Annotated in this window: 80 protein-coding genes and 2 tRNA genes; 35 read left to right on the top strand and 47 right to left on the bottom strand. The window is 51.0% G+C overall.

Features of this window, described 5'->3' with window-relative positions:
* Positions 1 to 77, bottom strand: a tRNA-Met gene (locus BEA93_RS18270).
* Positions 78 to 424: 347 nt separating this feature from the next.
* Here BEA93_RS18270 and argG point away from each other — a divergent pair.
* A complete protein-coding gene (gene argG / locus BEA93_RS18265) occupies positions 425 to 1,768 on the top strand; it encodes an argininosuccinate synthase (protein WP_001517161.1) in 1,344 nt (447 codons plus the stop codon).
* Between the two features lie 182 nt (positions 1,769 to 1,950).
* Positions 1,951 to 2,904 carry a helix-turn-helix domain-containing protein gene (locus tag BEA93_RS18260; RefSeq protein ID WP_001012981.1) on the top strand — a complete coding sequence of 318 codons (954 nt, stop codon included), beginning with the start codon at positions 1,951 to 1,953 and terminating at the stop codon, positions 2,902 to 2,904.
* A 65-nt stretch (positions 2,905 to 2,969) separates the two neighbouring features.
* Here the strand turns inward: BEA93_RS18260 and BEA93_RS18255 are convergent.
* From BEA93_RS18255 to rlmE, 6 genes are all read right to left on the bottom strand, one after another.
* Positions 2,970 to 3,056 (bottom strand) — tRNA-Leu (locus BEA93_RS18255).
* A gap of 13 nt (positions 3,057 to 3,069) precedes the next feature.
* On the bottom strand, positions 3,070 to 3,402 hold the full coding sequence (gene secG, locus BEA93_RS18250; RefSeq protein ID WP_001517162.1) for a preprotein translocase subunit SecG: 333 nt from the start codon (positions 3,400 to 3,402) through the stop codon (positions 3,070 to 3,072).
* A gap of 227 nt (positions 3,403 to 3,629) precedes the next feature.
* Positions 3,630 to 4,967, bottom strand: coding sequence for a phosphoglucosamine mutase (gene glmM, locus BEA93_RS18245; protein ID WP_000071146.1), 1,338 nt, complete (start codon positions 4,965 to 4,967; stop codon positions 3,630 to 3,632).
* A complete protein-coding gene (folP, locus tag BEA93_RS18240; RefSeq protein WP_105224845.1) occupies positions 4,960 to 5,808 on the bottom strand; it encodes a dihydropteroate synthase in 849 nt (282 codons plus the stop codon). Before folP ends, glmM begins: the two co-directional genes overlap by 8 nt.
* Before the next feature lie 89 nt (positions 5,809 to 5,897).
* Entirely contained in the window at positions 5,898 to 7,832 is a 1,935-nt protein-coding gene (ftsH, locus tag BEA93_RS18235) for an ATP-dependent zinc metalloprotease FtsH (protein ID WP_001107478.1), read from the bottom strand.
* A 99-nt stretch (positions 7,833 to 7,931) separates the two neighbouring features.
* On the bottom strand, positions 7,932 to 8,561 hold the full coding sequence (rlmE, locus tag BEA93_RS18230) for a 23S rRNA (uridine(2552)-2'-O)-methyltransferase RlmE (protein ID WP_000145975.1): 630 nt from the start codon (positions 8,559 to 8,561) through the stop codon (positions 7,932 to 7,934).
* Between the two features lie 126 nt (positions 8,562 to 8,687).
* Here rlmE and yhbY point away from each other — a divergent pair, with 126 nt between their 5' ends.
* Positions 8,688 to 8,981, top strand: a complete 294-nt coding sequence (yhbY, locus tag BEA93_RS18225) for a ribosome assembly RNA-binding protein YhbY (protein WP_001054420.1) — start codon at positions 8,688 to 8,690, stop codon at positions 8,979 to 8,981.
* Between the two features lie 155 nt (positions 8,982 to 9,136).
* Here yhbY and greA read toward each other — a convergent pair whose 3' ends face one another.
* Positions 9,137 to 9,613, bottom strand: coding sequence for a transcription elongation factor GreA (gene greA, locus BEA93_RS18220; RefSeq protein ID WP_001148001.1), 477 nt, complete (start codon positions 9,611 to 9,613; stop codon positions 9,137 to 9,139).
* Positions 9,614 to 9,860: 247 nt separating this feature from the next.
* On the opposite strand from greA, the gene dacB reads away from it, so the two are divergent.
* Entirely contained in the window at positions 9,861 to 11,294 is a 1,434-nt protein-coding gene (gene dacB / locus BEA93_RS18215) for a serine-type D-Ala-D-Ala carboxypeptidase (RefSeq protein WP_105224846.1), read from the top strand.
* Between the two features lie 39 nt (positions 11,295 to 11,333).
* Here the strand turns inward: dacB and cgtA are convergent, their stop codons facing one another.
* From cgtA to rplU, 4 genes are all read right to left on the bottom strand, one after another.
* Positions 11,334 to 12,506 (bottom strand): Obg family GTPase CgtA, encoded by a 1,173-nt coding sequence (gene cgtA, locus BEA93_RS18210; protein ID WP_105224847.1) that lies wholly within the window; start codon positions 12,504 to 12,506, stop codon positions 11,334 to 11,336.
* Between the two features lie 15 nt (positions 12,507 to 12,521).
* Positions 12,522 to 13,487, bottom strand: coding sequence for a DMT family transporter (locus tag BEA93_RS18205; protein WP_061091075.1), 966 nt, complete (start codon positions 13,485 to 13,487; stop codon positions 12,522 to 12,524).
* A 126-nt stretch (positions 13,488 to 13,613) separates the two neighbouring features.
* The gene (gene rpmA / locus BEA93_RS18200) at positions 13,614 to 13,871 is read right to left on the bottom strand and encodes a 50S ribosomal protein L27 (protein WP_000940596.1); all 258 of its coding nucleotides are present in this window, start codon (positions 13,869 to 13,871) and stop codon (positions 13,614 to 13,616) included.
* Between the two features lie 20 nt (positions 13,872 to 13,891).
* Positions 13,892 to 14,203 (bottom strand): 50S ribosomal protein L21, encoded by a 312-nt coding sequence (gene rplU, locus BEA93_RS18195; RefSeq protein ID WP_000271401.1) that lies wholly within the window; start codon positions 14,201 to 14,203, stop codon positions 13,892 to 13,894.
* 258 nt (positions 14,204 to 14,461) lie between these two features.
* Between rplU and ispB the strand changes: the two genes are divergently transcribed.
* Positions 14,462 to 15,433: an octaprenyl diphosphate synthase gene (gene ispB, locus BEA93_RS18190; RefSeq protein ID WP_001047349.1), complete on the top strand. Its 972-nt coding sequence runs from the start codon at positions 14,462 to 14,464 to the stop codon at positions 15,431 to 15,433.
* A 227-nt stretch (positions 15,434 to 15,660) separates the two neighbouring features.
* Positions 15,661 to 15,939, top strand: a complete 279-nt coding sequence (gene sfsB / locus BEA93_RS18185; protein WP_000429729.1) for a DNA-binding transcriptional regulator SfsB — start codon at positions 15,661 to 15,663, stop codon at positions 15,937 to 15,939.
* A gap of 47 nt (positions 15,940 to 15,986) precedes the next feature.
* On the opposite strand, the gene murA is transcribed toward sfsB, so the two are convergent.
* From murA to mlaF, 7 genes are all read right to left on the bottom strand, one after another.
* Positions 15,987 to 17,246: a UDP-N-acetylglucosamine 1-carboxyvinyltransferase gene (gene murA, locus BEA93_RS18180; protein WP_000357277.1), complete on the bottom strand. Its 1,260-nt coding sequence runs from the start codon at positions 17,244 to 17,246 to the stop codon at positions 15,987 to 15,989.
* Between the two features lie 54 nt (positions 17,247 to 17,300).
* Positions 17,301 to 17,555, bottom strand: a complete 255-nt coding sequence (gene ibaG / locus BEA93_RS18175; protein ID WP_010379217.1) for a BolA family iron metabolism protein IbaG — start codon at positions 17,553 to 17,555, stop codon at positions 17,301 to 17,303.
* 159 nt (positions 17,556 to 17,714) lie between these two features.
* A complete protein-coding gene (mlaB, locus tag BEA93_RS18170) occupies positions 17,715 to 18,008 on the bottom strand; it encodes a lipid asymmetry maintenance protein MlaB (RefSeq protein WP_000004490.1) in 294 nt (97 codons plus the stop codon).
* Positions 18,008 to 18,643, bottom strand: a complete 636-nt coding sequence (mlaC, locus tag BEA93_RS18165; protein ID WP_000476484.1) for a phospholipid-binding protein MlaC — start codon at positions 18,641 to 18,643, stop codon at positions 18,008 to 18,010. Before mlaC ends, mlaB begins: the two co-directional genes overlap by 1 nt.
* 18 nt (positions 18,644 to 18,661) lie before the next feature.
* Positions 18,662 to 19,213, bottom strand: a complete 552-nt coding sequence (mlaD, locus tag BEA93_RS18160; protein ID WP_001517165.1) for an outer membrane lipid asymmetry maintenance protein MlaD — start codon at positions 19,211 to 19,213, stop codon at positions 18,662 to 18,664.
* Positions 19,214 to 19,217: 4 nt separating this feature from the next.
* Complete coding sequence (mlaE, locus tag BEA93_RS18155; protein WP_000925792.1) at positions 19,218 to 20,000, bottom strand: lipid asymmetry maintenance ABC transporter permease subunit MlaE; 783 nt, start codon at positions 19,998 to 20,000, stop codon at positions 19,218 to 19,220.
* A 7-nt stretch (positions 20,001 to 20,007) separates the two neighbouring features.
* Positions 20,008 to 20,817 (bottom strand): phospholipid ABC transporter ATP-binding protein MlaF, encoded by an 810-nt coding sequence (gene mlaF / locus BEA93_RS18150; protein ID WP_000438247.1) that lies wholly within the window; start codon positions 20,815 to 20,817, stop codon positions 20,008 to 20,010.
* Positions 20,818 to 21,026: 209 nt separating this feature from the next.
* On the opposite strand from mlaF, the gene BEA93_RS18145 reads away from it, so the two are divergent.
* From BEA93_RS18145 to yrbL, 12 genes are all read left to right on the top strand, one after another.
* A complete protein-coding gene (locus BEA93_RS18145) occupies positions 21,027 to 22,004 on the top strand; it encodes a calcium/sodium antiporter (RefSeq protein ID WP_000922895.1) in 978 nt (325 codons plus the stop codon).
* A 13-nt stretch (positions 22,005 to 22,017) separates the two neighbouring features.
* Positions 22,018 to 23,004, top strand: coding sequence for an arabinose-5-phosphate isomerase KdsD (gene kdsD / locus BEA93_RS18140; protein WP_001517166.1), 987 nt, complete (start codon positions 22,018 to 22,020; stop codon positions 23,002 to 23,004).
* A gap of 20 nt (positions 23,005 to 23,024) precedes the next feature.
* On the top strand, positions 23,025 to 23,591 hold the full coding sequence (kdsC, locus tag BEA93_RS18135) for a 3-deoxy-manno-octulosonate-8-phosphatase KdsC (RefSeq protein ID WP_000030047.1): 567 nt from the start codon (positions 23,025 to 23,027) through the stop codon (positions 23,589 to 23,591).
* Positions 23,588 to 24,163 carry an LPS export ABC transporter periplasmic protein LptC gene (gene lptC / locus BEA93_RS18130; RefSeq protein WP_000030542.1) on the top strand — a complete coding sequence of 192 codons (576 nt, stop codon included), beginning with the start codon at positions 23,588 to 23,590 and terminating at the stop codon, positions 24,161 to 24,163. The genes kdsC and lptC overlap by 4 nt, the downstream gene beginning before the upstream one ends.
* Positions 24,132 to 24,689 carry a lipopolysaccharide ABC transporter substrate-binding protein LptA gene (lptA, locus tag BEA93_RS18125; RefSeq protein WP_000669775.1) on the top strand — a complete coding sequence of 186 codons (558 nt, stop codon included), beginning with the start codon at positions 24,132 to 24,134 and terminating at the stop codon, positions 24,687 to 24,689. Before lptC ends, lptA begins: the two co-directional genes overlap by 32 nt.
* Positions 24,690 to 24,695: 6 nt before the next feature.
* Positions 24,696 to 25,421: an LPS export ABC transporter ATP-binding protein gene (lptB, locus tag BEA93_RS18120; RefSeq protein WP_000224099.1), complete on the top strand. Its 726-nt coding sequence runs from the start codon at positions 24,696 to 24,698 to the stop codon at positions 25,419 to 25,421.
* Between the two features lie 47 nt (positions 25,422 to 25,468).
* Complete coding sequence (rpoN, locus tag BEA93_RS18115; RefSeq protein WP_000809027.1) at positions 25,469 to 26,902, top strand: RNA polymerase factor sigma-54; 1,434 nt, start codon at positions 25,469 to 25,471, stop codon at positions 26,900 to 26,902.
* Between the two features lie 22 nt (positions 26,903 to 26,924).
* Positions 26,925 to 27,212, top strand: a complete 288-nt coding sequence (gene hpf, locus BEA93_RS18110) for a ribosome hibernation promoting factor (protein WP_001176602.1) — start codon at positions 26,925 to 26,927, stop codon at positions 27,210 to 27,212.
* A gap of 117 nt (positions 27,213 to 27,329) precedes the next feature.
* The gene (gene ptsN / locus BEA93_RS18105) at positions 27,330 to 27,821 is read left to right on the top strand and encodes a PTS IIA-like nitrogen regulatory protein PtsN (protein ID WP_000609336.1); all 492 of its coding nucleotides are present in this window, start codon (positions 27,330 to 27,332) and stop codon (positions 27,819 to 27,821) included.
* 45 nt (positions 27,822 to 27,866) lie between these two features.
* Complete coding sequence (rapZ, locus tag BEA93_RS18100; RefSeq protein ID WP_000243741.1) at positions 27,867 to 28,721, top strand: RNase adapter RapZ; 855 nt, start codon at positions 27,867 to 27,869, stop codon at positions 28,719 to 28,721.
* Positions 28,718 to 28,990, top strand: coding sequence for a PTS phosphocarrier protein NPr (npr, locus tag BEA93_RS18095; protein ID WP_000216792.1), 273 nt, complete (start codon positions 28,718 to 28,720; stop codon positions 28,988 to 28,990). Before rapZ ends, npr begins: the two co-directional genes overlap by 4 nt.
* A gap of 217 nt (positions 28,991 to 29,207) precedes the next feature.
* The gene (yrbL, locus tag BEA93_RS18090; protein ID WP_001517167.1) at positions 29,208 to 29,840 is read left to right on the top strand and encodes a PhoP regulatory network protein YrbL; all 633 of its coding nucleotides are present in this window, start codon (positions 29,208 to 29,210) and stop codon (positions 29,838 to 29,840) included.
* On the opposite strand, the gene mtgA is transcribed toward yrbL, so the two are convergent.
* The 4 genes from mtgA to BEA93_RS18070 form a co-directional block, all read right to left on the bottom strand.
* On the bottom strand, positions 29,837 to 30,565 hold the full coding sequence (mtgA, locus tag BEA93_RS18085) for a monofunctional biosynthetic peptidoglycan transglycosylase (protein WP_016249249.1): 729 nt from the start codon (positions 30,563 to 30,565) through the stop codon (positions 29,837 to 29,839). The two genes, yrbL and mtgA, sit on opposite strands and share 4 nt — an antisense overlap.
* Positions 30,562 to 31,215 (bottom strand): isoprenoid biosynthesis glyoxalase ElbB, encoded by a 654-nt coding sequence (gene elbB, locus BEA93_RS18080; RefSeq protein ID WP_001517169.1) that lies wholly within the window; start codon positions 31,213 to 31,215, stop codon positions 30,562 to 30,564. The genes mtgA and elbB overlap by 4 nt, the downstream gene beginning before the upstream one ends.
* A gap of 229 nt (positions 31,216 to 31,444) precedes the next feature.
* On the bottom strand, positions 31,445 to 33,781 hold the full coding sequence (gene arcB / locus BEA93_RS18075; protein ID WP_000809746.1) for an aerobic respiration two-component sensor histidine kinase ArcB: 2,337 nt from the start codon (positions 33,779 to 33,781) through the stop codon (positions 31,445 to 31,447).
* A gap of 95 nt (positions 33,782 to 33,876) precedes the next feature.
* Positions 33,877 to 34,806 carry a TIGR01212 family radical SAM protein gene (locus BEA93_RS18070; RefSeq protein ID WP_001517170.1) on the bottom strand — a complete coding sequence of 310 codons (930 nt, stop codon included), beginning with the start codon at positions 34,804 to 34,806 and terminating at the stop codon, positions 33,877 to 33,879.
* 676 nt (positions 34,807 to 35,482) lie between these two features.
* Between BEA93_RS18070 and gltB the strand changes: the two genes are divergently transcribed.
* The 9 genes from gltB (at position 35,483) to BEA93_RS18020 (ending at position 48,571) form a co-directional block, all read left to right on the top strand.
* Positions 35,483 to 39,943 carry a glutamate synthase large subunit gene (gltB, locus tag BEA93_RS18060; protein ID WP_105224848.1) on the top strand — a complete coding sequence of 1,487 codons (4,461 nt, stop codon included), beginning with the start codon at positions 35,483 to 35,485 and terminating at the stop codon, positions 39,941 to 39,943.
* A gap of 12 nt (positions 39,944 to 39,955) precedes the next feature.
* On the top strand, positions 39,956 to 41,374 hold the full coding sequence (gene gltD, locus BEA93_RS18055) for a glutamate synthase subunit GltD (RefSeq protein WP_000081688.1): 1,419 nt from the start codon (positions 39,956 to 39,958) through the stop codon (positions 41,372 to 41,374).
* Positions 41,375 to 42,086: 712 nt separating this feature from the next.
* The gene (locus BEA93_RS18050) at positions 42,087 to 42,650 is read left to right on the top strand and encodes a fimbrial protein (protein WP_016262592.1); all 564 of its coding nucleotides are present in this window, start codon (positions 42,087 to 42,089) and stop codon (positions 42,648 to 42,650) included.
* A gap of 101 nt (positions 42,651 to 42,751) precedes the next feature.
* Positions 42,752 to 45,379: an outer membrane usher protein gene (locus BEA93_RS18045; RefSeq protein WP_105224849.1), complete on the top strand. Its 2,628-nt coding sequence runs from the start codon at positions 42,752 to 42,754 to the stop codon at positions 45,377 to 45,379.
* A 49-nt stretch (positions 45,380 to 45,428) separates the two neighbouring features.
* Positions 45,429 to 46,172 carry a fimbria/pilus periplasmic chaperone gene (locus tag BEA93_RS18040; RefSeq protein ID WP_172954572.1) on the top strand — a complete coding sequence of 248 codons (744 nt, stop codon included), beginning with the start codon at positions 45,429 to 45,431 and terminating at the stop codon, positions 46,170 to 46,172.
* Positions 46,173 to 46,184: 12 nt separating this feature from the next.
* Positions 46,185 to 46,691 carry a fimbrial protein gene (locus BEA93_RS18035; protein ID WP_085449318.1) on the top strand — a complete coding sequence of 169 codons (507 nt, stop codon included), beginning with the start codon at positions 46,185 to 46,187 and terminating at the stop codon, positions 46,689 to 46,691.
* Positions 46,688 to 47,161, top strand: a complete 474-nt coding sequence (locus BEA93_RS18030; RefSeq protein ID WP_016249255.1) for a fimbrial protein — start codon at positions 46,688 to 46,690, stop codon at positions 47,159 to 47,161. The genes BEA93_RS18035 and BEA93_RS18030 overlap by 4 nt, the downstream gene beginning before the upstream one ends.
* Positions 47,162 to 47,178: 17 nt before the next feature.
* Positions 47,179 to 47,694 carry a fimbrial protein gene (locus BEA93_RS18025; protein ID WP_105224857.1) on the top strand — a complete coding sequence of 172 codons (516 nt, stop codon included), beginning with the start codon at positions 47,179 to 47,181 and terminating at the stop codon, positions 47,692 to 47,694.
* Between the two features lies 1 nt (position 47,695).
* Positions 47,696 to 48,571, top strand: a complete 876-nt coding sequence (locus BEA93_RS18020) for a StfH/YfcO family fimbrial adhesin (protein WP_105224851.1) — start codon at positions 47,696 to 47,698, stop codon at positions 48,569 to 48,571.
* A 93-nt stretch (positions 48,572 to 48,664) separates the two neighbouring features.
* Here BEA93_RS18020 and nanQ read toward each other — a convergent pair whose 3' ends face one another.
* From nanQ to zapE, 11 genes are all read right to left on the bottom strand, one after another.
* Positions 48,665 to 49,126 (bottom strand): N-acetylneuraminate anomerase, encoded by a 462-nt coding sequence (nanQ, locus tag BEA93_RS18015; RefSeq protein ID WP_105224852.1) that lies wholly within the window; start codon positions 49,124 to 49,126, stop codon positions 48,665 to 48,667.
* Entirely contained in the window at positions 49,123 to 49,998 is an 876-nt protein-coding gene (gene nanK / locus BEA93_RS18010; RefSeq protein WP_001517179.1) for an N-acetylmannosamine kinase, read from the bottom strand. Before nanK ends, nanQ begins: the two co-directional genes overlap by 4 nt.
* On the bottom strand, positions 49,995 to 50,684 hold the full coding sequence (locus tag BEA93_RS18005; RefSeq protein WP_000054233.1) for an N-acetylmannosamine-6-phosphate 2-epimerase: 690 nt from the start codon (positions 50,682 to 50,684) through the stop codon (positions 49,995 to 49,997). The genes nanK and BEA93_RS18005 overlap by 4 nt, the downstream gene beginning before the upstream one ends.
* A gap of 46 nt (positions 50,685 to 50,730) precedes the next feature.
* On the bottom strand, positions 50,731 to 52,221 hold the full coding sequence (nanT, locus tag BEA93_RS18000; RefSeq protein ID WP_000108263.1) for a sialic acid transporter NanT: 1,491 nt from the start codon (positions 52,219 to 52,221) through the stop codon (positions 50,731 to 50,733).
* A gap of 108 nt (positions 52,222 to 52,329) precedes the next feature.
* Positions 52,330 to 53,223, bottom strand: coding sequence for an N-acetylneuraminate lyase (nanA, locus tag BEA93_RS17995; RefSeq protein ID WP_000224706.1), 894 nt, complete (start codon positions 53,221 to 53,223; stop codon positions 52,330 to 52,332).
* A 123-nt stretch (positions 53,224 to 53,346) separates the two neighbouring features.
* Positions 53,347 to 54,129: a transcriptional regulator NanR gene (gene nanR / locus BEA93_RS17990; RefSeq protein ID WP_000990909.1), complete on the bottom strand. Its 783-nt coding sequence runs from the start codon at positions 54,127 to 54,129 to the stop codon at positions 53,347 to 53,349.
* A 116-nt stretch (positions 54,130 to 54,245) separates the two neighbouring features.
* Positions 54,246 to 54,743, bottom strand: coding sequence for a ClpXP protease specificity-enhancing factor (gene sspB, locus BEA93_RS17985; protein ID WP_000366123.1), 498 nt, complete (start codon positions 54,741 to 54,743; stop codon positions 54,246 to 54,248).
* A 5-nt stretch (positions 54,744 to 54,748) separates the two neighbouring features.
* Entirely contained in the window at positions 54,749 to 55,387 is a 639-nt protein-coding gene (sspA, locus tag BEA93_RS17980; RefSeq protein WP_000257293.1) for a stringent starvation protein SspA, read from the bottom strand.
* 394 nt (positions 55,388 to 55,781) lie between these two features.
* Positions 55,782 to 56,174 carry a 30S ribosomal protein S9 gene (gene rpsI, locus BEA93_RS17965; protein ID WP_000829818.1) on the bottom strand — a complete coding sequence of 131 codons (393 nt, stop codon included), beginning with the start codon at positions 56,172 to 56,174 and terminating at the stop codon, positions 55,782 to 55,784.
* Between the two features lie 15 nt (positions 56,175 to 56,189).
* Positions 56,190 to 56,618 (bottom strand): 50S ribosomal protein L13, encoded by a 429-nt coding sequence (gene rplM / locus BEA93_RS17960; RefSeq protein WP_001517180.1) that lies wholly within the window; start codon positions 56,616 to 56,618, stop codon positions 56,190 to 56,192.
* A 274-nt stretch (positions 56,619 to 56,892) separates the two neighbouring features.
* Positions 56,893 to 58,017, bottom strand: coding sequence for a cell division protein ZapE (gene zapE / locus BEA93_RS17955; RefSeq protein ID WP_001192361.1), 1,125 nt, complete (start codon positions 58,015 to 58,017; stop codon positions 56,893 to 56,895).
* A 193-nt stretch (positions 58,018 to 58,210) separates the two neighbouring features.
* Between zapE and zapG the strand changes: the two genes are divergently transcribed.
* The 3 genes from zapG (at position 58,211) to degS (ending at position 61,288) form a co-directional block, all read left to right on the top strand.
* Positions 58,211 to 58,609 carry a Z-ring associated protein ZapG gene (zapG, locus tag BEA93_RS17950; protein WP_010345273.1) on the top strand — a complete coding sequence of 133 codons (399 nt, stop codon included), beginning with the start codon at positions 58,211 to 58,213 and terminating at the stop codon, positions 58,607 to 58,609.
* A 154-nt stretch (positions 58,610 to 58,763) separates the two neighbouring features.
* Positions 58,764 to 60,131, top strand: a complete 1,368-nt coding sequence (gene degQ, locus BEA93_RS17945; protein ID WP_105224853.1) for a serine endoprotease DegQ — start codon at positions 58,764 to 58,766, stop codon at positions 60,129 to 60,131.
* Between the two features lie 89 nt (positions 60,132 to 60,220).
* Positions 60,221 to 61,288 (top strand): outer membrane-stress sensor serine endopeptidase DegS, encoded by a 1,068-nt coding sequence (degS, locus tag BEA93_RS17940; RefSeq protein ID WP_000497718.1) that lies wholly within the window; start codon positions 60,221 to 60,223, stop codon positions 61,286 to 61,288.
* A 62-nt stretch (positions 61,289 to 61,350) separates the two neighbouring features.
* Here degS and mdh read toward each other — a convergent pair whose 3' ends face one another.
* Positions 61,351 to 62,289: a malate dehydrogenase gene (gene mdh, locus BEA93_RS17935; RefSeq protein ID WP_010377442.1), complete on the bottom strand. Its 939-nt coding sequence runs from the start codon at positions 62,287 to 62,289 to the stop codon at positions 61,351 to 61,353.
* A 434-nt stretch (positions 62,290 to 62,723) separates the two neighbouring features.
* On the opposite strand from mdh, the gene argR reads away from it, so the two are divergent.
* Together argR and yhcN are read left to right on the top strand one after the other, a co-directional pair.
* On the top strand, positions 62,724 to 63,194 hold the full coding sequence (gene argR, locus BEA93_RS17930) for a transcriptional regulator ArgR (protein ID WP_001257843.1): 471 nt from the start codon (positions 62,724 to 62,726) through the stop codon (positions 63,192 to 63,194).
* 362 nt (positions 63,195 to 63,556) lie between these two features.
* Positions 63,557 to 63,820, top strand: a complete 264-nt coding sequence (yhcN, locus tag BEA93_RS17925) for a peroxide/acid stress response protein YhcN (protein WP_105224854.1) — start codon at positions 63,557 to 63,559, stop codon at positions 63,818 to 63,820.
* A gap of 55 nt (positions 63,821 to 63,875) precedes the next feature.
* Here yhcN and BEA93_RS17920 read toward each other — a convergent pair whose 3' ends face one another.
* From BEA93_RS17920 to aaeX, 4 genes are all read right to left on the bottom strand, one after another.
* Entirely contained in the window at positions 63,876 to 64,148 is a 273-nt protein-coding gene (locus tag BEA93_RS17920; protein WP_001028998.1) for a barstar family protein, read from the bottom strand.
* A gap of 264 nt (positions 64,149 to 64,412) precedes the next feature.
* On the bottom strand, positions 64,413 to 66,380 hold the full coding sequence (aaeB, locus tag BEA93_RS17915; protein WP_000510989.1) for a p-hydroxybenzoic acid efflux pump subunit AaeB: 1,968 nt from the start codon (positions 66,378 to 66,380) through the stop codon (positions 64,413 to 64,415).
* 5 nt (positions 66,381 to 66,385) lie between these two features.
* Positions 66,386 to 67,318, bottom strand: coding sequence for a p-hydroxybenzoic acid efflux pump subunit AaeA (aaeA, locus tag BEA93_RS17910; protein WP_000854025.1), 933 nt, complete (start codon positions 67,316 to 67,318; stop codon positions 66,386 to 66,388).
* Positions 67,319 to 67,325: 7 nt separating this feature from the next.
* The gene (gene aaeX, locus BEA93_RS17905; RefSeq protein WP_000051841.1) at positions 67,326 to 67,529 is read right to left on the bottom strand and encodes a p-hydroxybenzoic acid efflux pump operon protein AaeX; all 204 of its coding nucleotides are present in this window, start codon (positions 67,527 to 67,529) and stop codon (positions 67,326 to 67,328) included.
* Between the two features lie 182 nt (positions 67,530 to 67,711).
* On the opposite strand from aaeX, the gene aaeR reads away from it, so the two are divergent.
* Positions 67,712 to 68,641: an HTH-type transcriptional activator AaeR gene (aaeR, locus tag BEA93_RS17900; protein WP_000440306.1), complete on the top strand. Its 930-nt coding sequence runs from the start codon at positions 67,712 to 67,714 to the stop codon at positions 68,639 to 68,641.
* An 81-nt stretch (positions 68,642 to 68,722) separates the two neighbouring features.
* Here aaeR and tldD read toward each other — a convergent pair whose 3' ends face one another.
* The 8 genes from tldD to csrD all read right to left on the bottom strand — a co-directional run bounded on the left by tldD (position 68,723) and on the right by csrD (position 81,165).
* Positions 68,723 to 70,168, bottom strand: coding sequence for a metalloprotease TldD (tldD, locus tag BEA93_RS17895; RefSeq protein WP_001517185.1), 1,446 nt, complete (start codon positions 70,166 to 70,168; stop codon positions 68,723 to 68,725).
* A gap of 155 nt (positions 70,169 to 70,323) precedes the next feature.
* The gene (yhdP, locus tag BEA93_RS17890) at positions 70,324 to 74,124 is read right to left on the bottom strand and encodes an AsmA2 domain-containing protein YhdP (protein WP_105224855.1); all 3,801 of its coding nucleotides are present in this window, start codon (positions 74,122 to 74,124) and stop codon (positions 70,324 to 70,326) included.
* Between the two features lie 67 nt (positions 74,125 to 74,191).
* Positions 74,192 to 75,661 (bottom strand): ribonuclease G, encoded by a 1,470-nt coding sequence (gene rng, locus BEA93_RS17885; RefSeq protein WP_000123205.1) that lies wholly within the window; start codon positions 75,659 to 75,661, stop codon positions 74,192 to 74,194.
* Positions 75,651 to 76,244: a nucleoside triphosphate pyrophosphatase YhdE gene (gene yhdE / locus BEA93_RS17880; protein WP_105224856.1), complete on the bottom strand. Its 594-nt coding sequence runs from the start codon at positions 76,242 to 76,244 to the stop codon at positions 75,651 to 75,653. Before yhdE ends, rng begins: the two co-directional genes overlap by 11 nt.
* A gap of 8 nt (positions 76,245 to 76,252) precedes the next feature.
* Positions 76,253 to 76,741: a rod shape-determining protein MreD gene (gene mreD / locus BEA93_RS17875; RefSeq protein WP_000135266.1), complete on the bottom strand. Its 489-nt coding sequence runs from the start codon at positions 76,739 to 76,741 to the stop codon at positions 76,253 to 76,255.
* Positions 76,741 to 77,811, bottom strand: coding sequence for a rod shape-determining protein MreC (mreC, locus tag BEA93_RS17870; protein ID WP_000802529.1), 1,071 nt, complete (start codon positions 77,809 to 77,811; stop codon positions 76,741 to 76,743). The genes mreD and mreC overlap by 1 nt, the downstream gene beginning before the upstream one ends.
* Positions 77,812 to 77,876: 65 nt before the next feature.
* On the bottom strand, positions 77,877 to 78,920 hold the full coding sequence (gene mreB / locus BEA93_RS17865; RefSeq protein WP_000913396.1) for a rod shape-determining protein MreB: 1,044 nt from the start codon (positions 78,918 to 78,920) through the stop codon (positions 77,877 to 77,879).
* Between the two features lie 304 nt (positions 78,921 to 79,224).
* Positions 79,225 to 81,165 (bottom strand): RNase E specificity factor CsrD, encoded by a 1,941-nt coding sequence (gene csrD / locus BEA93_RS17850; RefSeq protein ID WP_016249262.1) that lies wholly within the window; start codon positions 81,163 to 81,165, stop codon positions 79,225 to 79,227.
* Positions 81,166 to 81,316: 151 nt separating this feature from the next.
* Between csrD and acuI the strand changes: the two genes are divergently transcribed.
* Positions 81,317 to 82,291, top strand: coding sequence for an acrylyl-CoA reductase (NADPH) (gene acuI, locus BEA93_RS17845; protein WP_001148445.1), 975 nt, complete (start codon positions 81,317 to 81,319; stop codon positions 82,289 to 82,291).
* 97 nt (positions 82,292 to 82,388) lie between these two features.
* Positions 82,389 to 82,882 (top strand): molybdopterin-dependent oxidoreductase (locus BEA93_RS17840; protein WP_157945144.1); only part of this gene is annotated, 494 nt, incomplete at its 3' end.

Below are 82,882 nucleotides of genomic sequence, written 5' to 3'. Positions count from 1 at the left end.
TGGTTGCGGGGGCCGGATTTGAACCGACGACCTTCGGGTTATGAGCCCGACGAGCTACCAGGCTGCTCCACCCCGCGCCTGAAACGTGGCAAATTCTACTTGTTTTGAGTAAAAAATGCAAATACTGCTGGGATTTGGTGTACCGAGACGGGACGTAAAATCTGCGGCCATTATAGTGATCCACGCCACATTTTGTCAACATTTATTGCTAATCATGTGAATGGATATCCAGTTCACTTTCATTTGTTGAATACTTTCATCCTCTCCTTACCTCTCTTAAGCGCATTATTTTACAAAAAACACACTAAACTCTTCCTGTCTCAGATAAAAGATGATTAAATGAAAACTCATTTATTTTGCATAAAAATTCAGTTAGAGCAGAAATACAGGCTCATAATCAGTTAATCAAGCAGGGTGTTATTTTATGACGACGATTCTCAAGCATCTCCCGGTAGGTCAACGTATTGGTATCGCTTTTTCTGGCGGTCTGGACACCAGTGCCGCACTGCTGTGGATGCGACAAAAGGGAGCTGTCCCTTATGCATATACTGCAAATTTGGGCCAGCCAGACGAAGAGGATTATGATGCGATCCCTCGTCGAGCCATGGAATACGGCGCGGAGAACGCTCGTCTGATCGACTGCCGCAAACAACTGGTGGCTGAAGGTATTGCCGCTATTCAGTGTGGTGCTTTCCATAACACCACCGGCGGTCTGACCTATTTTAACACCACGCCGCTGGGCCGCGCCGTAACCGGCACCATGCTGGTTGCTGCGATGAAAGAAGATGGCGTTAACATCTGGGGTGATGGCAGCACCTATAAAGGAAACGATATCGAACGTTTCTATCGTTACGGCCTGCTTACCAACGCCGAATTGCAGATTTACAAACCGTGGCTTGATACTGACTTTATTGATGAGTTAGGCGGTCGTCATGAAATGTCTGAATTTATGATTGCCTGCGGTTTCGACTACAAAATGTCGGTTGAAAAAGCCTACTCCACAGACTCCAACATGCTCGGCGCGACGCACGAAGCGAAAGATCTGGAATACCTCAACTCCAGCGTCAAAATCGTCAACCCGATTATGGGTGTGAAATTCTGGGACGAGAGCGTGAAGATCCCGGCAGAAGAAGTCACGGTACGTTTTGAGCTGGGGCATCCGGTAGCGCTAAACGGTAAAACCTTTAGCGACGATGTAGAAATGATGCTTGAAGCCAACCGCATTGGTGGCCGTCACGGCCTGGGCATGAGCGACCAGATCGAAAACCGTATCATCGAAGCGAAAAGCCGTGGTATCTACGAAGCTCCGGGGATGGCTCTGCTGCATATCGCTTATGAACGTCTGCTGACCGGTATTCACAACGAAGACACCATTGAGCAATATCACGCGCATGGTCGCCAGTTGGGACGTCTGCTGTATCAGGGGCGTTGGTTCGACTCCCAGGCGCTGATGCTACGAGACTCCCTGCAACGCTGGGTTGCCAGCCAGATTACAGGTGAAGTTACCCTGGAACTGCGTCGCGGTAACGACTACTCCATCCTCAATACTGTCTCTGACAACCTGACTTATAAGCCAGAGCGTCTGACAATGGAAAAAGGTGACTCAGTGTTCTCACCAGACGATCGTATTGGTCAACTGACCATGCGTAACCTGGATATCACTGACACCCGCGAGAAACTTTTCGGTTATGCCAAAACTGGCCTGCTCTCCTCTTCTGCCGCTTCGGGCGTGCCGCAGGTTGAGAATCTGGAAAACAAAGGTCAGTAATTTCAGAGAGTTCGTGCTAAAGGCCGCCATTGCGGCCTTTTTTTACGGCTAAGAGAATGTGGCCACGCTTAGGGTTCATATGTCCGATTTCGGAGTTAAAGTAAAATTCAAATGAAATAAAGTAAATATCAGTCCATTCTATTTTTACTTTATTCTTTCATGCTCAGTAAAAGGAATGACCAATGAATGGTGAATATTTTGTACGCCTCGCTGTACATACTCTGAAATGTACCCAAAAAGATTTAGCAAACCAGTTAGGTGTTTCCTCAACACAAATTAGCAAGTGGAAAAAAGGGGAACATATGTCTACTGACATGGAAAAAAAATTCAGAGATATTACACAAATAGGGCATTACTCTCCTCAACTAGTTGAATGGACGGGCTCAGTCGAGAATGCTGAGAAATGGGATCGACTTATCCATTTTCTTGCTCAACAAGCTATGGAAGACTCTGAAACGGGTTATATAACACGACCTCTTACTGACGAAGATGGCTTTTTGGTTGAAGAAACAATAGATGTGTTGAACCGCATAGGTTTTCCTTCACCTCTTTCCTTTCCCAAAGAACTTAATATTGACGGCAAAAATGCTGATCATAAAGAGGCTTTTTGGGAGGTCATAGAGAACAACGCTCATTGTTCCGTAATCAATGACATTTACCATGCTCTGAATGACGTTTATGGATTCTACATAGCATATGTTGATGAGTTAGTTCAGGATGATGATTTAGATGTCTATTCCAGCGAAGCCATCAATATTCAGAGTTCATTGATATCACTTGCCGCATGCAAAATTGAAATTGATACTCCTATTGCGTCAAACATTAAACAGTTTCGTTATAAAGTTCAAAAAGACTACGAAAATTGGTTGAATCAACTCAAGATGATGGCATTCAGGGCGGGAATCCCGTTAAGAGCCGAACTTCTGGATATGGTTTATAACACTGCTGACCAACTTAGCGTTGCAGCAGAAGCCGAAAGTTTCGATTTCAATAAATCTCGCATTCATCCTGATATATACATGAACGAGATCCTTACTGGTATGAGAATAATTCACCAGGTGCTTCCGTTAATAATGCAAAAGTTAGAAATTACAGATTTCAAACTGGATGAAACAGACTTACGGGTGGGGAAATAACTATCAGAATGTTTAACTTATAAAAACGAAAAAAGACGCTTTTCAGCGTCTTTCTTTCGGAATATTGGTACTGAGGATGGGACTCGAACCCACAAGCCCGTTAGGGCACTACCACCTCAAGGTAGCGTGTCTACCAATTCCACCACCTCAGCACAGATACTACTCTTAGTTCGGGATATCGCTGGTCGGCTTAGCCGGAGCAGCAGGCTGAGTCTGTTCGGTTTTCGCCGGAGCACTCAGATTTTCCCATTCGCTACCTTTATTGGTTTTATTACTGTTGATGTTACCCAACACCAGACTGATGATGAAGAACAACGTTGCCAGCACAGCCGTCATACGGGTCATGAAGTTACCAGAACCACTTGAACCAAACAGCGTAGCGGAAGCGCCTGCTCCGAAGGAGGCTCCCATATCAGCGCCTTTACCTTGCTGCAGCATGATCAGACCAACAAGGCCAATTGCTACAATAAGGAAAACTACTAAAAGAGCTTCGTACATAATCAACCTGTTCCTTGCGGAGTTGCCGCGTACCAATGCTTCAACCAATAAAGCGGGATAATTTAATCTTTCCCACTGAAGCGGGTGTGAATACTAACCAAAGCGAATGACCTTCGCAAGGGCAATTTTATTGCATTGTATCAACTGCGGAAAAAAACAGCAAAACCGATGTACATAAGTAGAACAAAGGCGACAATCGCCGCCTTTTTAGCCAGTTAGCAATCGCATTAAACCGCTTTTACCGCATCAGCGATACGGTGGGCAAATTCAGTCACCTGTGCTTCGTCTTCACCTTCGACCATCACGCGAATCAACGGCTCGGTGCCAGATTTACGCAGCAGCACGCGTCCACGGCTACCCAGCGCCGCTTCAACTTCCGCTGTCACGGCTTTAACTGATTCATGCTCAAGCGGATCGCCGCTGCCTGCGGTATAACGCACGTTAACCAGAATCTGCGGGAACATTTTCATGCCACTGCAAAGGTCGTGCAGACTCATGTGGTTGCGCGCCATCGCCGCCAGTACCTGCAAACCGGCAACGATGCCGTCACCGGTGGTGGTTTTATCCAGCAGAATCACATGACCGGAGTTCTCCGCGCCGATGCGCCAGCCTTTCTCCTGCATTTTTTCCAGTACATAGCGGTCGCCCACTTTTGCGCGAGCAAATGGAATACCTAGCTGTTTCAGCGCCAATTCCAGCCCCATATTGCTCATTAATGTGCCCACTACGCCACCACGCAACTGCCCCTGACGAAGACCTTCACGCGCGATGATATACATGATCTGATCGCCATCGACTTTATTGCCTTCATGGTCAACCATGATGACGCGGTCGCCGTCGCCGTCAAAGGCAATGCCGAGATCCGCTTTTTCAGCCAGTACACGCGCCTGTAATGCACGAACATCAGTTGCCCCCACTTCGGCATTGATGTTTACACCATTCGGCTCACAACCGATGGCGATTACGTTCGCTCCCAGCTCGCGCAGTACATTTGGAGCGATGTGATAGGTTGCACCATTTGCGCAATCCACCACAATCTTCAGTTCACTGAGGCTAAGTTCGTTCGGGAACGTGGCTTTGCAAAATTCGATATAGCGACCCGCAGCATCAACAATACGGCTGGCTTTACCCAGTTCTGCCGAATCAACGCAGCTAATCTCTTTTTCCATTTCAGCTTCAATGGCTTCTTCGACTGCATCTGGCAGTTTAGTGCCGTCGATGGAAAAGAATTTAATACCATTATCGTAGAACGGGTTATGCGATGCAGAAATCACAATCCCGGCCTCTGCACGAAAGGTGCGTGTCAGATAAGCCACCGCCGGTGTTGGCATCGGGCCGGTGAAGAGCGCGGAAAGGCCCGCTGCCGCCAGGCCGGCTTCCAGCGCCGACTCCAACATATAGCCAGAAATACGGGTATCTTTGCCGATAATGATCTTACGGGAGCCGTGCCGCGCCAGTACTTTACCCGCAGCCCAGCCCAGTTTAAGCACAAAATCAGGTGTGATCGGCGCATCCCCAACACGACCACGAATCCCATCGGTCCCGAAATATTTACGATTACTCATAGCGTTTATTTTCCTTTGCAGACAGAGTGGCTTCCACCACCCGCATCGCTTCTACGGTTTCTTTGACGTCATGAACACGAATAATGTGCGCGCCCTGCATTGCGGCAATTACCGCACAAGCCAGACTGCCGCTCAGACGCTCAGACGGCCCAACATTCAGTAGCTGTCCAATCATCGATTTTCGTGACATACCCACCAACAGCGGCAGATTGAAATGATGAAATTCAGCCAGACGCGCCAGTAATGAATAGTTATGGGAGAGATTTTTACCGAAACCGAATCCGGGGTCGAGCAACAATTTCTCTTTTGCGATACCCGCCTGTTCACAACGTGCTATTTGCTCAATAAAGTAGCGATTCACTTCAGCAAAGACATCATCATATTTCGGTGCTTCCTGCATGGTCTTTGGATTTCCCTGCATATGCATCAGACATACGGGTAAACCGGTTTCCGCAGCCGCTTCCAGAGCACCTGGCTCGGAAAGGGATCGGATATCGTTAATGATGTGAGCGCCCACTCTTGCCGATTCCCGGATGACTTCCGGTTTAGAAGTATCGACCGAGATCCAAACTTCGAATCGTTGCGCAATTGCCTCAACCACCGGAATAACACGCTGCAACTCTTCTTCAACACTCACTTCCGCTGCCCCTGGACGCGTGGACTCTCCACCAACGTCAATGATCGTCGCGCCAGCGTTGATCATCAGGTTCGCATGTTTCACTGCATCAGTCAGTGAGTTATGCGTACCGCCATCAGAGAAAGAATCTGGCGTAACGTTGAGGATCCCCATTACGTGAGGATGGTTAAGATCCAGTGAAGAGCCCTGGGCAAAGAGTTTCATGGTGTTATCCCTGGTATAAATTGATAAGAAAAAACCCCGGAGCACGCCCCGGGGTTTTCGGTACAAATACAGTCATCTGATGCGGGAACTTACTTGTCGCCTAACTGCTCTGACATGGTATTACCCGGATTTGGCGTGCGTGGTTCATCAACCGGACGCGGTGCCTTTGGAGTGCCATTATTGTCAGAATTGTTAGATGCTCCCGACTCTTCCCAACCTGCAGGCGGACGTACATCGCGACGCGCCATCAGGTCATCAATCTGCGGTGCGTCGATGGTCTCATATTTCATGAGTGCATCTTTCATCGCATGCAGGATATCCAGGTTGTCGTTCAACAACTGACGCGCACGATTGTAGTTACGTTCAATCAGTGACTTCACTTCCTGGTCGATGATACGCGCAGTTTCATCGGACATATGTTTAGCTTTGGCCACGCTACGACCGAGGAAAACTTCACCTTCTTCTTCCGCATACAGTAGCGGACCGAGTTTCTCAGAGAAGCCCCACTGGGTCACCATGTTACGCGCCAGGTTGGTCGCAACTTTAATGTCGTTGGACGCCCCGGTAGAAACATGTTCCGGTCCGTAGATGATCTCTTCTGCCAGACGACCGCCGTACAGGGTACTGATCTGGCTTTCCAGTTTCTGACGGCTGGCACTGATAGCATCGCCTTCAGGCAGGAAGAAGGTCACACCCAACGCACGACCGCGCGGGATAATCGTTACTTTGTGTACCGGATCGTGTTCCGGCACCAGGCGACCGATAATCGCATGGCCTGCTTCGTGATACGCGGTGGACTCTTTCTGCGCTTCCGTCATCACCATGGAGCGACGTTCCGCGCCCATCATGATTTTGTCTTTCGCTTTCTCGAACTCAACCATCGAAACAACACGTTTATTGCCACGTGCAGCGAACAGTGCTGCTTCGTTCACCAGGTTAGCCAGATCTGCGCCAGAGAAGCCCGGTGTACCACGGGCGATAATTGCCGCATCAACATCTGGTGCCAGCGGTACGCGACGCATGTGAACTTTCAGGATCTGCTCACGACCACGAACATCTGGCAAACCAACCACAACCTGACGGTCGAAACGACCAGGACGCAGCAGCGCCGGGTCGAGAACGTCCGGGCGGTTAGTCGCAGCGATCACGATGATACCTTCGTTACCTTCGAAGCCGTCCATCTCAACCAGCATCTGGTTAAGTGTCTGTTCACGTTCATCGTGACCACCACCCAGACCCGCGCCACGCTGGCGGCCTACGGCATCGATTTCATCAATAAAGATGATACACGGAGCCGCTTTCTTCGCCTGTTCGAACATGTCACGTACACGAGATGCACCAACACCAACGAACATTTCAACGAAGTCAGAACCAGAAATGGTAAAGAACGGAACTTTCGCTTCGCCTGCAATGGCTTTCGCCAGCAACGTTTTACCAGTACCCGGAGGACCAACCATCAAAACCCCTTTCGGGATCTTACCGCCCAGTTTCTGGAAGCGGCTCGGCTCACGCAGATACTCAACCAGCTCAGCAACTTCTTCTTTTGCTTCGTCGCAACCAGCAACGTCAGCAAAGGTCGTTTTGATCTGATCTTCCGTCAACATACGTGCTTTGCTCTTACCGAACGACATAGCACCTTTGCCACCGCCGCCCTGCATTTGACGCATGAAGAAGATCCAGACACCAATCAGCAACAGCATCGGGAACCAGGAGATGAAGATAGAAGCCAGCAGGCTTGGCTCTTCAGGCGGTTCACCGACAACCTTGACGTTCTTGGTCAACAGGTTATCCAGTAGTTTTGGATCCTGAACCGGAATGTAAGTGGTATAACGGTTACTATCTTTCTTGGTAACGTTGATTTCACGTCCGTTGATACGCGCTTCACGAACCTGGTCGTTATTGACCTCTTGTAGGAAGGTAGAGTAATCCACCTTACGGCCATTAGACTCGCTGGGCCCAAAGCTCTGGAATACTGACATCAGCACAACGGCAATGACCAGCCAGAGTATTAGGTTTTTCGCCATGTCACTCAAGGGATTAACCTCTTATTACAACTGTGTTAAAAACAGCGTCAGGATACTCTATATCCAGCATCTTTCAAACTTTCGTCTGAAATCTCCCGGTTAGGGTTTACGCCCGGTCGCTACAATATACACTTCCCGCGAACGTGCACGAGAAGAGTCCGGCTTACGAACTTTAACCTTCGTAAACAGGGAGCGAATTTCCCTTAGATACTCATCGAAACCTTCGCCCTGGAACACCTTCACTACAAAACTGCCACCCGGCGCTAACACATCACGACACATTTCTAGCGCCAGTTCCACCAGATACATGGCACGGGGGATATCCACCGCCGGTGTTCCGCTCATGTTTGGTGCCATATCTGACATGACAACCTGGACTTTGCTGTCGCCTACACGCTCCAGCAGAGCCTTCATGACCAGTTCATCACGAAAATCGCCCTGAAGAAAGTCCACACCAACGATAGGATCCATAGGTAAAAGATCGCAAGCGATGATACGGCCTTTGCCGCCAATTTGGGTGACTACATATTGTGACCAACCACCCGGCGCGGCGCCAAGGTCGACTACCGTCATTCCCGGTTTAAAGAGTTTGTCACTTTGCTGTATTTCATCAAGTTTAAACCAGGCACGGGAACGTAACCCCTTTTTCTGTGCCTGTTGAACATATTTATCGCTAAAGTGTTCCTGAAGCCAGCGGCTGGAACTGGCAGAACGCTTCTTACCTGTCATTTAACTTTCCCATTGGGATAACTCATCGTAACCAATTGCGTAAATTTTTACGCGCCTATTTGGTGATATATGGGAGATGGCGGTAGAATGACCCGTTTTCAATCCCAACGTAAGCAAAAAAATACGATGAATCTGAGTACTAAACAAAAACAGCACCTGAAAGGTCTGGCACATCCGCTCAAGCCAGTTGTTCTGCTTGGCAGTAATGGTTTGACCGAAGGGGTGCTGGCCGAGATTGAACAAGCGCTAGAGCACCATGAACTCATCAAGGTGAAAATCGCAACAGAAGATCGCGAAACTAAAACCTTGATCGTGGAAGCTATCGTGCGCGAAACCGGCGCCTGTAATGTACAGGTCATCGGTAAAACGCTGGTGCTTTATCGCCCAACTAAAGAACGTAAAATCTCGCTGCCACGCTAAGATTATCCTAAAGTTACACACATTTTCTGTGTAAAACGAGGGATTTTCCGCAGGCAGGAGAGCAAAATGCCACGCTCTGTTCGTTGATAAAAGGCCGCATAGCGGCCTTTTTCCTTTCTTTACAATACATCAACATTTTGAGTATTGGGTAATTCTTACAGGTATTCCACCTTAATTACTTCAAATTCTACTTCGCCGCCCGGCGTTTTGATGACCACAACATCATCTTCTTCTTTGCCGATCAAGCCACGAGCGATAGGCGAGTTTACAGAAATCAGGTTTTGTTTAAAGTCAGCTTCATCATCACCTACGATGCGATAAGTCTGCTCTTCATCAGAATCCAGATTCAACACCGTTACGGTAGCACCAAAAATAACGCGACCATTGTTCGGCATTTTGGTGACATCGATTACCTGAGCGTTCGACAGCTTGGCTTCGATATCTTTAATACGGCCTTCGCAGAAGCCCTGCTGCTCACGAGCTGCGTGGTATTCGGCGTTCTCTTTCAGATCGCCATGTTCACGCGCTTCAGCAATAGCAGCAATGATTTCAGGACGGCGCACAGATTTCAGAAAATCCAGCTCTTCGCGTAATTTTTCAGCGCCGCGTAAGGTCATCGGAATAGCTTGCATTTGTTATACCTCTTGAATATTCCTGATGGGGCGAGTCTCCACCCACCCCGGCTGTTCGGTCAGCCCGGCATAACTCCTCACCAGGGCCAGAAGCAAAAAAATACCGACCCGGAAACAGGTCCCAGGTCAGCTACAATTCACATTTTGATGGTCATTTTACCCTGAAGTTCCCGAAGGGTCATCGTTTACTTTATAGGGTGTTGCGCCGTAGTATGACGGCTCGATTCCAGGTTGTTAGCGCGAGATTATGCGATTTTCCAGATTTATCATCGGATTGACCAGCGGTATAGCGTTCAGTGTTCAGGCCGCGAATGTTGATGAGTACATTACTCAACTCCCCGCAGGTGCCAACCTTGCCCTGATGGTGCAAAAAGTCGGCGCGTCTGCCCCCACTATTGATTACCACAGTCAGCAGATGGCGCTGCCCGCCAGTACGCAAAAAGTCATCACTGCGCTGGCGGCATTGATTCAACTCGGCCCCGACTTTCGTTTTACCACCACGTTGGAAACCAAAGGTAATGTGGAAAACGGTGTGCTTAAAGGCGACTTAGTGGCGCGATTTGGTGCCGATCCGACGCTAAAACGTCAGGATATTCGCAATATGGTAACAACCCTGAAAAAATCTGGCATCACGCAAATCAATGGCAACGTGCTTATAGATACCTCCATTTTTGCCAGTCACGATAAGGCTCCCGGCTGGCCTTGGAACGACATGACACAATGCTTTAGCGCTCCGCCAGCCGCCGCTATCGTTGACCGCAATTGCTTCTCTGTCTCGCTCTACAGCGCACAAAAGCCCGGTGATATGGCTTTTATTCGCGTGGCATCTTATTACCCCGTTACGATGTTCAGTCAGGTACGCACCCTCCCCCGTGGTTCTGCCGAAGCGCAATATTGCGAGCTGGATGTCGTGCCTGGTGACCTTAACCGCTTTACGCTAACTGGATGCCTGCCACAACGTTCTGAGCCTCTTCCATTGGCCTTTGCCGTACAGGATGGTGCCAGCTATGCTGGGGCGATTCTGAAAGATGAGCTTAAACAGGCAGGCATCACCTATACCGGCACACTGCTGCGCCAGACACAGGTTAATGAGCCGGGAACGGTGGTCGTCAGCAAACAGTCGGCCCCTTTGCATGATCTGCTTAAGATTATGCTGAAAAAATCGGACAACATGATCGCAGATACCGTCTTTCGAATGATTGGTCATGCGCGCTTTAATGTGCCTGGTACATGGCGAGCCGGCTCCGATGCCGTGCGCCAGATCCTGCGTCAGCAAGCCGGTGTCGATATTGGCAACACCATTATTGCCGATGGTTCAGGGCTTTCACGACATAACCTGATTGCGCCAGCCACCATGATGCAAGTGCTACAATACATTGCCCAGCATGATAACGAGCTTAACTTTATCTCCATGCTGCCGCTGGCAGGCTATGACGGCTCGTTACAGTACCGTGCCGGTCTGCATCAGGCGGGGGTAGATGGCAAAGTTTCGGCAAAAACAGGATCGTTACAAGGCGTGTATAACCTGGCGGGATTCATTACCACGGCAAGTGGGCAACGGATGGCATTTGTACAATATCTTTCTGGCTATGCGGTAGAACCGGCGGATCAACGTAATCGCCGCATTCCGTTGGTGCGCTTTGAAAGCCGCTTGTACAAAGATATTTATCAGAACAATTAGTTAAAAAGAAACCCCGGCGCAGTGCCGGGGTTTTGCTGATTAACGCTTGTAAATGAACTCAACGCCCTCTTCGTCGTCTTCGTCCCAGTCGTCATCCCAGTCTTCATCATCCTCTTCAGCAATCTCTTCAAGCTGCTGACGGTGATAATCATCCCACATGAATTCGACTTTCTCTGGCTGTTTCGCTTCTTCAGCCTGCACCACTGGGTTTTCGATGATAAAGGTCATCACATCCCAGCAGAGGTCTTTCACGCCCAGCCTGCTCGCTGCAGAGATCAGATAATATTTATCTTCCCAACCCAGCGCCTCAGCGATGGCTTTCGCTTTCTCTTCGGCTTCCGCTTTATCCAGCAGGTCAATCTTGTTGAAGACTAACCAGCGTGGTTTCGCCGCCAGATCCTGGCTGTATTTTTCCAGCTCGCTAATAATAATGCGCGCGTTCTCAACCGGATCGGTGCCGTCAATCGGATCGATATCGATAAGGTGCAGCAATACGCGGCAACGTTCCAGATGCTTCAGGAAGCGGATCCCCAGACCTGCACCTTCAGCAGCACCTTCAATCAGCCCCGGAATATCAGCAACAACGAAGCTCTTCTCATTGTCCATACGAACCACGCCAAGGCTTGGCACCAGAGTGGTAAACGGATAGTCCGCCACTTTCGGTTTAGCCGCAGATACTGCGCGGATAAAGGTCGATTTACCAGCGTTTGGCATCCCCAGCATCCCGACATCAGCCAGCAGCATCAGCTCCAGCAGCAGCTCACGCTTATCACCTGGCGTACCGTTGGTTTTCTGCCGGGGAGTACGGTTAACCGATGATTTGAAGCGGGTGTTGCCCAGGCCGTGCCAGCCGCCCTTAGCAACCAGCAGACGCTGACCGTGTTTGGTCATATCGCCCATGGTTTCACCAGTGCCCTGATCGATAACACGCGTACCTACTGGCACTTTAATCGTCACGTCTTTACCACGCTTACCGGTACAGTCGCGGCTTGCACCGTTCTGGCCACGCTCTGCACGGAAAGATTTTTCAAAACGGTAATCGATAAGCGTGTTCAGGTTCTCGTCGGCTTCCATCCATACGTCGCCGCCGTCACCACCATCGCCGCCATCCGGGCCGCCTTTCGGAATATATTTTTCGCGGCGGAAGCTCACACAACCATTGCCGCCATCACCTGCAACGACCAGAATCGATGCTTCATCAACAAACTTCATTTTATTCTCCGTAAATCATTCGCCTGCGCGGGGTTGCGATACCACCGTTGTATGCTTACGTAATCCGCCCCAAATACGATGACCAATGGCGGAATACATCGCGCCCGCAACCACGACAAACGCACCGAGATAACCTAAAAGGTTTAACATCGGTCTGGCGAAGAAATCGGGCCAGGCCAGTGATAAAAGATCTGAAAAAAACAGCGTAAACAGTGGAGTAAGCGTGATGATCGCGCTCACCTGCGCTGCCTGCCAGCGTGCCATCGCTTCCGCCAGGGCGCCATATCCTACCAACGTATTCAGCCCGCAAAAAATTAAACATGCGAGTTGCCAGTTGCTAAGCTGCGCTATTACCCCTGGTTTCGCCAGTGGGAAGAGCGCAATTGTACATAAAGTGTACAGCAAAAACAGGATCTGCGGTGATGCCAACCGACGCAATAAAACCTTTTGCGCCACGCCATAACTCACCCAGACCGTTGCAGCACCGACACCAAAGATAACACCCCAGGTGTAATCGGTGAGCTTTGTAAAAATCTCAACCAGACTGGTGTTAAAGAACATCACCAGCCCACTCAGAAGCATCAATGCTCCCACTACCTGAGTGCTACGCATTTTCTCTTTCAGGATAAATACGCTGGCAACCATCATGCCAACCGGCGAGAGTTGCCCTATCACCTGCGAGGCGGTAGGACTCAAGTATTGCAAGGATGAGCTGAACAGGATGAAATTCCCAAACAGTCCGGCAGTCGCCACCGCCAGTAATATCAACCAACGTGGCTTACGAAACACGCGTAATGGCGGCAGCTTTTTCTTCACTGCAAGAATGGCCCCAAGGCCAATACTCGCCATCAAGAAACGGTAAAACACGATTGTCGGAGGTTCCATCACCTCCAGCACCTGCTTCATTGCGATTGGCAACGCCCCCCAGCAAATTGCTGTGGTGAGCGCCAAAAGAATGCCAATGCCTGCCTGCTGCTTCATACCGTATTCCCTGCAAAACGCATTTGCGGATTAACGCCGCACGATGCGCATTTTTACCGGTTGTCGAATGTAAAAAGCCCCGCAACACGTTGCGGGGCTTTCATCCGTTACCGGGACGCGAAAAACTTATTCAGCTTCGATGCTGATAAACTTACGGTTTTTCGGGCCTTTAACTTCGAATTTCACTTTACCGTCTGCTTTAGCAAACAGAGTGTGGTCACGACCGCAACCTACGTTGGTGCCCGCGTGGAATTTAGTACCACGTTGACGAACGATGATGCTACCCGCCAGAACGGATTCGCCACCGAAACGCTTAACGCCCAGGCGTTTAGCTTCTGAATCGCGACCGTTACGTGTGGAGCCGCCAGCCTTTTTATGTGCCATTTGAAATCTCTCCTCAGGTCTTAGGCGCTGATGCCAGTAATTTTCACATCAGTGAACCACTGACGATGGCCCTGCTGCTTACGATAGTGTTTACGACGGCGAAACTTAACGATTTTAACTTTCTCGCCACGACCGTGAGCAACAACTTCAGCTTTGATTACGCCGCCATCAACGAAAGGAACGCCGATTTTGACTTCTTCACCGTTTGCGATCATCAGAACTTCTGCGAACTCAACAGTTTCGCCAGTTGCGATGTCCAGCTTTTCCAGGCGAACGGTCTGACCTTCGCTTACTCGGTGTTGTTTACCACCACTTTGGAAAACCGCGTACATATAAAACTCCGCTTCCGCGCACACCTTTTCAATGATTCAGAGCGCGCTATAAATATTCACAATAGGGCGCGAATATTACGCAAAACGCACGCCTTTGACAAGTGCTACAGTCAATACACGAAGAAAAAAAACACAACTTGTACGGTAACGTTTATCTGTGCCATTTTTTCAGTACAATCACCCTATATTCCTAACCATAAACCCTAAGTTGCCTTTGTTCACAGTAAGGTAATCGGGGCGAAAAGCCCGGCTTTTGCGATGAATTTAGAAAAAATCAATGAGTTAACCGCGCAAGATATGGCGGGTGTTAATGCGGCAATTCTCGAGCAGCTTAATTCCGAAGTCCAACTGATCAATCAGTTAGGCTATTACATCGTCAGCGGCGGGGGTAAACGCATTCGCCCGATGATTGCTGTACTGGCTGCACGAGCTGTTGGCTATGAGGGGAATGCGCATGTCACTATCGCCGCCCTGATCGAGTTTATCCACACGGCGACCCTGCTACACGACGACGTTGTGGATGAATCAGATATGCGCAGGGGTAAAGCTACCGCCAACGCCGCGTTTGGCAATGCTGCCAGCGTGTTGGTTGGTGATTTTATTTATACCCGCGCTTTCCAGATGATGACCAGCCTCGGCTCGCTCAAAGTGCTGGAAGTGATGTCCGAAGCGGTAAACGTCATCGCAGAAGGTGAAGTGCTGCAACTGATGAACGTTAACGACCCGGACATCACCGAAGAAAACTACATGCGCGTTATTTACAGCAAAACCGCGCGCCTGTTTGAGGCTGCTGCTCAGTGTTCCGGAATTCTGGCAGGTTGTACGCCAGAAGAAGAAAAAGGTCTGCAGGATTATGGTCGCTACCTCGGCACCGCTTTCCAGCTAATCGACGATTTGCTCGATTACAATGCCGACGGTGAACAGTTGGGTAAAAACGTCGGGGACGATCTGAACGAAGGTAAACCAACGTTACCGCTGCTGCATGCAATGCATCATGGCACACCGGAACAAGCGCAGATGATCCGTACCGCTATTGAGCAAGGCAACGGGCGTCATCTTCTGGAACCTGTTCTGGAAGCAATGAACGCTTGTGGTTCTCTCGAATGGACGCGTCAGCGTGCCGAGGAAGAAGCAGATAAAGCTATTGAAGCATTACAGGTACTCCCGGACACTCCGTGGCGAGAGGCATTAATCGGCCTCGCGCACATCGCTGTTCAACGCGATCGCTAATCCCTTCCCTGTATCCCGCGCATTGCGCGGGATAATTCCAGTAAGCTCCATAAAAATACTTATTCAGCGCAATACTCTCTGAATAATCAGGTCATTTTTCTTTATATATTCTGAATCTTCACGCTATTTACATGAACTTTTTAGAGCAATTCGCCATCAGGAGTATAGTGATGCTCGACAGAACGCATGTTTTGAATGAAAGCGACTAACTTAAGGAGTGAGGAAAGATGGAGAATAATTTCATTGACTGGCATCCTGCCGACATCATTGCTGGTTTGCGGAAAAAAGGAACATCAATGGCTGCGGAGTCTCGCAGAAATGGTTTAAGTTCTTCGACGCTGGCAAATGCATTATCACGTCCCTGGCCGAAGGGAGAGATGATTATTGCGAAAGCATTAGGAACGGAACCTTGGGTAATCTGGCCATCACGCTATCACGATCCGCAGACACATGCGTTTATCGACAGAACACAGTTAATGCGCAGCTACACCAAACCGAAAAAATGAGTTGTCTGGCGGTAGCCCCGCGAACGGGGCTGCCAGCTTTCAGACGATTACTCGCCTTTCACACGCTCGATGTTCGCACCTAAGGCACGCAGTTTGTCTTCAATGCGTTCGTAGCCGCGATCGATGTGATAAATACGATCAACAACCGTAGTTCCTTCTGCAATACAACCAGCCAACACCAGACTTGCTGAAGCACGCAGATCGGTCGCCATAACCTGTGCGCCGGAAAGTTTTTCGACACCGTGACAAATAACGGTATTGCTTTCAATCTCGGCATGCGCGCCCATACGGCTCAGTTCTGGCACGTGCATAAAGCGGTTTTCAAACACAGTTTCAGTGATGAATCCAGTCCCTTCTGCCACCAGGTTCAGCAACGTGAACTGGGCCTGCATATCGGTCGGAAACGCCGGATGCGGCGCGGTACGCACATTAACAGCCTTCGGACGTTTGCCATGCATATCCAGGCTAATCCAGTCCTCACCCACTTCAATATCCGCCCCGGCGTCACGCAACTTCGCCAGCACAGCATCGAGGGTATCTGGCTGGGCGTTACGGCAGATAATTTTACCGCGAGAGATCGCCGCAGCGACCAGGAACGTGCCGGTCTCAATACGATCCGGTAGCACGCGGTAGACGCCACCGCCTAAACGTTCCACACCTTCGATGACTATTCGATCAGTACCCTGACCGCTAATTTTCGCGCCCAGCGTAATGAGGAAGTTGGCGGTATCGACGATTTCCGGTTCACGCGCCGCGTTTTCGATAACGGTAGTGCCTTCTGCCAGAGTTGCGGCACACATGATGGTGACTGTTGCTCCAACGCTGACTTTATCCATCACGATATGCGCGCCTTTCAGACGGCCATCGACGGAAGCCTTAACGTAACCTTCTTCCAGTTTGATGGTCGCGCCTAATTGCTCAAGGCCGGAAATATGTAAATCAACCGGGCGCGCACCAATTGTACAACCGCCAGGCAGCGAAACCTGTCCCTGACCGAAACGCGCTACCAGCGGCCCCAGCGCCCAAATAGAAGCGCGCATGGTTTTCACCAGCTCGTAAGGCGCGCAGAACACATTTACATCGCGGGCATCAATATGCACAGAGCCATTACGTTCCACTTTAGCACCAAGCTGACTCAGCAATTTCATTGACGTATCGACGTCTTTCAGTTTCGGAACGTTCTGGATCTCTACTGGCTCTTCCGCCAGTAGCGCGGCAAAAAGGATAGGCAGAGCAGCATTTTTAGCGCCGGAAATTGTGACTTCGCCCTGGAGCTTTGTTGGCCCCTGAACACGAAATTTATCCATTTAATTTGTTCTCAGTTAACAATTCATATCTGCTACCGGCAAATCGCCCATAGCTCAAAAGCCGTTCAGTTTGCGATCGCGCGCCCACTCCGCAGGGGTATAAGCTTTGATCGACACAGCATGAATGCGGTTATCCGCAATATATTCCATCAGCGGACCATAAACCGTCTGCTGTTTTTTAACCCGGCTCATGCCGTCAAACATCTCACCCACGGCAATAACCTGAAAGTGGCTGCCATCGCCGGAAACGTGGACTTCCTGGAGGGAGAGAGCGTTCATCAGCACGCTCTGAATTTCATTATTTTCCATGGGATCTTCATTCATCAGTTAATAAGCCAGCGAAACATCTTAGAGCAAAGTTGCGCAGTCATAAATAAGCAAAAAGCCTTGCTGATGTATCAAACAAGGCTCAACTTGCAGGCAGATTTGCTGGACAGGCGGTTAACGCCTTATCCAGCCTGAAAAAATTTAACGAGGCAGGACATCAGACGGCAAATTATACAACTTTGCCAGGGTATAGACTTTATCGTTTACCCCCTGAAGTGTCACGCTGTGACCCTGCTTTTTCGCCAGATTGATAAGGTGGAGCAGCAACGCCAACCCACCTGTATCAACGCGGGACACGCGACTGAGATCGATGCAGGTAATTCCCTTCATCGCTTCTTCACGCACTTCCCAAAGCGGTAGCAGTACGTCTTGATCCAACTCTCCAGCTAATGCCAGAGTGTCACCCGTCTGCACCCAGCTCAGTGACTCACTCATTATTTTTTCTCTTCCAGAGTGATTTTCTGTTGAGAAATCGATTTCAGTTGCGCAGTCAGGCCGTCGATACCTTTGGTACGCAGCAGCGTTCCCCACTCGTTTTGTTTGGTGGTGATCATGCTGACGCCTTCGGCAATCATGTCGTAAGCCTGCCAGTTGCCAGTTTGGGAATTTTTGCGCCACTGGAAATCCAGACGTACCGGCGGGCGGCCATTCGGGTCAATAATGGTGACGCGAATAGGCACAATGGTTTTGTCGCCCAGCGGCTGTTCTGGCGCAATCTGGTAAGTCTGACCGTGATACATCGCCAGTGCCTGACCGTAAGCCTGCTTCAGGTACTCACGGAAAGCGGCAAAGTACGCGTCACGTTGGGCCGGAGTAGCACTCTTGTAATACTGACCCAGCACCAGTGCACCAGCGTATTTCACCTGCACATACGGCAGTAGCTCCTGATCAACAATAGTACGCAGATAATCCGGGTTAGCCCGAATTTGCGGTTGCTCATTCTTCAGGCGATCGAACGTTTTCTGCGCCGCCTCGTCCATCAGCTTATACGGATTGGTCTGGTCTGCCGCGGTTGCCGCACTCAACGGTGCAATCACCAGCAAAGCGACCATCATTAAACGTTTAAACATGCGTCGGTTCTCCTGAAATTATTTCGTTGTACCCACAGGTTCAGTGGTTTCATTATTACCTGGCGCAGTAGCTGGCGCATCGCCACTATTCTTATTGTCATCGCCTTTACTACCGTAAAGGAACTGACCAATGAGATCTTCCAGCACCATCGCAGACTTGGTGTCCTGAATTGTATCGCCATCCTTCAGGATAGCAGTACCCAGTTCGGGATCTTCAAAACCGACGTTTAACGCCAGATATTGCTCCCCAAGCAGACCGGAAGTACGAATGCTCAGCGAACTGGTGTCAGGAATGTGGTTATAACGTTGTTCAATTTCCAGCGTCACGCGTGGCAAATAGGTTTTTGGATCCAGCGTAATATCTGCCACCCGACCGACTACAACGCCACCAATACTAACCGGAGAGCGCGCTTTCAGACCGCCGATGTTATCGAACGTCGCATAGAGCGTGTAGGTTGGTTCAGTACGTATTGACGTCACGTTTGCCGCCTTCAGGCAAACAAACAGCGCCGCCAGCAGTGCTGCTAATAAAAAGATTCCCACCCAAATTTCATTTTTTTTCGTTTGCATGAACTCAATTCCCAAACATCAATGCGGTCAGCACAAAATCCAGCCCCAGAACAGCCAGAGACGAGTGGACAACGGTGCGAGTGGTTGCCCGGCTAATCCCGGCAGAAGTCGGGATAGCGTCGTAACCGTTAAACAACGAAATCCACGTCACCGTAATGGCGAACACCACGCTCTTAATCAGACAGTTGACCAAATCCATACGCCAGTCGACGGCGTTTTGCATTGCCGACCAGAAGAATCCGCTATCAATACCTTTCCAGCTAACGCCGACCAATGATCCGCCCCAGATCCCCACGGCGACGAAAATAATCGTCAGCAGCGGCAATGAAATAACCCCAGCCCAGAAACGTGGAGAAATAACCCGACGCAGCGGATCGACCGCCATCATCTCCATACTGGAGAGTTGTTCTGTGGCGCGCATCAAACCAATTTCAGCAGTTAACGCCGAACCGGCGCGTCCGGCAAACAGCAACGCGGCAACCACCGGCCCCAGTTCACGCAGCAGCGATAACGCCACCAGCATCCCCAGACTGGTTTCCGCACTATAGGTGGTCAGAACCAGATAACCTTGTAGACCCAGCACCATTCCGATGAATACGCCAGAAACCACAATAATCAGCATCGACAGGACGCCGACATTATAGAGCTGACGCACCAGCAGCGGCGCGTGTTTACGAAATTCCGGTTTGCCGACCAGCGCATTGAATAACATTAACCCGGCCCGCCCGAACGTTCTCAGGGTTTTAATCCCTTTATGTCCAAGCGACGCCAGCGCATTTAACAGCATGAGTGGCTTAACTCCCTGGTAAAAGATCAGCGTGATAATCGCCGGCAGGATAGCGGAACGGAACAGGCCCGTCAGCTATCCCGTCCAGAAACTGACGGACACGCGGATCGGGATTCTCCTGCAACGCCTGAGCGCTACCGTGAGCAACAATCTTTTTGTCCGCCAGAATCCAGGCGTGATCCGCAATACTTAAGACTTCCGGCACATCGTGAGAAACCACCACACAGGTGACGCCCAGCGCGCTGTTCAGCTCAGAAATCAGCTTCACCAGTACGCCCATAGTGATGGGATCTTGCCCAACAAACGGTTCATCAAACATGATGAGATCTGGCTCCAGGGCAATTGCGCGCGCCAGTGCGGCGCGACGAGCCATCCCGCCGGAAAGTTCAGAAGGCATAAGTTTAGCCGCTCCACGCAGCCCCACCGCTTCCAGCTTCATCATTACCGTACTATGCAACAATGGTGCGGGGAGCTGGGTGTGTTCGCGCAGTGGATAGGCAACGTTGTCAAATACGTTCATATCGGTGAACAACGCCCCGGACTGAAACAACATGCTCATGCGTTTACGCACCGTGTACAGGCGCGAACGAGACATCGCCGGAATATTCTCACCATCAAAAAGGATCTCACCGTGATCAGGTGCGATTTGCCCACCAATCAGTCGGAGTAGCGTCGTTTTACCGATGCCCGATGGCCCCATGATTGCCGTGATCTTCCCTCGCGGCACGGTCAGGGAAATATTATCGAAGATGCAGCGATTGCCACGCGTAAAACTGACATCGCGCATATCGACTAAATTCGCCACAGACTGCTCCATAATTCACCCTTCGTCTTGCGTTGATTTTTTAAGCATGACGCTCAATTTAACCTTGAACCCAACATATTTACAGAATATTACCCGCCGTGGTTAGCGAAAGCTGGCATTTGTTTTACTTTTTAGCCGCATAAAGTCAAAATTAAGAATCCATTACGGCTTTCTGAAAATCTTCAGCGGACCGGCGAGTATACCTGAAGAAAGGACGTTAGATGCTTTTAGCTACGGCACTGTTAATTGTTGGTTTACTTTTGGTCGTATACAGTGCCGACCGACTGGTATTTGCCGCTTCCATTCTTTGTCGCACTTTTGGCATTCCACCGCTGATCATTGGTATGACCGTAGTCAGTATTGGTACGTCACTTCCAGAGATTATTGTTTCACTTGCCGCGTCGCTGCACGAACAACGAGATTTAGCTGTCGGTACGGCGCTTGGCTCAAACATTATCAATATCTTGCTGATCCTCGGTCTGACCGCGCTGGTACGCCCTTTTACCGTCCATTCTGATGTTCTGCGCCGTGAATTACCCTTAATGTTATTGGTCAGCGTTGTAGCCGGTTCCGTACTCTATGACGGACAACTTAGCCGCAGCGATGGTATCTTTCTCCTCTTTCTGGCTGTGCTATGGCTGCTGTTCATTGTTAAACTTGCACATCAGGCTGAACGTCAGGGAACTGACAGCCTGACCAGGGAGCAACTTGCAGAACTGCCGCGTGAAGGTGGTTTACCCGTTGCTTTTTTATGGCTCGGCATTGCACTGATCATCATGCCAGTAGCAACGCGGATGGTGATTGATAACGCTACCGTGCTGGCAAATTACTTTGCCATCAGCGAGTTGACTATTGGTCTGACGGCAATCGCTATCGGCACGAGTCTGCCAGAACTGGCAACCGCGATAGCCGGTGTACGCAAAGGTGAGAACGACATCGCCGTCGGTAATATCATCGGCGCGAATATTTTTAATATCGTCATCGTGCTGGGTCTACCGGCGCTGATTACCCCAGGGGAGATTAACCCACTGGCGTATAGCCGTGACTACAGCGTGATGTTGTTGGTAAGCATTATTTTTGCGTTGCTGTGCTGGCGGCGCTCCCCTCAACCTGGCCGTGGCGTAGGGGTATTATTAACAGGCGGATTTATCGTATGGCTGGCGATGTTGTACTGGTTATCGCCAATACTCGTTGAATAACTGGAAACGCATTATGTCGCACGTAGAGTTGCAACCGGGTTTTGACTTTCAGCAAGCAGGTAAAGAAGTCCTGGCGATTGAACGTGAATGCCTGGCGGAGCTTGATCAATACATCAATCAGAATTTCACACTCGCTTGTGAAAAGATGTTTTGGTGTAAAGGTAAAGTCGTAGTTATGGGGATGGGCAAATCGGGACACATCGGGCGCAAAATGGCAGCCACCTTTGCCAGCACCGGTACTCCGTCATTTTTCGTCCATCCTGGCGAAGCCGCGCATGGCGATTTAGGCATGGTTACGCCACAAGACGTGGTGATTGCTATCTCTAATTCGGGTGAATCCAGTGAAATCGCAGCATTGATTCCGGTGCTTAAGCGTCTTCACGTGCCGTTAATCTGCATTACCGGTCGTCCGGAGAGTAGCATGGCGCGTGCCGCTGACGTGCATCTGTGTGTTAAAGTAGCGAAAGAAGCCTGTCCGTTGGGGCTGGCACCGACCAGCAGCACCACCGCCACGCTGGTGATGGGCGATGCTCTCGCCGTCGCCCTGTTAAAAGCGCGCGGCTTTACCGCCGAAGATTTTGCGCTCTCACATCCCGGCGGCGCACTGGGTCGTAAACTTCTGCTGCGCGTAAGCGATATTATGCATACGGGTGATGAGATCCCGCATGTCAAAAAAACCGCCAGCCTGCGCGATGCATTACTGGAAATTACCCGCAAAAATCTTGGTATGACTGTCATTTGCGATGACAATATGATGATTGAAGGCATCTTTACCGACGGTGATTTACGCCGTGTCTTCGATATGGGTGTGGATGTCCGTCAATTAAGCATTGCCGATGTGATGACGCCGGGGGGAATCCGCGTGCGCCCTGGCATTCTGGCCGTTGAGGCACTGAACTTAATGCAATCCCGCCATATCACCTCCGTAATGGTTGCCGATGGCGACCATTTACTCGGTGTGTTACATATGCATGATTTACTGCGTGCAGGCGTAGTGTAAAGATTCAAGGATAAACAACAATGAGCAAAGCAGGTACGTCGCTTGAGACCTGTTACGGCCCTGTCAGCGCCGACGTTATGGCAAAAGCGGAGAACATTCGTCTGCTAATTCTCGACGTCGATGGCGTGCTGTCAGATGGCCTGATTTATATGGGCAACAACGGCGAAGAACTTAAAGCGTTCAATGTTCGGGACGGTTATGGCATTCGTTGTGCGCTCACCTCTGATATTGAAGTCGCCATCATTACCGGGCGAAAGGCTAAACTGGTAGAAGATCGTTGTGCCACATTGGGAATTACCCATTTGTATCAGGGGCAGTCGAACAAACTTATCGCCTTTAGCGATCTGCTGGAAAAACTGGCGATCGCCCCGGAAAACGTGGCTTACGTTGGGGATGATCTCATCGACTGGCCAGTAATGGAAAAAGTAGGCTTAAGCGTGGCTGTGGCCGATGCACATCCGCTGTTGATTCCGCGCGCTGATTACGTGACGCGCATTGCTGGTGGTCGTGGCGCAGTTCGTGAAGTTTGCGACTTATTACTCCTGGCGCAGGGCAAACTGGATGAAGCCAAAGGGCAATCGATATGAGTAAAGCCAGACGTTGGGTTATCATTGTGTTATCACTGGCGGTTCTGGTGATGATCGGCATTAACATGACCGAGAAAGACGATACCGCCCAGGTGGTCGTCAACAACAATGATCCCACCTATAAAAGCGAGCATACGGACACGCTCGTCTATAACCCGGAAGGGGCGCTAAGCTATCGATTGATTGCTCAACACGTTGAATATTATTCCGATCAGGCCGTTTCGTGGTTTACGCAACCGGTACTTACCACGTTTGATAAGGATAAAATCCCGACATGGTCGGTAAAAGCGGATAAAGCCAAGCTGACTAATGATCGGATGCTCTATTTATATGGACACGTTGAAGTCAACGCACTCGTGCCGGACTCTCAACTTCGCAGAATCACGACGGATAACGCGCAGATCAATCTGGTGACGCAGGATGTTACCTCTGAAGACCTCGTCACGTTATACGGAACAACATTTAACTCCAGCGGTCTGAAAATGCGCGGCAACTTACGCAGCAAGAACGCCGAGCTGATTGAAAAGGTTAGAACATCCTATGAAATTCAAAACAAACAAACTCAGCCTTAATCTTGTGCTTGCCAGCTCACTTCTGGCCGCCAGTATTCCGGCATTTGCCGTTACCGGAGACACTGACCAGCCGATTCACATTGAGTCGGATCAGCAATCTCTTGATATGCAAGGCAACGTGGTCACCTTTACCGGTAATGTCATCGTTACCCAGGGCACCATCAAAATTAATGCCGATAAAGTGGTCGTTACTCGTCCGGGCGGCGAACAAGGTAAAGAAGTGATTGACGGCTACGGTAAACCGGCAACGTTCTATCAGATGCAGGACAACGGTAAACCAGTCGAAGGTCACGCTTCCCAGATGCATTACGAACTGGCGAAAGATTTTGTCATCCTGACCGGTAATGCTTATCTGCAGCAGGTCGATAGCAATATAACGGGCGATAAAATTACTTATCTGGTGAAAGAGCAGAAAATGCAGGCTTTCAGCGATAAAGGCAAGCGCGTAACCACCGTTCTGGTGCCGTCGCAGTTGCAGGACAAAAACAACAAAGGCCAGACCCCGGCGCAGAAGAAGGGTAATTAATTCGTTATGGCAACATTAACAGCAAAGAACCTTGCAAAAGCCTACAAGGGTCGCCGCGTGGTGGAAGACGTCAGCCTGACCGTTAACTCCGGGGAAATTGTCGGGCTGCTGGGGCCAAACGGTGCCGGTAAAACCACCACTTTCTATATGGTCGTCGGTATTGTGCCGCGCGATGCGGGCAACATCATTATTGATGATGACGATATCAGCCTGCTGCCGCTGCATGCACGCGCGCGTCGCGGTATCGGCTATCTGCCGCAGGAAGCTTCAATTTTCCGCCGTCTTAGCGTTTACGATAACCTGATGGCAGTACTGCAAATTCGTGACGATTTATCCGCTGAACAACGTGAAGATCGTGCGAACGAATTGATGGAAGAGTTTCACATTGAGCATCTGCGCGACAGCATGGGCCAATCGCTCTCCGGTGGTGAACGCCGTCGTGTAGAAATTGCCCGCGCGCTGGCTGCAAATCCGAAATTTATCCTGCTCGATGAACCGTTTGCCGGGGTTGACCCGATCTCAGTCATCGACATTAAACGCATCATTGAGCATTTACGCGACAGCGGCCTGGGTGTACTTATCACCGACCACAACGTGCGTGAAACGCTGGCTGTTTGTGAACGTGCTTATATCGTCAGTCAGGGACATTTAATCGCCCACGGCACGCCGACAGAAATCTTACAAGACGAACATGTTAAGCGTGTATACCTTGGGGAAGACTTCAGACTCTGATAGGGTAGAAGCTCGCGACGTTTTAGCAGGAGAGTACGATTCTGAACATGAAGCAAGGTTTGCAACTCAGGCTTAGCCAGCAACTGGCGATGACGCCTCAGCTACAACAGGCAATTCGTCTGTTGCAGTTGTCCACGCTGGAACTTCAACAGGAGCTGCAGCAGGCGCTGGAAAGTAATCCACTGCTTGAGCAAATCGACACTCATGATGAAATCGACACTCACGAAACGCCAGACAGCGAAACGTTAGACACTGCTGACGCGCTCGAACAAAAAGAGATGCCGGAAGAACTGCCGCTTGATGCCAGTTGGGATACCATCTACACCGCCGGTACGCCATCCGGCACCAGCGGTGACTACATCGACGACGAGCTACCGGTCTATCAGGGCGAAACGACGCAGACCTTGCAGGATTATCTGATGTGGCAGGTTGAGCTGACGCCATTTTCTGACACTGACCGCGCCATCGCCACTTCTATTGTCGATGCCGTTGATGACACGGGATATCTCACCGTTCCACTGGAAGATATTCTCGAAAGTATGGGCGATGAAGAGATCGACATCGATGAAGTTGAAGCTGTCCTCAAACGAATCCAACGCTTTGATCCGGTTGGCGTGGCAGCGAAAGATCTGCGTGACTGTCTGCTGATCCAACTCTCCCAATTCGACAAAACTACGCCGTGGCTGGAAGAGGCCAGACTCATCATTAGCGATCACCTCGATCTGCTGGCAAATCACGACTTCCGCACACTGATGCGCGTAACACGCCTGAAAGAAGATGTGCTGAAAGAAGCCGTCAACTTGATCCAGTCGCTCGATCCACGCCCTGGTCAATCGATCCAGACCGGCGAACCGGAATATGTCATTCCAGATGTGTTGGTACGCAAGCATAACGGTCAATGGACGGTTGAACTCAACAGCGACAGCATTCCACGGCTACAAATTAACCAGCACTACGCCTCAATGTGTAATAACACACGCAATGATGGCGATAGCCAGTTTATCCGCAGCAATCTGCAGGATGCCAAATGGTTGATTAAGAGTCTGGAAAGCCGTAACGATACGCTACTGCGCGTGAGTCGCTGTATCGTTGAACAGCAGCAAGCCTTCTTTGAGCAAGGCGAAGAATATATGAAACCGATGGTACTGGCAGATATCGCTCAGGCTGTCGAAATGCATGAATCGACGATCTCTCGCGTGACCACGCAAAAGTACCTGCATAGTCCACGAGGCATTTTTGAACTGAAGTATTTTTTCTCCAGTCACGTCAATACCGAGGGCGGCGGCGAAGCCTCGTCCACGGCGATTCGCGCGCTGGTGAAAAAATTAATCGCGGCGGAAAACCCAGCGAAACCGTTGAGCGACAGCAAGTTAACTTCTTTGCTGTCGGAACAAGGTATCATGGTGGCACGCCGCACTGTTGCGAAGTACCGAGAGTCTTTATCCATTCCGCCGTCAAACCAGCGTAAACAGCTCGTTTGACCCAACCGATAAGGAAGACACTATGCAGCTCAACATTACCGGAAATAACGTCGAGATCACCGAGGCCCTGCGAGAATTTGTTACCTCAAAATTTGCCAAACTTGAGCAATATTTTGACCGAATCAACCAGGTCTATGTTGTTCTGAAAGTGGAGAAAGTCACCCATACCTCAGATGCAACACTGCATGTAAACGGTGGCGAAATTCATGCCAGCGCGGAAGGTCAGGACATGTACGCTGCCATTGATGGCTTAATCGATAAGTTGGCACGCCAACTGACTAAACATAAAGATAAATTGAAACAACACTAATTGTCCGGGCGATTAGCAAGTGCATGGTGGCCTGTTGTGTGGCACAACGGGCCATTTGTACGGTTAATGCTCCGAGCCTGTTCCACTGTTTGAGTGGACAGGCTCTTAGGTGAAATTATGATAAATAATGATACAACTCTACAGCTTAGCAGTGTTCTTAACAGGGAATGTACGCGAAGCCGCGTCCACTGCCAGAGCAAAAAACGCGCACTGGAAATCATCAGCGAACTGGCGGCGAAACAACTTAGCCTGCCGCCTCAGGTGGTTTTTGAAGCTATCCTGACGCGGGAAAAAATGGGCAGTACCGGTATTGGTAATGGTATTGCAATTCCGCATGGCAAACTGGAAGAAGATACTCTGCGTGCTGTTGGCGTTTTCGTTCAGCTCGAAACGCCTATCGCTTTTGATGCCATCGATAACCAACCGGTTGACTTGCTTTTTGCCCTGCTAGTACCGGCTGACCAAACCAAAACGCATCTGCATACTCTTTCGCTGGTGGCGAAACGTCTGGCGGACAAAACCATCTGCCGCCGTTTACGCGCAGCCCAAAGCGATGAAGAGCTGTATCAAATCATTACGGATACCGAAGGTACTCCGGATGAAGCGTAGTTATTCTGTAATGTCTCTTTTAGACGTTGTGAGGAGAAACAGTACATGGTACTGATGATCGTCAGTGGGCGTTCGGGTTCAGGTAAATCTGTCGCCCTGCGTGCGCTGGAAGATATGGGTTTTTACTGCGTGGATAACCTTCCCGTGGTGTTGTTACCCGATCTGGCCCGTACCCTGGCCGATCGCGAGATTTCTGCCGCCGTCAGCATTGATGTTCGTAATATGCCGGAGTCGCCAGAAATATTCGAACAGGCGATGAGCAACCTGCCTGATGCTTTCTCACCGCAACTGCTGTTCCTGGATGCCGACCGTAACACGTTAATACGCCGTTACAGCGATACGCGCCGCCTGCACCCACTTTCCAGCAAAAATCTGTCGCTGGAGAGCGCTATCGACAAAGAAAGCGATCTGCTGGAGCCACTGCGTTCGCGGGCGGATTTGATTGTCGATACGTCAGAAATGTCCGTTCACGAGCTGGCGGAAATGCTGCGTACCCGTCTGCTGGGTAAACGCGAGCGTGAACTGACGATGGTCTTTGAGTCCTTCGGCTTCAAGCACGGCATTCCTATTGATGCGGATTATGTCTTTGACGTGCGTTTCCTGCCGAACCCGCACTGGGACCCGAAACTGCGTCCGATGACCGGCCTTGATAAACCTGTCGCTGCGTTCCTCGACCGTCACACAGAAGTACACAATTTCATCTACCAGACGCGCAGCTATCTTGAGCTATGGTTACCTATGCTGGAAACCAACAACCGTAGCTACCTGACGGTCGCCATTGGTTGTACTGGCGGGAAGCACCGTTCGGTGTATATTGCAGAACAACTGGCAGACTACTTCCGCTCACGCGGTAAAAACGTCCAGTCACGCCATCGCACGCTGGAAAAACGCAAACCATGACCGTCAAGCAAACTGTCGAAATCACTAACAAGCTGGGCATGCATGCCCGGCCTGCTATGAAACTCTTTGAATTAATGCAAGGTTTTGACGCTGAAGTGCTGTTACGTAATGACGAAGGCACCGAGGCTGAAGCCAACAGCGTTATTGCGCTCTTGATGCTGGACTCTGCCAAAGGACGACAGATTGAAGTCGAAGCGACAGGCCCACAGGAAGTCGAAGCGCTGGCTGCGGTTATTGCTCTCTTTAATTCCGGTTTCGATGAAGATTAATCTTCATCCCTCTGACATTTAAATTCCCCCTCCTCAGCCCTTCAGGGCAATAAGAAAAGCGCGTACTGAAATCGTCATCAATGAACGTCATTTGTACATTTCGTGCGCTTTTCCATACACACAAAACCTTAAGAAAACCTTAAAAAGCCTTGTTTAGGTTTCGTTTAAGTTAAGCCCCCATACTGGAGACTGTCAGAAAATATTTCCAGGAGATGGCATGATTCGCTTATCTGAACAAAGTCCCCTGGGCACCGGAAGACATCGGAAATGTTACGCGCATCCGGAAGATGCCCAACGCTGTATCAAGATTGTCTACCACCGTGGCGACGGTGGCGATAAAGAGATCCGCCGCGAGTTAAAGTACTATGCGCACCTTGGTCGTCGTTTGAAAGACTGGAGCGGTATTCCACGCTATCACGGTACAGTTGAGACTGATTGCGGAACCGGTTATGTCTACGATGTCATTGCCGATTTTGATGGCAAGCCGTCTATTACATTGACCGAATTTGCTAAACAATGCCGTTACGAAGAAGATATCGCGCAACTGCGCCAGTTACTGAAACACCTGAAGCGTTATTTGCAGGATAATCGCATCGTGACGATGTCGCTGAAGCCGCAGAATATCCTCTGCCACCGTATCAGCGAGTCAGAAATTATTCCCGTCGTCTGTGACAACATTGGTGAAAGCACGTGGATTCCGCTGGCGACCTGGTCGAAGTGGTGTTGTCAACGTAAGCAAAAGCGATTGTGGCAACGTTTTATCGCGCAACCCGCGCTAGCTGTTGCGCTGCAGAAAGAGACGCTATCTTGTGAGAACAAGAAACTCTCACTCACTTCGCACGAAGCTTAATATAGTTGGTGTTGTCGCATAAACGACTCACCGCCTAATTGATGCATTTGCCGCAAAATCCACGCCTGACGGCTACGCACGTAGCCTGATGGTGCGAAGACTTTGAAACGGAGTGGGTTGGGTAGTACTGCAGCCAGTAACGCCGCTTCCGACTGGGTGAGTTTGCTGGCAGGTTTATGGAAATAACGTTGCGCTGCGGCTTCAACACCAAATACCCCTTCACCAAATTCGGCTACATTCAGGTAAACCGTCAGGATACGCTTTTTGCTCCAGACCGTTTCTATCCCCAATGTTAACCCGGCTTCCAGCCCTTTTCGTACCCAACTACGCCCATCCCATAAAAAGAGATTTTTGGCTGTCTGCTGTGAAATTGTTGATGCGCCGCGAACGCGGTTTTCATTGCGTTCATTGTGCGCCAGCGCTTTCTCAATAGAAGCCACATCAAAGCCCCAATGGTCGGGGAATTTCTGATCTTCTGCGGCAATCACCGCCAGCCCCATCCATGGCGAGATTTGATCCAGACTAACCCAATCAGAATGCGCCACGTAACGAAAGTTACCATGCAACCAGGCACTCACCTGACGCTCAGCCATTACCGCCGAGAACGGAACTGGCGCTATGCTAAACAACGCGATGCCCCCACCCCAGAACACGGCAAGGGCAACCACTAACCGCAGAAGAAAACGGCGGACGAAACCGAACGCCGTTAAGCGGCTTTTACTCATTCAGCCAGAACCAGCACGCGGGAAACCAGCTTATCAATGCCGCTCGCCGCTTCCGCAATGTTCTGCGCCAGCATATACGCTGGTGTAGTGACAATCTTATTGTCTTCATCAACAACGATATCATCGACCGGGCACGGCACATGCTCTGCGCCCATCTCTTCCAGCACTTCTGCGGTATCGATATCTGTGCCAATGGTCAAACGCAGCGGGAAATCGAAAATTTTAGGCAGCATCGCCGGGGCAATGCACATAAAGCCAAGCGGTTTACCTGCCTGATGCATCGCTTGCGCCAGCGCCTTTAATTCACGGTCAACGGTGCATTCACTGCCAAGGCTGGCAAAATTGCTTAAATTTTTCGCCGCACCAAAACCACCTGGCACAATCAACGCATCCAGTTCGGCGGCATCGGCCTGAGCCAGAGGACGGATCTCACCACGCGTTATACGTGCTGCTTCAATCAACACATTGCGCGTTTCCGCCATCGGCTCGCCAGTTAAATGGTTGATAACATCAACCTGCTGCTTATCCGGCGCAAAGCAGACCGCCTGCGCACCGTTGCGTGAAATTGCTAATAACGTCAAAACCGCTTCATGGATTTCAGAACCGTCATAGACACCGCACCCGCTCAGAACTACGCCAATTTTCTTCATTGTGATCATCCTTTCGCAACTGACTGAAACACATTAATCTTTTTAATAAGAATGCTACGCATCACACATTTAACTGATTCATGTAACAAATCATTTAAGATTTGCTATCTTAACTGCGTGCGGCCTGAAAAACAGTGCTGCGCCCTTGTAACTCATCATAATAATTTACGGCGCAGCCAAGATTTCCCTGGTGTTGGCGCAGTATTCGCGCACCCCGGTCTAGCCGGGGTCATTTTTTAGCAGCTTTCGCAACCCACGCTTTCAGTACTTCTACGTCGTGACGCCACTCTTCTTTCATCTCTTCAATCCATTCACCAACATTATCTTCCCACGCAGGAAGATCGGGAGACTGGATCTGCTGACCAAGCTGCTGCAGATGGCGTAACCCCACTGACCCCGCCGCACCTTTAATTTTGTGACCTTCCTCGACGATGCCTTTTTTATCTTGCGCCGTCAGATTCGATTCCAACACGCTCACATAGCCCGGCATCATTTTCTCAAACACCGCTAACCCGTCAGTGATCAGCTTCGGCCCTACAAGTTCGAGATACTGTTCCAGCATAGGAATATCAAGCAATGCTTCCGATTTACCGCTCTCTTCTGTCGTCATCGTGCTTTCCTCATCATCCTGGGTATCCCAGAATTTCTTGATCATCGCAGTTAGCGCCGGCACAGAAAGCGGCTTACTCAGCACATCATCCATTCCGGCATTGAGGTACTCTTGTTTATCTTTCAGCACATTGGCAGTTAAAGCCACCAGCGGCGGTAAATCTTCGCGCGGATAACGCTTCGTCAGTTCACGAGAGATATCCAGCCCGGTCATATCCGGTAACTGAATATCCAGCAACACCAGGTCGTATTCGCCAGGTTTAAACATCTCCAGCGCCGCCTTACCGGTCATCGCTACGTCGACAGTATTGCCGAGCTTTTCCAGCACCGAGCGTGCAACAATAACGTTCAGTTCAATATCTTCTACCAGCAGCACATTCAGCGCCGGTAAAGGCATATCATCTTCGTCAAACGCATCATCCACTTCTTCCGCCACCGACGGTGCATGGATCGTCAAAGTAAAGGTTGAACCTTTCCCTTGTTCGCTGGTGACGGTGATATCCCCCCCCATATTTTTCGCCAGCCGACGAGAAACCGCCAGACCAATACCGGTGCCGGTGGCAGGTTTACCGCCGTGGCTGTCTTTCACCTGGTAATACATAGCAAAAATTTTATCCAGTTCATCCTGCGGAATACCGATGCCAGAATCTTCCACTTCAAAATGCAACATGCCCCCTTCGTCATAACGCACACGAACGGTCACTTGCCCCTTCTGAGTGAATTTGACGGCGTTACTGATTAAGTTCCACAGGATCTGGCGTAAACGTGTGCCGTCGGTAATGATCTGATGCGGCAACGGCAGCGTCGGTTCCAGAATAAAACGCAGCCCTTTTTGCTGTGCCTGTAATGCGGAGAGGTTTTCCAGATCGGCAAGAAAGCTGGTGAAATCAACCGGCTGGTTATCAAGTTGAACTTTACGCCGCTCCATCTTATCCATGTCGATAATATCGTTGAAGATATTCCCCAATGTGACGGCGGAAACATGGATAGTTTTGAGATATTTTTCCTGCTCAGCGGTGAGTTCCGTATCCAGCAAGATACGACTTAATCCAACGATACCGTTCAGCGGTGTACGCAACTCATGGCTGATTGTCGAGATAAAAGTAGTTTTGTCGCGGCTGGCGCGTTCGAGCGCATCCTGATAACGCTTACGCTCGGTAATGTCGCGACCAAAGCCCATCAAACCGTGGCGTTTACCTACACGGTCGTAGTACGGCACTTTACGGATTTCAAAGCAGGCTTTGCGCCCGTCCGGATAATCCAGCCACTGTTCATAGGTCAGCGACACATTATGACGGAACACTTTCTCATCGGTTTCAATGACTTTTGCTGCGGCTTCCGGCGAGTAAACATCAGCAGGCTTCAGATGCACCAGTTGTTTTTCACTTTTCCCGGTCAGCAGCTCCATCGCGCGATTACAGCCGGAAAACTCTTTATCTTCGTTACGATAAAAAACCAGGTCGGGTGAAGCATCAAGGAAGGAACGTAAGAATGAGGATTGCTGTTCGAGCTGAATCTGCGTCTCTTCGCGCTCTTTGATTTCAATTTTCAACTGACCGAAGGTTTCCTGCAATTCAGCTTCTGCTTTTTCACGAACGGCAATTTCCTGATTAAGCTGGGTAATATTATCTTTCAGTTGTACGTTGAGGCTCAGATCGCGCTCGCGCATCTCCTCCAGCTTTTGCACCAGCCGGGACAGACGTTGCCGTGATTCTTCCAGTTGCTCCACCACTACCGAAAGAAAGTAAACCGCCCACGGTGTAATCAACAAACCAAAGAAGATGGAACGGATAACATCAATACTTTCAACTTCACCATGCAGCACCATGGTCACCGCCATTTGAACCACAATGGCGAGCACCACCAGCGCCAGCGCCAGTAGCATTGAGAAGCGCACCAGACCTAACTTCATCATCAGGTCAACATAGTACTGCGCCAACAAACGAATTTGCTTCATTTAAGGAATTCCTTCACGACAACCTGCCACAATAATACCCAATTCTGACAGTTACGCTGAAAATTGTGTGAGAAATGCGGAATTCCCCAGATTAACTACGAGGAAGGTGGCATCCACGGGCGTCCCAACGCCGATCCCTGCACGCCGTGTTCAGTAAGATAGCGATCCAGCTCGACCATTCCCGTCCAGCGATTTTCACACCACAGTGGGGCAAGTAGCGTCGGGCGACGGGCGCTGGCGGAAATACGATGATAGATAACTTCCGGTGGTGTATGGCGGATCATTTCTCCCGCTGTCAGCGTGTAATCGTCCAGTTCAATACCGTTCAAACGCCCCGCTTCCCATGCTTTCGCCATAATGCTGCCTTTCACGATATGCAGCGGATGCAGTTTTATGCCGTCAACACCGGTTTCCACCACCTGCTCCAGCGTTTGCAGACATTCAGTGCGTCCTTCACCCGGCAGGCCGACAATTAAGTGCGAGCACACTTTCAGCCCGCGTTCACGTGCCCGTTGCGTCGTGCGTTGATAACAGGCGAAATCATGGCCACGGTTAATACGGTGTAGCGTTTTGTCATGAGCGGTTTGCAGTCCCAGTTCCAGCCACACTTCATAACCCTGATCTTTATATTCGCAAAGCAGATCCAGCACAGCATCCGGTACGCAGTCCGGGCGGGTGCCAACACACAAACCGACAATATTGGCCTGACTCACCGCCTGCTGATACATAGAGCGCAGTACCTGAACTTCCGCAAAAGTGCTGGTATAAGCCTGAAAGTAAGCCAGATAGCGTTTCGCGCGATTAACTAAATTTGCCTGATGCGCCAGTTGTTCGGCAATAGAACGATGTTGCTGTTCTTCGTCGGCAAACGAGGCAACATTACAGAATGTGCAGCCACCGCGTCCGATGGTGCCATCACGATTCGGGCAGCTAAAACCACCGTGCAGCGTCAGTTTATGCACCTTTTGCCCGTAACGACGGGTAAGATCTCCACCAAACATATTGACTAATTTCTGTAACTGCATAATCTGATAGACCGCGCCTTGAAAAGAGGCCAAAGCCTGCCATTTTTAGCTCAATTCCGCGATGACCTGGATCAATCGCCCTGGCCTGCCTTTACCAACTGCATATTCAATCACAATTACTGAGATTTAATGCAATATCGTATTAATTACTTTTCCTTATCTTGCGTCGGATTTTTTTATCCGCTAATGGATTTTAAACAAAAACAGTAGTATGAAACGCCTTTATCTCTCAATGCAGTATAAAATGCTGGCTTAAGCGTCAGTTCAAGGCAGGATAAGGGTTAACACGCCTCTATAGTAGTCAGGAACTCAACGTTTTCCTTTTTCACCCCACTTTAATTCAAAATAAGATATTTCATTTAATTTCAATAAATTAATGAATATTTTTGCGCTAAAGCACATTTCTATACCAATAAGCTTGCCATTTGACCTGTGTCGCCTTTACCGATAAGTTGGAAATCCGCTGGAAGCTTTCTGGATGAGCAGCCTGCTCATCATATTTATGCAGTAATTGAGATCCCCTCTTCACCGTATTAACCGATGCGAAAAGGACAAAAAAAGGGGGCGAATGCGAGGTAAGCGTATGAAACGCAAACCCCGTCGCCACGCTCTTTCTGTGCCCGTGCGTTACGGTTCGGAAGTGGGGTTCCCGCAGAGCCTGGGGGAGGTTCACGATATGTTGTACGATAAATCCCTTGAGAGGGACAACTGTGGTTTCGGCCTGATCGCCCACATAGAAGGCGAACCTAGCCACAAGGTAGTGCGTACGGCAATACACGCACTGGCCCGCATGCAGCACCGTGGCGCGATTCTCGCTGATGGTAAAACCGGCGACGGTTGCGGCTTGCTGTTACAAAAACCGGATCGCTTTTTTCGCATCGTTGCGCAAGAACGCGGCTGGCGTTTAGCGAAAAACTACGCCGTCGGGATGATCTTTCTGAATAAAGATCCCGAACTCGCCGCTGCCGCACGCCGCATCGTTGAAGAAGAGCTGCAACGCGAAACATTGTCGATTGTGGGCTGGCGTGATGTCCCCACCAACGAAGGCGTACTGGGTGAAATTGCCCTCTCCTCTCTGCCACGCATTGAGCAAATTTTCGTTAACGCTCCGGCTGGCTGGCGTCCGCGCGATATGGAACGCCGTCTGTTTATCGCCCGTCGCCGCATTGAGAAACGTCTCGAATCCGATAAAGACTTCTACATCTGTAGCCTGTCGAATCTGGTCAACATCTATAAAGGTCTGTGTATGCCGGCGGATTTGCCGCGCTTTTACCTGGATCTTGCGGATCTGCGTCTGGAATCAGCTATCTGCCTGTTCCATCAACGCTTCTCCACCAACACCGTGCCGCGCTGGCCACTGGCGCAGCCATTCCGTTACCTCGCACATAACGGTGAAATCAACACCATCACAGGTAACCGTCAGTGGGCGCGTGCCCGTACTTATAAATTCCAGACGCCGCTAATCCCCGATTTACACGACGCAGCACCGTTTGTGAACGAAACCGGCTCCGACTCCAGCTCGATGGATAACATGCTGGAACTGCTGCTGGCGGGCGGGATGGATATCATCCGCGCCATGCGTCTGTTAGTGCCACCTGCCTGGCAGAACAACCCGGATATGGACCCGGAACTGCGCGCGTTCTTCGACTTTAACTCCATGCATATGGAGCCGTGGGATGGCCCGGCGGGCATCGTGATGTCCGACGGTCGTTTCGCCGCCTGTAACCTCGACCGTAACGGTCTGCGTCCGGCACGCTACGTCATCACCAAAGATAAGTTGATCACCTGCGCCTCTGAAGTCGGCATCTGGGATTATCAGCCTGATGAAGTGGTGGAAAAAGGCCGCGTCGGGCCAGGTGAGCTGATGGTGATCGACACTCGCAGTGGGCGTATTCTGCACTCGGCGGAAACCGATGATGACCTGAAAAGCCGCCATCCGTACAAAGAGTGGATGGCGAAAAACGTCCGCCGTCTGGTGCCGTTTGAAGACTTGCCTGATGAAGAAGTGGGGAGTCGCGAACTGGACGACGACACGCTTGCCAGCTACCAGAAACAGTTTAACTACAGCGCGGAAGAGTTGGATTCCGTGATCCGCGTACTGGGCGAAAACGGCCAGGAAGCCGTCGGTTCGATGGGCGACGACACCCCATTCGCCGTGCTCTCCAGCCAGCCGCGTATTATTTACGACTACTTCCGTCAGCAATTTGCCCAGGTGACTAACCCGCCAATCGACCCCCTACGTGAAGCGCATGTCATGTCGCTCGCCACCAGCATCGGTCGTGAAATGAACGTCTTCTGCGAAGCAGAAGGCCAGGCGCACCGCTTAAGCTTTAAATCGCCAATTCTGCTCTACTCCGATTTCAAACAGCTCACGACCATGAAAGAGGAGCACTATCGCGCAGATACGCTGGATATCACCTTTGACGTTAGCAAAACCACGCTTGAAGCGACGGTTAAAGAGCTGTGCGATAAAGCCGAAAAAATGGTACGTAGCGGCACCGTGCTACTGGTACTTTCAGACCGAAATATCGGTAAAGATCGCCTGCCGGTTCCGGCTCCGATGGCGGTTGGCGCGATCCAGACCCGTCTGGTCGATCAAAGCCTGCGTTGCGATGCCAACATCATCGTCGAAACCGCCAGCGCCCGCGATCCGCACCACTTCGCTGTGCTGCTGGGCTTCGGTGCAACCGCCATTTATCCGTACCTTGCCTATGAAACGCTGGGACGCTTAATCGACACCCATGCGATTGCCAAAGACTATCGTACCGTGATGCTGAACTACCGTAACGGCATCAACAAAGGCTTGTACAAAATCATGTCCAAAATGGGCATCTCCACCATCGCCTCTTACCGCTGCTCGAAACTGTTCGAAGCAGTCGGTCTGCACGATGACGTGATGAGCCTGTGCTTCCAGGGCGCAGTCAGCCGCATTGGCGGCGCGAGCTTTGAAGATTTCCAGCAGGATCTGCTGAATCTTTCAAAACGTGCCTGGCTGGCGCGTAAACCCATCAGCCAGGGCGGCTTGTTAAAATACGTGCATGGCGGCGAATACCACGCCTACAACCCGGACGTCGTGCGCACACTGCAACAGGCAGTTCAGAGTGGCGAGTACAGCGACTATCAGGAATACGCGAAGCTGGTTAACGAGCGTCCGGCAACGACACTGCGCGATCTGCTGGCGATTACTCCGGGTGATGATGCGGTCAACATTGCTGATGTTGAACCAGCCAGTGAACTGTTTAAACGCTTCGATACCGCAGCGATGTCTATCGGCGCATTAAGCCCGGAAGCCCACGAAGCGCTGGCGGAAGCGATGAACAGCATCGGCGGTAACTCTAACTCCGGGGAAGGCGGTGAAGATCCGGCGCGTTACGGCACCAATAAAGTCTCACGTATCAAACAGGTCGCTTCTGGCCGCTTCGGCGTAACCCCGGCGTATCTGGTTAACGCCGACGTGATTCAGATTAAAGTCGCTCAGGGCGCGAAACCGGGCGAAGGTGGTCAGTTACCTGGCGATAAAGTCACGCCGTATATCGCCAAACTGCGCTACTCCGTGCCGGGCGTAACGCTGATCTCCCCGCCGCCACACCACGATATCTACTCTATCGAGGATTTAGCGCAGCTTATTTTCGACCTGAAACAGGTTAACCCGAAAGCGATGATCTCCGTCAAACTGGTTTCTGAACCAGGCGTCGGGACTATCGCAACTGGCGTTGCGAAAGCGTATGCCGATTTAATCACCATCGCGGGCTATGACGGCGGCACCGGCGCAAGCCCGCTCTCCTCGGTGAAATACGCAGGCTGCCCGTGGGAACTGGGCCTGGTGGAAACTCAGCAGGCACTGGTGGCTAACGGCCTGCGCCATAAAATTCGTTTGCAGGTTGATGGCGGCCTGAAAACAGGCGTTGATATCATCAAAGCGGCAATTCTCGGCGCGGAAAGCTTTGGCTTTGGCACCGGTCCGATGGTGGCGCTGGGTTGTAAATACCTGCGTATTTGCCACCTGAACAACTGCGCCACCGGCGTAGCAACTCAGGACGAAAAACTGCGTAAGAATCACTATCACGGCTTACCGTTCAAAGTGACTAACTACTTTGAGTTTATCGCCCGTGAAACCCGCGAGCTGATGGCGCAACTGGGTGTAACACGTCTGGTCGATCTGATTGGTCGTACCGACCTGCTCAAAGAACTGGACGGCTACACAGCAAAACAACAGAAACTGGAACTGTCTCGCCTGCTGGAGACCGCCGAGCCACATCCGGGTAAAGCGCTCTATTGCACTGAGAAAAACCCACCGTTTGATAACGGCATACTCAACGCGCAGTTGCTGCAACAGGCGAAACCGTTTGTCGATGAGCGCCAGAGCAAAACCTTCTGGTTCGATATTCGCAACACCGACCGTTCCGTGGGCGCATCACTCTCTGGCTACATCGCGCAAACACACGGCGATCAGGGGCTGGCAGCCGATCCTATCAAAGCGTACTTCAACGGCACCGCGGGTCAGAGCTTCGGCGTGTGGAACGCAGGCGGCGTGGAGCTGTATCTGACTGGCGATGCTAACGACTATGTTGGTAAAGGCATGGCAGGCGGCTTAATCGCCATTCGTCCACCCGTGGGTTCGGCCTTCCGCAGCCATGAGGCGAGCATTATCGGCAACACCTGCCTGTATGGCGCGACCGGTGGTCGTCTGTATGCCGCAGGCCGTGCAGGAGAACGTTTCGGTGTGCGTAACTCTGGTGCTATCACTGTGGTAGAAGGCATTGGCGACAACGGTTGTGAATATATGACCGGCGGTATCGTCTGTATTCTGGGTAAAACCGGCGTTAACTTTGGCGCAGGCATGACCGGGGGCTTCGCTTACGTTCTCGACGAAAGTGGTGATTTCCGCAAACGCGTTAACCCGGAACTGGTGGAAGTGTTAAGCGTTGACTCCCTGGCGATCCATGAAGAGCATCTGCGTGGTCTTATCACCGAGCATGTGCAACACACCGGTTCCCAGCGTGGTGAAGAGATCCTGGCTAACTGGTCAACCTTCGCCAGCAAATTCGCGCTGGTTAAACCGAAGTCCAGTGATGTAAAAGCACTGCTGGGTCACCGTAGTCGTAGTGCAGCAGAGTTGCGCGTGCAGGCGCAGTAAGGGGTAGCAACAATGAGTCAGAATGTTTATCAATTTATCGACCTGCAGCGCGTTGATCCGCCAAAGAAACCGCTGAAGATCCGCAAAATTGAGTTCGTCGAAATTTACGAGCCGTTTTCCGAAGGCCAGGCCAAAGCGCAGGCTGACCGCTGCCTGTCGTGTGGCAACCCATACTGCGAATGGAAATGCCCGGTACACAACTACATCCCGAACTGGCTGAAGCTCGCCAACGAGGGGCGGATTTTTGAAGCGGCAGAACTGTCGCATCAAACTAATACCCTGCCGGAAGTGTGTGGACGCGTCTGCCCACAGGATCGCCTGTGCGAAGGCTCCTGCACCCTGAATGATGAATTTGGCGCGGTGACCATCGGTAACATTGAACGCTATATCAATGATAAAGCGTTCGAAATGGGTTGGCGTCCGGATATGTCTGGCGTAAAACAGACCGGTAAAAAAGTGGCGATTATCGGCGCAGGTCCGGCGGGGCTGGCGTGTGCGGATGTGTTAACGCGCAACGGTGTGAAAGCTGTCGTCTTCGACCGTCATCCGGAAATCGGCGGTCTGCTGACCTTTGGCATTCCGGCCTTCAAGCTGGAAAAAGAGGTGATGACGCGCCGCCGTGAAATCTTCACCGGCATGGGCATTGAGTTCCAACTCAATACCGAAGTGGGTCGTGACGTACAACTGGACGATCTACTGAACGATTACGATGCAGTGTTCCTCGGTGTCGGGACCTATCAGTCAATGCGCGGTGGACTGGAAAACGAAGACGCCGACGGCGTGTACGCGGCGCTACCGTTCCTCATCGCCAACACCAAACAGTTAATGGGTTTTGGCGAAACCAACGAAGAACCGTTCGTCAGCATGGAAGGCAAACGCGTAGTGGTACTTGGCGGCGGCGACACCGCGATGGACTGCGTGCGCACTTCCGTGCGCCAGGGAGCGAAGCACGTCACCTGTGCCTATCGTCGTGATGAAGAGAACATGCCGGGTTCCCGTCGCGAAGTGAAAAACGCGCGGGAAGAAGGTGTGGAGTTCAAATTCAACGTCCAGCCGCTGGGTATTGAAGTGAATGGCAACGGCAAAGTCAGCGGCGTGAAAATGGTGCGTACCGAAATGGGCGAACCCGATGCTAAAGGCCGTCGCCGCGCGGAGATTGTCGCAGGCTCTGAACATATCATTCCGGCAGATGCGGTGATCATGGCGTTTGGTTTCCGTCCACACAGCATGGAATGGCTGGCACAACACAGCGTCGAACTGGATCCCCAGGGCCGCATTATCGCTCCAGAGCGAAGCGACAACGCCTTCCAGACCAGCAACCCGAAAATCTTCGCCGGTGGTGACATTGTGCGAGGTTCAGACCTGGTGGTAACGGCAATTGCCGAAGGCCGCAAAGCTGCTGACGGGATCATGAACTGGCTGGAAGTATAACAAAAACCTCTCACGGCTCTATCATCATCCGTTTTATCTGGCCGGTGATAGGGCTGAAGCCCTCCCCCGAAACATCTCTCTCCTGAAAATTACACTCTGTGTCTGAAAGTATTTCCCCCCCCTGACAATAAATTTGAATATCTCACTTAATAAATGAAATCGTAATAAATACAGTGGTAAAAAATCATTAATCAAACCTAATTAAAAAACATTATTATTGATAAAACAATTCACAGCGTGAATGTTATTCTCATTAATTTTTAATAAAATATTAATGCCAACATATTCAAAGTAGAAATAAATAGTATAGATTACATTAAAATGCAAAATAGCCGTTCGGTTTTTAAGCGAAAAAAGCATCTATCTCCCAACAATTAAGAATAGCCTTACGACAAATTAAATTCACAACATGAATAACATATATTAAATCATTAATCAGGTACTAATCTGATAATCAACCACAAAAAAAGATTTACCATAATATTAAATAACGCCGTAGACTTTCCGCATTAATATTTACCTCGGGTAAATTATTTATGCGTGGGTTATTCAACAAAAAAGTCAGCAAACAATATTTTATTTAGACCCAAATACAAGAATAAATAATATATTTATTAATAGCCCCTATAAAAATTTAAAGCGCAAGCACGGCTCTCACGTTAACTGTTAACGGAAAACAGTGCTTATTCACATTTAAATTTAAGGACAAATAATGAAAAAGTTAGTAAAAGCTGCACTGGCAACGGCGATGGTTATGGGATTTTCATCTTATGCAAATGCGGTGGGCAGCAATACCGGCACAGTCAATTTTATCGGTACGATTGAAGACTCTCCGTGCTCCATTGTGGTGGGTGACGAACATCAGACCGTTAACCTCGGCCATATCGGTACGGGTTCTCTGACTGGTGGCAAATCCTCCACGGCTGTGCCGTTCAAAATCCGTCTGGAACACTGCGTATTCACCACTGAAACCAAAATGTCCACGGTGTTCAGCGCAGCAGGTAACGAATCAACGGCCAACCCGGGCAACCTGGCACTGATGGGGGCCAGCGGTGAAATGAATGGGGCCAGTATTGTTATCGGAACCAGCAAAGGTGCAGCACTCAAACTGGGTACTGCGTCAGAAACCAAACTGCAGATGGATGGAAACACTCCGGCCAAAGGCCTGCCTAACCAGGAAGTCGATTTCAGCGCATGGGTGAAAGGCGACGCTACTGGCACAATTGATATTGGTGAATTCAATAGCCAGGTTAATTTCCAGATTAGCTACCTGTAATTTACCCGCTGTAATAAGTGCAATGCCCTGAACAAGGAATGTCAGGGCATTAATAAAAATTAAAAACACTCATTATTGTTATTATCAGGACGGTTTATCTGATGCAACACCATGCCCCTTTCCGCTTACGAATATTAAGTCTGGCAATCATGATGACGCTGACCGGTCTCTCCGGGAAAAGCAATGCAGAAGAGGCTGTTGAATTTAATACCCAATTTCTTGACGTAAAAGGTGGGACAAAAATTGATTTAGGGAAATTTTCCCATAAAGGTTATGTCCTTCCGGGAAATTACAACTTGCAGGTTGTCGTAAATAAATATCCTCTGGCAGAGGAGAATGACATTCATTGGTATCCTAAAGAGGATGACCCGAGTAACAGCTTCCCTTGTCTTTCTCCCGATGTCATATCAAAGCTGGGACTAAAACCAGAATTAGTCGAAACATTACAATGGATTAAAGACGGCCAATGCCTGCAACCGGGCCAGATTGAAGGCATGGTAATACAGGCAAATTTAAGTCAGTCCCAGCTTGAGGTGACGATCCCCCAGGCCTGGCTGGAATATACCGACGCAGAATGGGATCCGCCCTCGCGCTGGGATGAAGGTATTCCCGGGTTGATATTCGATTACAACATGAATGCTCAGGTTCGCCATCAGCAGAATGATGGCGTCGATGAACATGACATCACGGCGAACGGTACTGTTGGCGGTAACCTGGGCGCATGGCGCTTACGTGCTGACTGGCAGGCCAGTTATCTGAATACCAGCGACAGTGAAGGGCAAGATCTGCGTGACTGGGAATGGAGCCGCTATTACGCATGGCGTGCATTACCCGGCCTTGGGGCAAAACTGACGCTCGGTGAAGACGCTCTTGCCTCGAATATCTTCGACACCTTTAACTACCTCGGTGCCAGCGTACAAACCGATGATCAAATGCTTCCGCCAAACCTGCGTGGCTATGCACCGGACATCTCTGGCGTCGCGCGTACCAATGCGAAAGTCACCGTAACGCAGCAAGGTCGCGTTATTTATGAGTCACAGGTTCCTGCTGGCCCATTCCATATTCAGGATATCAACGAAGCGGTATCCGGCGATTTACATGTCCGCATTGAAGAGCAAAGCGGCCAGGTTCAGGAATATGACGTCAGTACCGCCTCCATTCCCTTTTTAACCCGCCAGGGCATGGTGCGTTACAAAGGCACGGTGGGGCGTCCACAGGACTGGAACCATCACGCTGAAGGTAACGCGTTTGCCGCTGGTGAAGCATCATGGGGCTTTGCCAATAGCTGGTCGCTGTACGGCGGTGCTGTGGGTGAAGAACATTATCAGGCCGTCGCCATTGGTATCGGCCGCGATATGGCGGTACTGGGAGCACTCGCCCTTGACGTCACCCATTCACGAACTCAACTCCCGGAAGCGGGCGAATATGGACACGGTACTCTCCAGGGGAACTCCTATCGCATCAGCTACGCCAAAGATTTTGATCAGTTAAACAGCCGCTTTACCTTTGCCGGTTATCGGTTTTCCGAAGAAAACTACATGACGATGAGCGAATATCTCGATGCGCTGCATGATGACAACGTCCGTGCAGGCCACGATAAAGAGATGTACACCGTCAGCTATAGCCAGAATTTTAGCGACCCCGCGCTCAACGTTTACCTGACCTGGAACCGCCGGACATATTGGGACAGAGGAGACCAGAACAACTACAACCTCATGGTCTCTCACTATTTTGATATCGGTTCAATGAAGAATATGAGCCTCTCTCTGACCGCTTATCGCAGTGAATATGACAATGAATCCGACGATGGTGTCTATGTTTCACTGATGATCCCCTGGAGCAACGATAAGTCCATCAGCTACAACGGCATGTTTAGCGACGACGACAATTCCAGCCAGGTCAGTTATTACCAGCGCCTGAACGATCGCAGCAACTATCAATTAAGTCTGGGCCAGTCCGGCAATAACACCCGGGCTGAAGGGTTCTACAGCCATGAAGGGAGTTATGCGGACGTGGACGTCAGCGCAAACTATCAGGAAGGCGATTACACCTCTGCGGGTCTGACGATGCGTGGCGGCGCAACGTTAACCGCAAAAGGTGGGGCATTACACCGCACGAATCTCTCTGGCGGCAGCCGTATTCTGGTCGATACCGGCGGCGTCGCTGATGTCCCCATCGGCGGCTACAACTCTCCGGTCTACTCCAATAGGTTCGGCAAGGCCGTTCTGACGGACGTCAATGACTATTACCGCAACCAAATTCGCATTGATATCAATCAATTGCCTGAAAATGCCGAGGCAACGCAGTCCACTGTGCAGGCCACACTTACCGAAGGTGCGATTGGCTATCGCGAATTTGGCGTCATCAGCGGTGAAAAAGCGATGGCCGTTCTGCGCATGGAAAATGGCGACTATCCCCCCTTTGGCGCGGAAGTTAAAAACAGCCACCAGCAGCAAATCGGGTTGGTTGATGACGACGGGCATGTCTATCTCGCTGGCGTAAAAGCGGGTGAAAACTTACAGGTTTACTGGTCAGGCGAAAAACAGTGTGACGTCTCATTGCCCGACCCGTTACCGAAAAACCTATTTAGTGGTTTGTTATTGCCGTGTCAGTTAGCCAACCCGGATAAACCGCGCCCTGCCATGGAGATAAAACCGATTATCCAGGAGCAGACACAGCGCATTACGCCATCGGCTAAACCAGAAGCATTATCAGACAACGCCTATTAATTATTCAGGAACAGGGAACATGGTAAATAACAACATTTACGCACCAGGGATGTGGAAGACGAATATTTCTTGTCTGAGCGCAATTCTCTTTTTTACCTCCTGCGCGCAGGCCGCCATTGCGCCAGACCGCACGCGTCTGGTCTATAAAGGCGGCGAGAAATCGATCAGCGTGACGCTCAAAAATGACAGCCAAACCCTGCCCTATTTAGCGCAGACGTGGGTTGAAAACGAAAAAGGCGAGAAAATCACCTCGCCACTGGCTGTTCTGCCGCCCGTGCAGCGTATAGAGGCGAAAACGGAAGGTCAGGTCAAAGTGCAGGGAATGCCTGACATTAGCACCTTAGCGCAGGATAAAGAGACGCTGTTTTACTTTAATGTGCGAGAAATTCCGCCGAAAAGCGATAAACCCAATTCGCTGCAAATTGCGCTGCAAACGCGTATCAAACTGTTCTATCGCCCCGCCGCGCTGGCCAAAAAGGTCGATCCTGCGCATCCCTGGCAACATCAGGTCACTCTGAGTCGCGAGGGAGAACATTACCTGGTCAAAAACCCAACCAGTTATTACGTCATTATCAGCTCCGCCAGTACACAGAAAGGCGGTCAGCCCATCACAGGCTTTGAACCGCTGGTGATGCCTCCTGCAACCAGCCAGGAGATGAAAGGCCGTGCGTCCGATCTGGGAAGCGCGCCGGTACTGACGTATGTCAACGACTACGGTGGACGACTGCCTCTCTATTTCCAGTGCAGCGGCGCAGAGTGCCATGTCGATGACGCCAGAAGCAGTAAAGGATAATTCGGAGGCTTAATGAGAAGGCGAAGCAGTGCCCCACTTTCACTGTCATTGAGCGCTCTGATGTTACTGAGTGCATCGGTATATGCAGGGAATAAAAGCGTAAAAATGACGTTACGTATCGCCGTCGACGCGCCGCCACCTTGCACCGTCACCGGCGGAACGGTGAACTTTAACGATGTGCTCACGACCAAAATCGACGGCACAAACTATACCCAAACGGTGGGTTACAGCCTGAATTGCGATAAGCGAATTGCGAATGCACTGAAAATGCAGTTGCAGGGTACGGTTGTCACCATCAACGGCGAGTCGGTACTGAAAACGAATGTGGATGGGCTGGGAATACGGGTCCGTACGGTGAATGAACATACCCTCCTCGAGCCAGGGAGCACATCCTGGTTCCATTTTAATTTTTCAGGCAGCGGCCCGGCGCTGGAAGCAACGCCAGTAAAAAATTCAGCGACAACGCTCAGTTCAGGCGACTTTACCGCAGGGGCGACACTGGTGGTGGATTATCAATGAAAACAATCGGATGCGCGATACTTTTAGCCGCATGCAGCCTGTGTCATGCCGATAATCTGACCTTTATTGGCCACCTGGTGACGCCGCCTGTTTGCACCATCAGCAACAACGCCAGAATAGACGTCAATTTCCGTGATGTGATCATCACGCGAATCGATGGCAACAATTACAGGCAGCCGCTGGAGTACAAAATTACCTGCGACTCAAGCGTCCGCGATAATTCGATGGCAATGACCCTGACGCTAACAGGAGATGTCGTGGACTTTGACGACGCCGCCATCAAAACCAATGCCGACGGATTAGGGATCAAAATCTGGGAAAACAATCAGCCCTTTAAGCCAGGCAGCACCATTACTGTCGATGAGGCAAATTTGCCCGTTCTGGAAGCCGTACCCGTAAAAAGCGTCAGCGCGAACCTCAGCGAACAGAATTTCGAGGCCTGGGCGACGTTACGCGTGGATTACCAATAACAGCAGGGAGCGAAATGATGAAACGAATAGTATCGGTGCTGTCGCTGTGTGGGATGTTAGCAGTGTCGGCTCATGCGGCGAACAACGTCCACTTCACGGGTAACCTGCTGGCGGGTTCCTGTTCGCCGGTCATTGTCGGAACTGCGATGGAAGAAATCATCTTTCCGCCCGCAGATGCAGCAGATTTACAGGCCAGCGGGCAGTCGGCGCGCGTGCCGGTGACGCTGAAACTGGCGAACTGTGAAAGTTCTCTGCAAAACGTCAAGGTGACATTTTCCGGCACTGAAGACCCGTTATTGGCGGCGGGTTTCCTCGCGCTCGCATCGGGCTCACGCGCCAGTGGGGTCGGTATTGGGATTGAAACAAGCAACGGGACTGCCGTACCGGTTAATAGCGCTGCGGGGGTGACATTCCCGCTTACCGCCCCGAATACCACGCTCAATTTCAATGCCTGGCTTCAGGTTGAACCCGGCGTCACGATTGTACCAGGCGAGTTCTCCGCCAGTATGACCGCCACTTTTGAGTATTTCTGATATGAAAAAAATATCTTCGTTTTTACTCTTTTTGTTATTAGCGATTGGATTGACTAACAGCAGCATTGCCAAACCTAATCTCAAAATCAGTTTTAATAGTCAAACATTATACTATGGCATAGGCGACAGCGGCGTCACGAACGTAGCGCTCCATATGAACATCCTGACGCCAAATGGTCTGTTTGGCGGTGACCTGGCACCTGGTGTGAAATTTTATGTCAATTATCCTTATAAGCTGACCTCCTGGAGACTCATCAGTGGGTCCGGCCCGCTTCCCCCAACCCCCACCATTACCATTACTGATTATGATAATTCCAACGTCGATGACGCTCTTTGTGGCGGCTCATTGCCAAAGGGATGGAACTGCGGCTGGTATAAAATTAAAGTTGAAACGGGGACAGACTCCTACGGCTGCCCATGGGTGGCCAACATCTGGGCGACATCAACAAATGCGTACAGTGGTACCTATGCCGGCCCTGTCTCTCATGGTTCCATCTGCCCCACCGTTCCCGTGGCATCATTTGATATTTCCTGGAGTAAAGATCGCGTCCAGAATGACATGTTACTCAACATCGCCTCAACGGGGGGTGTCGTTCATGCCAACCTGCCGACCTATCTGATGGAAAGCGGCAAATTGTGTGACGGTAGTCTGAATGATACGCGTGGCAGCTACTGTCGCTATGTCAGCCAAATGACCCAACTCACAAGCCAGGGATGTACAAACGTCGAGGGTGGCAACAGTAACGTCACGGCGGTCGTCGCTGACAGTTCGCCGTACGACCAAACGCTGAGTAACATTGCGGTTGAAGTCAATACGGCGGGTACGGGGCAATTTACGACCGAGTGCTATTTCCAGTATCTGATGGAAGAGTTGTAGGCCGGAAATGTCGGTGAATGTCGGGGTGTGATCGCGCTCCGCCCAAACCTGAGAAAGTAATAAGCCCGGTTCAGCCGGGCTAAAAGTATAGCGCTAAAGAATGTGGCGATTCACCTTCACCACCACCTTCTTAATCTCAGCAACGGACTCAACAATACACCCGGGCTTATGCGGTTCTCCCGGCATAAACACGGCGAACATCCCCGGTTTCATGATAATGGTTTGTTCATTCTCAATGGCGTTACAAAGCTGATAATCCTCTTCCACATGCAGCTCTTCGCACGCACGGGCGGAATCCGCGACACCGAAGTTAATCCATTCTTCGCCACTCAGTAAAAGCTGAATATCAACATATTGCGTATGTAGTTCCGCTTTTTTACTCTCTGCGGGCTGAGTAGAAAATGTCATCACATTCATAAAGATATCATCGCCGCGCAGTTCATAACGACCTGGCGATTTCTCTTGTGGGCAGGCGCTTAACGCCAGCGTTAACGCATCCATCAATACCGGATGCAAACCGGCAGATGGTAATGACTGTACTTCACCCATCATCATAATTTTTCTCCCTGGGCCAACAACGCAGCCCCAAGTAAACCTGCATCGTGGCGGTAGTGCGCCGCCAGTAACTCAACATGAAATGCCGCTGGCTCCTGCGCCAGATACGTTTCCACCAGCGCCAGATACCCTTCTGCCAACCCGACGCTGCCACCGACCACCACGCACTGGCAATCGGTCGTAGCTTTAACATCGGCAATCAGTCTTGCCAGCGCATGTGCGGAGCGGTGAATCAGTTGCTGTGCATGTTCGTCGCCCTGACCGGCGCGCGTAAAAATGGTTTTCGCATTCGCCCCCGCCAGCTCACCCTGCGCCGCAGCCGCAATGCCACGACCGGAAGCAATCGCTTCCACACAGCCGACACGTCCACAACCGCAGACTGGACCATGAGGATCAGCCAGCGTATGTCCAATATGCCCCGCCAGGCCGCCTGAGCCAGTAAGCAGTTTGCCGTCGCTGACTACCCCACCGCCAACACCAGTGGAAACAGTGATAAACACCATGTCGGTAATATCCCTCTCCAGCGCCTGATACTCTGCCCACGCTGCGGCCTGTGCGTCGTTAATGGCAATCGTCGGCAAGTCGGTAAGCTGTTCCAGCGTTTTGACTAGCGGAAAGTGCAGCAATCCGCCGAGATTATGTGGATTTAGCGCCAGCAGGCTGCCGTTGCGGATTATCCCGGTTGAAGCGATGGCCACCTGCTGCGCATGAGCTTGCAACGGTGCGACTAATGTGGCTAAGGCTTCACGCAATGCTTCCGGTGTCTGGCTGGCAGGCGTGGGGAGTTCACGGCGATCGCGGATCTGCCTGTCAGCACCAATCAGCGCGGCAGCAAGTTTAGTACCGCCGATATCAATCGCCAGTATGGTCATAGCACCGCCTTTTTCATCGCTGTGTTGTACCACTGGCAAATGTGCTCAAGACGCGTAATGGCTGAACCGACTGTCACCGCCCATGCGCCATGACGCATGGCATCTGCCGCCTGCGCTGGCGTGTTGTATCGCCCTTCGGCAATCACCCGACATCCGGCATCGCTCAACGTTTTCACCAGCGCCAGATCAGGCTCTTCCGGGGTTTCAGGCGTGGTATAGCCAGAAAGCGTCGTGCCAATAATCTCAGCACCCAGTTTTTGGCAAGCCAGGCCGTCTTCCGGCGTTGAGCAGTCGGTCATCGCCAGCAATCCATGATGGTGAATACGTGCCAACAGTGTTTCAACAGGCACCGGACGCGGGCGATCGGTGCCATCAATCGCGATAATGTCCGCGCCCGCCTGTGCCAGCGCATCAACATCTTCAATGTAGGCGGTAATACGTACCGGCGAATCCTCCAGATCGCGTTTCACAATCCCGATAATCGGCACGCTCACTACCGCACGAGTGGCTTTCAGGTTTGCCACTCCTTCTATACGAATAGCAACCGCACCGGCCTGCTCTGCCGCTAATGCCATAGCTGCGACGATTTCGGGTTTATCGAGCGGGCTGTCAGGAACCGGCTGGCAGGAGACAATCAGGCCACCATTAGCGGCGATTTTTTGATCCAGTTGTGCAAGTAACGACATACTTCTTCCCTTCGCGAAAGGCCCGGTTCAGAACCGGGCTACAGGATTAACTTTTGGTTTTGACTAAATCATCTTTGGTGTTGCCAAACGGCACCGCACCGCTGAATGGTTTGCCGTCGATGGAGTCATGAGTACGCAATGCTTCCGGGCGCAACCAGCGCTGAACCCGGGAGGGCATATCCAGACCAATCAGCAGGATCACCACAAACGTCAGGCTGAACGAGAGCGATCCCAGAGCCGTCCCCAGGTCCAGGCGTTGAGCAATCAGCGCACCAATGATCGGTGCCAGTGCACCACCCAATGCACCAACGTTGTAGGTAAAGCCCAGTCCCGCCGCTCGCTGGTCGGTATCAAAATAACCGCCGATCAGTTTCGGCAAGATCCCGGAGATCCCCTGACCAAGCATTTGCTGGAAGAACAGTAACAGACCGAGTACCCAGACGTTTGCACCGCCAATCGCAAATACCGGAATAATCAGCAATTGCGAGGCCAGCAGGCTACAAACGTAGGCTTTGCGCGTTCCCAGCCAGTCACCGAGGAAGCCACCAACGCAGCAGCCAACTGCCGCACCAAAGCCACTAAAGAACAGGACATTGGCGACCGTATGTGGGTCATACGCCAAATCGGTTTTCAGATACGTCGGCAGCAGCGCCTGAATCGGCCATGAGTAAAGGAAAGCAAACAACACAACCACCATCAGCGTCACGCCCGTTGGCCAGCGCTTGCCCGTACTCTGAACCATAAAGCTAATAAAGATCGCAGCACATAACAGCCCGAGAACAGCGACGATTGCGGCATTTTGCAGGTTACCGGCAAAGCAGAACCACAGCGCAGTAGCCGCTGCCAGCGTCATCACAATATTGGCGATGCGATGTTCACCGCGATAAAGAATATCCACCATCGTGCGTACCGGCGCTTTACCTGCGTGCTTCTCTTTCCAGTCTTCCGCTTCCGGGATGTTTTTACGCAGCCAGAGAGCGAAGATGATGGGTAAAATGCCGATAAAGAACAGCGCACGCCAGCCCCAGACCGGAACCACCAGACTGTAAACCTGAGCGGCAACTACAGCCCCCACAGAGAAGCCTGAAATCAGAAAACCACTGGCTTTGTTGCGCAAGTGTTTTGGCCAGCTTTCAATCACATAAGTAGCGCTGGAGCCGTATTCACCCGCCATCCCCATACCGATCACCAGACGCGCGATAAACATAGTGATGTAGCCAGGCGCAAAGCCGCAAGCCAGTGTACCGGCAGAAAAGAGAACAATACTGGTGACCATTGCCAGTCGACGTCCGTAGCGGTCGCCCATAGCGCCAAGCATCAGGCCGCCGAACCAGCGAGAGATGAAGGCTGCGGAGATCAGGCTTGCTGCCTGTACCGTCGTCAGCCCAAACTCACCCTGTACTTCGGTAAGTACCAGGGCAATTAAAACGAAATCAAAACCATCAAGCAGGTATCCCAACCAGGCAGCGGAAAATGCCCGCCATTGTGCGCGGTTGAGATGGCGATACCACGGGATATTCTGGATCGTTGTACTCATTGTGAGTCTCCCGCGGTGGGCGATGCCCACACGCTTTGGTATGAAAGTTGTAGGGTACAGATGCGGTTATTTCCCCTCACCCGGTAGGGGCGGGTGAGGGAAAAGAACTCACCCGCGCTCTTGCATCAACTGCTGGGCCAGCGCCTTCAGTTCTGGCAGATATTTTTCATCCACCGGACCAAACGGTTTGCGACACAGCGGCACAGACACCACATCCATATAGTGCAGAACGGTTTTCAGACCGCGGAATACGCCCGTTTTAATCAGTAAATCAATGACTTTATTACATTCGGTTTGCAGTTTCTGCGCGGTCTGGATATCCCCTTCTTTCAGCGCCTTCACGATCCCCTGATAACGCCATCCCATAATGTTGTAAGTACTGCCAATACCACCGTCTGCGCCCGCCAGCAGGCCGGAGGCGAAGATTTCGTCGTAACCGTTATAGAGCACCAGATCCGGATGTTCGCGACGGATCTGTTCCATCTGATAGAGATCGCCAGAGGTCTGTTTCAACGCCCCTACGCCTGGCAGCGTAACCAGGGTGTTGATCTGATCCAGACTCAGTTTTACACCGCTCAGTGCCGGAATGTTGTACACCACCATCGGCAAACCATCCGCCGAATCAATGATTGCCCGGTAGTGATCGCAGTGTTCTTCAAAGCTGAAAGGATAGTAGAACGGCGTGACCGCAGAGACAGCATCAAAGCCATAACGTTTAGCAGATGCCGCAAGTTGCTGGCTTTCCGCAGTGCTGACGCAACCTACGTGAGCGATGAGTTTAATCTTGCCTTTTGCTTCTTCAGCGACAATCTCCAGTACCTGTTCACGCTCGGAAAGGCTCTGCACAAAGGCTTCACCGGTTGAACCACCTACGTACAGGCCGTCGATGCCCTGCTGAATATTGAACTGAACCAGGCGACGCAGACTCGCTTTATCCAGTGCTTGTTGTTGGTCAAAAGGAGTCAGGAGTGCGGCCATTACGCCACGTAAATTCGTTGCCATAAATACCTCTGAAGTGATGCTTGCCTGTTAAAAACGATATACCTTTATACCTGTTATACCAGATCAAATAAGCAACACATCATACAGAACGCTTATAATGCGATCTGCTTCACTAAAGTGGCATTATTTCTTTTTGTTTGCGGTCTGCCCGAAGGCGTGCCAGGTGGCAGAGACGCTGTTGAGATGCGATTGCAATGCGCGATCGGCTTCGTCGGGATCGTGACGCCGGATCGCGTCAACGATCGCAATATGCTGCTGATAACTAACGTTGTTATGTTCGTGTAGCGCCTGGTCAGCTACTGTCGGACGAGCTGCGATCAGCCAGTCAAGCAGAGCAACGTGGATCGCCATAAAGATCGGGTTGCCAGGGATCTCCGCCAGTACGCGGTGGAAATCAACGTCTGAACGAATGAACGCAGCGTTGTTATCCAGAGATTGACTGTTGATTTCCAGTGCTTTTGCCAACAAATCGATTTGTTCATCGGTGGCATGTTCAGCCGCATAACGCACCAGGCTGGACTCAAAGAATAGACGTAGTTGTTCGAAATGGGCTATCCCACCAGGATGGGAAAGGAAATCTTTCGCCATACCGGATAGCTCACCAATGATGGTATCCGCGGAAGGACGCGAGACGCGAGCGCGTTCGCCGTTATTAATTTGTACCAAACCTTTGCGCTTTAACGCCGCCAGCGCTTCACGCACCGAAGGACGCCCAACGTTAAAGAACGCCATAAGTTCGCGTTCAGACGGCAGTTGCTCACCTTCGCCAAATTCGCGACGGCGGATCATCTGCTCCAGCTCTTCTTCCACCATTTCGGAGAGTTTTTTACGCGCCAGCGGACGACGACGCAAGTTACGACCGATAGTAGCCGGAGAATCTTCTGCTTGCGGATCAAATGCGTTCATAGGGCTCTTCTGGGAAAATATGTTGACGGATAATAGCGAAGTTATCGTAACACAGTATTAAAATCAGGCGAAAAGAAGGTAGATAGCAAAACAGGCCACATGGGCCTGTTTATCATTTATTTCACAACCCGCAATGCCGGGCGACCACCGCGGGGGGGCTGCGGAGGTTCATCGTCAGGATGATGGTCATCATCGTGATCTGGCTTATCGCCGTCAATGACCGACATAACGGTTTCATTATCTGCCGATGCTTCATCATCATTCATAATGCTGGCATCTTCGTCGTAGGCAGCTTCAGGCTCGAACATCGTTCCTGCGCCATTTTCGCGGGCGTAGATAGCCAGCACGGCAGCCAGCGGTACTGAAACCTGGCGCGGAATGCCACCAAAGCGCGCGTTAAAGCGCACTTCATCATTCGCCAGTTCCAGATTACCAACTGCACGCGGCGCAATATTGAGTACGATTTGCCCGTCACGCGCATATTCCATAGGAACCTGCACGCCAGGGAGCGTCACATCCACCACCAGGTGCGGCGTGAGCTGGTTATCCAGCAACCACTCATAGAATGCACGCAGCAGATAGGGACGACGTGGTGTTAGCTGTGACAAATCCATACAGATTAACTCCGGCCCAGACGCATTTCACGTTCTGCTTCAGTTAAAGAAGCAAGGAAAGAGTCACGCTCAAAGACACGAGTCATATAGCCTTTCAGCTCTTTCGCACCCGGGCCGCTGAACTCGATGCCCAGTTGCGGCAGACGCCACAGCAGCGGAGCAAGGTAGCAATCGACCAGGCTGAACTCATCGCTCAGGAAGTACGGTTTCTGACCGAAGACCGGCGCGATGGCCAGCAGTTCTTCGCGCAGTTGCTTACGTGCGGCATCCGCTTCAGAGGCTGAACCGTTGATGATGGTGTTCATCAGCGTGTACCAGTCTTTTTCGATGCGGTGCATGTACAGACGGCTTTCACCGCGAGCTACCGGGTAAACAGGCATCAGTGGCGGATGCGGGAAACGCTCATCCAGGTATTCCATAATGATGCGAGATTCCCACAGGGTCAGCTCACGATCCACCAGGGTCGGAACGCTCTGATTCGGGTTGAGGTCAATCAGATCCTGAGGCGGATTGTCCTTTTCCACGTGTTCGATCTCGAAACTTACACCTTTCTCAGCCAGCACAATGCGGACCTGATGGCTATAGATGTCAGTAGGACCGGAAAACAGCGTCATTACCGAACGTTTGTTGGCAGCGACAGCCATGAAAACCTCCAGGTATAGTCAGAATTTTTACTGCTACCAGCCACCAGGTGGCCGGTCAGAAGTTATGTTACCCAATGAGGAATTGCCTTCACTGTTCGAAAATCAAACAAAAAATGAGCAATACTCGACATTTGGGCAGAAAATTGGATGATAGTTTACCAGATTTTGCGACCTTTGTGGTAAGTCGATGCCGGAAATGGGGAAAAAGAGATGTTCCTTAGCCTGAAATGGTTGACTTAATCCCTTATCAGCGATGTTGTTTTTGCCTTTACCACCTGTTGGGTGGCAGTAAAAAGCACGTTTTCTGTTTTTACACAGATTCAGACTTAAGCTATAAAAAAACCCGCCGGAGCGGGTTTTTTCGCAAATTGTATTCTGCCGAAGCAGAAAGCAATTAACGTTTGGAGAACTGCGGACGACGACGTGCTTTACGCAGACCGACTTTCTTACGTTCAACCTGACGAGCGTCACGAGTAACGAAGCCAGCTTTACGCAGTTCAGAACGCAGGGACTCGTCGTACTCCATCAGAGCGCGGGTGATACCGTGACGGATCGCACCAGCCTGACCAGAGATACCACCACCTTTAACGGTGATGTACAGATCCAGTTTCTCAACCATGTCGACCAGTTCCAGCGGCTGACGAACTACCATGCGGGCAGTTTCACGACCGAAGTACTGTTCCAGAGAACGTTGGTTGATAACGATTTTGCCGTTGCCCGGTTTGATGAAAACGCGAGCTGCGGAACTTTTGCGGCGACCAGTGCCGTAGTATTGATTTTCAGCCATTGCCTATAATCCCGATTAGATGTCAAGAACTTGCGGTTGCTGTGCCGCGTGGTTGTGCTCGTTACCCGCGTAAACTTTCAGTTTACGGAACATAGCACGACCCAGCGGGCCTTTTGGCAACATGCCTTTAACCGCGATTTCAATCACACGCTCAGGACGGCGAGCAATCATCTCTTCAAAGGTCGCTTGTTTGATACCACCGATGTGACCGGTGTGGTGATAGTACACTTTGTCAGTACGCTTGTTGCCGGTTACAGCAACTTTGTCAGCGTTCAGAACGATGATGTAATCACCAGTATCTACGTGCGGAGTGTATTCCGCTTTATGCTTACCGCGCAGGCGCAGAGCCAGTTCGGAAGCCAGACGGCCCAGAGTTTTACCGGTCGCGTCAACAACATACCAGTCGCGTTTTACGGTTTCTGGTTTAGCTGTAAAAGTTTTCATTAAAAGCTTACCCAATAAATAGTTACACGTTGGTGAACACCCAAACGTCTTCAATTGTTGAGGTTCACACGACAAAGTCCGGCAAACCTACCCCTTCGAATAGCCTATGCCAGCACACAAAAAGTTTTGGGAAAAAAACTTTCTTGTAACGTGGGGTCGCAGGATTATAGAGAAGTCGGGGTCAAAGATCGACCCCTTTTTGTGATTTGTGGCAGGTTTTATCAGCAATGACGCGGTTGTTTGTACGCTGTCAGGATAAGACGTATGGCATAAATTACGCCAAATGCTCACGCGTCAAATACTCTTCGCTTTGCATTTCCTGCAAACGTGACAGACAACGCTGAAACTCAAACTTTAGTCGCTCGCCCTGATAAATTTCGTACAAAGGGACTTCCGCGCTCACCACCAGCTTGACGTGGCGCTCGTAAAACTCATCCACCAGCGCAATAAAACGCCGCGCTTCGCTCTCCATCAACCGCGTCATGACAGGCACATCAAACAACATCACCGTGTGAAACAGACGTGAGAGCGCAATATAGTCATGCTGGCTACGGGCATCGACGCACAGCGTGATAAATGACACTGCCAGTGTCTGGTTTTCTACGCCCATTGTCGCCAGCGGTCGATGATTGATTTCCAGTGTGGGGGATTGTTCTCGTTTTGCACCTGCCAGTGCCAGCCACAGCTTATCCATCTGTTCACGCGTTTCATCATTGAGCGGCGACAGCCACAGATGCGCCTGAGTGAGCGTGCGCAGCCGATAATCAACGCCAGCATCGACGTTCATCACATCACAATGCTGTTTAATGGCGTCGATAGCCGGAAGAAAACGCGCACGTTGTAAACCATTTCGATAAAGTTCATCCGGCGGAATATTTGACGTCGCCACCAGCGTTATACCGCGAGCAAACAACGCTTTCATCAGGCCGCCCAGCAGCATAGCATCGGTAATATCCGAGACAAAAAATTCGTCAAAACAGAGCACATCGGTTTCAGCTTTGAAACGATCAGCAATAATTTCCAGCGGATCGCTCTGCCCCTGCAATGTGGTTAATTCTTCATGCACACGTAGCATAAAACGGTGAAAGTGCAGGCGCTGTTTTCGCTCTCCCGGCAAACTTTGATAGAACAGATCCATCAACCAGGTTTTTCCACGCCCTACACCGCCCCACATATATAAGCCACGCACCGGCGCGTTGCTTGTATCTTCACGTTTACCCCACAGCTTACCGACCCGCGCCATTATCCCGCTCACCCTGGCGGCTGGCGGCGTGCTACTGATGAGTTCCTGATAAATAATTTCCAGGCGACTGACAGCCTCTTTTTGTACGTCGTCGGGTTGATGGCTGCCTTCATTGAGCGCCTTCAGGTATTGCGATGTCGGGGTAACGCTTTGCATGATGTTATTGTTATTCCTTGAATAATCGGTGTACCGTTGTTCACGGTTGACGAAAAAAAGGCCGTTCTACACTACGCGATATGCAGTCGGGATTCCACTTCTGTGGAATTAACGGTTATAGTGGCATAATCAGCCGCAGGCATGGAGCCTGAAGCCAACACCCTACGGAAACAAAAGACAACGGGAGATGTTCATGACCTGGGAATATGCGCTAATTGGGTTAGTCGTCGGCATCATTATTGGTGCTGTGGCCATGCGTTTTGGTAATCGCAAGTTACGCCAGCAACAGGCGTTACAGTACGAACTGGAAAAAAATAAAGCTGAACTGGACGAGTATCGCGAAGAGCTGGTTAACCACTTTGCCCGCAGTGCGGAATTGCTGGATACCATGGCGCACGACTATCGCCAGCTATATCAACACATGGCGAAAAGCTCCAGCAGCCTGCTACCGGAACTGTCCGCAGAAGCCAACCCGTTCCGCAATCGTCTGGCCGAGTCTGAAGCCAGCAACGATCAGGCTCCAGTGCAGATGCCGCGTGACTATTCTGAAGGCGCATCCGGTCTGCTGCGTACTGGCGCGAAGCGCGACTAATTTATTTTTCGGGCGCAGCCATTGCGCCCTCCTCTTCTCCCGCCTCCGACTATCATTTAATTTGATGTCTCATTGTTAGCCATCTGAAAATTCAATAACATCAAACTGTTTTGAATCTCTTTTTCTTATCATTCAGGTACGAGAGCAGGAATAAATGAAAAAACAAACCCAGCTGTTGAGTGCATTAGCGTTAAGTGTCGGGTTAACTCTCTCGGCGCCGTTTCAGGCCATCGCATCGATTCCCGCTCAGGTTGCCGGTCAAGCGCCACTGCCCAGTCTGGCCCCGATGCTGGAAAAAGTGCTTCCCGCGGTAGTAAGCGTTCGAGTCGAAGGAACCGCCAGCCAGGAGCAGAAAATTCCGGAAGAATTCAAAAAGTTTTTTGGTGATGATTTACCGGATCAACCAGCGCAACCCTTCGAAGGTTTAGGCTCCGGCGTCATTATCAATGCCAGTAAAGGTTATGTGCTGACCAACAACCATGTCATTAATCAGGCGCAGAAAATCAGTATTCAGCTCAATGACGGGCGTGAGTTTGATGCGAAGCTGATTGGCGGCGATGACCAGAGCGACATTGCCCTGCTGCAAATCCAGAATCCTGGCAAGTTAACGCAGATCGCCATTGCCGACTCCGATAAACTGCGCGTCGGTGATTTTGCCGTCGCGGTCGGTAACCCGTTTGGGCTCGGGCAAACCGCTACCTCCGGGATTGTTTCCGCATTAGGTCGCAGCGGGTTGAATCTTGAAGGTCTGGAAAACTTTATCCAGACCGATGCCTCCATTAACCGTGGTAACTCCGGCGGTGCGCTGTTAAACCTTAACGGTGAATTAATTGGTATCAACACAGCAATCCTTGCTCCTGGCGGTGGTAGCGTCGGGATTGGTTTTGCCATTCCGAGTAATATGGCCCGCACCCTGGCACAGCAACTTATCGACTTCGGTGAAATCAAACGCGGCCTGTTAGGTATCAAAGGTACAGAGATGAGTGCCGATATCGCTAAAGCCTTCAACCTTGACGTACAACGCGGAGCATTTGTCAGCGAAGTGCTACCAGGTTCTGGCTCAGCAAAAGCGGGCGTGAAAGCGGGTGATATTATTACCAGCCTCAATGGCAAACCACTTAATAGCTTTGCCGAGTTGCGTTCGCGCATCGCGACCACCGAGCCGGGCACGAAAGTGAAGCTCGGTCTGCTGCGTAACGGCAAGCCGCTGGAAGTGGAAGTGACCCTCGATACCAGCACCTCATCATCCGCCAGTGCTGAGATGATCACACCAGCGCTGGAAGGCGCAACGTTGAGCGATGGTCAGCTAAAAGATGGCAGCAAAGGCATTAAGATCGATGAAGTGGTTAAAGATAGCCCTGCCGCCCAGGCTGGTTTGCAAAAAGACGATGTGATCATTGGCGTAAACCGCGATCGGGTGAACTCAATTGCTGAAATGCGCAAAGTGCTGGCAACCAAACCAGCCATCATCGCCCTGCAGATTGTACGCGGCAATGAAAGCATCTACTTACTAATGCGTTAATGTCGCAAACCGGGCATCAGGCTGACGTGTGATGTCCGGTTAACTCGTGGTATGCTGCTGCCGTTCCCTTTATTAACGACGCCTCCATCATGTTTGTGAAGCTCTTACGTTCCGTTGCGATTGGATTAATTGTCGGCGCTATTCTGCTGGTTGCCATGCCTTCGCTGCGCAGCATTAACCCGCTTTCCACGCCGCAATTCGACAGTACCGATGAGACGCCTGCCAGCTATAATCTGGCGGTTCGCCGCGCTGCGCCAGCAGTAGTCAACGTCTATAACCGTGGTTTAAATACGACCTCACACAATCAGCTTGAGATCCGCACGCTGGGATCTGGTGTGATCATGGATCAACGCGGTTATATCATCACCAACAAACACGTGATCAACGACGCCGATCAGATCATCGTCGCCTTACAGGATGGTCGTGTTTTTGAAGCGTTACTGGTGGGATCTGACTCTCTGACCGATCTGGCAGTGCTTAAAATTAATGCCACTGGCGGTTTACCCACTATCCCAATTAATGCTCGTCGCGTACCGCACATTGGCGATGTAGTGCTGGCGATCGGTAACCCGTACAACCTCGGACAAACCATTACTCAGGGGATTATCAGCGCCACGGGTCGAATCGGCCTGAACCCAACCGGACGGCAAAACTTCCTGCAAACCGATGCCTCCATTAACCACGGTAACTCCGGCGGCGCGCTGGTTAACTCGCTGGGCGAATTGATGGGCATCAACACGCTGTCGTTTGATAAGAGTAACGATGGCGAAACGCCGGAAGGTATCGGCTTTGCAATTCCCTTCCAGTTAGCGACCAAAATTATGGATAAGTTGATCCGCGATGGTCGCGTGATCCGTGGCTACATTGGTATCGGTGGACGCGAGATTGCTCCTCTGCACGCCCAGGGTGGCGGCATCGATCAACTGCAAGGGATCGTGGTTAATGAAGTGTCACCTGATGGCCCGGCAGCTAACGCGGGTATCCAGGTCAACGATCTGATTATCTCTGTGGATAACAAACCGGCCATCTCTGCTCTGGAGACGATGGATCAGGTAGCAGAAATTCGCCCTGGTTCGGTGATCCCGGTTGTAGTGATGCGTGACGATAAGCAGTTAACGTTGCAGGTTACGATTCAGGAATATCCGGCGACCAATTAAGGCCGGAGTTAAGCACAAAAAACCGGAGACGTTGCTCCGGTTTTTTATTATCTACTAATCAATTATTTATTAACGAACTCTTCGCCCAGAGCGATATCTTTCTTCAGCGTATCGAGCATACCTTCCAGCGCGTTCTGTTCAAATGCACTCAGAGTGCCGATAGATTTACGCTCTTCCACGCCGTTTTTACCCAGCAGCAGCGGTTGAGAGAAGAAACGTGCGTACTGACCGTCACCTTCAACATAGGCACACTCTACTACGCCTTTTTCGCCCTGCAGCGCACGAACCAGAGACAGACCAAAACGTGCAGCCGCCTGGCCCATAGACAGAGTTGCAGACCCGCCACCGGCTTTCGCTTCAACCACTTCAGTACCCGCGTTCTGGATACGTTTGGTCAGATCAACCACTTCTTGCTCGGTAAAGCTGACGCCAGGAACCTGCGACAGCAACGGCAGAATGGTAACGCCAGAGTGACCGCCAATAACCGGCACTTCTACATCACCCGGTTGTTTGCCTTTCAGTTCCGCAACAAAGGTGTTGGAACGAATGATATCCAGCGTAGTGACGCCAAACAGCTTGTTTTTGTCATAAACACCGGCTTTTTTCAGCACTTCTGCAGCGATAGCCACAGTGGTATTAACCGGGTTAGTGATAATACCAATGCACGCTTTCGGGCAGGTTTTCGCGACTTGCTGTACCAGGTTTTTCACGATCCCAGCGTTAACGTTAAACAGGTCGGAACGATCCATACCCGGTTTACGCGCTACGCCAGCGGAAATAAGAACAACATCCGCACCTTCCAGCGCCGGAGTCGCATCTTCACCAGAAAAACCTTTGATTTTCACAGCAGTAGGGATATGGCTCAGATCGACGGCCACACCGGGAGTGACTGGAGCGATATCATACAGGGAGAGTTCTGAACCTGAAGGCAGTTGGGTTTTTAACAGTAATGCAAGCGCCTGGCCGATACCACCAGCAGCGCCGAGGACTGCGACTTTCATCCTAAACTCCTTATTATATTGATAAACTAAGATATGTTGCTCCGCTGCCGCGACCTTAATCCACAAATTCACAGTTTACAATGACCACTTCTCAAGAATGTGTAGTCACGCAAATTTGGCGTTTATGCATTTAATTGACGTAATCAGGGAGCTAACTTACGTAATTAACAGCCGCTTATGCATCAGAGCTACATTCCAACAGGTGGTGACAATATACCCTACCGTTCAGCCAAAACAATATCAATTTGATAACAATTAATTTACTTTTAAGCGAAATTTACGCGCCGTGACACAGGCATGTTTCTCAATAACGAAATTTGATAAAATCCCGCTCTTTCATAACATTATTTCAGCCTTCTCCAGGGCAGACTGTTTGCATAAAAATTCATCTGTATGCACAATAATGTTGTATCAACCACCATATCGGGTGACTTATGCGAAGCTCGGCTAAGCAAGAAGAATTAGTTAAAGCGTTTAAAGCGTTACTTAAAGAAGAGAAATTTAGCTCCCAGGGCGAAATCGTCGCCGCATTGCAGGAGCAAGGCTTTGACAATATTAATCAGTCTAAAGTCTCGCGGATGTTGACCAAGTTTGGTGCTGTACGTACCCGCAATGCCAAAATGGAAATGGTTTACTGCCTACCTGCTGAACTGGGCGTACCAACCACGTCCAGCCCGCTGAAAAATCTGGTGCTGGATATCGACTACAACGACGCTGTTGTGGTGATTCATACCAGCCCCGGCGCGGCACAGTTAATTGCGCGTCTGCTGGACTCTTTGGGCAAAGCAGAAGGTATTCTTGGCACCATTGCTGGCGATGACACCATCTTTACCACCCCTGCCAAAGGTTTCACCGTCAAAGACCTGTATGAAGCGATCTTAGAGCTGTTCGATCAGGAGCTTTAATCTCTTGCCCCGTCGCTTCTGGCGGCGGGGAAAATGTTGCAGTCCCCTGTCCCCCTTGTTTTCCCTGCCATTTATTTAACGAATAGTGCGTTTCTTGAGACAAAAAATTCACACATCGAATACATAAAGTAAAAAACGCACATTATGCAAAAAAACATATCTTATTGAAATTAATGCCATTTACTATAAATCACCCTATTTTAAATTCCAATTTGTTATAAAGGTTAAAATTTTTAACAATTTACATTCAATAGAAACAGTTAGCGTGGTATTAATTAGCTCAATAATTAGTGTATACTTGATTTTGTGATATGGGTCACGAAACAAAGACCCAACTAAAAGATTATGTCGAGGTAAAAATCATGAAAATCAAAACCACTGTTGCTGCATTAAGCGTATTTTCTGTTCTCTCTTTCGGTGCATTCGCTGCCGATTCCATTGATGCTGCACAAGCACAAAATCGTGAAGCTATCGGTACTGTATCCGTAAGTGGCGTTGCCTCTTCACCGATGGATATGCGTGAAATGCTGAACAAAAAAGCGGAAGAGAAGGGCGCAACGGCCTACCAGATTACTGAAGCTCGTAGCGGTGATACCTGGCACGCCACGGCTGAACTGTACAAATAAACCCTCATCGTCTTGTCCGACGAGATTGCCTCCGGTTCGGAGGCTTTTTTTTGCGCTAATGGCGAACATTAAAACGCAAATGTCCTTCCAGCTCTTCTTCTGCCTCATCAAACAACAGTATTAACGCGCCAAAACGGCGACGCGTTTTCTCTCCCAGATGAACAAACTCAATCTCCAGCGGTAGTGGCAGGACATCGTTCATTAACACATCCCACAGAGAGTCGAGATCGCGTACCTTATCTTTCGCCAGACCAAAGGTTTGGCGAAAGTCGCGATAAAAGTCCTCCTGACTCTCAATCTCATCAAAATCAAAGCTATAGATATTCATCTGTTGCCACCATCACGTTTCGCGGCGAGTTCTGCCGATCATCGCTAAGTATAGCCATGAAAAAACCGACGCTTTTGGCGTCGGCTCAGATGATTGACAAAGTGCGCGTTGTTGATGTCGGATGCGGCGTGAACGCTTTATCCGGCCTACCAGGGTGTGCAAATTCAATATAATGCAATTTTGTAGGCCTGATAAGCGTAGTGCATCAGGCAATTTGGAGTATATCAGCAATATCAACTGACACCTTTTGCCGTCGGTTTTGACTTAACTATCGGTCAGCGCATGTTGATACTTATGGAGCATACTGGTAAGCCGATACACCGGTTCTGTAACCTGCGGCGGTGCTTGCCAGATGCGTAACTTTTCCTGGTAAATCTCCAGTTCTTCCAGCAACTGCCCGAAGTAACGACGGCGTTTGTCATCGCTACGGGCAGAAATAACGTGGTCCGCGGTACGTCGCATTTGTCGGTGGAATGCCGATAAATCATCGTTAACCGGGATCGGCGCATCGCGCAGGCGCTGGTGTGCGATAATCATCGTCAACGCCAGGCGAAATTTCGGTAAATCGCCGGGAAATTTATTCATCAGCAAAAACAACTGCTGATAAAGCGCCGGCAGATGGTTCTCTTTACGACGCGCAACATTGGTGGTCATTGCGGAAACAGCAGCAGAAACAAACTGATTAAGCAGTACGCGTCCGGTTCGATCACGCGATTTATCCCGCACTAAAAGAATGACAATAAACGCCAGCACACAGCCGACAATTTGCCCCAACGCGCTGTCGAGAAACTGGCTGAACTGAAAGGTCATCGGGTTATCCAGCACAATAATGTTAATGGTACTGGCTAACGCTCCCATCGATCCCAGCCGCCGTTTCTGCACTTCGATACCGAGGAAGAATCCCAGCACCGCCAGACTAAGGCAAAGCAGCAACATACTCTGTTGGGTATTGGGGATAATCACCAAAAAGTAGAGCAGCCCTAACGGCAGCGCCGCCAGCGTCCCGTAGATAAAGTCGATCGCTACCATGCGTGGATTAGGCAAACGCATTGCCAGCGAGGTCACTACTGCGATCATTACCATTGCACCACTGCCAGAGGTCCATCCGGTCCACAGCCAGAACAGCGTCCCCAGAATGCAGGAAAGTGTTGTGCGCCAGAAATTGACCATCGCATGATGACGCTCGGCTGACTCTACTTTTACTTCCGGCTCGCCTTGCAGGATCTCTTCTTCGGTCGCGTTGATTTTGGTGTTGCTGATGACGCCTCGCTTGAGCAACTGATAGCGCGTTGCCGCCGCGACCCAGCTATAAATGGTGATGGGCGTTTCGCGCTCCCCGGTCCAGGCAATAACTCTCCGCAGGCGCTTTAGCTGCTTATGGACGTCCTGCGCAGTTTCTACCGGCGTGTCAAAAAATTCGCGGAAAGTATCTGTGATCAATTCCGGGCGCGAATTCTGAATCAGCCAGGTTTCGCAAGACTGAGTGATCAGCGTCAGCGACAGCGTATTGATCGCTTTTAAACGTCGATTGGCGCGTGCCCAGCGGGAAGATTCCATATTCAGGTTGCTGCGCATTCCTTGCAGCGCCGTGGTGCGTCGAACCAGGTCACCCCAGGCTTTATCGACGACTTCACCATCGCCATGTTTGATACACAGTTGCATTAACTGATATTGCGCCACCAGCAAACTTTCCAGTTCACGATCCACCTCTTGCTTAATCGATCGCGGAGAAAAGAGCAGATCCGCCACAATAGCGCACACAATACCCATGACGATTTCGCTGCAACGTTCAACAGCAAACTGCGGCGTAAGTAGCGGTTCCGGCTGAATGGTGATCACAATGATCAGCGCGGTGTAACCCGCCAGCCCCCACGCATAGGAGTTTTCTACTCGTACCAGCGAAGAAATCCAGGTACAAAAACCGGCCCAGATACAGCACACCAGAATCATCAACAATGGCGCGCGGATCATCGCAATAATGATCACCAACCCGGCAATACAGCCTATAAATGTGCCGATGATGCGCAAAAAGCCGCGATAGCGAATAGCGCCCGAGTACGGTTCTCCACCGGCTGCAAAGGCCGGACCTGCGGCAACAATCGCCGCTGTCAGTACCGCCCAGCGTGGCGTTTCAAGCTGAAAATGAAAACCAACAAACAGCGCCAGCACAATGGCGGTCGCCAGTTTTACCGCGAAGCGAATATGTTGGTTAGCAATGGAGAAAATACCCATCGTGATTAACCAAACTCGCGCAGGCGATGAGCCATTTTTCGGAAGAACGAATCCTGACTTTCGTCGCGATCTTGTTTACCCGTAACCACCACAGTGGCGGTAGTCCCGGCAGGCCAGATGTTATCTTGCTGGTTGTCGAGACGAATACGTACCGGAACACGCTGCGCCAGACGCACCCACTCCAGGTTAGAGTCGATAGTCGCCATACCTTTGTCATCACGCGTGCTGCTGGCGTTAGTGACTCCGGCAGCAACGCTATCGACCGTACCTTTCAGCACTTTATTGCTACCAAGCGGCGTGATCTCTGCGCGATATCCCGGATGTACACCTTCCAGTTTGGTTTCTTCCATATAGGCCAACACATAGAAGGAGTTCTGTTTCACCAGTGCAACGGCCGTTGATCCCCGCGTGATAAATTCACCGGTATAGACGTTGAGGTTGGTCACCCAGCCATCTGCTGGCGCGCGGATCACTGTGCGTTCAAGATCCAGTTTTGCCAGATCGCGGGTCGCCTGCGCTTTCGCTAACTGATGCAGGACCGTTTGCAGCACGTTGTTGGCCTGGTCGATCTCTTCGCGAGACATCGCCTGTATGCCGAGACGGTTACGACGTCCGGCCTCCTGGCGCTTTTCCTGTGCCAGCACCTGATAATAAGCAACGTCGGCTTGTGCTTCCTCGAGCGCCTTTTGATAGCGCGGCTGGTCGATGGTGAACAGTACCTGCCCTTTTTTCACCAACTGGTTATCATGAACATTCACTTGGGTAATGAGACCGGAGACATCCGGCGCAATTGCCACCACGTCGGCGCTAAAGCGCGCGTCACGCGTCCACGGAGATTCGGTGTAATAGACCCAGGCATTAAAAATTGCGATGAAGGCCAGAATGACTAATACGACCGTAATGGCCGTACGGGAGAATTTTCTTATTAGTGTTTTCACTTCAACCTCAAACGAACAGTCGCGATATCAAATAAAACAAACAGCAATAGAGCGCGGTGTTGAACAACGCCGGATGCCAGACAAAGTCGTAGATACCTGTTGGCACAAGTACCCGGCGCACTAGCCAAAAAATCGCCAGTGATAAAAGCAATTCGAAAAATATCGGTGGGAAGGACAGCCCAAACACCACGATAACGGGAAACAGACTCATGTTGACCTTGGTTGTATAGAGAGAGCAGGCGTCATTATTTTCAGCATCTGTCGCCGCAGAGAAGGGCATGGAAAGCCGGGCGAGAGCAACATTGCTGTAGATTAATATTTAATATATTAGCGTAACTGTTATGCTGTTATCTATATTATGTGATCTAAATCACTTTTAAGTCAGAGTGAATAATGGAACGACTAAAACGCATGTCGGTTTTTGCCAAAGTAGTTGAATTTGGCTCTTTTACCGCCGCCGCCAGGCAGTTACAGATGAGCGTATCATCCATCAGTCAGACGGTATCTAAACTGGAAGATGAGTTGCAGGTTAAGCTACTAAACCGCAGCACGCGTAGCATTGGCCTGACCGAAGCGGGTAAAATTTACTATCAAGGCTGTCGCCGAATGCTCCATGAAGTGCAGGATGTTCATGAGCAACTGTATGCTTTCAATAACACGCCCATCGGCACGCTACGTATTGGCTGTTCTTCAACTATGGCACAAAATGTTCTCGCGGGGCTGACGGCAAAAATGCTGAAAGAGTACCCGGGCTTAAGCGTAAATCTGGTCACGGGCATTCCTGCACCTGACCTGATTGCCGATGGCCTTGACGTGGTGATCCGCGTTGGCGCATTACAAGATTCCAGCCTGTTTTCCCGCCGCCTGGGCGCGATGCCAATGGTGGTGTGCGCCGCCAAAAGCTATCTCACACAGTATGGCGTACCGGAAAAACCAGCCGATTTAAGTAGTCATTCATGGCTTGAATACAGTGTGCGCCCGGACAATGAATTTGAACTGATCGCTCCGGAAGGGATCTCAACGCGCCTCATCCCACAAGGGCGATTTGTCACTAACGATCCGATGACGCTGGTTCGCTGGCTAACTGCTGGGGCGGGGATCGCCTACGTGCCGCTGATGTGGGTGATCAATGAGATCAATCGCGGGGACCTGGAGATCCTGCTGCCGCGTTACCAGTCAGATCCTCGCCCGGTTTATGCGCTATATACCGAAAAAGATAAGTTGCCGTTAAAGGTGCAGGTAGTGATCAACTCATTAACGGATTATTTTGTCGAGGTAGGAAAACTTTTTCAGGAGATGCACGGGCGTGGGAAAGAGAAGTAATTCCTTAGCGCAGGTCGAATAAGGCATTCACGCCGCATCCGGCAACCGATGCCTGATGCGACGCTTACCGTCCTGGACAGATTACGCTGTACCACCAACAGTCAGGTTATCGACTTTCAGCGTCGGCTGACCTACGCCAACCGGCAGGCTCTGCCCTTCTTTACCGCAGACACCCACGCCGTTATCCAGTTTCAGGTCGTTGCCCACCATCGAAATCTGCTGCATGGTTTCGATACCGGAACCAATCAACGTTGCGCCTTTCACCGGCTTCGTCACTTTACCGTTTTCAATCAGATACGCTTCTGAGGTGGAGAAGACAAATTTACCAGAGGTGATATCTACCTGACCGCCGCCAAAGTTCGGCGCATAGATACCATACTCAACGGATTCAATGATTTCCTGCGGTGTCGATTTACCCGGCAGCATGTAGGTGTTGGTCATACGCGGCATTGGCAGGTGAGCGTAAGATTCACGGCGACCATTGCCGGTCGGCGTCATACCCATTAAACGCGCATTGAGTTTATCCTGCATGTAACCTTTCAGGATCCCGTTCTCAATCAACACGTTGTATTGACCTGGTGTGCCTTCGTCATCAATCGCCACCGAACCACGGCGATCAACCATCGTACCGTCATCAACCACGGTACACAGTTCAGAAGCCACCAGCTCACCGAGCTGGCCACTAAAGACCGATGTACCACGGCGGTTGAAGTCGCCTTCCAGGCCGTGACCGACCGCTTCATGCAACAACACGCCCGGCCAGCCAGCGCCGAGAACAACCGGCATAGTCCCCGCAGGCGCGGCAACGGCGGAAAGATTGACCAGTGCCATACGCACTGCTTCTTTCGCCCATGCATCAGCGCGAACTTCACCATCGAGGTCAGCAAGGAAGAACTCATAACCGAAACGACCGCCGCCGCCGCTGGCACCACGTTCGCGTTTACCATCTTCTTCGACCAGAACGCTCACGGAAAGACGCACCAGAGGGCGGACATCCGCCGCCAGAGTTCCGTCAGTCGCCGCGACCAAAATTAATTCATAGACGCCGCTCAGGCTGGCAGTCACTTCCTGTACGCGCTTGTCCGCTTCGCGGGCAACTTTATCGACGCGGCGCAGGATATCCAGCTTCTCTTCGCGGCTCATGCTTTGCAGCGGATCAAGCGAGGTATACAGCGGGCTATGCTCTACCGCGCCCAGTGTTTGTACTTTGCCATCGCCACTATCACGGACGATGGTGCGCGCCGCTTGCGCGCTCTGCTCCAGCGCCAGCAGGCTGATTTGGTCTGCGTAAGCAAACCCGGTTTTTTCACCGCTGATTGCACGCACACCAACACCCTGATCGATGTTGTAAGAACCATCTTTGATAATGCGGTCTTCTAAAACCCAGGACTCGTGATAGCTCGACTGAAAATAGAGATCGCCATAATCAAGGCGACGTTCGGCCAGTTGACCGAGGATCGCGAACAAGTCCTGATGTTTCAGGCCGTTCGCCGCTAGCAATTGTTCACTTACCAGGTTCAGACTCATCGTTTTTGCTACTCGTTAGTTACTGCGGTAGAGGATTTTTTACGGCTGCCGGGTGCGGCGTAAACGCCTTATCCGGCCTGCGGTTTGTTCCGGTTCGTTGGTTTTATGGCAACGATTATCTTATGAGATTGGGGCAATTACATGCCCTCGTCAAATCATTGCGCTTTTTCTTTACGCGGCTGACGCAACACTTCGTTGATTTGCGGAGCATCCAGCGGACCAGAAATGCGATAGCGCAAAATGGAGACCTTACTCCACAGCGGCCCCAGCACTTTACTGGCGGCAAACACTGCCGCGCCGACAATCGGGTTAACCGCAAAGGCCGCAGCCACGCCCACTGTCGCAGAAATCTCTGGCGCGACAACCGCTTCCATATTGAGATCGCGACGCACCAGATTTACCGATCCTTTCATGGCGATATCCGCTTCCAGGCCATCCACCAGCGTGTCGTCAGTGTGCATAACGCCGTCTTTAATCCACGCGGTGCTGCGAATGGAGTCAAAATAGAACCCTTCGCCAAAGGTATCCCTGAAATCAAAGCGCAGCTTACGCATCAGGGCATCAACACTCAATAAGCGCAGCAACTGTCCGGCATGTCCGGTGCTAATTTCGGTAATTTCACCTTTGCCCAGTTGTGTATGAATGATGCCGTTCAATGTCGCCTCGTCTGGCTGCCACGGCGATTTACGCCAGTGCAAATCGTAATCCACATTAAATGATGACTGGCGTATTGGCGTCGTAACACCAAAAAATTCTGCGGCAGCATCAATTTTCTGTCCGCGCAGTTTTCCTTTCAGCGATGTCCGTTGATTTCCGGGATTATTAACCCATTCACCATCAGCAGTGAGCCGCGAGAAACCGGTATCAATCAGCCCGTTGGTCAGGGTTAACGTATCGCCGGAAATGGTGATATCACTGTCGATGCGGCCGAATTTTTGCCCCCATAACCAACATTCTGCGCAACGTATTTGCGCATCCGGCCAGCCACGGAAGCTGATACGCTCCGTTGTCGGGAAAGGTGATGACGGCGTTGAATCACCACGAGTTTTTGCCACGCTCGGGTTGTAATAGAGATATTTGATATTCGCTAACCACGGTGCGTTATTACGCATCGCCAGCGTAGCGTTGATTTCACGCCCTTGCGCCTCGACCTGCGTACCATTTGCCATCGGTTGCGAAACAATGCTCAGGTTATTCCATTGCTGATTTCCCAGCGACAACATCGGTGTACGTAGCGTAATGTGCTGAGGGAAACTCGCTGCGCTGCCAACTTTTTCCGTTGCGCCTTTCTGGAACAAGGCCAGCCACTCGGCACCGTTCATCGGCGGCATATTGAGTTCAACACCACTTTGCTCCGGTAACGGAGGGAGCGTTTTGCTGTCTGCCGCCCAGATGGCGCGATCGAGCGTCAGCTTTTGACCGAGCAACCAGCGGCTATTGAAATGGTTATCCGCGCCTGCCTGTCCGGTTAATTCAAAGCTGTTGAGATTGCCGTTGACCTTAACGTTAATTGGCAACGGTTCGCCAGCAGGTTTGGCTAACGGTGAAGGTAAGTGACTGCTCACATTCTTCAGATCGCCGTTCAGTTCAACGTCATACGTTGCGCCAGCTTGATAAGGTAGCTCAATGCCCACTTTACCATCCCATGCCATACTGCCGCTTAACGCTTCATTCAGCGCTTCAGGCAGAACGCCAGTTTTCGCTGGTTGCCAGTTGCCGTTGAGATTCACCGCAACCTGGTAGGCTTTCGCCCCTTCTTTGGTGGAAAAATCCACGTTCAGTGGCTGGTTAAACCAGGTTGCGGTTAGTGATTCACTTTGTAGATCGCCATTGATAAAGCTGAATTTGCCGCTCAAATTTTTCAGAGTGCTATCAAGCGGTTTGATAAACAGACTGTTGTTACGCAGCGTCACTTCGCCTTTCGCTGTAACCAGCTCGCCGTCCAGCGGGATATCGAGATGTAAGCGAGCATTCACATCGCCGTCGAGCTGGAGTTCTTGCAGGGTCGCCCCCAGCGAATCCTTCAGCGGCGTCTCATCAAAATAAGGGCCAACAGCTTTGCCCGGACCTTTTATGTCAGCATCAATCAGCAACTTTTCTTTCGAGTAGTCAGGGATCACTGCGGTGAGATTGCTGGCACGCACGCCACCCAGATTAACGCCATCGGTTTTCATCCATAAACCGTCGTTAATAAAGTCCAGTTCAATATCGAGATTAGTTAATGCTGGCCAGTCCGGCTGGAAAGCAAACTTCGCATTACGCAGCGGCACCAACACCTCAAACTGACCTTCGTTGTGTTTGTATGGAAAAAGATGCGGATTGCCGCCATAAACCAGCGTCGCGTTCTCCGCCTCACCACCCTGAATCGCCCCACTTAAGTAATCAACCAGGTCTTTACCCATCAGGTTTTCCGGGAAATAGCGCCAGGCTTGCGAACCATCATCGGTACTGATGCCAGCCAGAATGCCAAGCCAGGGTTCATCATTAGCCGGTTGCAGGTAGCGGAAACCACCACGCGCATGGACGGCTTTGGCTTTGACATCAATATTGCGGCCATCGAGCTGAAAACCCTTATCGTTATTCAGCCAGCTTAAGGCCGCCTTGCCGTCGACAATTTCCAGCGGCGCACGAAATACCGTTTCGTAAGGCATTTTCGCCTGCTTCATGGAAGCGGTAAGCAAACCATTTTCTACGCTACCGGAAAGCGTCCCGGAGAAATGTTCCGCCCCCGGTAGTAATTTCCATTGCTTCCAGGCCAGATCGCTCCACGATGCCTGAAAGCGGGTCTTTTCTGCAGCCTGAAGCGGGATATCCAGCGCCAACGTGTTGATCTTGCCGCTCGGTTGCGTGGAACGCCAGATATCCCCCAAAGCAGGTGAAAGTTTCGCTGCCAACGGGCGTATGCCTTCCAGCCCAGCCAGTTCCAGATTGCTGGCGCGAATACGTAGTTCGTCACTGCGTTTATTATTTTTCCCACCAACGTCCTGTTCCGGTATCCAGGCCAGCGTCAATGCCCCGCTTGGCCAGGGTTTGCCGTCCATAGTGATACGAGTATCAGGAATAGAAAACTGCCAGCCCGGATTTTCACGCGTAATATGTGCGGTCAGATTATCCACCGACAGCGAATGCGTTTTCTTCTCACCCAACCAGCTTGCGCCGCCCTGTTTCAGCCAGACGTCGCCACCGGTCACATCGCCTTTGTCGATCGTCATCCAGCCTTCCAGCGAGAACTGCGCCGTTTCCAGCGCAATGTTGTCCTGCATCCATTTACCCAGCCACGGTTTCAGGTCGATATCATCAGCCTGTAGCCATACGCGACCGTTGCTTAACAACCCCTCGTCATCACGCAGATCCATCCGCACCTGCATCACGCCGTGCTGTCCGGTAAGACTGGAGAGACTTACCTGGCCTTCCGCACGGTGCCGACGCGGATCGTTAAGCCAGGTAAGTTGCGGGATCGCCAGTTCAGCACGCTGGCCTGATGGCGTCAGAAAGCTGACTTCGCTATCGCGGAGATCGAAGTGATCGAACTGGCGTAGAAAAAGATCGCTGATGTGGCTGGCTTCCAGGCTGTCATTACCGCTGTCGCTGGAAATTGGTGTATTGGTGCGAAAGCGCAGTTGCCAGAAAGTGAGATCGCGAAACTGCCAGCGCATATGCAGCAGGCTCTGCCAGACATCCAGCGCCAGGGTGACGCGTTTAACCGAAAACTCACCGCCATCTTTTAGCTCTGCACGAATGTCGCGTGCTTCAAGCGTCGGACCAAAATTCTGCCAACTGGCAGAGAGTTGACTGGCAGCCACCGGCATTCCGGTAGCAGATTCTATTTTGTTGAGGATTTCCGGACGCCAGGCGTCGAGGTACGGTAAAGCAATACGCAGGCCGCTGACCAGCAGCGCAGCGATCACAACGAGCGCGGCTCCAGTAAGCAGTAAAATCCCCGGCAATCGCCTCACCCGTCACTCCTTGTCTGCTAAAAATGTGACTCAAAAACCCTTTGCCGGATGGCGACCCAGCATCTGTTTACATCATAACGACATCAAACTGCTCCTGGTTATAGAGCGGTTCAATTTGTACTTTAACCTGTTTGCCAACGAAAATTTCCACTTCCGCCAGTGAGTGCGACTCTTCGCCTTTCAAGGCTTCGGCTACTGCCGGAGAAGCATAGACCAGGAAACGGTCAGAGTCGTAAGCATGGTGCACACGAACGATTTCTCGCATGATTTCATAACATACGGTTTCCACCGTTTTCACCGTTCCGCGACCGTGGCAGGTTGGGCATTCATTACACAGTACGTGCTCAATACTTTCGCGGGTTCGCTTACGCGTCATCTCCACCAGTCCCAGCGCCGAGAAACCGTTAACGCTGGTTTTTACCCGGTCTTTGCTCAACGCCTGTTCCAGTGAATGAAGCACGCGACGACGGTGATCTTCATTATTCATGTCAATGAAATCAATGATGATAATCCCGCCCAGGTTACGCAACCGTAACTGGCGAGCAATAGCCTGCGTCGCTTCAATATTGGTATTGAAAATGGTGTCGTCCAGATTGCGATGACCGACAAACGCCCCGGTATTAATATCCACAGTAGTCATTGCTTCGGTCTGATCGATAATCAGATAGCCACCGGACTTCAGCTCAACTTTGCGCTCCAGCGCCCGCTGAATTTCATTTTCTACATCAAAGAGATCGAAAATCGGCTGGCGGCCCGTGTAATGCTCCAGCTTGCTGGTCATCTCAGGAATGTATTCCGAGGTAAACTCCAGCAATGCTTCGTAAGTCAGACGCGAGTCAACGCGAATACGGTCCAGTTCGGCATCAGCAAAATCACGCAGGACACGCTGTGCCAGCGCCAGTTCGCCATACAGTTGATAACGAGTCTGTGGGCGCTTTTTACGCTCCATCACTTTAGTCCACACGCGCTTCAAATAAGCGGCATCGGAAGCCAGTTCTGCTTCGCCAACACCTTCCGCTGCGGTACGGATGATAAACCCACCCTGCTCGTCACAATACTCTGCGACCACTTTTTTCAGGCGTTCACGTTCGGATTCACTTTCAATGCGTTGGGAAACCCCAACGTGGGATGCGCCAGGCATAAACACCAGATAGCGAGACGGCAGCGTGATATCCGTGGTCAGGCGCGCGCCTTTGGTGCCCAGAGGGTCTTTCACCACCTGTACCATCAGATCTTGCCCCTGGCGGACCAGTTCCGAAATGTCGCGTACCGTGAACTGCTTTTGTTCCTCGCCCGCCACACATTCGGTGTGCGGCATAATGTCAGAAGCGTGTAGAAACGCGGCTTTCTCCAGCCCAATATCTACAAAAGCCGCCTGCATACCCGGAAGTACACGACTTACACGACCCTTGTAGATATTGCCTACGATTCCGCGTCGCGCCTCACGTTCAATATGAATTTCCTGCAGAATGCCGCCATCAATATACGCCACTCGCGTTTCCGAAGGCGTTACGTTTACCAACAATTCAGCCGTCATGTTTATCCCTTTTCTCACGCAGTGCGTTAAAATTACTTAATAATTCATACGTTTCAACCAGCGGTAAGCCGACTACGGCGTGATAGCTGCCATTTATCTTCCTGACAAAACAACCACCCAGCCCCTGAATACCGTATGCACCTGCTTTATCTAACGGTTCACCGCTGGCGACATAGCCCGCGATGTCTTCACCTGTTAACATTCTGAAAGTCACATCGGTAACCACCAGGCAATCGAGAATGTGCTGGCTGTCGGCCAGCGCCACTGCTGTCATTACCTGATGGGTCTGTCCCGATAATTTGCGTAACATCTGCGCCGCATGTTCTGCGTCGCGCGGTTTCTCTAACACGTCTCCGTTCAGGATCACGATAGTATCCGCCCCCAGCACCGGCAAATCCTGCGCTGCTTGCTCTACGCCCGCTTGCGCTTTTTCGCGCGCCAGACGCACAACATACTGCTGCGCGCTCTCCTGCGGATGACGCTGCTCCTCAATGCCCGTAACAATACGTTCGAAAGTGAGGCCAAGTTGCGCAAGTAACTCCTGACGACGTGGAGAACCGGAAGCTAAATACAGAGAAGTCATAGAAACCTTTATTGCACTGCAAACTGCTGACGGATTTTGCGCATCAGCAAGAAAATCCACGGCCAGAGCACACCATTGACTACACTACTCCAGAACACTTCGGGTCTGAAAGAGACGTTGATCACCAAAAACTCTGACCAGAAAACAATAATATCCACTACCAGCGAAAGCAACATGACGACCAGCGCCTGCTGCCATAATGCCAGGTTGCGGAAAAGCTGGAATTTCAGCGCTACCAGATAAGCAATGATACTCATCGACAACGCCCGGACACCGAGCGTAGAACCGCTGATCAGATCCAGTATGGCACCCATCACAAAACCTGTGCCCACATTTACGCGATGGGGCAAGGCCAGGATCCAATACAATAAAATGAGTAATACCCAGTTTGGCCGGAAAACGATGAGGTTATCCGGCCAGGGCATAATTTGTAGTAACAACGCGATGAGGAAAGAGAGCCAGATAACCCAGCGTCCCTGGCTACGATATCTCGCCACTATTGCCCTCCCGGCGCACGTGCAGGCGGTTGAGCACCACTTTGCGGCGGCGTAACCCCTTGTGGAGAGCGGTTAGTGGCAGTACCCGTTGCTGGTTGCTGCGGATCTGGCTGGGTAATTCCCGTTGCCGGTTCCGGAAGTTTTGGTCCCATTGCATCTGGCGAAGGCAACACCTGCGGCATCATTTGCATCAGGCGTTCATTAGCAACGCGATGCACTTCTTCCGGCGTCATTGGATTAGCGCCGTTACGATCCGCGCCCCACAGCAGCAACAGATAACGCAAACGTTGCAGACCCGCAGTCGGACGAGCCTGAATCACGGTATAAGCGCGCTGGGTATCGAGCTTCACGGAAGAGACGACTGCCACCGGATAACCTTCCGGGAAACGACCACCAAGACCAGATGTCACCAATACATCACCAACACGAATATCAGTATTCGCTGGCAGATGCTCAAGTTGTAAATCATCAGTACAACCGTTACCCGCTGCAATTACGCGGATATCGTTACGAAGTACCTGAATTGGCAGCGCATGGGTCGCGTCACAGATCAGCAGCACGCGGCTGGTCAGTTTTGCGACCGCTACCACCTGACCAACAACACCTTTATCGCTGATGACCGGCTGACCTTCATAAACCCCGTTAACGCTGCCTTTGTCGATAACAACCTGATCGCTGTACGGATCGTTAACCGTAGAGATAACCTGGGTCACCATCTTCTGCTCATCCTGACGCAGCGGAGAACCCAGCAGCTCGCGCAGACGCGCGTTCTCCTGTTTGTATTGTCCAAGCATCAGCAGCTCGCTGTTTTTCAACAGCAGTTCTTGACGTAACGCCCGGTTTTCAAGTTCTAGTTGATCGCGCGAGGCCAGCGTCTGCGATACGCCATCCAGCAATTCTCGAGGAGCATTAGAAATAAAGTAGAAAGGACTGACGGCGGTATCCATATAAGTACGGATTTGACTAAACGTCCCCAGGCGACTGTCGGCAATAATAACGCCGAGCGCCACCAGCACCGCCAGAATAAGGCGAATCTGTAGCGACGGGCCACGGCTAAAAATTGGCTTCATAAGTTATGCGTATTCTCGTATCAGATCAGGCAGGGTAAACAGACGCTTCCCCTGCCTGCATCCGATTACTCTTCGCTGAACAGGTCGCCGCCGTGCATGTCGATCATTTCCAGCGCCTTGCCGCCACCACGCGCCACACAGGTCAGCGGGTCTTCAGCAACAACAACTGGAATGCCGGTTTCTTCCATTAACAAACGGTCAAGGTTACGCAGCAACGCACCACCGCCAGTGAGCACCATTCCGCGCTCGGAGATGTCGGAAGCGAGTTCCGGCGGACACTGTTCCAGCGCAACCATCACCGCGCTAACGATGCCGGTCAGCGGCTCTTGCAGCGCTTCAAGGATTTCGTTGGAGTTCAGCGTAAAGCCGCGTGGCACACCTTCTGCCAGGTTACGGCCACGAACTTCGATTTCACGGACTTCATCGCCCGGATAAGCAGAACCGATTTCGTGTTTGATACGTTCTGCGGTCGCTTCACCGATCAAAGAGCCATAGTTACGGCGAACGTAGTTGATGATCGCTTCGTCGAAGCGGTCACCACCGATACGTACAGAAGAGGAGTAAACCACGCCGTTCAGAGAAATAACGGCAACTTCAGTAGTACCGCCACCGATATCAACCACCATTGAACCGGTTGCTTCAGATACCGGCAAGCCTGCACCGATTGCTGCGGCCATCGGTTCTTCAATCAGGAAGACTTCGCGGGCACCTGCGCCCTGCGCGGATTCACGAATAGCACGGCGCTCAACCTGGGTAGCACCAACCGGCACACAAACCAGAACACGCGGGCTTGGACGCATAAAGCTGTTGCTGTGCACTTGTTTGATAAAGTGCTGGAGCATCTTTTCAGTCACAAAGAAGTCAGCGATAACGCCATCTTTCATTGGGCGAATGGCAGCGATATTGCCCGGCGTGCGGCCCAGCATCTGCTTCGCGTCATGACCTACTGCAGCTACGCTTTTCGGTGAACCGGCACGATCCTGACGAATGGCCACCACGGAAGGCTCATTCAATACGATGCCTTGTCCTTTTACATAAATAAGGGTATTCGCAGTACCCAGGTCAATGGACAAGTCATTGGAAAACATGCCACGAAATTTTTTCAACATACTAAGGGATAATCCTGAAAGCTGGGGCGGAAAAGAAAATCCGCTTACTTTACCAACCACACGCAGCAGCGACAAGGCGCAAAAATCATCTGCTGCGGTGAAAATTAGTGCAGTTTGTTTCCTTTGTTACAAATCTCTACCTGAGTCCAGAGAGGCTAAATGCATCAGTAGCATTCCTCGCCTGTTTGCAACTGCGTAAGGTCATTCATCTGCATATGTGCTGCAACAATCTGGCGAACAGACAAGCACGCTCCCGTGAAACGCAGCGCGCATTATTCTACGTGAAAACGGATCAAACGGCAGGTTAAACCGAGTATCTTTGTGAATATTTTTTCACGTTAGTATCAAGTGGCTGTGAGGACGCGAAAAAATCCCCCTGTCCACCTAAAACCCCGCGCTGAATCAGGGTCTGCCACTCGCTTCGCGAACGTACGCCCGTAGCGTAAACCTGAGTGTTGGTCCCGGAACACGCTTCTACCATGCTCTGAACCAACAATTGATTCTCTGTTCGCTTCTCAATGTTTCTTACCAGCCCCGGATGGAGCTTGAGTAATTCAACATTAAGTTCTTTGATCCAACGGGTACTTACCAGCGTCAATCCGGCCTGGTTGACGGCGACCCGAACCCCTAAAGCATTCACTAAACGAATAACAGGTTGCAAGCGACCGATATGTTGACCAACATCAGCCTCTGCAAGTTCAATAATTATGCGTTTTCGTTGCGATTTTTCACATTGCATCAACGTATCGCGTAGCCAACGCTGGAAACGTGGACGAATCAACGACTCAACGGTGACCTGAATCGCCAGATTTTCTTGCGGCCAATAGCGTAGCAGCGGGATGAGGCGACTGACTTGCAGGCGGTCATACTCTTCCGATAAGCCAAACTGCAACACCATCGGCATATATTCCGCCGAGCTGACCTCTTCATTACCATCAAAGATGCGGCACATCAGCTCGCGGTGATGAACCTGCCCCTCACGGGTAACCGCCGGTTTCTGATAAAGACGCGGGCCGCCGCGGCTAAGCATTTGCTCAATGAGCGTACGCCAACGAACGTTACCGCGCCCTTTTTCAGGTAACGAGTCATCGTAAATGGCCCAACTGTTGCCGCCTTGTAATCCCGCATTGCGCGTAGCGGATTCAGCATGTTCCATCACCTGTTCGGTATCCTGCCCACTACGCCAGGCACAGATGCCGATGTGAATCATATCATCACGATCGAGCATTTTATTACTCGGTAAGGTATCAACCGCCTTGATCAATTGCCCGGCAATGCTCTCCGCCTCTTTTAATGTCCGGTGTGGCAACAGCACGGCAAAATCGCTACGGTGATAACGTGCCAGCAGCGACCCCGGATAGCGCATCATAAATGTCGATAACAAATTTGTCAGGGTAAAGAGTTGTTCTTCAACCTGACTGTGCCCCCAGGTGTCGCTCAACATATTGAAATCCGGCAGGCGGATCATCATCACGATCCCGTGAGTCCCTACTTTCTCCTGATCTTCCAGTAACGTTGCCAGTTGGTTGTCGAAAAAGAGGCGGTTATTGAGGCCAGTTTTAATATCCTGCGCAGCATAGGAACGAATCAGCGTATCGAGACGACTGTGCTGTTCGCGCGCATTCTGAATTTCGCAAAGCAGCGTATCCAGTGCACTGCTGGCCCCTGGCGGCCATTCATAGATGGTGCCCAGCACATTCGTGCCGCGCTCACCGTTTAAGATACGAGTGGCGCGGGTTTCCAGCAGTTCTTGCCCGGCAAGTTGCCGTTGCAACCAGCGTACAGCCAGGAAGAGCATAATAATGATAAATCCAATCGCACCAGTGAGCGGTGCAGTGGTCATCAGCGAGTGGAAATAGTTGCCCATCGGGTCCTGATACACCAAATGCAGAGACATCCCCGGATGTTTAATCAACGGTACAGTCAGCTCGCGAAACAGATCGCTAGTACCAACCGGACGGTAGCTGCCATTGCGGGACTGGGTATAAACCTGTTTTTTATCGTGCAAAAGATCCACGCGAACGATATCCGCCGACATCATCAGTTCGCTGATTTGTGGCCTCAATGTGCTGAAGTCATTCGACACAAGATGGGTATCGATCGCCGTCGCCACTGCCTGAACACGATGACTAAACTTATACTGAATGGCGTTGTAGAAACTAAGCGAGCAGCCCAGCAGAGTCACAAAAATTGTTAACCCGGTGAGCAGCGTGACAAAGGCCGAAAATTTCGTCGTTAATCTCATCCTTGTGTTAACTCCGATAGTGAGGACGCGGGCATACCAGCAAATCAGATTTATCTCGCAATTTATTGCGCTTCATCGGCTTTGCTTTTCCATTAGCGAGTATAGTCTTCAGAAATTATTTTCCAATCCATCATGCACATGAGGACCTCTTATGCAGGCGTTACTTTTAGAACAGCAGGACGGCAAAACCCTCGCATCTGTACAGACTCTGGACGCAAGTCGCCTGCCGGAAGGCGATGTGACGGTCGATGTCCACTGGTCGAGCCTGAATTATAAAGATGCGCTGGCGATTACCGGTAAAGGAAAAATCATCCGCAATTTTCCGATGATTCCTGGCATAGACTTCGCAGGAATCGTACGCGCCAGTGAAGATCCTCGTTTTCATGCCGGTCAGGAAGTGTTACTCACCGGTTGGGGCGTTGGTGAAAACCACTGGGGCGGGCTGGCACAGCAGGCGCGCGTGAAAGGTGACTGGCTGGTTGCCATGCCGCAAGGTCTGGACGCGCGTAAAGCGATGGTTATTGGTACTGCCGGGTTTACCGCCATGCTGTGCGTAATGGCGCTGGAAGATGCCGGTATTCATCCGCAGGATGGCGAAATTGTCGTTACGGGCGCCAGCGGCGGCGTCGGCAGTACGGCCGTAGCACTGTTGCATAAGTTGGGTTATCAGGTCGTTGCCGTTTCTGGTCGTGAAAGTACCCATGAATACCTGAAAAGGTTAGGTGCCAGCCGTATTTTGCCGCGCGATGAGTTTGCTGAATCCCGTCCACTGGAAAAACAGCTTTGGGCTGGCGCGATTGATACTGTTGGCGACAAAGTGCTGGCGAAAGTACTGGCACAAATGAACTACGGTGGCTGTGTGGCAGCCTGTGGTCTGGCGGGTGGCTTTGCCCTGCCAACCACGGTAATGCCGTTCATTCTGCGTAATGTCCGTTTACAAGGGGTGGATTCAGTCATGACGCCACCAGAACGCCGCGCGCAAGCCTGGCAGCGTCTGGTCGCAGATCTACCGGAATCATTCTATTCGCAGGCAGCAAAAGAAATTTCGCTGGCAGATGCTCCGAAGTTTGCTGAAGCCATTATTAATAACCAGGTGCAAGGGCGCACATTGGTAAAAATAAGCTAAGATTTCGCACAAAATAATTTACATATCGTTAACGAATTTTAGCAGCACTTTGACATTCTCCCTGCCATAGTAATCAGGAGCATACCGGGAGTCTGTTATGAAAAAAATTCGTCAACTTACAGAAGCCGATGTCACTGCCGAATCGGCTTTTTTTATGCAACGTCGGCAGATTCTGAAAACGTTAGGCATCAGCGCTGCTGCACTTTCTCTACCAACCACTACTCATGCCGACCTGCTTAGCTGGTTTAAGGGTAACGATCGCCCGCCCGCACCAGCCGGAAAGCCATTAGAATTCAGCAGGCCTGCCGCCTGGCAAAATAACCTGCCACTGACGCCGGAAGATAAAGTTTCCGGCTATAACAACTTCTATGAGTTCGGACTGGATAAAGCCGATCCAGCGGCAAATGCCGGCAGTCTGAAAACTGATCCGTGGACGTTGAAAATCAGCGGTGAAGTCGCTAAGCCGTTAACCCTCGATCATGATGCACTGACCCGTCGTTTCCCGCTGGAAGAGCGGATTTATCGTATGCGTTGCGTAGAAGCATGGTCGATGGTGGTGCCGTGGATTGGTTTTCCGCTGCACAAATTGCT

This window comes from Escherichia sp. MOD1-EC5950, from assembly GCF_002965345.1.
Lineage (GTDB): Bacteria > Pseudomonadota > Gammaproteobacteria > Enterobacterales > Enterobacteriaceae > Escherichia > Escherichia marmotae.
Note: the sequence above shows the minus strand (reverse complement) of the source record. Positions and strands in the feature narration are given on the sequence as shown.

Excerpts from the sequence above, each read along its gene's own strand:
- argG (WP_001517161.1), top strand. The coding sequence starts at position 425 with ATGACGACGATTCTCAAGCATCTCCCGGTAGGTCAACGTATTGGTATC.
- BEA93_RS18260 (WP_001012981.1), top strand. The coding sequence starts at position 1,951 with ATGAATGGTGAATATTTTGTACGCCTCGCTGTACATACTCTGAAATGT.
- secG (WP_001517162.1), bottom strand. The coding sequence starts at position 3,402 with ATGTACGAAGCTCTTTTAGTAGTTTTCCTTATTGTAGCAATTGGCCTT.
- glmM (WP_000071146.1), bottom strand. The coding sequence starts at position 4,967 with ATGAGTAATCGTAAATATTTCGGGACCGATGGGATTCGTGGTCGTGTT.
- folP (WP_105224845.1), bottom strand. The coding sequence starts at position 5,808 with ATGAAACTCTTTGCCCAGGGCTCTTCACTGGATCTTAACCATCCTCAC.
- ftsH (WP_001107478.1), bottom strand. The coding sequence starts at position 7,832 with ATGGCGAAAAACCTAATACTCTGGCTGGTCATTGCCGTTGTGCTGATG.
- rlmE (WP_000145975.1), bottom strand. The coding sequence starts at position 8,561 with ATGACAGGTAAGAAGCGTTCTGCCAGTTCCAGCCGCTGGCTTCAGGAA.
- yhbY (WP_001054420.1), top strand. The coding sequence starts at position 8,688 with ATGAATCTGAGTACTAAACAAAAACAGCACCTGAAAGGTCTGGCACAT.
- greA (WP_001148001.1), bottom strand. The coding sequence starts at position 9,613 with ATGCAAGCTATTCCGATGACCTTACGCGGCGCTGAAAAATTACGCGAA.
- dacB (WP_105224846.1), top strand. The coding sequence starts at position 9,861 with ATGCGATTTTCCAGATTTATCATCGGATTGACCAGCGGTATAGCGTTC.
- cgtA (WP_105224847.1), bottom strand. The coding sequence starts at position 12,506 with ATGAAGTTTGTTGATGAAGCATCGATTCTGGTCGTTGCAGGTGATGGC.
- BEA93_RS18205 (WP_061091075.1), bottom strand. The coding sequence starts at position 13,487 with ATGAAGCAGCAGGCAGGCATTGGCATTCTTTTGGCGCTCACCACAGCA.
- rpmA (WP_000940596.1), bottom strand. The coding sequence starts at position 13,871 with ATGGCACATAAAAAGGCTGGCGGCTCCACACGTAACGGTCGCGATTCA.
- rplU (WP_000271401.1), bottom strand. The coding sequence starts at position 14,203 with ATGTACGCGGTTTTCCAAAGTGGTGGTAAACAACACCGAGTAAGCGAA.
- ispB (WP_001047349.1), top strand. The coding sequence starts at position 14,462 with ATGAATTTAGAAAAAATCAATGAGTTAACCGCGCAAGATATGGCGGGT.
- sfsB (WP_000429729.1), top strand. The coding sequence starts at position 15,661 with ATGGAGAATAATTTCATTGACTGGCATCCTGCCGACATCATTGCTGGT.
- murA (WP_000357277.1), bottom strand. The coding sequence starts at position 17,246 with ATGGATAAATTTCGTGTTCAGGGGCCAACAAAGCTCCAGGGCGAAGTC.
- ibaG (WP_010379217.1), bottom strand. The coding sequence starts at position 17,555 with ATGGAAAATAATGAAATTCAGAGCGTGCTGATGAACGCTCTCTCCCTC.
- mlaB (WP_000004490.1), bottom strand. The coding sequence starts at position 18,008 with ATGAGTGAGTCACTGAGCTGGGTGCAGACGGGTGACACTCTGGCATTA.
- mlaC (WP_000476484.1), bottom strand. The coding sequence starts at position 18,643 with ATGTTTAAACGTTTAATGATGGTCGCTTTGCTGGTGATTGCACCGTTG.
- mlaD (WP_001517165.1), bottom strand. The coding sequence starts at position 19,213 with ATGCAAACGAAAAAAAATGAAATTTGGGTGGGAATCTTTTTATTAGCA.
- mlaE (WP_000925792.1), bottom strand. The coding sequence starts at position 20,000 with ATGCTGTTAAATGCGCTGGCGTCGCTTGGACATAAAGGGATTAAAACC.
- mlaF (WP_000438247.1), bottom strand. The coding sequence starts at position 20,817 with ATGGAGCAGTCTGTGGCGAATTTAGTCGATATGCGCGATGTCAGTTTT.
- BEA93_RS18145 (WP_000922895.1), top strand. The coding sequence starts at position 21,027 with ATGCTTTTAGCTACGGCACTGTTAATTGTTGGTTTACTTTTGGTCGTA.
- kdsD (WP_001517166.1), top strand. The coding sequence starts at position 22,018 with ATGTCGCACGTAGAGTTGCAACCGGGTTTTGACTTTCAGCAAGCAGGT.
- kdsC (WP_000030047.1), top strand. The coding sequence starts at position 23,025 with ATGAGCAAAGCAGGTACGTCGCTTGAGACCTGTTACGGCCCTGTCAGC.
- lptC (WP_000030542.1), top strand. The coding sequence starts at position 23,588 with ATGAGTAAAGCCAGACGTTGGGTTATCATTGTGTTATCACTGGCGGTT.
- lptA (WP_000669775.1), top strand. The coding sequence starts at position 24,132 with ATGAAATTCAAAACAAACAAACTCAGCCTTAATCTTGTGCTTGCCAGC.
- lptB (WP_000224099.1), top strand. The coding sequence starts at position 24,696 with ATGGCAACATTAACAGCAAAGAACCTTGCAAAAGCCTACAAGGGTCGC.
- rpoN (WP_000809027.1), top strand. The coding sequence starts at position 25,469 with ATGAAGCAAGGTTTGCAACTCAGGCTTAGCCAGCAACTGGCGATGACG.
- hpf (WP_001176602.1), top strand. The coding sequence starts at position 26,925 with ATGCAGCTCAACATTACCGGAAATAACGTCGAGATCACCGAGGCCCTG.
- ptsN (WP_000609336.1), top strand. The coding sequence starts at position 27,330 with ATGATAAATAATGATACAACTCTACAGCTTAGCAGTGTTCTTAACAGG.
- rapZ (WP_000243741.1), top strand. The coding sequence starts at position 27,867 with ATGGTACTGATGATCGTCAGTGGGCGTTCGGGTTCAGGTAAATCTGTC.
- npr (WP_000216792.1), top strand. The coding sequence starts at position 28,718 with ATGACCGTCAAGCAAACTGTCGAAATCACTAACAAGCTGGGCATGCAT.
- yrbL (WP_001517167.1), top strand. The coding sequence starts at position 29,208 with ATGATTCGCTTATCTGAACAAAGTCCCCTGGGCACCGGAAGACATCGG.
- mtgA (WP_016249249.1), bottom strand. The coding sequence starts at position 30,565 with ATGAGTAAAAGCCGCTTAACGGCGTTCGGTTTCGTCCGCCGTTTTCTT.
- elbB (WP_001517169.1), bottom strand. The coding sequence starts at position 31,215 with ATGAAGAAAATTGGCGTAGTTCTGAGCGGGTGCGGTGTCTATGACGGT.
- arcB (WP_000809746.1), bottom strand. The coding sequence starts at position 33,781 with ATGAAGCAAATTCGTTTGTTGGCGCAGTACTATGTTGACCTGATGATG.
- BEA93_RS18070 (WP_001517170.1), bottom strand. The coding sequence starts at position 34,806 with ATGCAGTTACAGAAATTAGTCAATATGTTTGGTGGAGATCTTACCCGT.
- gltB (WP_105224848.1), top strand. The coding sequence starts at position 35,483 with ATGTTGTACGATAAATCCCTTGAGAGGGACAACTGTGGTTTCGGCCTG.
- gltD (WP_000081688.1), top strand. The coding sequence starts at position 39,956 with ATGAGTCAGAATGTTTATCAATTTATCGACCTGCAGCGCGTTGATCCG.
- BEA93_RS18050 (WP_016262592.1), top strand. The coding sequence starts at position 42,087 with ATGAAAAAGTTAGTAAAAGCTGCACTGGCAACGGCGATGGTTATGGGA.
- BEA93_RS18045 (WP_105224849.1), top strand. The coding sequence starts at position 42,752 with ATGCAACACCATGCCCCTTTCCGCTTACGAATATTAAGTCTGGCAATC.
- BEA93_RS18040 (WP_172954572.1), top strand. The coding sequence starts at position 45,429 with ATGTGGAAGACGAATATTTCTTGTCTGAGCGCAATTCTCTTTTTTACC.
- BEA93_RS18035 (WP_085449318.1), top strand. The coding sequence starts at position 46,185 with ATGAGAAGGCGAAGCAGTGCCCCACTTTCACTGTCATTGAGCGCTCTG.
- BEA93_RS18030 (WP_016249255.1), top strand. The coding sequence starts at position 46,688 with ATGAAAACAATCGGATGCGCGATACTTTTAGCCGCATGCAGCCTGTGT.
- BEA93_RS18025 (WP_105224857.1), top strand. The coding sequence starts at position 47,179 with ATGAAACGAATAGTATCGGTGCTGTCGCTGTGTGGGATGTTAGCAGTG.
- BEA93_RS18020 (WP_105224851.1), top strand. The coding sequence starts at position 47,696 with ATGAAAAAAATATCTTCGTTTTTACTCTTTTTGTTATTAGCGATTGGA.
- nanQ (WP_105224852.1), bottom strand. The coding sequence starts at position 49,126 with ATGATGATGGGTGAAGTACAGTCATTACCATCTGCCGGTTTGCATCCG.
- nanK (WP_001517179.1), bottom strand. The coding sequence starts at position 49,998 with ATGACCATACTGGCGATTGATATCGGCGGTACTAAACTTGCTGCCGCG.
- BEA93_RS18005 (WP_000054233.1), bottom strand. The coding sequence starts at position 50,684 with ATGTCGTTACTTGCACAACTGGATCAAAAAATCGCCGCTAATGGTGGC.
- nanT (WP_000108263.1), bottom strand. The coding sequence starts at position 52,221 with ATGAGTACAACGATCCAGAATATCCCGTGGTATCGCCATCTCAACCGC.
- nanA (WP_000224706.1), bottom strand. The coding sequence starts at position 53,223 with ATGGCAACGAATTTACGTGGCGTAATGGCCGCACTCCTGACTCCTTTT.
- nanR (WP_000990909.1), bottom strand. The coding sequence starts at position 54,129 with ATGAACGCATTTGATCCGCAAGCAGAAGATTCTCCGGCTACTATCGGT.
- sspB (WP_000366123.1), bottom strand. The coding sequence starts at position 54,743 with ATGGATTTGTCACAGCTAACACCACGTCGTCCCTATCTGCTGCGTGCA.
- sspA (WP_000257293.1), bottom strand. The coding sequence starts at position 55,387 with ATGGCTGTCGCTGCCAACAAACGTTCGGTAATGACGCTGTTTTCCGGT.
- rpsI (WP_000829818.1), bottom strand. The coding sequence starts at position 56,174 with ATGGCTGAAAATCAATACTACGGCACTGGTCGCCGCAAAAGTTCCGCA.
- rplM (WP_001517180.1), bottom strand. The coding sequence starts at position 56,618 with ATGAAAACTTTTACAGCTAAACCAGAAACCGTAAAACGCGACTGGTAT.
- zapE (WP_001192361.1), bottom strand. The coding sequence starts at position 58,017 with ATGCAAAGCGTTACCCCGACATCGCAATACCTGAAGGCGCTCAATGAA.
- zapG (WP_010345273.1), top strand. The coding sequence starts at position 58,211 with ATGACCTGGGAATATGCGCTAATTGGGTTAGTCGTCGGCATCATTATT.
- degQ (WP_105224853.1), top strand. The coding sequence starts at position 58,764 with ATGAAAAAACAAACCCAGCTGTTGAGTGCATTAGCGTTAAGTGTCGGG.
- degS (WP_000497718.1), top strand. The coding sequence starts at position 60,221 with ATGTTTGTGAAGCTCTTACGTTCCGTTGCGATTGGATTAATTGTCGGC.
- mdh (WP_010377442.1), bottom strand. The coding sequence starts at position 62,289 with ATGAAAGTCGCAGTCCTCGGCGCTGCTGGTGGTATCGGCCAGGCGCTT.
- argR (WP_001257843.1), top strand. The coding sequence starts at position 62,724 with ATGCGAAGCTCGGCTAAGCAAGAAGAATTAGTTAAAGCGTTTAAAGCG.
- yhcN (WP_105224854.1), top strand. The coding sequence starts at position 63,557 with ATGAAAATCAAAACCACTGTTGCTGCATTAAGCGTATTTTCTGTTCTC.
- BEA93_RS17920 (WP_001028998.1), bottom strand. The coding sequence starts at position 64,148 with ATGAATATCTATAGCTTTGATTTTGATGAGATTGAGAGTCAGGAGGAC.
- aaeB (WP_000510989.1), bottom strand. The coding sequence starts at position 66,380 with ATGGGTATTTTCTCCATTGCTAACCAACATATTCGCTTCGCGGTAAAA.
- aaeX (WP_000051841.1), bottom strand. The coding sequence starts at position 67,529 with ATGAGTCTGTTTCCCGTTATCGTGGTGTTTGGGCTGTCCTTCCCACCG.
- aaeR (WP_000440306.1), top strand. The coding sequence starts at position 67,712 with ATGGAACGACTAAAACGCATGTCGGTTTTTGCCAAAGTAGTTGAATTT.
- tldD (WP_001517185.1), bottom strand. The coding sequence starts at position 70,168 with ATGAGTCTGAACCTGGTAAGTGAACAATTGCTAGCGGCGAACGGCCTG.
- rng (WP_000123205.1), bottom strand. The coding sequence starts at position 75,661 with ATGACGGCTGAATTGTTGGTAAACGTAACGCCTTCGGAAACGCGAGTG.
- yhdE (WP_105224856.1), bottom strand. The coding sequence starts at position 76,244 with ATGACTTCTCTGTATTTAGCTTCCGGTTCTCCACGTCGTCAGGAGTTA.
- mreC (WP_000802529.1), bottom strand. The coding sequence starts at position 77,811 with ATGAAGCCAATTTTTAGCCGTGGCCCGTCGCTACAGATTCGCCTTATT.
- mreB (WP_000913396.1), bottom strand. The coding sequence starts at position 78,920 with ATGTTGAAAAAATTTCGTGGCATGTTTTCCAATGACTTGTCCATTGAC.
- csrD (WP_016249262.1), bottom strand. The coding sequence starts at position 81,165 with ATGAGATTAACGACGAAATTTTCGGCCTTTGTCACGCTGCTCACCGGG.
- acuI (WP_001148445.1), top strand. The coding sequence starts at position 81,317 with ATGCAGGCGTTACTTTTAGAACAGCAGGACGGCAAAACCCTCGCATCT.